We start from the raw sequence: 94,974 nt of genomic DNA on the forward strand, positions 1-94,974 counted from the left end.
TGGGGGAGAACCCGGAGCGTGGCGTCGAGGCGTGGGCCCGCCGGAGCAAGAACGAGCGGGTCCGCGCGGTGGTCGACGCCGTCCGGGCGATCGCCGAGGCGCGCGGGATCTCGATGGCGCAGATCGCGCTGGCCTGGCTGGTGGACCGGCCGGCGGTCACGTCGGTGATCCTCGGGGCGCGCACGCTGGAGCAGCTGGGCGACAACCTGGCGGCCGCGGACCTGCACCTCACGGACGAGGAGCGCAAGCAGCTGGACGAGGCGAGCGACCCGGGCGCGGCGGACTACCCGTACGGCGTACCGGGGGTGAACCAGCGGGACCGTCCGATCACCGGGGGCCGCAGCTAGGGCCTGGGGTCGGCGCTGGGTGTGCTCAGGTCGGCAAAACGTCCGACCAGAGCACGCCCAGCGCCAGGCAGGCGAGCGTGATCAGCCCGAAGACGCCGACCCAGAGGATCGCCGGTACGCCGGTGATGCGGCGCAGCTGGTCGGCGTCGGAGTTGCGGCCGGCGCCGTGCCTGCGGGAGCGCTGCAGCTCGAGCACGGCGCGCGGCGCGGCGAGCAGCAGGAACCAGGTGAGCAGGTACGCGAACGCCGACTGCACCTGCTCGGAGCCCCACCACGAGACGCCGAACACGACAGCGCCGAAGACGAGCACCGACCAGAGCCCGAAGAGGTTGCGGATCTGGAGCAGCAGGATCACCAGCGCGAGCAGGAGTCCCCAGAGCAGGCCCACGGCGTACCCGCGACTGAGGGCGAACGCGGCGGCCAGGCCGAACAGCGCGGGACCCGGGTAGCCGACCAGCAGGACCGCGACCATGCCCAGGCCGTCGGGCTTGCCACGCGAGACGGTGACACCGGACGTGTCCGAGTGCAGCCGGATCCCGGCGAGCTGGCGGCCGGCCAGCAGCGCGATCAGCCCGTGCGCGCCCTCGTGCGCGATCGTCACGACCTGGCGCGTGTGCCGCCAGACCGGTCGCCACGCGATCAGCAGCAGCGCCGCGACGCCGGTACCGATCACGACCTGGATCGACGGATCGGCCTGCACGGACGTGATGTTGTCCCATACCTCAATCACCGGGACATCCTGACAGGTGATGCGGTGACGGGAGCGGATGGGGGAAGGTCTGTGCGGGCGCCGCCGCGGGGGTTGGGACGCGCTGCTAGGTGCGGTGGGTTTGGGTTTCAGGCTCGGCGCGCGCGAGTGCTCGTGGGCAGCTGGGTGGGGATTCGGCGACTATTTGATGCCTTGGTGGTGGGACTGCATTGTTCAGCCTCTCCGTGCGGCGAGCTGCGCGACCGACCGCAGGATCCCGCGCGTCGCGATCGCGTGCGCGCCGGACCTGATCACCAGCAGCCGGTAGACCCGCCCGTGGGGCCCGGGGAAGGCGGCGAACGTGAGGGCGCTCAGCCGGGTCGCGCCGGGCGCGGCCTCGGCGGTGCTCCCGGGTGCTCCGTTGGCGAGCTCGAAGCGCAGCAAGTAGTTGGAGAAGTGGTGGCGTCCGACCAGATCAAGTCGTTCGCCCTCGACACTCGTGGTGATCTCGAAGCCGCCGCGGGGCTTGGTGCCGAGGATCAAGGCCAGCGGGTTGTGCGGACCGATCAGCAGATCGCCGGTCGCGTGCTCGTTGAGCGCCCGCCAGACCACCTCCCGCCGGTACGGGATCAGCCGCGAGTGCTCGTCGACGAAGGGAGGCTCCACACCCGGCACGCTACTGCCACAGGATGTGCGCGGTCACGCGTTCGCGAAGTTGCTCACTGATCAGCCAGAGCTCACGGGCGGCCGGCCAGTGGGAGAGGTTCTCGGTGTTCTTCGGCGCCTTGATCCAGACCGAGGTGGACCGCCGGCCGCGCCGCGGTGCAGGCAACTCGGGTAGTCGACGCCGTCGCCGATGTTGTCGGCGTACTCGGGACAGTAGGCGCCGACCTGCGGCAGCGCGAAGGCGTGCCAGCGCGTGATACTTGCCGTCGGCACCTAATCCGACGACTTCGCTGCTGGTGTCGGTGCGCCACACGTGCCGTACGTCGAAGACGCGCAGCACGGATCCGCTGGTCGCGACGACGAGGTAGTTGCCCGACCAGAACAGCCCGTGGCCGTGTCCGGTGATCGCGGCGAAGTCGGTGTCGGACGTCGGCTCGACCAGCAGGACGTGCCGGTACTTGTTGGTGGCGAAGTCCAGGAACGACACCCGGATCGCGGTGTCGTCGGCGTTGTGCCGCGCGCCGCCGCTCGGCTGCGCGTCGCCGGAGCAGGCCGCAGAGGAGGGCGATCGTGACCAACAAACGACTGATCCGCATGGTCTTGATGCTGACCGTCGGCGCGAGGGGTGGCCACCAGGACAACGGGGCGAGAGTCGAGGCGTTGACACGGAAGTGGGGGCGGCGGACGGTGGAGGGATCGCGACGCCCAGGGGAGGGGCGCGCCTGTTGGGGGATGTCATGACCGAACCACGCAAGACCGTCACGAAGAAGCCGGCGACCCGGAGGGCCGTGACGCGGAAGGCGGCGCGAGCCAAGGAGAGCGCGCAGGCGGCCGCCGTACCGTTGCCGCAGTTCCTGGCCGGCGCCGGCAACCTGACGCTCGCCCAGCGCAAGTTGCTGGTCGACCAGTCGCTGCTGTTGCTCGGCGAGAACTACGTGCACCTGCCGCTGAAGGCCGCGATGCACGCGGTCAACCCGCTGCAGCGGCTGCGGGTGCTGCGGGCCCGGATGGAACGCCAGACCGATGCCACGATGGAGCCCGAGTGGATCTTCCACCGGCAGATGTCGAGCATCTTCCACTCGGTCCGCGACCTGCACACCAACTACCTGTTGCCCGCGCCGTTCGCCGGCAAGGTCGCGTACCTGCCGTTCATGATCGAGAAGTGCTTCGACACCGTCGGCGAGCACTACCTGATCACCCGGATGGTGACCGGGTACAGCGCGCCGCAGTTCGGGCCCGGTGCGGAGGTGACGCACTGGAACGGTACGCCGATCGCGCGGGCCGTCGCGCTGAACGGCGCTGTGTTCGCGGGGAGCAACGACGCGGCCAATCTCGCGCGCGGGCTGGAGTCGTTGACGTTGCGGCCGCTGGTGATCCAGGCGCCGCCCGACGAGGACTGGGTCACGCTGACCTACACCGGTCTGGATGGATCGGCGCAGGAGTTGCGCGAGCAGTGGAAGGTGACGACGAACCTGCCGCCGATGACGGACCTGGACGCGATCACCGAGGCGTCGGCCGCGATGGGACTCGACCTGGACTCCGACGAGAAGTCGCGGGCGAAGAAGGTGCTGTACGTCCGGGACGTGGTCGATCTCGAACGCGGCGAGAGCTCGGCCGCGTTGACCGCGCCGGTCGCGGTCGGTGCGGCGGACCTGCCGACGACGATGCCGGGGGTGTTCCGCGCTCGGGCGGTGACGACGTCGCACGGGACGTTCGGGCATCTGCGGATCTTCACGTTCAGCGTGACGGATCCGGTGGCGTTCCGGGACGAGTTCGTCCGGTTGGCGGCCGCGCTGCCGCAGGACGGGCTGATCGTCGACGTCCGGGACAACGGCGGTGGGCACATCTACGCGAGCGAGTTCACGTTGCAGACGATGACGCCGCGGCGGATCGCGCCGGAGCCGGTGCAGTTCATCAGTACGGCGCTCAACCTGCGGATCTGCCGGCGGCACAAGGACAACCCGTCGGGGATCGACCTCGGTCCGTGGTTCGACTCGCTGGACCTGGCGACCGAGACCGGGGCGACGTACTCGGCGGCCAAGCCGATCACGCCCGAAGACGGGGCGAACGAGCTCGGGCAGACGTACTACGGGCCGGTCGTGCTCGTCACCGATGCGCGGTGCTACTCGGCGACGGACATCTTCGCGGCGGGGTTCGCCGATCACGAGATCGGGATGATTCTCGGGGTCGACGACAACACCGGTGCCGGTGGGGCGAACGTGTGGACGCACGGGTTGCTGGCGACGCTGCTGAACGAGCCGCCGCCGGCCGATCCGACGTCGCCGTACGTCGCGCTGCCGAACGGCGCGAACCTGCGGGTGGCAATCCGGCGGACGTTGCGGGTGGGTGAGCTGTCCGGTACGCCGGTCGAGGATGTCGGGGTGCGGCCGCATGCCATCCATCGGATGACGCGGGCTGATCTGTTGTCGGGGAACGCGGATCTGCTGGAGGCGGCCGGGCAGATGCTGGCGGGGATGCCTCGGCGGCGGCTCGAGGTCAGTACGTCGATGGCTGGTACGACGTTGACGGTGGGGCTGGAGGTGGAGGGGATTGATCGGGTCGATCTGTACCTTGATGGGCGGCCGATCAGTTCGGAGGATCTGGTGGGTGTTCCCCTCGGCATCGAGATCCTGGATGTGTCGCCGGGGCAGTTGCTGCGGGCTGATGCGTTCTCAGGTGGTCAGCTGATTGCTTCTCGGCGGGTGCTTGTCTGACTTGCTGTCGGCGGTGATGCGGCCGGGGAGGTTGCCGGTGGCTAGGCGCCGCTGCGGCCGGAGAAGAGGTAGGGAGCGAGGCCTGGCTGGTAGGGCTGGGGTGGGCGCGGCGCCGGACCGGGTGCTGGTGGGGTTGGGGTGGGTGCGTGGCGCCGGACCGGGTGCTGGTGGGGTTGGGGTGGGCGTGGCGCCGGACCGGGTGCTGGTGGGGTTGGGGTGGGTGCGTGGCGCCGGACCGGGTGCTGGTGGGGCTGGAGGCTCGTGCGGGTGCGGCAGGCGGCAGGTGTCGGTGTGCGGGTGCGGCAGCCGGTGGGTGGGCGGGACAGCGCACCCACCGGTGCCGGACCGGTTGTTGTCAGAGGTCGGCGTCCGCCGGGGTGGTGGCGGTGGCCAGTTGTTCGTCGGCTCGGACCAGGTAGGGGTCGTGTTCGAGGACCAGGCGGGCGGCGGTGGCGCCGATGTCGAACCAGAGGCCGATCAGTTCGAGGCGGCCGGCTTCTTCGGCCTTGCGGACGCAGGCGAAGCTGCGGAGGTTCTCCAGCTGGACGGCGACGTTGGCTACCGACAGCTTGTCGGCGGGGCCGAGTTTGACGCCGGTGGCGGGATCGACGATGTCCGGTAGGGCGACGGCCCGGCGTACTGACGGTTCGAGGTGACGCAGCCACGTGCGCAGGCCCGAGCCGTCGTCGTCGGTGCTGTCCAGCGCGGCGTTCGCGGCGCCGCAGTGGGAGTGGCCGCAGACGACGATCGAGCTGACGCCGAGGACGTCGACGGCGTACTCGACCGCGGCGTCGACGGAGTTGCTGTTCGACCCGTACGGCGGGACCAGGTTGCCCACGTTGCGGACGCAGAACTGCTCACCGGGACCCGACGTGGTGATCAGGTTCGGCACGATCCGGGAGTCCGCGCAGGTGATGAACAGCTGCGTCGGCTTCTGCCCGTCGGCGGCCAGCTTCGCCATCATCGGCCGGATCAGGTCGGCCGACTCCTCGAACTCGCGGATCCCGTCCAGCATCGAGACGCGCTGGTCCGGCGCGGGCACGACCTGCTCGTGATGCCAGGGCAGCCTGCGCTTGGCGTCGCCCTGCAACGCGGCCCGGAACGCCGAACGGTTGAGCTCGACCGTCCCGCCGCGCGCGATATGTCCGCGACGCCAGTCCTCGATCGCCTCGTACGCCGCGTGGTCCAGGTGATCGACCTGGAGCTTCACGCGGACGTCGGCGCCGACCGGGATGGTCCGCAACGTCCGGACCAGTGACGCGACACCGAGAAACACCAACGTGCCTTGGATCCTGACGGTCCAGACGCCGTTCTCCTCGACCGCCGTGACCGTTGCCCTCGCCAACCGATAGAGGACGCGGCCGAGCGCGAGCACCAGCCCGGCCAGGACCCCCTCGGCCAGGCCGAGCGCCGCTACGCCGGCCGCGGTCACGACGTACACGAGCAGTTCGTCGTGCCGCCGCAAGGTGCGGATGTGCGCGAGCTGGACCAGCCGGAGCCCGGTGACGAGCAGCACGCCCGCGAGAGCGGCCATCGGGATGAGCTCCAGCATGGCGCCGGCCGCGAGCACGAAGACCGCGATCCACAAGCCGTGCATGATCGCCGAGGCACGCGACTTGGCGCCGGCGGCGACGTTGGTCGAGCTACGGACGATGACGCCGGTGACCGGCATCCCCCCGAGGGCGCCGGAGACCGCGTTCGCGGCGCCCTGGCCGATCAGCTCGCGATCCAGGTTGCTGCGTTTGCCGCGGTGAAGCTTGTCCACGGCAACGGCCGAGAGCAACGACTCGACACTGGCGACCAGGGCGACGGTCAGCACCGCGGTCCCGATCTCGAGCGCACTGCCGGACGGCATCACCGGGAGGATCAGCTCCTGCAGCGGATTGTCCGGCAGGTCGACGCGGGTGACGTCGACCATGAACAGGGCGGCCAGTGCCGTGACCGCGACGACCGCGACCAGTGGGGCCGGAACGACCTTCACCTTCGGGATCCGCGGCCAGACCAGCAGGATCACGACGGTCAGCACACCGACGAGGACCGACCCGGCGTGGTGTGCGAGCAGCTGGTCGGGAAGCGCGGCCAGGTTGGCGATCAGCGAGCTCTGCGCCCGTCCACCGAGAACGACGTGGAGCTGCTGGACGGCGATGGTGACGCCGATACCCGCGAGCATGCCGTGCACGACCGCGGGAGACAAGGAGAGTGCGAGCCGGCCGATGCGGGTGACACCGAGCAGAATCTGCACGAGGCCGGCGGCGCAGGTGATGGCTGCGGTCGCGGCCCAGCCGAACTGGCTGACCAGCCCGGCGACGACAACGGTGAGGCCGGCGGCCGGGCCGCTGACCTGGAGCGGTGAGCCGCCGAGCGCGCCGGCGACCACGCCACCGACGACGGCGGCGACGAGGCCCGCGATCAGCGGCGCCCCGGATGCTGCGGCGATCCCCAAGGACAAGGGGATCGCGATCAGGAAGACCACCAGCGAGGCCGGTAGGTCATGACGGACGATGGACCTCCACGAGGCCTGTTCGACAGCAGGCTCGCGCGAAGGCGGTGAATGGGAAGTAGACATGGTCGGCACGGGTCCCTCCGGCGTCGGTGCAAGAGCATCAGGCGTCGAAACAAAGAGTGTCGATCTCGTCACTCATAGTACTCAGCTGTTCAAGGGCCGACGACCCCCAACTGGTTGCCCTGGGCTCAGATCGTCCGGAGTAGTGGTGAAATCGTTGCCTAAGGCAGCTTCGAGACCCGGCGTTCGGCGTTGACGTCCGGCTTGAGCCGGACGCCGTGCCCGGGTACTTCGGTCGCGGCGATCCGGCCGTCGACGATCGGTGGCAGACCGTCGACCAGTTCGGCGTACCAGGTCCGGAGGAAGGCCCGGACGGTCTCTTGGATCAGGCCGTTCGGCGCGGACTGGATCAGATGGACGCAGGCGGCCAGCGTCGCCGGGCCGGTGCAGTCGTGCGGAGCAACCGGTACGCCGTACGTGTCGGCGAGTGCTGCGACCTTGCGAGCTTCGGTGAGTCCGCCGGTCCACTGGACGTCGACGGTGACGACGTCGACTGCCCCTCGTTCCAGGAGCGGCAGGAAGCCGCGCCGGCCGACGAGTGTTTCGCCGGTCGCGATCGGTACGTCGACATCGCGCTTCAGCGCGGCCAGGGCATCGACGGCGTCCGGACGCATCGGGTCCTCGACCCAGTACGGCTGGTACTCGGTCAAAGCCTGCAGGATCGCGGTCGCACCGCGCCGGTTCCACAGACCGTGCAGCTCCACCATCAGCTTCATGTCGAAGCCGACCTCTTCGCGGATGGCCTCCAGGACCGCCAGCCCGCGGCTCAGCTCGGCCGGCGAGATGTCCGTCCCGCCGATCGCCTCGGCCGCGTGGTCGAACGGCCAGACCTTCATCCCGGTGATGCCCTCGTCCCACAGGTCGCGGGCGAGGGCGGCCGGACGGTTGAGGAAGGCGTCGAGGTCGTCCCAGCGGGCCGGAGTCGTTGCCGGGACGCCCCAGTTGTCCGATCGTTGCCTCGTACTCGTACTGATGTAGCCCGGTCCCGCGCAGGTGTTGTACGTCGGCAACGACTCCTGCACCGGTCCGCCGAAGAGCCGGACCAGCGGCAGGCCGGCCTCCTGGCCGACCAGGTCCCACAGTGCCAGGTCGATCGCGCCGTTCCCGCGGGTCTCGACACCGGCGCCGGCGAAGCCCGTGTACGACGCGAGCGCGCGGGCCATCGACTCCGGCGTCGGGTCCAAGGCCCCGAGCAGGACCTCGGCGGCCGACTCGTGCAGGTACGACTCGACCGTCCGGCCGCCGAAGAAGGCCTCGCCCAGGCCGGTCCGGCCGTCGTCGGTGTGCAGCAGCACGAACACCAGGTTCGGCTGGATGCTCGGCCTGACCGTCTCGACCGCCGTGATCCTCATCGCAGCTCCCGTTCTCGTCATCTGGTCCTTACCTGTTCCCGGGTCGGCGGAAACTACGATCGAGGTAGCCGAGTCAGGAGAGAGTCGATGGATCTTCAGTTGTCGGGCAGGACCGCGGTCGTCACCGGGGCGAGCAAGGGGATCGGGCTGGCCTGCGCCGAGGCGCTGGCCTGGGAGGGTGTCCAGGTCACCGGCATCTCCCGGGATCCCGGGAACCTCGCGAAGGCGCAGGCCGAGCTGAAGGCGAAGGGGCTCGAGTACGCCGTCGAGGCCGTCGACCTGACCGACGCCGAGGCGACCGCCGCGGTGTTCGCGCGGATCGGCGTACCGGACATCCTGATCAACTGCGCGGGGGCGGCCCGGCGTACGCCGTTGGACGAGCTGGACAGCACCACGCTGCACGCGGCGATGGAGGCGAAGTACTTCACGTACATGCACGCCACCGAGGCGGTGATCCGCGGGATGGCGGAGCGCGGCAGCGGGGCGGTCGTCAACGTCGTCGGCCAGGGTGGCCGGCAGGCGAATCCGCTGCACATCGGAGGCGGCGCGGCCAACGCGGCGCTGATGCTCGCGTCGGTCGGCTACGCGAAGGCGTACGCCGGGCGCGGGGTTCGCGTGAACGTGATCAACCCGGGCCTGACCCGCACCGGCCGCGTCGACGAAGGCCTCGAGGCCGCCGTTCGCGCGACCGGCCGGCCGAAGGGTGAGCTGCTCGACGAGATGGTGTCCGAGATCCCGCTCGGCCGCGCCGCCGAACCGTCCGAGGTCGCCAACCTGGCCGTCTTCCTCGCCTCGCCCCGGGCCAGCTACGTCACCGGCGCGATCGTCCCGATGGACGGCGGCGTGACCTCGGCGATCTGAGCGGACGTCCCGTTCCACCGAGTTGATGGAGGAGTCGCGGTGAAGCTGCTCGACATCGCCGGTGGGCGGGTGCGGTTGACCGATCGGCGGACCGAGCGCACGTGGTCCGTCGAGGTGGCCGACTTCCGGCTGGCGGCGGTCCCGGTGACGCAGGCGGAGTACGCCGAAGTGACCGGGGACCGCCCGAGCACCTCCACCGGGGACGACCTACCGGTGGAGAACGTGTCGTGGTGGGACGCGGTGCGCTTCTGCAACGTGCTGTCGGAGCGGGAGGGGCTGGCACCGGCGTACGAGCTGCTGGCGGAGGAGGCTGCCCGATGGGACCCGGCGGCCGACGGGTATCGGCTGCCGAGCGAGGCGGAGTGGGAGTACGCGTGCCGCGCGGGCAGCACCGGTCCGCAGTACGGGCATCTGGACGAGATCGCCTGGTACCGCGGGACGTCGGACGGGCGGGTGCACGAGGTCGGCGAGAAGGCGCCGAATGCCTGGGGGCTGTACGACCTGCTCGGCAACGTCTGGGAGTGGTGCTGGGACTACTACGACCCCGAGGTGTACGGCGAGTACCGCGTACTCCGGGGTGGTGGATGGTTCGATCAGGCGTGGAGCTGCCGGGCGTCGGTGCGGCGGCGGAGTCATCCGACGTTCCGGATCGACGACGTCGGGTTCCGGGTGGCTAGGAGAACGGCGTGACCGGGCGGTCCACCGCGACGCCGTCGACGGTGAGGTCGACCTTCTCGTTGAAGAAGGCGATGTGGTTGGCGACGGGGAGCAGCGGCGCGGTGGGGAAGTCGTAGGACCAGGCCAGGTCGTCGTACAGGGCCTTGTCGGTGCGGATGGACCAGTACTGGCTGGTGTTGCCCTTGTACGGGCAGGAAGTCGCGGTGTCGGTGGGCTCGAGGTGCGCGAACGTCACCGCGGTGCGGGGGAAGTAGTAGCGCGGCGGGAGACCGGTCTCGAAGACGATGACGGTCGACGTGGAGTCGGCGACCACGACGCCGTCCAGCGAGACCTGGACCTGGCGGCCGGACTTGACGGCGTCGACCCGGGCGTACGGGTTGCGCGGGTGGACGAAGACCTCCTCGTCCTCCTCGAACCAGGCGTCGACGGCGTCCCACTCGAAGCGGACCAGGCCGGCGAGCTCGCCCTGGTCGTACTGCCAGGCGGTGCCCGAACCGGCTTGCATCACCCGTGCCTCGCCGTGGTGGAACGTGCGGGTCTCGCCGGTGTCGGTCAGCACGCCGTCGGCGATGTCGGCGACCGGAAGGTAGTACTGCGGGTACGGCGGGAACTCCCAGACGTAAACCGCGTTCTGGGTGTCGAGCACGAACTTGCCGTCGTGCAGCGCGCGGATCCGGCGGGGGACCGGCACGGGCCCGGCCGGGACGATCGGTTCGGGGTAGCTCATGCAGCCAGTAAAGACGCGGGACCGGCCCGGGGAAAGGCCGGCCCCGCGGCGACTAGACGGTGATCCAGTCGATGTCGGCGATGTAGCCGTTCGGATTGCTGATCTTCAGCGAGTTGGTCCCGGCGCTGAGCTTGACCGGCAGGTAGGTCACCTGCGGCGTCCCCCAGTCGTTGTCGCCGAGGCCGTGGTAGTTCACCCAGTACGAGTCGGCGCCGTTCACCGTCAGCATGCTCTGGCGGCTGGTGTCACCGTCGGTGTAGGCGATCTTCACCAGGTATGTCCCGGTGGTCGGCACGGTGATGCCGTTCAGCGTCACCGACGCGTCGTACCCGATGTTGCCGACCTTCTGCCCACCCGAGCACAGCGTGCAGCCGCCGACCCCGGCGTTCCCGGTAAAGGTGCTGGTCGGGGCCTCCGCCTCGTACCGGACCGGCCCCCCATCCGACTTCGCCGTCAGGACGGTGACCCCAGCGCTTGCCTCCGACGACTTGTTGCCCTGCACACCCTTCACCGTGAAGGTGTAGGAGGTCTGCGGCAACAACCCGGCGACGACAGCGGAGGTCGACGAGCTGGTCGCCACCTGCTTGCCGTTGGCAAACACCTTGTACGCCGTGGCGCCGGTGCTCGGCTGCCAGGTCAGCGCGGCCGTCGTACGGCTCGTGTCGGTGACGGTCAGATCGGCCGGACGGCTCGGCACCGCGAGCTGGTTCGGCGTGATCTTGTAGAGCTTCGAACCGTGCGCGGGCAGTACGGCGCTGACCTTGCCGGAGACGTTGCGCGCGGTCTGGCCGGCCCACACGTCGCGGACCGAGGCCTTGCCGGACAACCCGAGCTGGGCGAAGTCGCCGGTCACGGTCGCGGCGGTGTCGGCCAGGTTGAACAGGCCGACCGTGACGCTGCCGTCCGGGTTCTTCGCGTACCAGGTCTGCTGCAGCTGGTCCTGGTCGAGCGGGCGGGCCGGGACGCCGGCCTGGTTGATCGCGATCACCTCGCGGTTGGTCAACAGCTTCACCCCGTACGGGTCCAGCTTGGTGAGGTCGTCACCGATGAACAGCGGCGCGGCGTTCATCGCCCAGAACGTCATGGCGCTCTGCCGCTCGACCTCGGTGATGCCGTCCATCGCGCCGTTGCCGACGTTGATCGCGTCCAGGTTGTTCCAGTGCCCCGGCCCGGCGTCGTCGACCCACTGCGGCAGGTCCCACCAGCGGCCGACCAGCGAGCCGTTCCAGCGCACGATCGTGTCGCAGTAGCACTCGACGTCGGTGTCGATCCGCCAGCCGTTCGAGTTCGCCTTCCAGGTCTCGGCGTACCGGTGGCTGAGCGACCACGACAGCGTGTACAGCATCGGGCGGCCGGCGTTCTGGACCGCGCGCCACCAGGCCTCGACGTCCTCGGTGTTGTTGTGGTTCGGGTCGTCCGGCGCGCCCTTCCAGGAGCCGGGACCGACGCCGTCCATCTTGATGAAGTCGACGCCCCAGGAGGCGAACAGGTTCACGATCGAGTCGGCGTACTTCTGCGCGCACGGGCTCGCGTAGTTGATCTTGTACGCCTGGTCCCAGCCGTTCGTCGTGCGCAGGTCGGGGTAGACGATGTCGCGGGTGAAGCAGCCCGGGGCGTTGTAGATCGGCGTGTTGCCCTCGCGGTAGACGTCGAAGCCGAGGCCGACCACGGTGTAGATGCCGAACTTCAGCCCGAGCTTGTGGATGTCGTCGCCGACGGCCTTCATGCCGCGCGGGAAACGGGCGGTGTTCGCGGCCGGGCGGCCGTACTCGTCGCCGCCGAGCTGCCAGCCGGCGTCGATGTTGACGTACTCGTAGCCGTACGGCTTGAGCTTGGTCGCCATCGCGTTGGCCTGGGCGAGGATGTTCTTCTCACTGATGAAGCTGCCCGGGCCGTCGGGGTTCACGCCCGGGTAGTTGGTGGACTGCAGGCTCCAGCTGCTCCAGCCCAGGTACGGCTTGGCCGCGACCTGCGGGTACTTGGCCGGTACGGCGGCCTCGGGCTTCGGCGCCTCGATCGGCGCGGTGCCCTGGAAGGTGGAGTGCGGCTCGACCAGGGCCGGCTTCGGGCCGGGCTGGGAGACCGGGGGAGCGCTCGCGTCGGCGGGAGCGATCGTTACGGCTGCCGACACCAGGGCGGCAGTCGCGGTGACCACGATCGCGGCGCGGCGTTGTCGGCCGGTGGGAAGTGGCATGGGTGTTCCTCCGTCTCGGGGCGGGAGCGGGGCGAGTGAGGCCGAGCCTAGGGCGGATAAATTTACGTGGTCAAGTAACAGGCGCCGATAACTCTGCGTAGGGTTGCCCGCATGCACCTGTACGCCGAACGCCGGGGCTCCGGCGAGCCCCTGCTGCTGATCATGGGGATGGCCGGTCACCACCGGATCTGGGGCGAGCCGTTCCTGGCCGGACTGGCGGAGCACTTCGAGGTGCTGACCTTCGACCAGCGCGGGATCGGGACGAGTGATCGCGCCGACGGGCAGTTCAGTACGGCGGACCTCGCGGACGACGCCGCGCGGGTGATGGACGAGGCCGGGTGGGCCGATGCGCACGTGTTCGGGATCTCGCTCGGCGGGATGGTCGCGCAGGAGCTGGTGCTCAATCATCGCGAGCGCGTACGACGGCTGACGCTCGGCTGCACGTCGCCGGGGGTGGGGAGCGGTGTGCGCCGCGAGGATTCCGCGCGGGGAGCTGCCGGGATCGGCCCGGGACCCGAGCTGTTGCTGGCGGCGATGCGGTCGGGGCGGGAAGCGACCGTACTGCGGACCGGGTTCGAGGTGAACCTGTCGGCGGGGTTCGCCGCCGACCCGGCGCACTTCGCGGCGTACCGGGAGGACGCGCTGGCGGCACGGGTTCCGGTGCCGGTGGTCGGGATGCAGTTCCAGGCGGCGCTGCAGCACGACGCGGTCAGCCGGCTGCCGGCGCTCGACGTACCGGCGCTGGTGATCCACGGGACCGCCGACCAGATGATCCTGCCGACCGAGGGCGAGCGGTTGGCTCGGCTGATCCCCGGTGCGCGGCTCGAGCTGCTCGAGGGCGCCGGGCACCTGTTCTGGCGCGAGCAGCCGGAGCGTGTGATCGACCTGCTGAGAAAGTGAACCGCCGACCAGTCGGCAGCTGACTGGTCGGCGGTTGTCTCATCGATGAAGTGGTTTGCGTCTGGTCCTGGTTGTGGTCGTGTGCTGGTCCGTCCGCTGGTACCTGCGGCGGGCCAAGGTGAACGGGCGCGGCCTCGATGGGACTGGAGGCTCCGGCCGGGTGAACTGGATCGGAAGCTGCTCCAGGCCCAGGCGGACCGGCGGCTGGCGCCACGGGGAACGGTCGCCGCGGACAACGATCACCCGGAAGCGGCCGGCCCGCGCGAGCTTGATGCCGATGGCAACTGTTGCCGTGGCCGGGATCAATCCGGCGAGCAGCAGGCTGGTCCGCGCGCCGAAGTGCTCGGCGATCGCACCGACGGTCGGCCCGCCGATCGCGCCGCCGCCGATGAAGACCAGGTTGTAGATCCCCGCGACGCGACCGCGCAGCCCGTCCGGGGTGGTCAGCTGCACCATCGACTGCGCCGCGGTGAGGAACATCAGCGTCGCCATCCCGAGCGCGCACAGCAGCGGCAGGAACGTCCACAGCGACGGCTGCAGGGCCGCGATGATCTCGGTGACGGCCAGGATCGACGCGATCCCGACCAGGTTGCGCAGCCGGGTCGGCCGGATCCGCCGCGCCGAGAGCAGCGCGCCGGCCAGCGAGCCGACCGCGACGACGGAGTTCAGTACGCCGTACCCGGTAGCGCCGGTCCTGAAGACGACGTCGGCGAACGCCGTCAGCGTGACCGGCAGGCTGATCGTGAACATGCCGAAGATGCCGACCAGCACGATCGCCCAGCGCACGGCCGGCTCGTGGAAGGCGTACCGCACACCGTCGCGCAGCCCGTCGCGGATCCGCAGGCCCTGACCGGCCTTGCGAGCGGCCTGGAGTCCCGGCATCTCGCTCTCGCGCATCATCAGCAGCGCCGAGATCGAGCCGAAGAACGTGATCGAGTTCAGCGCGAAGGCCCAGCCGGCGCCGATCGTGCCGAGCATCGCGCCGCCCAGCGCGGGACCGATCAGGCCGCCGAGCTGGAAGGTGGACGAGACCATGCTGATCGCGTTGCGCAGCCGCTGCTTGCCGACCAGTTCGGTGACGAAGGACTGCCGCGTCGGGTTGTCGACCGCGGTCGCCAGGCCGAGGACCAGCGCGAGGGCGTAGACCTGCCACACCTTCACGTCGCCGGTGAACGCGAGCACGGCCAGGACGGCGGCCAGGGTGCCCATCGTCGACTGGGTGACGAGCAGGATCTTGCGCTTGGGGAAGCGGTCGGCGATCACCCCGCCGTACAGGCCGAGCAGGAGGGTGGGCAGGAACTGCAGCGCGGTGGTGATGCCGACGGCGGTGGCGCTGCCGGTCAGCGTGAGGACCAGCCAGTCCTGCGCGATGCGCTGGACCCAGCCGCCGGTCGAGCTGACGAACAGGCCGCTGACCAGGAGCCGGAAGTTGCGGACCTCGAGAGCGCTGAAGGTTTCGCGGAATCCGGGCCGGCGCTGGGTGGGCGGCAGTTCGCCGGGAGCGGTCCGCGGAGTGGAACGGTGGGTGTGGAAATCGGGGACGGGGACAGAGCCGGAAGCCCGGGTGGTCAAGAGTCAACCCTTTGGAAGTGGACGTGTCAGGGGAGGTCGGTTCCATCCTCACCGGTCCGGGCCGGATTCTCGTAGCGAATTACTCCTATTAGTCTTATTACGAGTCGCGATGAGAGGGAAATCGATGGCCTACGACCCGGACCAGCTCCGCACGTTCCTCGCGGTGGCACAGTCGCTGAGCTTCACCCAGGCCGCCGAACGGCTGGGCATCCGGCAGCCGACGGTGAGCCAGCACATCCGCAAGCTGGAGGCGGCGGTCGGGCGGCCGCTGTTCGTCCGCGACACCCGGACGGTGACGCTGACCGCGGACGGCGAGGCGATGGCCGGGTTCGCCCGGACGATCCTGGCCGCGCACGAGGAGGCCGTCGGGTACTTCACCGGCTCGGAGCTGCGCGGCCGGCTGCGCTTCGGCGTGACCGACGACCTCGCGCTGACGCCCCTGCCGCGGATCCTGCGAGACTTCCGGCAGCTCTACCCCCGGATCGACCTGGAGCTGACCGTTGCCCAGAGCCCGAACCTCCTGCGCCGGGTCGAGTCGGGCCACCTCGACCTGGCGTACGTGAAGCACTCGGTCGGCGCCGCCACCGAACCCAACGGCCGCCTGGTCCGCCGCGACCCGCTCGTCTGGGCCGGCATCTCCGGCACGCGCATCGCGCCCGACGGGCCGGTCCCGCTGGTCGCCTATCAGGCCCCGAGCCTGAGCCGGATGCTCGGCGTACAGACCCTGGAGAGCGTCGGCCGTCCGTACCGGGTCACCTGCATCGTCCGCGGCGTCAACGGAGTCCTCGCCGCGGTCCGCGCGGGTCTGGGCATCGCCATCTTCGCCCACTCGCTGATGCCTGCCGACCTCGTCGAACCGCCGCCGAGCGCGGGGCTGCCCGAGCTGCCGTCCATCGATCTGGTGCTCATCACGAACCCTCGGGCGGCCAAGGAACCAGCCGAAGCCCTCACCGCGGCGATCCTCGGCAGCAACGCGCCTCTGAAGCCTTCCAACACCTGAATACACCTCGGTTCCCGGGGCACAGAGTCCTCATGGCTACCACCGTGGGTGACTATGTCCTGGAACGGCTGCGGGAGTGGGATGTCGAGAATGTCTTCGGCTATCCCGGCGACGGCATCAACGGCCTGCTGGCCGCCTGGACCAGAGCCGACGGCCCCCGCTTTATCCAGGCCAGGCACGAGGAGATGTCGGCGTTCCAGGCCGTCGGGTACGCGAAGTTCACCCGCAAGGTCGGCGTGTGCGTCGCGACCTCCGGCCCAGGAGCGATCCACCTGCTGAACGGTCTGTACGACGCCAAGCTCGACCACGTCCCGGTCGTCGCGATCGTCGGCCAGACCAACCGCTCGGCGATGGGCGGCTCGTACCAGCAGGAAGTCGATCTCCACAGCCTGTTCAAGGACGTGGCCAGCGAGTTCGTCGAGACCGTGAACGTCCCCGAGCAGCTGCCGAACGTCCTCGACCGCGCGATCCGCACCGCGCTCAGCCGGTCCGCGCCGACCGCCGTGATCATCCCGGCCGACGTCCAGGAACTCGAGTACACCCCGCCGGAGCACGCGTTCAAGATGGTCCCGTCGAGCCTCGGCTTCGCGCGGGCGATCCAGCAGCCGGACGCGGACGCCGTACGACGCGCCGCGGAGCTGATCAACGCGGGCGAGCGCGTCGCCGTACTGGTCGGACAGGGCGCTCGCGGCGCGCGCCGGGAGATCGAGGAGCTGGCGGAGCTCCTCGGCGCCGGCGTCGCGAAGGCGCTGCTCGGCAAGGACGTGCTGAGCGACCACCTCCCGTACGTCACCGGCTCGATCGGCCTGCTCGGCACCCGCCCGTCGTGGGAGCTGATGACCGGCTGCGACACGCTGCTGACGATCGGCTCGAGCTTCCCGTACTCGCAGTTCCTGCCCGAGTTCGGCCAGGCCAAGGCCGTCCAGATCGACGCCGACGCCTCGATGATCGGTCTGCGGTACCCGTACGACGTCAACCTGGTCGGCGACGCCGCGGCCACGCTGCGCGCCCTGATCCCGCTGCTGAACCGCAAGGAGGACCGCTCCTGGCGCAGCGGCATCGAGGAGGGCGTCGAGCGCTGGTGGAACGTGATGGCCGGTGCCGCTCACGTGGAGGCCGACCCGGTGAACCCGCAGCGACTGTTCCACGAGTTCTCCGAGCGCCTTCCCGACGACTGCATCGTCGTCGCCGACTCCGGCTCGGCCGCTGACTGGTACGCGCGTCAGCTCCGCTTCACCGACTCCACCCGCGGCTCGTTGTCCGGCACGTTGGCGACCATGGGCTCCGCCGTTCCGTACGGGATCGGCGCGAAGTTCGCGCACCCGGGTCAGCCGGTGGTCGCGTTCTCCGGCGACGGCGCGATGCAGATGAACGGGCTGGCCGAGCTGATCACGATCAAGCGGTACTGGGAGGAGTGGTCGGACCCGCGCCTGGTGATCGCCGTCCTGCACAACAACGACCTCAACCAGGTGACCTGGGAGATGCGGTCGATGCAGGGCGCGCCGAAGTTCACCGACTCGCAGACGCTGCCCGAGGTCGACTACGCCGGCTTCGCGCGGTCGGTCGGCCTGACGGGGATCGCGGTCAGGAAACCTGACGAGCTGCCCGCCGCCTGGGACAACGCGCTGGCCGCCGACCGGCCGACCGTGCTCGACGTGTACTGCGATCCCGACGTCCCGCCGATCCCGCCGCACGCGAGCTGGGACCAGATCAGCAAGATGACCGAGTCGCTGTGGAAGGGCGACGAGGACCGTTGGGGCGTGCTCAAGGAAGGCGTGAAGACGAAGCTCCAGGAGCTCCGGCCGTGACGCTCACAAGGCGTCGCCGCGCACGACCAGGACGATCACGCTGACCACCGCGACGCCGATGGTGACCAGGAACGGCGCCTGCTTCCACGCCACGATCACGCCCAGCAGGACGGCGACGACGGCCAGCGCGACCCAGCCGACCACTCCCACCTGCCCGGACGGCGCGACCGTGAGCAGGACCGTCGCGGTGGCCAGGGGAAGCGGCGCGAGCAGCCTCGAAGCCTGCCCGAGCCGCTGCGGCCAGCCCCGGACGCCGGTCGCCAGGTCGTCGGCGAGATCCGGTACGACGTTCGCGAGGTGCGCCCCGACGCCGAGCAGCGCGGTCGCCGCCGTCGCCCACCACGGCGCCCAGTCGCCGCTCGTCCCGAGCGTGACGAACGACGGCAGTGCGCCGAACCCCACGGCGTACGGCACCCACGAGACCGGCGTGGACTTGAGCCTGAGGTTGTACGCCCAGGCGCAGGCGACGAACAGCAGGTGCGCCAGGCCCGCGAGGACGCCGTTCGCGAGCGAGACCGGGATCGTGACGACCAGGGCGACGATCGCCGCGACCCACAACGTCCGGCGGCCGACAAGTCCCAGGACGACAGGCTTGTCACGGCGGTTCACAATGGAGTCGCGGGTGGCATCTATCGCGTCATTGCTCCAGCCGATCGAGAGGTGGCCGGTGAGGATGGTTGCGGCAACGAGGAGAGATCCGGTGAGGCCGCGGCCCGCGGACCAGGCGACGGCGGTCACGAGCGCGGTGACGGCAACGGTCGGCCCGGGATGGCAGGCCAGCGCCAGACCCTTGACGGTTCGGAGTCGGCTCACCGAAGCAACGATGCCACGATGAGCCGGATCGCCGCGGTGCAGGCCGCGTTGCCGCCGTACCGGTACGAACAAGCTGAGCTGACCGAGGCGTTCGCGGAGCTGTGCCTGCCCGACGGCAAGGGGCTCGCGCTGCTCCGCCGGCTGCACGCGAACGCGGGGGTGTCGCACCGGCACCTCGCGATCCCGTTGGAGCAGTACGGCGTACTGAAGGATTTCGGCGCGGCCAACGACGCGTGGATCACGGCCGCGGTCGACCTCGGGGCCGAGGCGGTCAGCGGCGCGCTGGCGGCGGCCGGGCTGACGGTCGACGACGTGGACCTGCTGATGTTCACGACCGTGACCGGGGTCGCGGCGCCCTCGATCGACGCGCGGGTCGCGATGCGGCTCGGGCTGCGTGAGGACGTGAAGCGGCTGCCGCTGTTCGGGCTCGGGTGCGTCGGGGGAGCGGCCGGGATTGCCCGCATGCACGATTATCTGACCGCGTGGCCCGAGCATGTCGCCGTACTGCTGTCGGTGGAGCTGTGCTCGCTGACGCTGCAGCGGGACGACTCGTCGCTGCCCAACCTGGTGGGTGGGGCGTTGTTCGGGGACGGCGCAGCTGCTGTGGTGATGACCGGTGCCGATCGGCCGGCGGCAGGGCCTTCGGTGGTGGCGACGCGGAGCCGGCTGTACCCGGACTCCGAGCGGGTGATGGGCTGGGACGTCGGGTCGGGCGGGTTCCGGATCGTGCTCGGGGCCGACGTACCGGAGGTGGTGCGCAAGTACCTCGGCGGTGACGTGCGGGACTTCCTCGGCTCGCGGGGGCTGACGGTGCCCGAGATCGGGACATGGGTGAGCCATCCCGGCGGGCCGAAGGTGCTGGAGGCGGTCGCGGAGACGCTTTCTCTGCGGCCAGGGGCGCTCGACCTGACCTGGAAATCGCTCGATGCGGTCGGCAACCTGTCGTCGTCCTCGGTGCTGCACGTGCTCGGTGACACCATGACCCTGGATCCTGCAGGTCCGGGTGTGTTGCTGGCGATGGGCCCGGGCTTCTGTTCCGAGCTCGTGCTGATGGAGTGGTGATGGACGCGTCGTTGTGGTGGTACGTCGTACTGGTGCTCCTGGTCGGCTTCGAGCGGGTCGCCGAGCTGGTCGTCTCGCTGCGCAACGCGGCCTGGAGTTTCGCCCAGGGCGGGGTGGAGTCCGGGAAGGGGCACTACCCGTTCATGGTGGTGCTGCACACCGGCCTGCTGGCCGGGTGTCTGGTCGAGGCGATCGTTGCCGACCGCCCGTTCGTCCCGGCGCTCGGGTGGACGATGCTGGCCGTCGTCCTGCTGGCGCAGGGGTTGCGGTGGTGGTGCATCGGGACGCTCGGGCGGCAGTGGAACACGCGGGTGATCGTCGTACCGGGCTTGTCGTTGGTTGCTAAAGGCCCCTATAAGGTGTTGCGGCATCCCAACTACGTGGCGGTCGTGCTGGAGGGGATCGCGCTGCCGCTGGTGCACACGGCGTGGGTGACCGCGGTCGTATTCACCGTGCTGAACCTGCCGTTGCTGGCGGTTCGGATCCGCACCGAGGAGACCGCGCTGGACACCGCGCTGACCGCTGGCCGACCGCCGGCGCCGCGGTCATCATCTGGTCCGGCGCCGGGGTGATCGATCTCCTGGTCGCGGGCGCAGGTCCCGCGGGGGCTGCGACGGCGATCCGGGCGGCACTGGCTGGACTCGACGTCGTCGTCCTCGAACCGCGTGAGGCGCCGATCGACAAGGCCTGCGGTGAGGGGATCGCGCACAGCGCCGTTGCTTACCTCTCGCGGTTGGGGGTGGAGCTGCAAGGCCGGCCGTTCCATGGCATTCGATACCTGGACGCTGCGCACTCCGTCGACGCCCGCTTCCGCGCCGGGCCCGGGCTGGGCGTCCGCCGCACCGAGCTTCACCGAGGCCTACGGCGCCGCCTGGACGAGCTAGGTGTGCCTGTTGTCCGCGCAAGAGTTGGCGAGATCTCGCAAACCCCCTCCACAGTCACCGCGGCGGGCCATACTGCCCGTTATCTTGCTGCCGCCGACGGCCTCCACTCACCAATCCGCCGCCAGCTGGGCCTCGGCGTCGATCCCGCCGCAGGCAACTCTCGTCCCACCCGCTCCTCCCTCTCTCCCCGCGCTGTCCGCCCCGCAGGGGCGGGTTCCACCCGGCGCGGCTTGCGGCAACACTTCGCTATTCGCCCGTGGAGCGACCTCGTCGAGGTCTACTGGTCCTCCCTCGGCGAGGCCTACGTGACGCCTGTCGCCGACGACCTCGTCGGGGTCGCTGTCCTCACCTCGGCGCGTGGCTCGTTCGACGACCACCTCCGCGCCTTCCCCCGCCTGCGCGCCCGCCTCGGCGACGCGCCGCCCGCGTCCGGCGTACTGGGCGCCGGGCCACTGCGTCAGCGAGTCCGACGCCGCGTCGCGGGACGTGTCCTGCTGGTCGGCGACTCCGCGGGCTACGTCGACGCGCTCACCGGCGAGGGGATCGCGGTGGCGCTGAGGACGTCGGCCGAACTCGTCGACTGCGTCGTCGCCGACCGGCCCGAGGACTACGAGGCCGCCTGGCGCCGCGTCTCCTGGGAGTGCCGCGCCCTCACCGCATCGTTGCTCTGGGCCCGCAACCGTTCGTTGCTCGCTCCCCGCATCGTCCCCGCGGCGGCCGCGCTCCCGGGCGTCTACGGCGCGATCGTCAACCGTTTGACGTGAAGGGGCCCGGCGATCGCTCAGACAATCGCCGGGCCCAGAGGCTCGGGCTCCCTGGTGAAGAGTCCGAACCATCGGCTCAGCTCCCTGGTGAAGAGCTGAGACGTCTTCGTGAGAAGTACTTTTCCACCCGGATGTTGCTCATCGATTGCCGGAATGTGAAGCCTTGTTACGCGGCGCTGTGGCGAACGTCTCAGTGCTCGGTGCGCACCGACGCGATCTGCAGCTGCAGCGCGAGCCGCTCGCGCGGATCCGACAGGTCGAGCCGCGCGATCTCGCCGATCCGCTTCATCCGGTGCCGCAGGGTGTTGGTGTGCAGGTGCAGGTCCTTCGCGGCCTGCTGCGGCTGGCCCGGATGGTTCAGCCACGCCTCCAGCGTGTCCACGAACGCGGTGTCGTTCTCGATGTCGTGCCGCAGCAGCGTGGCCAGCGGCCCGTCCATCTTGGTGGTGTCGAGCGAGGTCACCGCCCGGTGCACGGTCAGTACGTGCCACGCCTGCTCGACCCGCAACGCCGGACCGCGCGCAACACCCCGCCGTACGAGGTTGAGTAGCTCCACTGCCTCAGCACGCGAGCTGGGCAGGTCAGCGGGGTAGCGGGCGCGGCCCCCGGCGGCAGCCGCCGTACCGGGGTTGTCCTTGGCCTGGTCGCCCACCAGCTTGCGCAGCCAGCGCCAAGAGCCAGGTACTGCTTCACCGTCGGACACCACGGCGAACACCGTGCCGTCCAGGTCAGCCAGCAGCGGCTCGCTCCACCCCTGGCGACGGCCCAGCGACTCCCACAGATCCAGCTGCTGCGGTACGTCGTACCCGTCGGGTGAGTTCAGCGCGACCACCCGCCATGGCGGCGACGGGAGCCTGACCTCGACCGGAGCCTCAGGGGAGAACTGCCTGAGCACAGTGCGCAGACGGTCGATGGCCGAGCGCCTGGCGACGTCTGCCTGCGCCCTGAGCCGCAGCAGGTGCAGTGCGAGCACCGACGCAGCGTTGCTGAGCTCTTCGGTGACCTCCTGGCTCACCGGGCCGTCCACCACCGCCCAGATCGAGCCCAGCCACTCACCACCAGCCCGGACCGGTACGACGAGCCGCGGGCGGATACCGTTGGGCCCGTCCGGCACCAGGAACGGCTCGCTCGACCGGGCCAGCCGCCGGAAGATGCCCCGGGCGCGGAAGTGGGCGATCACCTCGGCAGGAACTCGCCGGCCGACGATGGTCGACACCCGCGTCGGGTCGGTGTCGGACAGGTCCTGCTGGGAGGAGTAGGCCAGCACCCGCGACTGGTTGTCCTCGATGGTCACCGGCGCGTCCACGATCGCCGCGGCCGCGTCGGCCAAGGCGAACAGCTCCTGGTGCACTCCGGCGTCACCGGCGGCGGGGGAGTCGGGTGCGGCCGCCCGGTCGATGACACCGCGGAGCAGCCAGACGACGTGCGCCCAGGTGACGGTCGGCTGGAGTGCGACGAGCGTGAGCAGCCAGCGCTCCGCCGTAGCCACTACTGCGGGCTCCTGCGCCAGACCGGTCCGCAGTACGACGCCGGACGCGTTGCCAGCGGCACAGCGCTCCAGCAGCTCGACTGCCTCCTCGGCGTTGCGCAGACCGAGTCCCAGGACCAGATCGCCCGGCCCACCGGTGGCCGGCTCCTGCGGATCGGCGAGGAAGACGTCCCGCACCTCGGTGTCACCGTGGCCGGTGACCACGGTCTCGAACAGGGCTGGGCCGACGGCAACGACCAGGTCAGGCGCGGTGATCATAAGGTTATTGTGCTCTGCGCACTGTCATTTGCTCCAGCAGTGGTGCGATCGCACCATGACAGCGCTCCGGGAGCGGCGCACCATCGAAGCATGGTCGCTGCTGGTTCAACCACACACATCGTCCCCGACCGGGTCGCCGTCGTCGGCGCGGGCATGGTCGGCCTCGCCACCGCCTGGTTCCTCCAGGAGCGCGACATCGAGGTCACCGTGTACGACCGCGAAGGTGTCGCCGCCGGGGCGTCCTGGGGCAACGCGGGCTGGCTCACGCCGGGTCTGGCGACCCCGCTTCCGGAGCCCGCGGTGCTCAAGTACGGCGTACGCGCTGTGCTGAGCCCGTCCTCGCCGGTCTACGTACCGCCGACGGCCAGCCCGCGGCTGCTGTCCTTCCTGACCCGGTTCGCTCGCAACAGCACCGCCGGGCGCTGGAAGACGGCGATGGAGTCGCTGGTCCCGATCAACCGGCAGGCCCTGAGCGCCTTCGACCTGCTGGCCAAGGCCGGTGTCGAGGCCGAGACGTACGAGGCCAAGTCGTTCCTGGCGGCGTACCGGACGGCCGAGGAGCGCGCGGTGCTGCTCGACGAGATCGAGCACATCCACGCGGCCGGCCAGGGCATCGAGTTCGAGGCCATCACCGGCGACGACGCCCGGGAGATCGAGCCGTCGCTGTCGGACGAGATCGGCGCGGCGATCCGGCTGCACGGCCAGCGCTTCATCAACCCCGGCGACTACGTCCAGCTGCTCGCCGACTCGGTCGTCGCCCGCGGCGGCCGGATCCTCACCGGCGCCAACGTGGCCGACGTCGTCGACGGGATCCGCGACACCCGGGTCGTCACCGCCGACGGCGACAGCGAGTCGTACGACGCGGTCGTGATGGCGACCGGGGCCTGGCTCGGCGACCTGGCGCGGCGGTTCGGCGTCAAGACCGTCGTACAGGCTGGTCGGGGGTACTCGTTCAGTGTCCCGATCGCGCACGTGCCGGCCGGACCGGTGTACTTCCCGGCGCAGCGGATCGCCTGCACGCCGCTGGGCGACCGCCTCCGGGTGGCCGGGATGATGGAGTTCCGCAAGCCCGACGCGAAGCTCGACCCGCGCCGGATCGACGCGATGGTCGAGGCCGCCCGTCCGCTGCTGCGCGACGCCGACCTGGACGCCCGCACCTTCGAGTGGGTCGGCCCGCGCCCCTGTACGCCGGACGGCCTGCCGCTGATCGGCGCCACCTCGTCCCCGCGGGTCTTTGCCGCCGGCGGGCACGGGATGTGGGGCATCACGCTCGGCCCGGTCACCGGTCAGCTCCTGGCCGAGACCATCACCACCGGCCGTCGCCCCGCCGAGCTGGCGCCGTTCGACCCACTCCGCTGAGCTTCGTGGCGGATCGCATCCAGCGACCCGCCACCGACCCGGGCCGTGGCGACACCTCACCGCCACGACCCACCCGGCCGGCCAGAGATCTCTGCCCCGGCCCCACCCGCCTCCAGCGCGGGCGCCGTACCCGCTCTGTCCTCGAGCGGCGCACCACCCGCTCTTTCTCGTAGGGCGGCGCACCAACCCCCGTTCCACCTCAAACGGGGCGCACCACCCCCGCTCCACCTCGGAACGGGACGCACCATCCCGCTCGCGCCTGGAGCGGGCGCACCACTCCCCGTCCCTGCGCGGGAGGCACCACCCCGTTCAGCAGCGAGCGGGCGCACCACCCGCTCCCCTGCGAGCGGCGCACCACCCGCTCGACCCTGAGCGGCAGCACCACCCCGCTCGCGCCTGGAGCGGGTCGCACCAAGTCCGCCATGCGGGGCGGACCGGTACGACGGGACCGGCTGCGCCTGAGCCGACCCGGCACCACCCGCTCGAGACCCCGAGCGGCAACCCGTCCCTTCCGGGACGGAGCGCACCACCCGCCTCCCCTGGGGCGGACGCAGTACCGACCGGGCAACCCCGAGACCGGTCCCGAGAGCGTGGTTCCCACCAGCACCTGGGAACCACGCTCTCGTCGTACAGGTTGAGTGGAGGAAAGTGGCTGTCGCCTCTTGCTGGTCTGACGCTTGGGGAGCATCATCAGCCCCTCGATCGCGGCTCGGGAGGCCAGGACGATGCCCAGTACGAACGACGGCAACCCTCGGAATGCCGGGCAACCCGCCGGCGGACCGATTGTCGGCCCACCGAGTCACCTGCCGGCCGAGGCGACGTTGACGCCACCGATTGCCCAGCAGAGGGACCGGTCGACCAGAATCCGTGGGCGATGGGCGTTGAACCTTCCTAGAGGGCTCGATCTGACGGCCCGTGGATTGTCGCTGGTTCTCGGGGCCGGTCTGGTCGTGTCAGGCGCCGTCGGCTACTTCACCGAGCACAGCGACGGCCTGACCATGATCCTCGTCATCGGTCTCCTGATGATCCTGGTCCCGGCGGTTGTTGACCGGCTCGAGTCGTTCGAGTTCAGCCAGCTCAAGGTCAAACTCACCGAGCAGCTGGAATCCACCGGCGCCCGTAAGACGGCGAAAGTCTTTCGCCGACTCGGCATCGATCGTGAGATCGACGCCTACGCGACGATCTTCACCGAACTCCGCGGACCAGGTCAGAAAGAGCTGCGAGCCTCGTTGCTCGATCAAATTCTGCAGCGAGTGGCCGCCGTCGCCGCCGTGGAGGAGATCGATCCGAACGAGGTGCGAGCGATGTTCTACGACGGCACTCCGGTCCTACGGGTGATGGCACTGGGCTTGATGGAGGGCAATCCGCGCCTGGTCAACGACCGGATACTGCTGGAGAGCATCAGTCATTCGGCGAGCGGCAACGAGCAGTACCACGGGATGCGCCTTGCAGAGCTCTATTGGAGTGAGCTGAGCGCTGCGGTCCAGACCGAAATCAAGAACGCAGTCGCCAGCAGCCCGCGATTCGGACCCGGCACCGCTCGGGCCAAGCTTGCGGAGGAAATCGTGAAGCTGAGGTAGCGCTAGCGCCACGGCAAAGGCCCTGGACTCGTCTCGTGACGACTCCAGGGCCTCGGCTCTCAGCGGTTACCTCAGTGCGTGTGCGGCTCCGTGCCGTGCTCGGCCTCGTGGGCCGCGATCTGGGCGCGGACCTCGTTCATGTCCACCGCACGCAGCTGGCTGATCAGGTCCTCCAGCGCCGGCGCCGGGAGCGCACCCGGCTGCGAGTACAGGACGACGCCGTCGCGGACCGCCATCAGCGTCGGGATCGACCGGATCTCGAACGCCTGGGCCAGTTCGACCTGCGCCTCGGTGTCCACCTTGCCGAAGGTGATGTCCGAGTGCTCCTCCGAGGACTTCTCGAACACCGGCCCGAACATCTTGCACGGACCACACCACTCAGCCCAGAAGTCCACCAGGACGAGCCCGTCGGAACCGACGACCTCGTCGAAGTTCTGCTGGGACAGCTCGACCGTTGCCACTACGACCTCCGAAGAATAGGGAATACGCGCTTTTCAACACCGCCGGCCCCGCCGGTGTTCCCGACCGGTACCAGTACCCCCGGCGAGCGTCCCCACCCTCACACATCGCGTCGTACCGACCACACTCCGGTACGACGATTGAACCGAACAACTGATTCACGTCCGGCGAGACACCGGACTGAGACGCGCCGTCCCGGGGCACACTGCCCCACCGAGGGATCTGCCCTTCCCAGCCCGGCCCGCGCCGTGTTCGGTGGGGGATCAGATCGGGATGTCGACGAAGGGAGAGGTGTAGTCGTGGACCTCGTCCAGGATCGCCGCCGCGTCCTCCGGCGTCAGCCCGGCCCGCTCCTGCTCGGCGATCACCATCTGCCGCAGCAACCGGGTCTCGCCGGCGGTCGCCAGCCCGGTGATCTCCGGGTGCCCGTTGAGCAGCCAGGCCGTCGCGGCCGTGATGTAGCGCTGCTCGTCGAACGGCCGGTACCAGGTGCTGTACGTCTTCTCCTCGCCGTCGGTCCAGTTCCGCCGGGCGATCATCTTGATCGTCATCAGCGCCGCGTCGGAGGCCTGCACGGCCTCGACCAGCGCCGCGTAGTCGTCGGCGTACTGCGGGTCGGTCGAGAGCCGGTAGTTCAGCGGGGTCAGCACCGAGTCGAAGTCGAACCGCCGCAGCCCCTCCCGGTGCACCGCCGGCGCCTGGTCGGTGTGCCCGGTGATGCCGATCGCGCCGACCATGCCCTCTTCCTTGGCCCGTACGGCGGCCTCGAGCGACCCGCCCTTGCCGGTCACCAGGTCCAGGTTCTCCAGGTCACACACCGCGTGCATCTGGATCAGGTCGATCCGGTCGGTCTGCAACCGCTCCAGCGAACGGTTGATCTCCGACCAGGCCTCGTCGTAGGTCCGCCGCCCGGTCTTGGTGGCGAGGAAGATCTTGTCCCGGATCTCGCCCATCCGAGGCCCGAGCCGCAACTCCGCGTCGCCGTAGTCGGCGGCGACGTCGAAGTGGTTGACGCCGGCCTCCAGCGCCTCCTGGATCGAGGCGTCGGCGGTGTCCTGGTCGACGCCGCCCAGCGCCGCGGCGCCGTAGATCAGGACCGAACTGCGGTGCTCCAGCCGTCCCAGCCGTCGAGTCTCCATGCCAGTCCTTCCACGAGTTCCGCAAGGTGCCGGCCACAGGGTCGGCAAAGTCACCAAGAACCTATTACTTTGACCCCGCGCCACGACAGAGTTTTCCACAGGCTGATACGGGTATCGACTACACTGCGTGATCAGTTGAATCGGTTCTCTACCCTGTCCTTCGCACGGATTTTCGAACCTGTCCACGGCGTGTGGCATGGTTTGCGCTGCCTGGTCGAGCCGGTCGGGCATGAGAGAGGAGCTATGACGACGGTACCGAAGGTGTCACGCTTCGAGCGGAAGTGTGCATCTGCCCCCGAGTGGGGTAACAGTATGGCTGCGGGGAGCGATGGAGCATCCGGATCCTGGTCCCAGGACTCCCGGAGGGCAGTTGCTTGCCGTATCCTCCCGGCTACTGTCCGCGTAACTGCTGTCTGAGGGGCGGGGAGAGATGAGTTGGTGGCGAACGGTCCTGAATCTGCCACCCAAAGGTGAGCACTGGTCGGACCAGCGACGGACGAAGAAGCCCAAGGGCCGTCCGCAGAACACCGCACCGGAGTGGTGGCAGCACCCCGACGGCCCGGTGTCACCCACCCCTCGCCAGGCACAGGGCGTCGCCGCGCAGTACAGCGCGCCGCCTCCGGTCGCCGGCGGGGTGATGGCGCCTCCGCGCCGGCCCCAGGGCCCGGACACACCCCGTACGGCGGTCCCACCGCCGCAGCACGCCACCGCTCCCGGCCAGCGACCCCCGGAACGTCTTCGCCAGCGCTCTCCGCACGGAGCCCACGCGGCACCCCAGCCGCCGCGTGGACCGGTGGAGCCGGGCCCGACCCCGTGGGCGACCGAGCCGGAGTCCTCGTTCTCGACCTGGGCCCGGCGGTTCTTCCGCGGCCTGGTCGTCGCCGTTCTCCTGCTCGCCGCGATCAGCGGCGTCCGCTCCTGGATCCGGCCCACCACCGGCACCAACGGCGGCGTCGTGGCCAACCAGTCGGGCTTCCCGGCCGACGAGGCCCGCGCGGTCGCGACCCGGTACGCCGTGTCCTACCTCAACTGGGACGAAGGCAACCCGGACGCCCGTCCGGCCCAGATCAGCCTGGACCTGGCCGCCGGGCTCGACGCCCGCGCCGGGTGGAACGGGCGCGGCAAACAGACCGCCAACGCGGCGTACCCGGGTGAGGTCAAGGTCGACTCCGGCGGCGTCACGGCGGTCGTCGACGTGCGGGTGCAGGTGCGCCCGTTCACCAAGCAGGGCCGCGGCTGGTCCGGCGGTCCCTACAGCTGGCAGCGCGTCGCCGTACCGGTGGCCCGTACGTCGTCCAGGGTCGTCGCCAGCGGCCCCCCGACGTACGTGGCCGACGAGCGGGCGGCGCTGCCGGACAACATGCCGGACGCCGGCGTACCGGACGACGACCTGACCGCGGCCACGCTGAAGGACGCGGAGGCGTTCTTCAGCGCCTACGCCGAGTCCGACGCGAAGGTCGAGGCGGTCGCCGCTCCGGGCGCCGCGATCCGCAGCCTGAACGGTGCGGTGAAGCTCGGCGAGCTGAAGGACTGGCAGGTCTTCACCGGAAACGATGACGAACGCCGGGCCACCGGCGCCGTCACCTGGAAGGGCACGGGGGATACCACCCTCGACCAGACCTACACGCTCACCCTGCGGCGGACCGTCGCCGCGGACGGAGCACAGCGATGGCAAGTGGCCGCGGTCGGATGACCACAGCTGACCGCCGTCGGACGATGAGATCACCTTGGGAGACACCGCAATGATCACGACTCAACTGGTAGCCAGTGTGGTGGAGCTCGCCGCGCCGCTGGCCGACCCCAACGTGCCCACCGGCGCGGACTTCAAGGACTGGGTCCTGGTCATCGCGGGGAACATCTTCATCGCGATCCTGGTGCTGCGCGCCATCGGGCACTACTTCAAGCGCGAGTGGGGCGAGCTCTTCGGGCACATTGCGGCCGGTGTGCTGGTCGGCGGGCTGATCTACGCCAACAACCAGACCATCAACGTGCTCAAGGGCTTTTGGGGACTGCTCTCCGGAGGCAGCTGAATGCGTGTCGGCCGGACCCTGACCCACCACTTCGAGATCGAGACCCGGCAGTACGACCTGCTCGGCATCGATCTGGGTGAAGGCGCCCGTCGCCGGATGATCATCTTCGGTGCGGTGATCATCCTGCTCTGGATCGCCCTGCTGGTGCCGATCATCGGCGTACCGAAGAAACCCACCGTCAGCCTGTACGTCGTACCGCCGTTCGTGATCACCGCGTTCGGCTGGCGCGCGGGCAAGCACCACGAACGCCGCCGCCGCGTGACCGAGTGGGCGCTGGCCGTCCGCTACGCGCTGCGCGCCCACCGTCCGATCATCGGGCTCGGCGCCCGGGCGGCGGACAAGACGGAGTACCTGCCATGGCGTGAGCGCGTCGCGACCCAGAAGGTGGCCGGCCTGGCCAAGGCCAGGGTGACCCCGGAGTGGGAACGCGAGGTCGTGGAGGAGCTCGACCCCCAGGTCCGCGCCGGTGCGGACATCACGGTGAACCAGCGGGCTCGCCTCCTGGGGGCGGACCACGTGCAGAGGGTCAGTCGCAGGACGTCGTCGGGGAAGAGGAACTGATGAAGATCGCGGACAAGCTCCTGAACCTGGTCGGCGTCGGCCGCGAACGCGGTCTCCCGCCGCCACGCCTGGTCGCGATCGCCGACGGGCTGCTGGTCACCGAGCGCAGCGCGGAGGCGTGGTTTCTGATCTCGGTGGCGAACACCGACCTGGCCACCGAGGGCGAGCAGGACGCCGCCCTCGACGCCGCGGTGAGCGCGGCCGCGACGATCCTCGGCGACCGGCTCAGCCACCTCAAGGTGGTCTGGGGCCGTTCGACCGGCCAGGACTACCTCGACAGCGTCGCCGGCCACTACCGGCTCGGCGACCACGAGGCCTGGGCACAGACCCGCGCCGACCGGATCGACGAGATGCGGATGCCGGAGCGGTACGTCGCGCTCGGCGTCCACCTCAGCGACCGCGACCCGCGCGCGACCGCGCAGGTCCGCGGCTCGATCAGCGACGCCCTCGGTACGACGTCGTGGCGCGTGAGCGCGCGCGAGCTCGCGCACCTGGACGAGCGGGTCCGCAAGCTGGCCCGCCAGCTCGGTTCGACGGTCTGGCGGGCGCACACCGCGCCGGCCGAGGTCATCTCCTGGCTGGTGAGCCGCGAGATGCACCGCGGCGCTGTCGCAGCCCCTCGCCGGGGCCTGATCACCGGCGCCTCGCTGGCCCGCCTCACGGCCGGACGAGTCGTTCCGTACACCGACCACCTGCGGATCTACGACACCCGAGGCCAGATCGCGGCGTACACGACCGTGCTCGCGATGACCGACTTCCCCGAGGAGCTCGAGACCCCGGGCGCGGGGGAGTGGCTGCGGACACTGTCGGAGATCAAGGCGATCGACGACGACGGCGACGAGATCGACGTCACGGTCGAGGCGTCGGTACGGTTTCGCGTCCTGACCAAGAAGACCGCGCGGCACCTGGTCGACGAGACCCGCAAGTCGGCCAAGGAGCAGAGGCGCTCGGCCGCCAAGGGCACCGCCGAGGAGACCGCGGACGAGATCGTCGAGACCGAGCGGATCATGCGCGAGGTCAAGCGCGACATCAACCGCTCCGGCCTGACGCTGGTCGAGGACCACCCGCGCCTGCTGGTCAGCGCTGACACCCGCGAGGACCTCGAGGCGTACGTCGACGCCGTCATCGCGCACTACGCCGACCGCGGCATCACCGTCGCCGCCGGCGCCGACGAGCAGCGCGACCTGTGGCTGGAGTCGCTGCCCGGCGACCAGCTCCGGGTGCCCGACCTCGGCCACGTCCGGGAGTCGACCGCGTTCTTCGGTTCGTGGTTCTGGGGCGGTGCGTCGATCGGTGACGCCACGGGTCCCGCGATCGGTTACCTGACCGGCTCGACGCCAGGTCTGGTCCGCTTCGACGCGGCCGCCGGTTCGGCGCTCGGCGACGCGACCACCACGCTGTTCCTCGGCCGCTCCGGTCGAGGCAAGACGACCGCCGCGATGCTCGGTGGCCTCGACTCGGCCTTCGCCGGCGCGTGGGTTCCGCTGCTCGACCTGAAGGGTGACGCCGCGGGCGTCTCCGCCGTCGCCGCCGAGTACGGCGTACCGACCGCTGTCATCGAGATCACCGCCCAGTTCTCCGGTGCCGCGGACCTGCTCCGCGTGCTCCCGGTCGACGACGCGCTTCTGCAGGCGCCGTCCCAGCTGATGCTCCTGCTCCCGCCGCACCTGCGTGGCGCCGCCGAAGCACCGGTGATGGCGGCCACCCGCGCCGAGATCCAGTCCCCGGACCCGTCGTCCTGGGGCGTCATCCAGCGCCTCTGCGCGTCGGAGTCCGAGACCACCCGTACGGTCGGGTTCGCCCTGCGCGACCTGGTCGAGACCGGCCTCGGCTCGGTCGTCGCCGGCCCGCCGTCAGGCCTCTCGTCGCTGACCACGAACCCAGGCCTCTGGGTCGTCCAGATGCCAGGCCTCACCCTGCCCTCTCCCGAGTCGGCCCCCGAGTCCTGGTCCCCGATCGAACGCGTCGGCATGGCGTGCCTGCGCGGCTGCCTGGCCTGGATGGTCCGTACGACGGGTCGCCGCGAGTTCCGCGGCCGCTCCAAGGTCGTCATCGTCCCCGAGGTCCACCTCCTGACGAAGACCCCCGACGGCGCCAGCTTCCTCGACTACATCGCCCGAGTAGGCCGAGCCCTCGGAGCCTCGCTGGTCCTCGACACCCAGGACCCCGCGTCGATCCTCAAGCTCCCCGGCCTGGTCGAGCAGATCACCACCCTGTTCGCCTTCTCGCTCCGCTCCCGCGAACAGGTCGACTCCCTGCTCGAACTCCTGGGCCGGCCGCAGACGGCGCCGTACCAAACGCTCGTCCGAGGCATCAACACCGCCGCCAACGGCAAGTCCATCCGCCACGGCCACTGCATCATGCGAGACCGCTGGGACGAGGTCGCCACCGTCCAGATCGACATCCCCAGCCAGCGCGTCGCCGACCTCCTCCGCACCACCCCGGAGTCCGAGCACGCCCTCGAACCCACCCAGCCCATCCCCACCCTCCCCGAAGACATCGACCCCTTCGCCGAGGACGAGGAAGACGACGCCCTCCTCCCCGAACCAGCAGCCACCGCCACGGCTCAGGCCGAGGCCCACACCACCATCGACCCCGAGCCCTTTCAGGACGCTCCGGTCGAGGGGGCACCTCTCCAGAACGCCCAGGGCACCCCGGCGTACGTCCCCCAAGCCCAGAACCCTGCGCCCAACGGCGCCGCCCACGCCCAAAGCGTCCCCGCCCAAGCCGTCGGCCCCCAGAACCCCCCGACCCAAGAAACCCCAACGCAGATCACCCGCCCCCGGCAGGACCCTGCGCAGGGAACCACACCTTCGGTCCCCGCACCCGGAGACGCCGTCCCCACCACCCCCAACGGCACCCCCGTCTCCCAGCCCCCGACCCACCCCCCGGTAGCCCAGCAGTCCGGCACCGCCCCCGCCCCCCTCTCCCCAAACGGCAACGGCCACACCCCCCACCCCTCCCACCACGAGGCCCCCATCGGCCCCGACGAGGTCTACGACCAAGAAGCCGACGACCCCGGCTACAACAAGGCCATGTACACCCCCGAGGACCCCAGCCCCTCGTCCTCAAAGAAAGAACACGTCTGATGAAGTGGCAGCGCCGAGCAAGGACGGCGCTCACGGTCCTGACAATTTCCTTCATCGTCAGTGCCCAGGTTGCTCTTGCCGCCGACCCAACCCCTGGTCCGACCAACCCAACCGGCTTTGCCGACCTTCTTCCCACGCCGGACCTGACGCACGGCGACACTCGGACTCTGTTCGAGCAATACAGCCCGATGGCCTACGGGATCGACTTCGACACCGGCATCACGGACACGTTCAAGAACATCTTCAACGGCTACTCGTACCTCGTGATGATGTACATCGTCGCGATCACCCGCGCGGCGATCTCGGTCGGTTGGTGGTTGTTTTCTTTTACCGACGTCAAGGCGCTGACAGACGCCACGTCGACGACTATCGGCCAGACCGGTACTCAATTGGTCGGTTGGCTCTTGCCGTCGGCGCTCGCCTTCGGGGCTGTCGCTGCGTACACCCAGAGGCGTGCGACTGGAAGCGCACTTGGCCAGCTTGTCTGGGTGCTTGTCGCCGGCGTGCTGAGCATTAGTTTCGCTGTGGCGCCCGCTACCTGGCTCCGAGGCGTTGACGGCGCCCGACAGCTCGGTGCCGGAGCGGTGATGAGCGCTTCTTCCGACTCGCTGGGACCGACGATGCAAACACCGATCCCATGGCCAGAGCCAGGCTTCAGTGGAAGTCCCAAGGACACGCTGCTGCGAAAATCGGCCGACGCCAGTTGGCGAGGTTTCGCGGTGACACCGTGGTGCATCGCTGAATTCGGGTCCATTGCTGCTTGTGAACGGTATGGCAAAGGAATGCTCGACATCGGCGTGCCACTCGACAAGCGTCGCGATTACATCGACAACGTCATTGCGCCCGCTGAAGGCGGCGATGATGCGGCGACAGTGAAATGGGTCAAGGGTGACAGTCCGTTCGGTCGTGTCGCCGTAGTGATGCTGGCTGCAATCGCGGCCACGCTCTTCGGCTTCCTCAACATCGGGCTTGCCTTCACAGCACTGATGGCATTCATAGGTGCGTTGCTACTGCTGGTCGTCGGAGTCTTCTTCGCATGCCTTTGGATCATTCCGGGCCGGCCACGACAATGGGGCCTCAACTGGTTCGAGGCACTGATTGGCCTCGTGCTCCAGTCCTTCCTGGCGATGCTGGTCTTCGGTACAGCGTTGACTCTTCTTACGGCTGTGTTCAGCCTGAGCGGGCCGCTTGGCTGGCTGCCGGTCACCGGTCTCGCCATCGTCGTTCTCATCGTCGGCTTCAGGCTTCGACGTCTGCTGGACAACCTGACGACCATGATGCGTCCAGGTTCAGGAAGCGTGGCGTTGGGAAGCCTTGCTCGTCGAGGGATGACCGGCGCGGCCAGGCGCGTCATGAGCGCTTTGTCGAGCCGTGGTGCGGCGCCGACTCCAGGAGAACGCCTACGCGATCGTCCCGGCGCCGGTGAATCGAGTCCACAGCGTGTGACGTCAGTACGGGTTTATCGGCAGGCACCGGCGGTTGGTTCGCTGGGAGGACGAGGCAGCGCAGCCAGTTCGCCGTACGAGCTGACGGCCGGCACGGATCGTCGCAAGGCCGAGACGGCAGGGATGCCCGGCGGCGGCGCCCCCAACGGACAGAACACTGCGAACGAGGCTGGCGGCGCCGGTACCCGGACGCGGACCACATCGGCTTTGAGCCTTTCCCGAGCACGAGCTCAGGCGCAAGGCGGCTCTGAGGGACGGCACGCGCTGACGGTCAGTGCTCCGAGCTCGGCAGTCCCGACAGCCAAGGCGTCTGGATCTGGGTCTCGTTCTTCGTCGGAGCCGCAGCATGCTCGCCGTTCGCGTCGTCCTCAGCCTGCGTCTGCCAACGACGCTCGATATGAGCCGCGGTCCCACGTTCACTCCGCCAGCCTTCGTGAAGGTCCTCCCAAGAGCCAACGGGCCGGGCGGCGCTCGTCGGCTCCGCAGCAGCGTCGCTTCCGGGAGTACTCCGCGATCACCAAGGACGGCGTGACTATTCACGTCCCGACGCGTAGGTGATAGGCGATGGCACGCGAGCACCCCCCAGAGGACGACGACCGGAAGGCCGGCCGCTCAGGGCCTAAACGCGGTCGAGACAACGCGGCGGACGCTGATGGGCACGGCCCGGAGGCTCCAGACAGCTGGCGTTCCATGCTCAGCTCCGACTACGACTACCCGGATGACCTTGATGAACTGCCGGGTCGGGATCGACGCCGGGCAAAGAAGAACTGGCGGCGCGATGATCACGCGCAGCGCGTTGCGTGGCTACGAGATCAACGCGGTGCCGAGCCGACGAGTCCTGCCGTCATCGTCGTGCTGGTCGTTGTCGTCGCAATTGTGATTCTCGGACTCGGTGGTGGTCTGCCCCGTCTGCTGGGAAAAGACGACCCTAGTAGCGAGTCGCCGGTCGGATTGCTGACGCCTGCAGCTCCAGTGGTGCTGCCGACTGCGTCCGCTGGTGGTACAACAGGTCCGCCCACGGCGAGCGCGACTCTGACGACGCCACCGATCGAAACGGCGCGGCCAGGCGCTCAGGCAACCGCGATGGCGACGGATGTTGTCGGCGCCTGGGCACGGACCTTCTATACCCGCGATCCAGCGGTGGAGACCTACGCCGGTCTGATCGAAAAGGCTTCGAAGTACATGACCGAAGAGGTCGCGGCGACCTTTGCTGCCGCGGGTGATTCCACCTACGAGGCGTTGAAGACCGACGGAGGCAAGTCCGCGGTGGTCGCGGCACCCGTCAGCACGCCACGCGCGAACACCGCCCCTGCAGACACGCCGGGCCGGATCACCCGATTTGTCAACGTGACCATCGAGGTGACTGGTAAGCGTGCTCAGCGGTTTGACGTTCCACTGCTGGTGACCGTGATTGACCAGGACGGCAAGTGGGTCATCAGCGATGTTTCGGGTGGTACCGGACCATGAGCGGGGCGGCGGGAGGTTCCGATGTTCGGCGGGGGTGAACTTGGCCAGGTGGCAGGCTTCTGGGCATCCCGAGGCCTGTACGCCAAGCTAGGAGCAGTACTGGCAGTCGCTGGTATCGGGACTTTGCTGATGCTTGCTCCGTTCGGCGGCGGGACGGAATCGCAGGCTGCATGCTTGCCGGGCGTTCCCGGCCGGGCACCTCAGCCCAGGGCGGCCGATGCCTTGAGGCAGGACCAGATCGACTTCGCGAAGATCATCGACGAGGTCGCGGTTCAGCGAGGGCTGCCTGGCAAGGCGACCTTGGTTGCGCTGATGACCGCCCTGCAGGAATCGCAGTTGCGCAACTTGCCGTACGGTGATGCAGACTCAGTCGGGTTGTTTCAGCAACGACCGGCGGCCGGCTGGGGGACAGTCAGCCAGATCCTAAACCCGCGCTACTCCGCGAACGCGTTCTTCGGGGGTTCGGGGGCGCCCAGCCCGCCAGGCCTGGTTGATATCGATGGATGGCCGGAGATGTCGTTCAATGATGCCGCTCAAGCGGTACAGGTCTCCGCGTACCCAGACCTCTACGGACAGCACGAGCAGGAGGCGAAGGCAATCGCCGCGGCCGCGGGGATCAATCTCGAACGACCAGGAGACCCGTACGCGGGCCGTGCCGGGCCGGTCCCTCCTGTCTCGCCTGGGATTGGCGCCGGTGGTGAGTGTGAGAGCGAAGGCTTGGTGGCCGGCAAGCCGGTGAATGGCGTCTGGCCGCCTGAGGAAGCCACGATCACTGATCCCACCGGTACCGGTGGGATGGTGACGCCCAGAACGGCGGCCTGGGTCGCGCTAGCCGGCAAGACACTCGGGTCACTGAGCATGAGTTGCTGGGACGCGCACCTGTGGAACCCGACCAGCGATCACCCCAAGGGACGTGCCTGCGACGTGATGGTCGGAACTGATGCTCGGCGGTCGCCTCAGGCTCGTGCCAAAGGCGATCGGATCGCGAACTGGGCCGTCAGTACCGCTGGACAGACCGGTGTTCGTTATGTCATCTGGTACGGGAAGATCTGGTCTGCACGACGGGGAACATGGATTCCGTACAACGGCGGTGGCGTGTACGTTCCGACCGACGCGACTGGCGGCCACTTCGACCACGTCCACGTCTCGATGTACTGATCAATGCGGAGCACACTGCATGATCCGCCACTTCTGGAAGCGAGTTGCTCATGACTGGCCCTGGTGATCCGAACCAGCAAGACGGCGCCTGGGGCCAGGATTCGTGGCGGCCGGCGCAGCAGCAGCCGTCCTTCGGTCCCGGCCAGGCTCCTCCTCCGTGGGCACAGCTGCCGCCGGGCAGCGGACCGCAGGCCGCAGGAGGCCAGCAGCGACGACTTCCGGAGGTGTCCGCTTGGGGGAATGTGGTCGCCGCCGCTCCGTGGTTCTTCTGGAGTCTGATCCTGGTGATCTGGATCGGCGGAGTCTTCGGTTACCCCGCAGGCTGGATCGTCGTCGGCGCTTGGATTCTGTCGGGGGCGGTCGTCTTCGTCGGTTCGGTGGAGGATCTCCTCGCTCGTTATCTGTTCCGGCTGCGTAGACCGACTTTGATCGAGCGGGAACGCCTTCAGCCTGTCTGGAGACAGCTGCACGCTCGAGCGGGAACGAATCCTGAACGCTTCACGCTGTGGGTCCAGGAATCCGATGACGTCAATGCCACCCCCACTCCGGGCCATGTTGTCGCGGTGACGAGGTGGGCTTTGTACACACTTCCGCCCCAACACCTCGAGGCCGCACTCGCGCATGAGTTGAGCCATCACCTTGGCGGGCGCTCGTGGCTGAGCCTTTTGGGATTCTGGTACTCGATTCCTTCCCGTGCCGGTCTAATCGCTGCCCGCGCGATAGCGCGACTGGTGAAGAAGGTGCCGGCCGTTGGCTGTGGTGTGCTCGCCTTCCTGGCCTTGGCCTGGATCGGCCTCTCTCTGGCGGCAGTGGTCGGTGGAGCCGGGTTCATCTGGCCGCTCGTCTACCTCACGCCGTTCGTGGCGCCGCCCTTCCTGGCATGGGTGAACCGTTGGCAGGTCAAGGAGGCCGACCGGCGAGCGGCTTCGATGGGATACGGCTCGACACTGGTTCAGGTTCTCTACGGATGGCAGCACCAGCATCAGCAGAACTTGGGTCGAGAGACGACCAGGCGGCAGCAGGTCATGTCCAACACGCCGACGTTGGCGGATCGGGTCCACACCCTCGAACAGAGCACGGTTTAGTGAGGCGTCGAGCCTGTCGTGGTCGGTTTCGGGGCGTAAACAGACCGCGGCGCACGGAGTGCGATCCGATATTTGTGCCGCGGTCTGATCAGCTTTGACGGTGTTAGCGCACCTTCACTGACCGTCACAAGTCCACTTGTTGCAACATCGACCACCTGCTGTTGGCCAGGTCAAGGATTCGCTGGGGATGTTGGCGCAGCTACTTGGCGGACTTTCGCCTGTCGGGATGTTGTGTGCGGGGTCGGGAAGTGGGCGTCGGCCCGGTGGCCGTGCGGCGTGGGAGTACCAGGTTTTCCCTTGTTGGCGCGGACCGGGTGGTGGATTTGCTTCCCAAAGGGCTGGTGGGCGAACTAGGGTCGCGACGGATCGTAGTCGTGTCATCACGTGAGTCCATGGGAGGGAAGAGGATGGTGAAGCGTAAGGCGGTCGCGGCGGTGGCTGCGGGGGTTGTTGCCGTTGCGTTGGGGTTGTCGGGGACCGGGGCCGCGGGGGCGGCGCCTGGTGAGGCGGTGCCGGGGAACCTGAAGTTGGTGAAGACGAAGAGCTCGTTGCTCGGGAAGCACGTGTGGTACCAGCAGACCTTCAAGGGGCTGCCGGTGGTGAACGGGTACTACGCGAAGCACTTCGACAAGTCGGGCAAGGTCGTGCAGATCTCCGATGGGCGGGACGCCGTACCGGAGTCGCTCGACGTCAGTGCCAAGGTGCCGTCGGCAACGGCGACGAAATCGGCGAACACGCTGGTGAGCGCCCGCGCGGCGCGTAACCGGATCGCGCAGCCGAACAAGAGTGTGGTGCAGACGCCGACGGCGACCCAGGGTGCGGCGCAGCTGGCCGTGATCGGTGGGCCGAACGCCCGGCTGGTGTGGAACGTGACGTCGCGGTCGTCCGAAGGGGTGACGCGGTCGCTGGTCGACGCCAAGAACGGTGTGGTCGTCGAGTCGAAGGTGATCAGCGACAACGTCGACGGCAAGGGGTCGGTGTTCGATCCCAACCCGGTGGTGACGCTGAAGAACGAGGATCTGCTCGACAACAACGACAAGAACAGCAACGAGTTGTTCCTCGCGCAGAAGAACGTGATCCTGCGCAACCTGGACGGCTCGGGCAAGCTGAACGGTGCCTACGTCAACATCCTCGAGGCCAAGGGTGGGGTGGCGCAGAACAAGAACAACACGTTCGTGTACCAGCGCGCCAACGACAAGTTCGAGCAGGTGATGGCGTACTACCAGGTCAACCAGACCCAGGAGTACATCCACTCGCTCGGGTTCACCGAGGTGAACAACGAGTCGCAGGACTTCTCGATCAACACCTACGAGGGCGACAACAGCTTCTACGACCCGTCGGTCGACGTGATCACGATGGGCGAGGGCGGCGTCGACGACGCCGAGGACGCCGAGGTGATCTGGCACGAGTACGGTCACGCGATCCAGGACGACGTCGTCCCGGGCTTCGGTGAGTCGCTCGAGGCCGGCTCGATCGGTGAGGGCTTCGGCGACTACTGGGCCGTGCAGCAGTCGATGCCGGTCAGCAAGGGCTACGACATCCCGTGCGTGATGGACTGGGACGCCACGTCGTACACCGACGGCCCGAAGCACTGCCTGCGCCGTACCGACACCGGCAAGACCACCGACGACATCGTCGGCGAGGTGCACGACGACGGTGAGATCTGGTCGAACGCGCTCTGGGACATCCAGAAGGCGCTCGGCCGCACCAAGGCCAACAAGGTGATCCTGCAGGGCACGTTCTTCTACGCGCCCGACACCAGCTTCGCCGACGCCGCGCGCGTCACGGTCCAGTCGGCCCGCCTGCTGTACGGCAAGGCGGTCGCGGACCAGGTCACCACCGCGTTCAAGGCCCGCAAGATCCTCTAGTACGACGAACGCAAACACTCCGGCTCGTGCGCCCACCGCTACTGTGGGCGCATGAGCTGGAGTACTGCGGACATCCCTGACCAGTCCGGCCGTCGCGCCCTGGTCACCGGCGCGACCAGCGGTATCGGGTACGCCACCGCGCTCGAGCTGCTCAGACACAACGCCGACGTCCTGATTGCCGCGCGCAACCCGCAGAAGGCCGCCGAAGCCGCGGCCGGTCTCGCCAAGGCCTCAGGCAAAGAGCCCGACATCCTAGAACTCGATCTCGCCGACCTCTCCAGCGTCCAGCAGGCCGCCGAGCAGGTCGCCAAGACGCACGACCGCCTCGATCTCCTGGTCAACAACGCCGGCGTGATGGCGACGCCGTACCGGCAGACCGTGGACGGCTTCGAGCTGCAGCTCGGCACCAACCACCTGGGGCACTTCGCGCTCACCGCCCGGCTGATGCCGTTGCTCCGGCAGGCGGACCAGCCGCGGGTCGTCACGGTCAGCTCGTTCATGCACAAGACCGTCCGGGGGATCAGCAAGGCCGATCTGACCGCCGAGAACGGCTACCGCAAGTGGGAGTCGTACGGGAAGTCCAAGCTGGCCAACCTGCTGTTCATGCTCGAGCTGAGCCGCAGGGCCGGCGACAGCCTGGTCAGTGCCGGCTCGCACCCGGGATACGCGTCGACGCATCTCCAGGCCGCCGGTCCCGAGCTGGCGGGTCGACAGTTCCAGGCTCGTGTCTTCGGAGCTGCCACGAGACTCGTCGCGCAGTCGGCCGCTGCCGGCGCCTGGCCCAGCCTGTACGCCGCGACGCTGCCCGAGCTGCGGTCGGGTTCGTTCGTCGGCCCGGGCTTTCTCGGCTACCGCGGCGCTCCGAGGCCGGCGACCCCGACGAGTGTCGCCCAGGACCCCGAACTCGCCCAGAAGCTGTGGGCCTGGTCCGCCGAGGCCACGGGAGTCGACGCGTTCTGAGCACACTCCGTGCGCGTCGAGTGACAGACCGGTGATTTCGAAGCTAGTCTTCGATAATCCTCGTCCGCCCCCACGGAGGTCCCCACAGATGGCTACGACCCGACGTACGTTCCTCGGTCTCACGGCAGCGGCAGCATTCACCGGCATCACTCCGGCTTTCGCCGGCTGCCGTGACCAGAAAACGCTCTACATCGGCACCTACACCTCGGCCGGCGGGACCGGCATCGGGATCGCCCAGTACGACGCGGCCAGCGGCGCGATCACCTCGACCGGCGTACTGACCGGAGTCCAGGAGCCCTCGTTCCTGATCGCCTCCGGGAGGTTCCTGTACGCCGTCAACGAGCAGACCAACGGTGGCGTGACGGCGATCGCAGTGGATGCCCCTGGCGAGCTCCGGATCCTGAACCGCCAGTCCACCGGCGGATCCGCGCCCTGTCACCTCGCACTCGTTGCGGGCGGCAAGTACCTGCTGAGCGCCAACTACGGCTCGGGTGACGTCGCCGTCCATCCGGTCAACGCCGACGGCAGCCTCGGCGCCCGGACCGATCTGGTCAAGCACATCGGCGCCGCGCCGCACGCCCACCAGGTCGTGCAGGACCCCGCCGGCGAGTACATCCTGTCGGTCGACCTCGGCACCGACACGGTCTACACGTACACGATCGCGGCCCCCGGCAAGCTGACCGAAGTCGCGCAGGCCAAGCTCGAGGCCGGCGCCGGCCCGCGTCACCTGGCCTTCCACCCGAACGGCAGGTACGCGTACGTCGCGAACGAGCTCGACAGCACCGTCGTCCCGTGCGCGTACGCCGACGGCCGGCTGACCCCCGGTACACCGCTGCAGACCGCGCCTGCAGGGCCGCAGAACTACCCCGGCGAGGTGATCGTCTCGCCCGACGGCAACTTCGTCTACGTCACCAACCGCGGCCACAACAGCATCGCGGTCTTCGCGACCAGCGACGACGGAGCGACGCTCACGCGCACAACAACCCCGTCCACAGGCGGCGACTGGCCCAGGCACTGCGCGATCGACCCGACCGGCACCCTGCTCCTCGTCTCCAACCAGCGCTCCAACACCATCACCACGTTCCACAGAAACCAACAGACTGGAACCCTCACGCCGGCTCAGAGCTTCAGCACTCCGAGCCCGGTCTGCACGCTCGGGTGATGTTCGAACCTGAGTGAGCTCTTGCAATTGTGTCGTGGAAGCGTTTCCATCGGAGCTGTCCTTTCCCCGCCCCGGAAGGAAACGCAGCATGAAACGACGCCTCGCCGCGGTCGCGGCCGGCCTCCTGGCCGCGACCGCGATCGTGGTCCCCACCTCGCAGGCCGCACCAGGCTGGCAGATCGGGACCCCGCCGCTGAGCACCCCGTGGACCGACGACGTCTCACCCACCAACGCGCTCCCGGAGTACCCGCGGCCGCAGCTGACCCGCGACCGCTGGCAGAACCTCAACGGCCTCTGGGAGTTCGCCGCCGCCCAGCCCGGCGAAGCCCCACCGTTCGGACGCCAACTGGCCGAGAAAGTCCTCGTCCCGTACCCCGTCGAGTCCGCCCTCTCCGGCGTCCAGCGCCACGAGGACCGCATGTGGTACCGCCGCACCTTCACCGTCCCGCAGGGCTGGAAGGGCCAGCAACTCCTGCTGCACTTCGGCGCGGTCGACTACGACGCCAAGGTCTGGGTCAACGGCCGCCAGGTCGCGACCCATCGCGGCGGGTACGACGGGTTCTCGGTCGACGTGACCAACGCCCTGCACCAGCGCGGCCCCCAGGAGGTCATCGTCTGGGCCGAGGACCTCACCGACGAGACGTTCCAGCCGATCGGCAAGCAGCGCGAGGTCGGTGACCACGGCATCTTCTACCAGGGCAGCTCCGGCATCTGGCGCACCGTGTGGATGGAGCCGGTCGCCAGCTCCTCGATCGAGCGGCTGCAGCTGACGCCCGACGTACCGGGCAAGGCGCTCAAAGTCACCGCCGACACGACCGGCCCGACCAACCTCGACGTCGAGACGACCGTGTACGACGGCGGCCGCAAAGTCGCAGCCCGCAGAGGCAAGGCCAACCAAGAGCTCAAGATCACGATCCCCAGCCCGAAGCTCTGGTCGCCCGACAACCCCTTCCTCTACACGCTCAAGGTCAAGCTGATCGACCGCGGCAAGGTCGTCGACGAGGTCGGTTCGTACGCCGGGCTGCGTCAGGTCGGCAAGCTGAAAGGGGCCGACGGCAAGCTCCGGCTGGCGCTGAACGGCAAGATCCTCTTCAACCTGTCGACGCTGGACCAGGGGTTCTGGCCCGACGGCCTGAACACCGCGCCGACCGACGAGGCGCTCAGGTTCGACCTCGAGCAGCACAAGGAGCTCGGCTTCAACACCGTCCGCAAGCACATCAAGGTCGAGCCGGACCGCTGGTACTACTGGGCCGACAAGCTCGGCCTGATGGTCTGGCAGGACATGCCCGCCTCGAAGACCGACCCGATCCCGCCGGCCTGGCAGGCGCAGTACAAGGCCGAGCTGCACGAGATGGTCGAGGAGCACAAGAGCTTCACCTCGATCACCACCTGGGTGCCGTTCAACGAGGGCTGGGGCGAGTGGGATCTCGCCGAGACCGGCCGGATCGCGGACAGCGTCAAGGCGCAGGACCCGTCACGGCTCGTCAACGCGCACAGCGGGATGAACTGCTGCGACTCCCTCGGCGACTCCGGGCGCGGTGACATGATCGACCACCACGCCTACCTCGGGCCGGCGACGTCGAGCCCGTCCGGCGACCGCGTCGCGGTGGACGGCGAGCACGGCGGGTTCGGGCTCAAGACCGAAGGCCACATGTGGTTCGGCGACGGCTTCGCGTACGAGATGACGCCGGACTCGGCCACGCTCACCCGCCGGTACGTCGAGAACCAGCGCGACGTCCTGCGCTCGGCCAACACCTGCGGGATCAGCGGATCGGTCTACACCCAGATCACCGACGTCGAGGGCGAGGTGAACGGCTTCTTCACCTACGACCGGCAGGTCCCGAAGATGGACTTCGCTCAGGTCCGCACGATGAACGAGCAGATCATCGCCGGAGCGGACGGAACCGGCAGCGGCGGCCCCAACCCACCACCTGGTACGCCGGGTGTCGACGGCATCCACTTCTACCCGCTCGACGGCTCCGGCGAGGACGTTGCCGGCGACAACGACGCGACGCTGCAGGGCGGCGCGACCTTTGCCCCCGGCAAGAACGGCCAGGGCGTCGCGACGAACGGCACCAGCCAGTACGTCGACACCGGCGCCCAGTTGCTCGACACCAACGGCAACTACACCGCCACCGCCTGGGTGAAGCTGAACAAGGCCGACGGCGCGTTCCAGACCGTGGTCAGCCAGGACGGCGACCGGGACAGCGCGTTCTTCCTGCAGTACTCCGGCCAGGACCAGCGGTTCGCGATGAGCTTCCCGGGGCAGCGCGCGCTGGCGCCGACGAAGCCGACCCCGGGCCAGTGGTACCACCTGACCGGCGTACGCGACGCCGCGAAGGGCGAGCTGCGGCTGTACGTCGACGGCACGCTCGTCGCGACCAAGTCGGCCTGCACGCTCGACGCGACCTCGACCGGCAACACCGTGATCGGCCGCGGCAAGTTCGGCGGCAACCCGGTCGACTACCTGGACGGCGTCGTCGACCAGGTGCACCTGTTCGACCGCGCGCTGGACGCGACGGAGGTGAAGGCGCTGTACGACTCCGGCCGCTGACTCGTGATCTCGGGCCCCGCGCGGGGCCCGAGATGCGAAACCGACGCCGAGGACCGATCCTGGTAGTGCCGACCAGGGAGGTAGGGCCGATGACCGCTCCCAGCCGTGTGCTCGCTCCGCAGAACGCGACGCGCTTCCGTCCGCCGCGCTTCGGCCTGGGCGGGTCGCGGCTCGGCGCCGCCGACGGCGCGGTCGCGACCGCCACGATCGAGGCCGCGTACACGGCGGGGATCCGCTTCTTCGACACCTCACCGGCGTACGACGACTACGAGCGGCGGCTCGGTACGGCGCTGGCCGCGCACCCGCGGTCGGGCTTTCTGCTGTCCACGGGTGTCGGGCTCGACGGGGTGCGTGAGTCCGTTGCCGGCAGCCTCGAGCGGCTGGGCGTGACGTCGCTCGACCTCGTCTTCGTGCAGGTTGCCGACGACCGGCCGATCGACGGCGCGTACGGCGTACTGACCGAGCTGCGCGAGCGCGGGGTGATCGGCGCGATCGGTGTCGCCGGGCGTGAGTGGCAGCACCTCGATCCGCTGGTGCGGGATCTCGAGCTGGACGCCGTACTGCTGGCCGGGCAGTACTCGCTGCTCGACCGGTCCGGCGCGCCGTTGCTGGATCGCTGCCAGGCAAGGGGAGTGGCGGCGATCGTTTCCGGTGTCCTCACCCAAGAGATCCTGCTGACCGACCGGTCCCGGCAAACGACTGATCCACTGACGATCCGCGCGCGGCGCATGTCGGCGGTCTGCGAGCCGTACGGCGTATCGCTGCCGCAGGCCGCTCTGGCCTTCCCGGGCAGGCATCCCGCGGTGACCTCGGTGCTGATCGGTGCGGCGTCGCCGGCCGAGATCCGGGCCGACGCGGCGCTGGTCCGGCAGCCCGTGCCCGAGCCGTTCTGGCGCGATCCGGAGTTGGCGCGGTTGCTGGGCGACTGAGTCTTGTCAGCGGGGGACGGCTACGGAAGTCTGGTGACCTCGATTCCTGTGGGGGGATTTCCTTGTCCAGAATCACTGCGTCCTGCCTGCGCGCCGCCGCGCTGGCCGGCCTGCTCGGCTCGGGCCTGGTCGTCGTCACGACCTCGCCTGCGTCCGCTGCCTCGATCACCGTCACCACGACCGCCGACGTGGTCAACGGCGGTGACGGCCTGACCTCGCTGCGAGAAGCGTTCACCACCGCCTCCGGCAACGGCGTCGACGACGTCATCACGCTCGGCGCCGGCCTGACGTACCCGTTGTCGGCCTGCTCCGGCCCGCTGACGCACGCCGACAACCACGAGTTGATTGTCCAGGGCAACAACTCCACGATCGAGCAGAGCTGTGACGCGCAGGGTGTCGTCGACAGCACCGATCACGACGGGCGGCTCGAACTGCGGGACCTGGTGATCGACGGTGGACCCAACACCACGAACACCGCGCTGGAAGGCGCCGCGGTGCGGTCCGACAGCGAGCTGCTGCTCACCGACGTCGAGGTCCGCAACGTGCTCTCGCCCGGCGGCAGCGTCGTCTGGAGCAGCTTCGGGCACGGCACCACGCCGTACCGGATGACGTTGCTCGGCGGCAGCCTGCACGACAACACCGGCAGCGTGGTCAGTTGCGACAACTGCTCGCTGGCGGTCGACGGCACGAACATCTCGGGCAACACCGGTTCCGGGATGTCGCTGGTCGACGGGTACCCGGTCGCGATCGAGAACGCGACGATCGGCAACAACACCCGGACCGGCATCACGAACACCGGCCAGGGGTTCGCGGCCAACAAGATGACGGTCAACCTGACCAGCATCGTCGGCAACGGCCGGGCCGGCATCCTGTGCAGCAACTGCGGGTCGCTCAGCATGTACTCGACCAACGTCAGCGACAACGGGCTGACCGCGGCCGACGCGCGGGGCGGCATCTCGTTCACCGCCTCCAAGCGGGGCAACGGCTCGACCGGGATCAGCGGCCTGCTGTCCACCGTCACCGGCAACAAGAGCACCCAGCCGGGCGGCGGCATCTCGCTGACGCCGGTGCTGATCGAGGACGACGGCGCGACGCCGAACGTCGGGCTGGACCGGGTACTGGTCGAGAACAACCAGTCGGTCGGTGGTGGCGGTGGCGTCTGGCTCGGCTTCGGCGCGCTGCACATGTACAAGGGCTCGCTGGTCGGCAACAGCACGACCGGCGGCAACGGCGGCGGCGCCGGCACGATCGACGCGACCGGGCCGTTCGACCTGACGTTCGACGAGACGCCGATCAACCACAACTCGGCGACCGGCGACGGCGGCGGTGTGTACGCGCAGGCGATCACCGGGCTGTTCCTCGACCGGACCGGGCTGAGCAACAACAGCGCCGGGGGCAACGGTGGCGGCGCGAAGGTCGTCAACAGCTACTCGGTGACGCTGGAGGACATGGCGGTGGACGACAACACGGCGGCGAACGGCGCCGGGCTGGACGTCGCGACGGAGAACCTCGGCGGCACCAAGGTGACCTTCGCCGGGAACGTCGCGTCCGGGACCGGTGGGGGAGCGCGGGTGTCCGCCCTTGCGGCGAACTTCCTGAACAGCACTTTCAGCGGCAACACCGCAGCGACCGGTGGTGGCCTCGCCGTCATCAACAGTGCCGTGGCGACGCTGACCCACGTGACGATGGCCGACGACCAGGCGACGACCGGCGCGCACATCGCCGCCGTACCGGCTGCTCAGGTGAAGACCGAGAAGAGCGCGATCGTGCTGCCGCAGGTCGGTACGTCGTGCGCCGGGATCGGTGGCGCGTTCGCGGGGACGTCGCTCGGTTTCTCCGTACGGCGTGACGCCAGCTGCGGCAGTGTCGCGTCGGACCTGGTCACCGCGAACGACCCGCAACTGGCGGCGCTGAGCGGGAGCGGCTTCGCGCGGGTTCGGGTGCCGGCGGCGACGAGTCCGCTGGGTGGGCGGGTACCGGTGGCGAACTGCACGGTCGAGGACGACCAGCGGATGGTGGCCCGGCCGGCGGGCGCGAACTGCGAGGCGGGGTCGGTCGAGATCGTCGAGGCGTCCGGTCCGGATGCGGCGCTGACGGCGTTGATCGCCGAGGTGAAGGCGCTGCACCTGCCGAAGGCGGTCGAGGCGAGCCTGGTGCTCAAGCTGGAGGCGGCGCGGGTGGCGGTCCAGAAGAACCAGAAGCCGGTCGCGAAGGCGCTGCTGACGGCGTTCGTGATCGAGGTGAAGGTGCTGGCCGCGAAGAAGATCGTCCCGGCACCGGCCGCGAATCAGCTGGTGGCGAAGGCGACGGCGATCAGGAACGGCCTGTGACGCTGGTGATGGTCAGATCGGTCACCAATGCTCCTTGAGCGGGTCCGGCGTCAGTAGGCTGGGGATCGGGTCCGTGGAGTGCGGATCCCCGGACGAGATGGCGCCGTACCCGACGCAAAGACGACGCCGGCCCCCGGAGGGGCAGTGGACATGCATGCAGTCGACGTCCTCGAAATCGCCGGCGCGATCACGATCCTGATCGCGTTCGCCGCCTCCCAGGCGGGGCGCTTGGAGCAGAAGACTCTGCGGTACCAGGTGCTGAACCTGGTGGGCTCGGGCATCTTGGCGGTCATCGCCGGGGTCGAGCAGTCCTGGGGCTTCCTGCTGCTGGAGGGGACCTGGGCGGTGGTCAGCTTGATCGGGCTGATCGCGCTGCTCAGATCCCGCCGTACGGCGACCTCCGCCAGCCGAGGTGCCGTCGCTTAGAAGCGGTCGGCGGGGTCGACCGGGGTGCCGGGGGATTCCGGCGTACCGGGAGTCCCAGGGCCGGGGCCCGTGGTGTTGGGGCTGCCGGGGGTTGTGGAGGTCGGCGTGCCCGGGCCGGTGCTGCCGGGCGGCGGCGTGGTCGGGGTGACCGTGACCGTCGCCGTACCGCTCGGGTTCGGGATGACCGGGCCGGGGTCGACCTCGGGAGCGTTGCGGAACAGGAGCCAGGCGATCAGTACGGCGAGCGCCATGAGCAAGGCCATCGCCAGCAAGGCCAGCATCAGCGCCAGCCTGGAGGCCGGCCGGAGTACGGCGGGCCAGGGCAGCGGCCAGATGCGGAACAGGCCTGGGCGGCGGCGGTTCTCCCAGTAGTGGCGGAAGTCGGGGCCGCGGACCCGGCCGATCTGCGGGACGCGGTCCATCAGTACGGCGGACAGGACGTCCTCGCCGCGGCGCTCGGCGATCAGCCGCTCGTCGGCGGCGGAGCTGGAGCCGTCGTCCTCGCGGAGCGGGCCGAGGGCAACCCACAGCGCCAGGTCGTCGTCATCGGCGTCGTTGTGGGCGAGGACCGACTCCTCGGGCAGCTCGTCGACGGCGCGGACGAAGCGGTCGCGGGCGGAGGCGTCGTCGGCGGAGCCCTCGGTCATCATCGCGAGCACGGCGCCGCGGCCGGACTCGTCGGCGGCGGCGTACAGGTAGCCGGCGGCGTTCGCGCCGAGACGTCCGCGCAGCCAGAACTCGCCGACCTTGGGCGGGTCCTCCGGCAGCAGCGGGAGCGCGTCCGGGAGCGGCGGCGGCGCAGGGCTCGGCTGAGGAGCCTCCGGCGGCGCAGCGGTCTGGGACTCGGTCGCGGTCATCGGGTCAATCCCACCACATCGGCGGTAACACTGTCGCGCGCCCCGGGAAGGAGGAGTGGCGATTTGGGTGGGTGGGGAGGATGGACAGTGGTCCGGGCGGGGCTTGGTTCGGCTTGAGCCCTGGGATCTGATGGAATGGCCGGAGTTCCCGAGCAGTAGGTCCGTGTGGGCCCCGGAAGGACAGGCATGACCGAAACCACCGTCCCGGCAGGGTCAGTGGCCCAGCAGTCTCGTCTGGTCGGCGAGGCGATCACCGAGGTCAAACGCGTGATCGTCGGCCAGGAGCACATGGTCGAGACGCTGATGGTGTCGCTGCTGGCGAAGGGGCACTGCCTGCTCGAGGGCGTGCCGGGCGTGGCCAAGACGCTCGCCGTCCGGACCTTCGCCTCCGTCGTCGGTGGGTCGTTCGCACGGATCCAGTTCACCCCGGACCTGGTCCCCTCCGACATCGTCGGCACCCGGATCTACCGGCAGACCCGCGAGGCGTTCGACATCGAGCTCGGTCCGACGTTCGTGAACTTCGTGCTCGCCGACGAGGTCAACCGCGCGCCCGCCAAGGTGCAGTCGGCGATGCTGGAGCTGATGGCCGAGCGGCAGGTGTCGATCGGCGGCCAGACCTTCCCGATGCCGAAGCCGTTCATCGTGATCGCCACCCAGAACCCGATCGAGTCCGAGGGCGTCTACCCGCTGCCCGAGGCGCAGCGCGACCGCTTCCTGGTCAAGATCGACGTGCCGCACCCGCGCGGGCACGAGGAGTTCGAGATCCTCCGCCGGATGAGCGTCGACCCGCCGCAGCCGCGCCAGGTGCTGCAGCCGGAGACGATCATGGAGCTGCAGCGGTCCGCCGAGCAGGTCTTCGTGCACAACCTGGTCGCCGAGTACGCCGTCCGCCTGGTGATGGCGACCCGGACGCCGACCGACTTCCACCTGCCCGACCTCGAGCCGATCATCGAGCTCGGCGTCAGCCCGCGCGCGACCCTCGGCCTGATCGCGGCCGGCCGCGCGCTGGCCCTGATCCACGGCCGCGACTACCTGCTGCCGAGCGACGTCCAGACCGTCGCGCTGGACGTGATGGGCCACCGCCTCGGCCTGACCTTCGACGCGATCGCGGACAACATCGACGCCCGCGCCGTGATCGAGCGGATCCTGGCCACCGTCCCGCCGCCGCAGCCGGTGTGGCGCGACGGCAACGACCAGTCCGGCCGTCCCGAGTTCGTCTAACACATGGCCAACCGACCCGACCCGAGGGCTGCGATGACGATCTCGCAGCTCGCGCCCGAGCGCGCGCTCCGGCGCCTCGAGCTGACCGTCGTACGGCGGCTCGAGGGGTACCTGCACGGCGAGCACCTCGGGCTGCTGCCCGGGCCGGGGACCGAGCTGGCCGAGGCCCGGGAGTACCAGGTCGGCGACGACGTCCGCCGGATGGACTGGGCCGTCACGGCGCGGACGACGATGCCGCACGTCCGCGACCTGATCGCGGACCGCGAGCTGGAGACCTGGGCGCTGGTCGACCTGTCCGCCTCGATGGACTTCGGTACGTCGCAGCTGGAGAAGCGCGAGCTCGCCGTTGCCGCCGTGGCGACCGTCGGGTTCCTCACCCACCGGCTGGGCGACCGGTTCGGCGGGCTGATGCTGCGCGACTCGACACTGCGCCGCTGGCCCGCCCGCTCCGGCCGCCTCGCGCTGTACGGGCTGCTCCGCGCGCTGCTCGCCGAGAAGGACCACGGCGAGCACAAGGCGCGCAGCGACCTGGCCGGGGCGCTCGACTCGATGGCCCGGACGCAGCGCAAGCGCGGTCTGCGGGTCGTGGTGTCGGACTTCCTGACCCCTGAGGACGGCGAGATCGACAGCCGGATGGAGCCGTCCTGGGAGCGCGCGATGCGCAAGCTGACCGCGCAGCACCAGGTGCTCGCGGTCGAGATCGTCGACCCGCGCGAGCTCGAGCTGCCCAACATCGGCGTCGTGATGATCGGCGACCCCGAGACCGGCGCGGTCCGCGAGATCGACACCCGCAAGCGCCGGGTGCGGGAGGAGTACGCCGCCGCGGCGCTCGCGCAGCGGGAACGAACCAGGACGGCCCTGCGTAGGGTAGGTGCGGGGCACCTGGTTCTGCGGACCGACCGGGACTGGGTCGCCGACACCGTGCGGTTCGTGCTCGCCTACAAGCGAGTCGCGCCGCGCCTGCACCAACCGCCGAAGGGAGTGGCTCGCTGATGGAGTTCCTGTCTCCGGCCCGACTCTGGTTCCTGCTGCTGATCCCGCTGGTGATCGCGGCGTACATCTACCTGCAGCACCGGCGCGCCCAGTACGCGCTGCGCTTCACCAACATCGCCCTGCTCGACCGGGTGGCCCCGCGCCGGCCGCAGTGGCGCCGGCACTTGGCCGTCGCGCTCGCGCTGCTGGCGGCGTGCTCGTGCGTGGTCGCGTTCGCGCAGCCCAAGGACGAGGTCAAGGTGCCGCGCGAGCGGGCCACGATCGTGGTCGCGATCGACGTCTCGCTGTCGATGATGGCGACCGACGTCGACCCGAACCGGCTCGAGGCGGCGAAGAAGTCGGCGAAGAACTTCGTCAACCAGCTGCCGTCGAAGTTCAACGTGTCGCTGGTCAACTTCGCCGGGACCGCGTCGATCATCGTGCCGCCGACCACTGACCGGGCGACCGTGCAGCGGTCGATCGACGGGCTGGAGCTCGCGGAGTCGACCGCCACCGGCGAAGGCATCTTCACGTCGCTGCAGGCGCTGACGCAGGTCCCGCCGGACCCGGAGCACCCGAACGACCCGGCGCCCGCGCGGATCGTGCTGCTGTCCGACGGCAAGCGCACGGTCGGCCGGACGGCGCAGGAAGGCGCGCAGGCGGCGAAGGCGAAGAACACCCCGATCTACACGATCACCTTCGGCACCGACTCCGGCTTCATCGAGATGGACGGGATCCGGCAGCGCGTACCCCCGGACCGCGCCGAGCTGCGCAGCGTCGCCGAGATCACCGGCGGCGAGGCGTACACGGCGGAGTCCGCGGGCGAGCTGGAGGACGTCTACAAGGACATCGGCTCCTCGGTCGGCTACGACAAGGTCGACAAGGAAGTGACGTCCCGCTTCGCGGGCATCGCGATGCTGTTCACGCTGGCCGCGGCCGGCGCCTGCATCGCGATGGCCACCCGCTTCCCCTAGGACCTGCCCTCGGCATCGGCGAACGCGGTGATCCACGCCAGCGCCGAGTTCCAGTTCACCGCGACCTCGTTGGTCGAGTACGAGCCGATGTGGTCGGTGTAGCAGGTCGCCGGCGCACACCCCTGGAGGTTGCGCTGGGCCACCGGGTCCTGCAGGCCCGAGTTGGGCCCACCGGCGAGCGATCCCGGGTACGGCGACGGCAACGCCGGATCCAGGGACTTGGCCCAGAAGCGATGATGCTGGTTCTGGCTCGCGCGCTCGCCGTACCCGGTCACGTACGACTGGTTGATCGCGTTCCGCCCCAGCAGGTAGTCGAGGGACTCGAGTGCCGCCGACCGATAAGCATTGTTCCTGGTCAGGTCGTACGCGACCGCCAGGATCAGCGCGCTGTTCGCCACCGCGCTGTTCGAGCCCCACACGTACTTCCCGTCGGCGGGCTGGTACGGATTCGCGTACCCCTGCCCGCGAGCAGCAGCGACGTACACGTCAGCCACCGCGGCGATGCGCTGCCGCAGTTTCCACTGGTCGACCAGCGGCAGCCGCCAAGGCGCCCTGGCCAGCGCGAGATCCGCCAGCCCGCCGGTCTCCTGCCACGAGAACCCGTCAGCCGCCTTCAGCACCGTGGTGATGGACCGCCGGTACGACGCCTTGCCGGTGGCAACGAACAGCTCGGCCGCGGCCCACGAGAACTCGTCGCTCACCTTCGTGTCGTCGTACGCGCCACCGCCGACCCCACCGTCGGGCGCGTAGACCGCGGGATGCGCCGCAGCCGCCTTCCACGCCTTCTCGGCGGCACTCAGGCACCGAGCCGCGAACGCCTTGTCCCATGCGGCGTAGACCCGCGCGCACCGAGCCCCGACGGCCGCCACGTTCAGCGTCGCCGCCGTCGACGGCGGGTAGAGGTACCGCGGCTGCGGGTCCGCGGACGGCAGCAACGGCAGCCCGGTCCACGCCACGTCGTGGATCTTGTGATGCACCATCCCGGCCAGAGCACCGGAGGGCACCTGCATCCGCAGCAGGAAGTCGATCTCCCACCGAGCCTCGTCCAGTACGTCGGGAGTCCGGTTGCCCGCCTCGGGAATGCGCAGGTCGACCCCACGATCCCGGTGCTGCGCCGACCGCTCGTACAGATCCAGCAGCTGCCACGCCGCCAACGCCCCGTTCACCACGTACTTGCCGTGATCGCCCGCGTCGTACCAACCACCCCGTACGTCGAGGCTGTAGCCGCACGTCCCCGGCAGACAGGGCACCGACGTGTCCCCCTGATTCGGCGCGACCCCGCTGTGCCCGGCCGGTCGCGCGTACGCCTCACCGACGTACCGGGCCTCGATCGGGATCCCGCTGCGGTTGTTGTAGAAGTACGCGAGCGCGTCGCGGCGCAGCGGCCGGTAGAGATCGTTGCCCAGGTCAAAGGGTTCGCTCAGGTGGTCCCCGACGGCCAACCGGAACCCTTGCCCGCTCCCGCGATACCGGCCGAAGTCGATGCGCTGCACCCGGGTCCCCGCCGCCGCATCCAGCCCGTACGGCGTGGAGACGCCCGTGCTGACCACGCGATCCGTTGCATCGAGCAACCGCCACGGCTGCGGCTCGACGGCGTCCGTCACGTACGTCGCCCGCCGCGGACCGTTGCCCAGGTACCCGAGCTGGTTCACCCGCACCGGCGAGCCGAAGTCCCGTACCCCACCAGGTGGCACGACACCTCCGACCAGCGAGATGTCGTCCAGGCACAGCGTGAACGCCGCACCGTTGCCGCCGGCCTGGAAGCTGACCTGCGCGTGGTCGCTGGTCACCGTCGACGGCGCGGTGAACTCGAACGCCTTCGGGGAGGCACCCAGCGCGGCCGGCTGGTTGAGCACCGTCGTCTGCGGCGTGCCCGCGAGCTGCACCACCGCGCGCACCGTCACGTCCCGGCTCGCCGTCGCGGTGAACCGCAGCCGGTAGTCCTGACCGGCCTCGACCGGGATGTCGTCCTGGCCGATCATCGCGTCCCACACGTTGACCGTCCCCGCCGGAACCTGCGCGCACAGCCGGCCGCCCTCGACGGCGGTCGGCGTACTGCCACTGCTCCACCACGGGCTCTTGTCGGTGTCGAAAGTACCGTTGAGGATCCGCTCGTACTCCGGGTCCGCGGCCTGCGCGGCAGGCGGACCGACGAGGGACAGAACCAGGGCGGTCAGCACGAGAGTGGACCGTCGGCGAAGTCTGGACATGCGCTGCCTCCGATGGGCGACTGGACTGGGAGCGCTTTCAGTCTCAGTATGGTGACCAGCGCTTCGGTAGCTGTCAATGGCGACCGGGAGCGCTTCCAGTTCTTTCCGCAAAGGAGCAGGATGGCGAAGCGGCAGGTGACCCTCGACGAGGTGGCCGAACGGGCCGGCGTGTCCCGGTCGGCGGCGTCGCGGGCGATCAACAACGCCCCCAACGTCAGCCGCGTCAAGCGCGAGGCGGTGCAGCGGGCCGTCGAAGCGCTCGGGTACGTGCCGAACGCAACGGCCCGCGCGCTCGCCACGCAGCAGGTCGGCTCGGTCGTGCTGGCGATCTCGGGGGAGGACCCGGCGCTGCTGGCCGACCCGTTCTTCGCCGAGGTGGTGGTCGGGATCTCCTCGGTGCTCGAGGAGACCGACCTCGAGCTCGTGCTGTCGCTCGCCACGTCGGAGCGCGGCCAGGCCCGGCTGGCGCAACGGCTGCGGACGCGGCAGGCGGACGGCGTGATGCTGATGTCGCTGCGGGAGAACGACCCGCTCGCCGCGCTCGCGCACCAGGCCGACGTACCGGTCGTGTTCGGTGGACGGCCGCTCGGCTTCGAGCCGTCGTACTACGTGGACGCGGACAACCGCTGTGGTGGGCGGGCCGCGACCGAGCACCTGGTCGCCACTGGCCGGACCAGGATCGCGACGATCACCGGGCGCCTCGACGAAGGAGCCGGTACGGCGCGGTACCAGGGTTTCCAGGACGCGCTGGCGGTCGCCGGGCTCGATGCGAGCCGCATCGTCCAGGGTGATTTCGCCGAGGACGGCGGCGCGCAGGCGATGGGGGAACTGCTGGCGCGGTGGCCGGACCTCGACGGGGTGTTCGTTGCCTCCGACCAGATGGCGATCGGCGCGCTGCGGGTGCTGCGCGAGGCCGGGCGGTCGGTGCCGGACGACGTGGCCGTTGTCGGCTTCAACGACATCTCCGCAGCGCGGCACACCGTCCCGCCGCTCACCACCGTGCACCAGCCGATCCAGGCGCTCGGCCGCGAGATGGCCCGGATGCTGCTCGCGGTGCTGGCGGGGGAGCAACCTAGTCCACTGATCCTGCCGACGCGACTGGTCGTCCGCGCGTCGAGTTGAGCTTTTCGGACCGGCCGGTGCCGGATCGCGACACGACGGTGATGTAGTTGACACGGCGAGGTTGCTGGTGTCAAAGGGATCTGTGGTGCAAGATGGGTCTCGCTGTCAGGACCATCTGGCCGTGATCGAGAACGCTGGGGAAGGCGCAGCTCGAGCACAAAGGAGGTCCTGGTGGCGACGACTCGTGGCGTTCTGTACGTCCACACGGTGCCGTCAGCGCTGTGCCCGCATGTCGAGTGGGCAGCGGGCGGCATCCTTGGCGTGCCCGTGAAACTGGACTGGACCCCGCAGCCGGCGGCCCAGGGCCAGTACCGGGCCGAACTGTCGTGGCAGGCGGAAGCCGGTACGGCGGCCAAGCTGGCGTCCGCGTTGCGCGGATGGCAGAAGCTGCGCTTTGAGGTGACCGAGGAACCCAGCAACGGCGTCGAGGGCGAGCGGTACTCGTTCACTCCCGCGCTCGGGGTGTTCCACGCGACCACCGGGGTGCACGGCGACATCATGGTGCCCGAGGACCGGCTGAAGGCCGCGATGCTCAAGGCCGCCAGCGGCGAGGCCGATCTGACCGAGGAGGTCGAACGGTTGCTGGGACGTCCCTGGGACGACGAGCTCGAGCCGTTTCGCTACGCGGGTGACGGTGCTCCCGTTCGCTGGCTGCACCAGGTTGTGTAGGCACTGAAACAACCGCTCGACAGCAAACCTGAGAAGTTCTGAAGAAAGCAGTGAAGGCAGGAGCTTTTCCGGCATTCTTCGACGATGCTGGACTCCCACAGCTTCCCCGGTGCGAACCGGGGACCAGGCCGTGGCCGCTGGGCCACCGGGTGTCGGGACACCCCCGGTTGTCACAAACAGCGGCCGCACCACGTGGAAAGGGCGCGAACCCCGACAGGGTTCGCGCCCTTTCTCTTGCCGTCCTTACAGCGGAATGTTGCCGTGCCGCCCCCGGACCTTGCCGTTCTCCTCGGCGGTCGCGATCGCAGCGGCCAGCGCCGACCGGGTCTTGGCCGGCTCGACGACCTCGTCGACGACCCCGATCTCCCGCGCCCGCTCGATCCCGCCGGCGATCTTCTCGTGCTCGGCCGCCAGTTCCGCCTCGACCTGCGCGCGCAGCTCCGGTGCGACGTCGGCCAGCTTGCGCCGGTGCAGGATCCGGATCGCGGCCACCGCGCCCATCACCGCGACCTCGGCCCGCGGCCAGGCGAACACCCGGGTCGCCCCGAGCGACCGCGCGTTCATCGCGATGTACGCGCCGCCGTACGTCTTGCGCGTCACCAGCGTGACCCGCGGGACCACCGACTCGGCGAACGCGTGCAGCAGCTTGGCACCTCGCCGTACGACGCCGTCCCACTCCTGCCCGACGCCCGGCAGATAACCCGGTACGTCGACCAGCACCACCATCGGTACGCTGAACGCGTCGCACATCCGCACGAACCGCGACGCCTTCTCCGCCGACAACGCGTCGAGGCAACCGCCGAGCCGCAGCGGGTTGTTCGCGATCACGCCGACCGTGCGCCCGCCGAGCCGGCCGAGCGTGGTGACGATGTTCGGCGCCCAGCGCTGGTGCAGCTCGACGCCGGAGTCCTCGTCGAGCACGCCGCCGACCAGCGGGTGCACGTCGTACGCGCGCTTGGCCGACTCCGGCAGCAGCCCGGACAGGTCCGTGTCGGAGACGTCGCCGGACACGTCGCCCTGGTTGGCGAACAGGTCGGCGAGCTGGCGCGCCTTCTCGATCGCGGCGGCCTCGCTGTCGGTGGTGATGTGGACGACGCCGGACCGGCGGCCGTGCGGCTCGGGACCGCCGAGGCGCAGCATGTCGACGTCCTCGCCGGTAACCGAGCGGACGACGTCCGGACCGGTGACGAAGATCCGCCCCTCCGGCCCGAGGATCACCACGTCGGTCAGGGCCGGCCCGTACGCCGCACCGCCCGCGGCGGGCCCGAGCACGACGGAGATCTGCGGGATCTTGCCGGAGGCCTGCGTCATCGCGTAGAAGATCTTGCCGACCGCGTGCAGGCTGAGCACGCCTTCGGCCAGCCGGGCGCCGCCGGAGTGCCACAGCCCGATGATCGGCAGTTCCTCGCGCCGCGCCACCTCGTACGCCGTACAGACGACCTCGCAGCCCTCGTCGCCCATCGCGCCACCCATCACGGTCGCGTCGGAGCAGAAGGCGACGACGGGCGCGCCGGCGATCGTGCCGCGGACGGCGAGCATGCCGGACAGGTCGTCGGGCGTGAGCAGCTCGAGCGAGTCCGCGTCGAGCAGGTTCGTCAGGCGGGTGAAGGGGTTGCGCGGGTCCAGCTCGCGAGGCAGCTTGGCTGGTTTCGCGGGGGCAGTGGTCATGGGCATCTCCGGGGGATCAGCTAGCTCGAACTGCCTGCTGGAAAAAGCTGGGCCGGGCAGCGAACTGCCCGGCCCAGCTCAGAACTCAGACCGACTTGAAGGCCAGGGCGACGTTGTGGCCGCCGAAGCCGAAGGAGTTGTTCAGCGCCGCGACGTCACCGTCGGGCAGCTTGCGCTGCTCGGTGGCGATGTCGAGGTCGACGCCGTCGTCCACCTTGTCCAGGTTGATCGTCGGCGGCACGACGCGGTGGTGCAGCGCCAGCACCGTGGCGATCGACTCGACCGCACCGGCCGCGCCGAGCAGGTGACCGACCATCGACTTCGGCGCGGTCGCGATCGCGTGGTCGGCGGCGCTGCCGAGGGCCTTGCGGATCGCGATCGCCTCGGCGACGTCACCGGTCGGGGTGGAGGTGGCGTGCGCGTTGATGTGCACGATGTCGCCGGCCGCCAGATCGCCCTCGCGCAGCGCCTGCAGCATCGCGCGCTCGGCGCCGGAACCGGTCGGGTCGGGCTGCACGATGTCGTGGCCGTCGGCGGTGATGCCGGAGCCGGCGAACTCGGCGTAGATCTTCGCGCCGCGGGCGACCGCGTGCTCGTAGGTCTCCAGGACCAGGACGCCGGCGCCCTCACCGAGCAGGAAGCCGTCGCGGTCGACGTCCCACGGACGCGACGCGCGCTCCGGGTCGTCGTTGCGCTTGCTGAGCGCCATCATCTGTCCGAACGCGGCCAGCGGCAGCCCGGCGATCGACCCCTCGGCGCCACCGGCGACGACGATGTCGGCGCGGCCGAGCCGGATCTGGTCGGCGGCCAGCGAGATCGCCTCGTTGCTGGAGGCGCAGGCCGAGACCGGGGTCTGGACGCCGGCCAGCGCACCGAGCTCGAGGCCGACGTTGGCGGCGGCGGAGTTCGGCATCAGCATCGGGATCGCCAGCGGCGAGACCCGGCGCGGGCCGTTGCGCAGCGCGTCGTAGTTGGTCAGCGTGGTGAGCAGGCCGCCGATGCCGGTGGCGATCGCGACGCCCAGGCGGGTCTTGTCCAGCTCGACGTCGGCCAGGCCGGAGTCGGCCCAGGCCTCGCGGGCGGCGACCACGGCGAACTGCGCGTTGCGGTCCAGGCGGCGGGCCTTGACCCGCTCGATGATCTCGGTCGGCTCGACCGCGGCCGGAGCGGCGATCTTGACCGGCAGTTCCTCGACCCAGTCGGCGGTCAGCAGCTTGGCGCCGGACCGGCCGGCCAGCAGGGCTTCCCAGGTACTGGCGACGTCGCCCCCGACCGGGGTCGTCGCTCCGAGCCCGGTGATCACGACTCGGGTCTTCGACATGGTTACCTCATCCTTCGGCGAGAGAACTGGTGCGGGGTGGGGGGTGCTGCTGGTACGGCGTACCGGCCGCGTGCTCACCGGACCCTCAGGCCCGGTGAGGCACCGCTACCGGCTCGATCGGCTGCGTCAGCCGTTCTGGGCGCGCTCGATGAACGCGACGGCGTCGCCGACGGTCTTCAGGTTCTTGACCTCGTCGTCGGGGATCTTCACGCTGAACTTCTCCTCGGCGGCCACCACGACCTCCACCATGGAGAGCGAGTCGACGTCGAGGTCGTCGGTGAAGGACTTGTCCAGCTGGACGTCCTCGACCGGGATGCCCGCGATCTCGTTGACGATCTCGGCGAGGTTGCTGCGGATCTCTTCGGTGCTGGCCATCTGTGTGGTTTCCCTTTCGGAGTTTCTGCTGCTCTGGTACGCCGGGGCGTGGCCCCGGACATCTGAGGGGTGTTACGGGATCCGGATGACCTGACCGGCGTACACCAGTCCGGCCCCGAACCCGATGATGAGCGCGAGGTCTCCGCTCTTGGCCTCGCCACTCTCGCGCATCGCGCTGATCGCGAGCGGGATCGACGCGGCCGACGTGTTGCCCTGGCGCTCGATGTCGCGGGCCACCTTGACGTGGTCGGGCAGCTTGAGCGCCCGGTGCATCGCGTCGGTGATCCGCATGTTCGCCTGGTGCGGCACGAACAGGTCGAGGTCCTCGGCCGTCACGCCGGCCACGTCCAGCGCCTGCTGCGCGGTCTTGGCCATCTCGAACGCCGCCCAGCGGAACACCGGGTTGCCGTCCATCTTCAGGTTCGGCCAGTTGTAGCTGCCGGCCGCCTCCTGCCAGGACTCCTTCTGGCTGATCAGCTCGTGCTGCGTGCCGTCGGAGCCCCAGACCACCGGGCCGATGCCCGGCTCGTCGGACGGGCCGATCACGGCCGCGCCGGCGCCGTCGGCGAAGATGAACGCCGTACCGCGGTCGGTCCGGTCGGTGATGTCGCTGAGCCGCTCGACGCCGATCGCCAGCACGTACTTCGCGCTGCCGCCGCGGACCATGTCGCTGGCCATCGCGACGCCGTAGCAGAAGCCCGCGCAAGCGGCCGAGATGTCGAACGCGGCCGCCGTCGGGGCGCCGACCTCGACCGCGATCCGGGTCGCGATCGCGGGCGTCTGGTACAGGTGCGTGACGGTGGCGACGATGACGCAGCCGATCTGGGCCGGGTCGATGCCGGAGTCGCGCAGCGCCTCCTTGGCGGCCTCGACCGACATCATCAGCACGGTCTCGTCGGGCTCGGCCCAGCGCCGCTCGCGGATGCCGGACCGGGTCCGGATCCACTCGTCGCTGGAGTCGATCTGCTCGAGGATCACCGAGTTCGGCACGACCGTGCGCGGCCGGTACGAGCCCATCCCGAGGACGGCGGTGTGCTCGGCACCCTGGACGGTCGTGATCGAACCGGTCATGTCAGTTTCCTCCGCTCGGGTGCAGCCGCACCAGCGGCTGCCCGGGGGCGACCGGGTCGCCCTCCTCGACCAGCCACTCCACGACGATGCCGCCGTGCGGGGCGCGCACCTCGAGCTCGTCGCGCAGGCTCTTCACCGTCGCGACCACCTCGCCGGCCTCGACCGCGTCACCGGTCTCGCGCTTGACCTGCGCCTCGCGGGTGAAGGTGCCCTTCATCGGCGCGACCAGCAGCCGCCAGGTCGGCGACGCGTCGATCTCCGACGGGCTGCCGTGCTTGTCGACGAACGCGCGGGCGTCGTCGAGCTGGTCCGGCGTCTTCAGCGCGAACGTCTCGACACCCTTCAGGGCCCGCTTCGCGATCCCGGTCAGCGTGCCGGCCGGGGTCATCTCCAGGATGCCGGTGACCTGCAGGTCGGCCATCGTCTGCATGCACAGGTCCCAGCGGACCGGCGCGTTGACCTGCTGGACCAGCCGCTGCAGGACGTCGCGGCCGTCGTGCACGACCTGGCCGTCGCGGTTCGAGATCAGCCGCGCGCGGGGGTCGTGGGTGGTGATCGACTTGGCGTAGCCGGCCAGGGTCTGGACGGCGGGCTCCATGTGCCGGGTGTGGAAGGCGCCGGCCACCGAGAGCGGGATCAGCCGGGCCTTGGCCGGCGGGTCGGCGGCCAGCGCGGCCAGCTCCTCGACGGTGCCGGCGGCAACGATCTGGCCCGGGCCGTTGTCGTTGGCCGCGGTCAGCCCGTACTGCTCGAGCTTGGCCAGGATCTCGTCCCGGTCGCCGCCGAGGACGGCGGTCATCGAGGTCGGGGTCAGCGCGGCCGCCGAGGCCATCGCCTTGCCGCGCTCGCGGACCAGGACCATCGCCTGCTCGGCGCTGATCACGCCGGCGCCGACGGCCGCGGCGATCTCGCCGACGCTGTGACCGGCCAGCGCGCCCATCTTCTGGAACGCGTCACCGGGGTGCGGGAAGACGGCCAGCGCCGCCAGCATGCTGGAGGCGACCAGCAGCGGCTGCGCGATCGCGGTGTCACGGATGGTGTCCGCGTTGGCCTTGGTGCCGTAGTGGGCGAGGTCGAGACCGGCGACCGCGGACAGCCAGTTCAGCCGGTTCTCGAAGACTGGGTCCTCCAGCCACGGCTCGAGGAAACCTGGGGCTTGAGCGCCCTGACCGGGCGCGACGATGACGAGCACGTGACAACTCTCCCTGAGCCGGGGCGTTCGTGGGTCCTTCGGCGGTACGAATTCTACGGCCTCGACTTTGTAGGAATCCTACAAAACGTGCGTCCCCGGCTCCGGGTTGAGCAGGCGGCCCAGCGCCAGTGCGACACGCAACGTGAAAGCGTCTCGCGGGTTGCCCGGCGAGTAGCCGGTGATTTCGCCCACACGCTTCAACCGGTACCGGACGGTATTGGCGTGGATGAACATCGTCCGGGCCGTCGCCTCGATCGAACCACCGGAGTCGAGGTACGCGCTCACCGTGTCCAGGAGGACTCCGTCGCCCATCGTGAGCGGGCCGTAGACGTCAGTGGCGAGTTGACGGCGGGCGTGACCGTCACCGGACAGGCTGCGCTCGGGCAACAACTCGTCGGCGTGGACGGGTCGGGGAGCGGCCGGCCAGGCCGGTGCGGCGCGGAGTCCCGCGACCGCCGCGCGGGCCGAGGTGACGGCCGACATCAGGTCCTTGACAACCGGCCCGACGACGATCGGACCGGGTCCGAACCAAGCGGCCAGCTTTTGTACGATCTCCACAGGTTTACTCGTACCACCGAGTACCACGACCAGCCGGTCGCCCTGCATCGCGCACAACGCGTCGGCGCCGGCCTCGCGCGCCGCGGCCCGGACGGAGTCCGCGACGTTCGCCGTACCGGACTCTCCTTCGAGGGCTCGTCCCACCACGACGGCCACCTCCGAGGACCCGCTTGCCCCGGTCCACCCGAGCGCCGACGCGCGGGACCGGACCGACTCGTCGGCCTCGCCGCGGATCACCGAGTCGACCACCAGGGCCTCGAGTCTGGCGTCCCACGCGCCCCGCATCTCCGCCGCCTGCGCGTAGACGGTCGCCGCCGCGAACGCGACCTCACGCGCGTACCGCTGCATCGCCTCCCGCACGGCGGGCACGTCGTCCTCGGGCAGCAGGTCGCCGATCGTGTTCTCGATCATCTCGATCGTGGTCCGCAGCAGCTCGACGGTCTGGTGCAAGCTGATCACCCGCGTGAACTCCCGCGGCGCCGACCCGAACATCCGCGTCGGCATCGACGAGTGCGCCTCCGGATCCCGGAACCAGTCCACGAACGCCGTGATCCCCGACTGCGCCACCAGCCCGATCCACGACCGATCCTGCGCCGACAACCTCCGGAACCACGGCAGCTCCTCGTCCATCGCCGCCATCGCCGCCGTAGCGAGCGCCCCGGTAGCCCCCTGCAACCGCTCAGCCCGAGCCGCATGCCCCATCACCTTCGCCACGGCTCGACAGTAGCCGCCGGGTGAAGGCGCGTGCCGTCAACGCTCGGCACAGCAGGCGAAGTCAAAAGCCTCTCACCGCGAAGCACGCGAGTTCTAAGGGGGGAGAGGCGCCGAAATGAGGTGGCGCACACGATGTGGTGGGACACCCTGTGGCTCGACTGTGAAGGAAAGCGGCGATCGTCGCCGCGGTCCCTCAAGGAGGATTCATGAACCGCAGGCACTCAGCAATGGCGGTAGCAGCGTTGGCGTTGTGCGGAGCAGGGCTCACTGCGACGGAGGTGACAGCACAGGTCATACCCGAGCCGTCCCGGTCGAACACCCTCGAGTACAACTACCCCGAGTACAAACTCGACGTGCCGATGGCACCAATCGACCCCGCACCCAAGCCGGTTGACGGCGCCGGTGCCGACGTCGTCCCAGTCGCGGCATCCGGACTCGGCGGCGCCGGCGTCGCTTTGGCTGCCCTGTGGATCTACCGACGTCGTCAAGCGACGGCCGGCTAGGCAGGTGCTGCCGTGCCTGTACTCGGGTACGGCAGCAGAGGTCGTCGGGCTGCGGACTCAACCCTCGCGACGGTCGGTCAACCGCTCGGCGAGTGCTGCCGCTTCCACCCGAGTCGTCGTGCGGGTTTTGCGCAGGATGCTGGATACGTGCACGCTCACGGTTTTGTCGCTGATTACAAGTTCCTTGGCGATCTCGCCGTTCGATCGCCCGGCCACGAGGAAAGTCATGATCTCTCGTTCCCGCGCGGTGAGGTGTGCCAGACCAGGTACAGGGAGATCCATGTTCAGTGGCTCTGCCGGTTCGCGAAGAGTAACCCGCGCCATGCGGGCGAGCGTATCGATCTGATGCTGCAACGGCTGCGCTCCGAGTCCGATGGCGCCGCGGTGTGCGCTGCGGAGCAATCCGCCGACGGCTGAAGATGCCGCACCAGTCGTGAGCAGAGCACTTGCGCATCGGTACTGGGACAAAGCCGTGTGCCAGGGAGCACCAGCGGCTTCACACTTCTCTATCGCCTGTTCCCAGCAGGCTGCTTCCTTGGGATCGTGCCCGCAGCGGGCGACTGCAGCGGCGAACAGTGTTCTGCGCATCTGTTGTATCTCACTGTCGGGCGGAGACGTGAACGGTGGGCGAGGCCAGCGCGCGAGTGTCTCGTCCAGTCCGGACCGCGCTAGCGAGGCAGCATCGACATCACCGGCATCTCGTCCAGCCACCGCGAGCTCGGCCGCGGCTTCAGCGAGGGGCAGGACCAGTTGATCCCTGTACTTGACCGCCCGGAGGTCTTCTGCGCGAGGGGGCGACGGTGTGGCGTTTGGGCCGGTGATGCGTGATTTGACCCATTCGAACGCCTTGTACGGTTCACCAGAAGCAGTGAACACTTCGGCGCCGGCCAGCGCCATTCGCATCCGTAGACCCGGGTAGTCGCCTGGAATCAGTTCGAGGGCCCTCCCAAGGTGCTGCTTGGCTTCTGCGAGATTCCCCGATCTCACGGCCAGTCGCGCCGCAACCATCCGCAAGCCCGCGCTTGGGATGGGACCGCGGCGCGCAGCCAAGGCTTCACGCAGCAGGTCCTGACACTCTTGCCAGCGGCCGGAGTGCAACAACCCTTCCGCTGCGAGGGCCGCGAGGAAATATCCCCAGTGTGGCGAACCTCCCCTGAGGGCGTCGTGGAATCCTTGCAAGGCGACCGCGGTGGCCTCTGTCGTCAAACCGAGTTCCGACAGACAGATCACACGCCAGTTCGCGGCGGCCGCTTGTTGCACGCTGTCGCCGCACGACCTCGCGAGCAGATGAGCTTCACCCGCATCCGCGAGTGAGGACTCGATCTGATCGCGGTGCAAGTGGACGGACGCGCGGGTGTTGAGGGCGTACGTCAGCGCTGGACCGGACTCCGATCTGCGAGCGATCCTAACCGCTTCGTCTGCGTGCATCGCAGCCTCAGGCAGACGGTCATCCCACTTCTCCGCGTCCGCGAGGCCAGCCAGTGCCCGCGCCCGCTGGGGGCTGAGAGGGAATTGCTGGGTGAGTTCGACTGCCTGGGTGCTGTCGCTGAGCCGTGTTTTCCCTGGCGTTGCGCGCTGCCGCTCGAGGTCGCCCAGCGCGCAGGCGAGTGTGCTTGCCAGCAGCGGTTCGTCTGCCGGGTTCACAAGCCCTCTGGCGTGGTCCAACCATCCGATCGCCGCCTCAACCCGCCCAGCCCGATCGCAGGCGTCGCTGGCCCTCAACAACAGATCGATGTGAGCCCACGACGGTCCACGGACATCCGGCGACACCTCGTCCCACAGCGAACACGCGCGCTCCAGGTTCATGGCCTCCTCGGCGGGGGCGTGCAGGTTCACCGCATAGTTAGCCGCCGCGATCGACCACTGGTAGCTCTTGTCAGCATGGCCTGCGCGGTCGTAGTGCACCGCCAGATCCGCCGCGTCGCACTGACGCGTGGTGCCCGACCGAGCCTCGAGCACGCGGGCGTAAGTTGCATGCACGCGGGCCGCATCGCCCGGCGGCATGGCATCTTCCAAGACCTCAGCCAAGAGGGGGTGCCGGAACCACAACCGTCCGTCGACATCCGAAAGCACGACGCCTTGGTACTGAGCCTCGGTCAGGCATTCGGACAGCTGGGCGGGGTTCACGCCGCCGTGCTTCGTCAAGACGCCGGCCAGCACGTCGACCTCCGTGGGGCGGCCGGCGGCCGCGAGCACACGGGTGGTCTGACGGGCTGTGGCAGACAGGCAATGCCAGCTGGAAAGCAGCGCCTCGCCGAGGGCCGTTGGTATCGCTGCCGGTAGCTCCAGCAGGTCATCGGGCCGTTCGCCGTCGGACATGTCACGAGTCAGTAGTTCCGTCAGATAGGGATTACCACCTGAACGTTCGTGAACCTGAGCGGCGAATTCGACGTCGACGACCCGTCCCAGCAGACCTTCGATCTGGACCTCTGTCGCCGCCAAGTCCAGCCGGTCGAGCTGAACCTCATTGAATGCGGGCGTCCGCCGCATGTCAGCGAGCCAGCCGTGCAAGGGATGACCCTCGTCACGATGTTCTTCGCGGCACGCCGCCATCACAGCCAGACGTTGGTCGTCGAACCCGCTGATCAAGTACGCCAGTACATCGAGCGACGTGTGATCCGCCCAGTGAAGGTCGTCGATCACCAGCACGGTCGGTGCCGTTTCAGCGATCCGGTTGAACACCAGATCGAGCAGGGGAAGTAGACGTCCTGTCTCCCTCGCCCGGGCGCTTCCCAGCGCCGGGAAGATCAGTCCGAGATCATCAACCCCGGTCAACACCTTGCGGCGGTTCGCAGCGTCAACGCGTGCGAACCATGGTTTCAAGGCGCCGGTCAACGGCGCAAAAGGGACGGTCGCTTGCCCGAAGTGCACACAGGTTCCCCAGAGCACATGGGTCCCGTCGCCGAGACCGCTGCACACCTCACGGATCAGTCTCGTTTTGCCGATGCCGGCCTCGCCCCGAACCACCACCGCGCACGGCTCTCCGCTCGCGGCTCCCTCCAGAGCTCTCGCGAGAAGTTCATACTCGATCGTTCGTCCGGCGAGTCGATGATTCGGCCTTGGGACGCCTGCTCCCACGAACCCAGTGTCCATCGCCCAGCCAGCCAAGGGGGATCTCGTACGCGGACTGTCCGCTGACCGTACTCAACGTCTCTTCAGCAGGTGCGCCGCCCGCCGTCGGCGATGCCAGCCACGTTCGCCGGAATCTGCATCAGCCGCCGCATGCGGCAGATCGTGACCGAGCGGCTCGGATGAGAGTGACGTCTGAAATTATCGACCAGGACGGTGTTGCCGGGGAATGGTCGGTGCGACCCGCCATGATGGGGGGATGAGCGACAAGGCTGGGGTGGCGGCGGCGGTTGAGGCGTTGCGGGCTATCGGGTACTACCTTGAGCGCGATCGGCAGCCGACGCACCGGGTGAAGGCGTACCGGCGGGCGGCGGACACGATCGAGGCGTTGCCGGCGACCGAGGTGCGGGCGCGGAAGCGCGCCGGGACGCTGACCGAGTTGCCGGGGATCGGGCCGAAGACCGAGGCGGTGATCCTGGAGGCGATGGACGGCGCGGTACCGGCGTACCTGACGAAGCTGGAGCAGGGCGCCGCCGCGTTGACCGAGGACGGTACGGCGATGCGCTCCGCGCTGAAGGCCGACCTGCACCTGCACTCGGACTGGTCGGACGGCGGGAGCCCGATCGAGGAGATGGCGCGAACGGCGGCGCGGCTCGGGCACTCGTACATTGCACTGACCGACCACTCACCGCGCCTGACCGTGGCCAACGGACTGTCACGCGAACGCCGGCTGCAGCAGCTCGAGGTCGTCGCCGAGCTGAACAAGAAGCTCGCCGACGAGCTCGACGGGTTCCAGATCCTGAACGGCATCGAGGTCGACATCCTCGACGACGGCTCGCTGGACTGCGACACCGAGATCCTCGCCCGCCTCGACATCGTCGTCGCCAGCGTGCACTCCAAGCTGCGCATGGCGTCCGAACCGATGACCGAACGCATGGTCAAGGCGATCGCCAACCCCCACGTCGACATCCTCGGCCACTGCACCGGCCGCCTCGTCACCGGCGGCCGCGGCACCCGCCCGGAGTCCGACTTCGACGCCGAGGTCGTCTTCGAGGCCTGCCGCCAGTTCGGTACGGCGGTCGAGATCAACTCCCGCCCCGAACGCCTCGACCCACCCCGCCGTCTGCTCACCCTGGCCGTCGAAACCGGCTGCCAGTTCTCCATCGACACCGACGCCCACGCCCCCGGCCAACTCGACTGGCAACCCTACGGCTGCGAACGCGCCGAAGAGTGCGGCGTCGAGCCGGACAACGTCATCAACACCTGGGAGAAGGACCAACTCCTGGAGTGGACCAACAGCTGACCCACGTGGGTGCCTCCTGCTCACGAACAACGTCGCACGCCGGCCGGGGACACCTCCGCCGGCAACTCACGCCGCCAACCCTGCTGTCTACTGCCGCTGACCGCCGCGTTGAACACCTTGCGGGACCTTGAACACCTCCGTGGGACCGCGGACAGGCTGCATCTTGTCCGAGGTCCCGACTACTTGGTCGAGGTCCCGCGATTCGCCGAAGGGTGAGCGTGAGGGTTGGTGTAGGCGTGAGCCGCATCGCGAGCGCGGACGTTCTGGGAGAGGCGGGTACGGCGGGTGCCGCCGAGGGCGCTCGCCGACGAGGGTGCGCGCCGACGAGGGTGCGCGCCGACGAGGGTGCGCGCCGACGAGGGTGATTGGAGGCGGTTGGGCGCGGCGAGGTTGGGGGACTCCGCCGGGAGCCAACGCGGCGGTGCTGCCCGGGGGAAGGTGGGGGAGGCGCGATTGCGGGTTGGCTGATCGCTCTGGGGGACGCGCGCGCGTATGGCCGACGTTGTTCGTGGACGTGGCCGGTGAGAGTCGGATGGTCGTGGTGGGCTGGAGGTCTCTGCCGGGAGCCACTGCGGCAGGTGATGCCCGGCGGCGAGCGCGGAGGCGTGGTCGGAGGCGCGGATGTCTCAGCGGCGGACTCGCGCGGTGCGGATCGGCGTGTCGAACGCGTCCAGCACCGCCGTGTCGAAGCCGGCGCGGTCCGGGTAGCGGCGGCCGCCGGGGTGGGGTGGAGTCGATGGGGTGGCGCGAGGCGATGAGGCGGCCCGGTGATGCGGGCGACGCGGCTCGACGACGGCTGCGTGCCGGCGGCCAGCGACATGACTTCCGCGGATGCGGTGACGCCGCGGCGCGGTGACGCCGCGGCGCGGTGGCGCGGTGGCGCGGTGATGGTGACGCGGCTAGAGAGTGGCCTAGTGGTGGAGGCCCAGCGTGCGTTCGACCAGTTCGTCGATGGTGATGCGGTCGAAGCCTCGGAGGGCTGAGCGGACTACGCCGTTGCCGGCGGTTGCCAGGGCGGGCGGGATGGAATCAGCGTCGTGGAGGGCTCCGAAGACGCTGCCTACTGTGGCGCTGGTGGAGTCGGTGTCTCGGCCGGCTCCTACGGAGAGGGCGAGGGTGCGGACGTAGTCGCCGTTGCCCCAGAGGAGAGCCGTGGTGATGATGGCGGCGTTGTTGAGGGTGTGGACCCAGTTGTAGTCGAGGGTTTCGTCGACCCAGTCGAGGGCCTCTTCGGCGGTGGCGCCTTGTTCGTGGAGGTCGAGGAGGCAGCGTTGGCTGTCGGCGAGGCGGGAGCGGGGTGGGATGACGGTGAGGGCTGTGCGGAGTGCTTCGGTGGGGGTGGAGACGACCAGGGCTTGGGCGACCAGGGCGGCGGCCCACTGGGCGCCGTACAGGCCGTTGGCGGTGTGGGAGAGGCTCGCGTCGATCAGCGCGAGGCGGGCGGCTTCGGTGGGGTTGCCGGGGTTCGCGTAGCCGTAGGCGTCGACGCGGATGAGGGCGCCGATCCACTCGCGGTACGGGTTGCGGGTGGTGGCGGTGTCCGGCGGGTGGAGGCCGTGGACGAGATTGCGGTACGCCGCGCGCTCGGCGGTGTACGTCTGCGTGAACGGCATCCGGTCGAGCCACTCGCGGGCGACGTCCTCGGTGCGCAGGTCCCGGCCGTACGTCTCCAGCAGGTGCAGCCCGAGCATCGTCCAGTCGAGGTCGTCGTCGCGCGGTACGGCGTCGAATCGGCCGGCGGACGCTTCGACGGCTGACGGGTGCAGGGTGATGCCGGGCGGTGGCGTCGCGACGTACGGGACGAAGCCGCTGAGCGGCCAGTCGCCGGCTGCTTCGAGATAGGTCCGTACGTCGGCTCGGCTGAGGCCCTCGACAGGCTTGCCCATCGTGTTGCCGACGCAGCGGCCGAGCCAGGCGCCGCGGATGCGGTCAGCAAGGTCAGCCGTCGGGGGCATCGGGCTTGGCGCCTCCACCCCTTGGTACGAGCCGTCTGGCGCTGGTTCCGGCTCGTCGTACGGCCACTCCGAGTCTCGGTGCAGCGCGGCGAGGGCGGTCTCGATGTCGGCGAGCTGGGTCAGGTCGCCGGCGGCCGCAGCCAGGCGAGCGCGGGCGTGGAGATCGCCGACGGCGTAGCCGGAGCTCTCCAACTGTTCGGCCTCGTCCGGTACGAGGTCACGTAGGTCGAGTGCGTCGTGCACGGCCAGCCTCCAACGGTCGAGCGTGGGGCCCGGCCGCGCGGCGACCGGGTGGGAGCCCCGTCCTTGGGTGTCGGAGTCCATACTCGTGCAATGAGCGACTTGGAGAAGGACCCGGCCGAGGTCGTCTGCGACGGGACGGGCGCCGAGGGGCCGGTGCAGGAGCTGCTGGAGCCGCGGCAGGTGGTGCTCGGGCGCACCACGAAGGTGCGTCGGCTGCTGCCGAACAAGAACCGCCGGATGGTCGGCGCGTGGTGCTTCGCCGATCACTACGGGCCCGACGACCTGACCCGCCGCGTCGACTCGTACGACGCACCGGGGGAGCAGGGCATGTTCGTCCCGCCGCACCCGCACACCAGTCTGCAGACGGTGAGCTGGCTGTTCGAGGGTGAGATCGAGCACCGCGACTCCGCCGGGTCGCACGCGATGGTCCGCCCGGGCGAGCTGAACATCATGACGTCCGGCCCCGGTATCGCGCACTCGGAGATTTCGTTGCCCTCGGCACCTCCGACGCTGCACGGCGCGCAGCTGTGGGTCGCGCTGCCCGAGTCGGCACGCAACACCGTCACGCCGACCTTCAACGCGTACGCCGACCTGCCGGCGCTCGAGCTCGACGGTGCGCGCGGGAAGGTGATGATCGGCACGGTCGCCGGCGTCACGTCGCCGGCCCCGGCCTACACCCCGCTCGTCGGGGCCGACCTCATGATCGAGCCCGGGCGAACCGTCACCGTCCCGCTGACGCCGGAGTTCGAGTACGCCGTACTGGTGGTCGACGGCGTCGTCGACGCCGGCGACGTCGCGCCCGGGTTCGGCGAGATGGCGTACTTCGGCACCGGACGGGACGCGATCGAGCTCACCGCCGGAGCCGATGGCGCCCGGCTCCTGCTGCTCGGCGGTGAGCCGTTCGAGGAGCAGCTGGTGATGTGGTGGAACTTCATCGGCCGTTCGCACGAGGACATCGTTGCTGCCCGCAACGACTGGATGGCGTCGATCGAGTCCCACGGCTCGACCCGCTTCCCGGCCGTCCGTGGCTACGACGGCGCCCCGCTCCCAGCCCCGCCGCTGCCCGCCACGCGCCTGAAGCCGAGGCCACGCTCGCGCTGAGGGCCTGCGCCCGCGCGGGAGCAGGGCACGCCCGCCGCCATTCACCCTCACGAGACCACCACACCTTCTCGCCGTACCCCGCTCACCCGGCGCCGGTAGTACGCCCACGTCAGCACCAGCAGCGCCGGTCCCCACAGGTTCAGCGGCGCGTAGCAGCTGATCATCAACGCCGCGGCCCCGTCGCTGCTGAACGGCAGGAAGTGACCGCTGAACACGTCGCGGAACCCGTACGTCCAGATCGCGATCAGCGCGAAGCTCCCCAGCGTCGCCGGCACGATCGCCGCGTACGGCGCGACCCGGCGCCCGCCCAGCCACGGGATCCACGACGGCACCACCTCACCCCACCGCCGCACCATCCCGAACGCGGTCAACGCGACCGCCTCGGAGAACAGCGTCAGGCACACGACGTACACGTGCTCCCCGATCCCGTGCAGCATCGCCGGACGCCCGGCGTCGTCGAGCATCCCCATCGACGAGCCGGCCACCAACCCCAGCCGCCACAAGCCGGACGGCAGCACCATGAACGGAATCGCGTGCGCCAGCCACTCGGCCCACCGCGGCACAGGTCTGTCTGTCATGCCCTCAAGCTTGCAAGGCGAAAGCCCCGAAAACCTCACCCACGCGAGGGATTCGCCTCCCTCGCGCGGGGGAAATCACGCGACGGAAGTCACCGCCTGGCGTGCCGCCGAATCCACGGCGACAGGAAGTACAGCGCCAGCGCAAAGGCGATCGTCACCACCGCCAGCCCACCGAAGTACGCCGTGTCCGACGCGCCCTCCGTCGCCTGCACGAGCTGCGCCGTGATCGCCTGACCGGCCGCCGGCGCGAGGAACCACAGCGCCATCATCTGACTCAGGAACGCCTTCGGCGCAAGCACCGTCGTCGCGGCCAGACCAACCGGCGACAGGAACAGCTCACCGAGCGTCTGGACGACGTACACCAGCACCAGCCACAGCGGTGAGGCCAGGCCGTCGCCGGTCACGGCCGAGGCGACGCCCATGATCGCGAACGAGATCCCAGCCAGCAGCAGCCCGGTCGCGAACTTCTGCCCGATCCCCGGCCCGCGGTCCCCGAGCTTGATCCAGATCGCCGCGAACACCGGCGCCAGCACGATGATCGAGAACGGGTTGACCGACTGGAAGAACTCCGGCGAGATCGAGATCCCGAGCAGCTCCAGCGACGTCCGGTCGGCCGCGAACGTGGTCAGCGTCGTCGCCGCCTGCTCGAACAGCATGAAGAACAGCATCGCCGCGACGAACAGCGGGATGTACGCCCTGACCTGCTGCTTCTCGGTCGGTGTCACCAGCGGGCTGCGCAGCAGCATCGTGAAGTACGCGATCGGCGCGAGGAAGCACAGGTACGAGATCGCGTCGACGACCGGCTTCGGCCCGATGCCGCCGGAGATCCACGCCGACACCGCGAACACGACGACCAGCAGCGCGATCACCGCGCCGCTGACCTTCAGCATCGTCGGCCGGTCCTCGGCGGTCAGCGGGTTCGGCGGGGCGTCGCCGCGGCCGTGCAGCGTCCGGCGGCCGAGCACGTAGGCGATCAGCGCCAGCGTCATCCCGACCGCGGCCGCCGCGAACGCGACGTGGAAGCCGAACTCGCGGCGCAGGAAGCCGACCACGAACGGCGCGCTGAACGAGCCGATGTTGATCCCCATGTAGAAGATCGAGAACGCCGAGTCCCGCCGCTCGTCACCATCGGAGTAAAGCGTCCCGACCATCGTCGACACGTTCGGCTTGAGCAGACCGGTGCCCAGGGCGACGAGCGCGATGCCCAGGTAGGCCAGTCCCTCGGCCGGGATCGCCAGGCAGAGGTGGCCGGAGACGATCACCACCCCGCCGTACAGGACCGTACGCCGGGCGCCGAAGACGCGGTCGGCGAACCAGCCGCCGAGCACCGACAGCAGGTAGACCGACGCGCCGTAGATCGAGACGACCGCCTCGCCGAGCGACTGCCCGAGGCCGAGCCCGTGCGCCTTGTCGGTCAGGTAGAGCAGCAGGATGGCGCGCATCCCGTAGTAGCTGAAGCGCTCCCACAACTCGGTGGTGAACAGCGTCATCAGGCCTCGTGGGTGCCCGAAGAACGTCTTCTCCTGCTCGGCGCCCGACTCCGTTCGTGACACGCTCGACTACTCCCCGTAGCTCGGCAACAGACCGTCTCGACGGTAGTCCTTGCACAACTCCCGGGGCCATTCGGGGCAGGTCAGAGCGTGATCCAGTACCGCCGCGTCAGCCCCAGCCAGGTCTCGCGGACGTCCTCCAGTACGCCGCCGTTGCGCTCGATCGTCCGCGCGGACGCCGCGTTGTCGTCGTCGCAGGTCACCAGCACTCGCTCCAGGCCGCGCTGCCGCGCCCGGTCGAGGACCGCGCCGAGCGCCCACGTCGCCAGCCCGCGCTGCCGCGCCGACGGCCGTACGCCGTACCCGATGTGCCCGCCGCCGTCGAGCAGCTTGTCGTTCAGCCGGTACCGCAAGGTGATCGCGCCGGCGTACTTGCCGTCGTCAACGATCCACCAGTACGCCGCCGGCACGCGCCCCGGCGCGAGCTGGGCCTCGTTGCCCTCCCGCCCCAGCCGCTCGACCCACGCGGCGAACCCCTCGACGCTGCCCACGTCGTCGGACTCCTGCAGTCCGGAACCGTGCTGGGTCTCGGATCCCCACTCCAGCGACGACTCCAGCCAGGAGTCCCGCAGGGCCACGGTCGGCTCGATCAGCTCAGGCATGCTCAGAGCCTAGGACGGCCGCACCTCGACGCCCACCCAGTTTTCAGAGCAGGTCGTGCTCCCGGGCGAACGCGACCGCCGCCGTCCGCGACGGCACGTCCAACTTGGTGAAGATGTTCGACAGGTGCCGCGCCACGGTTTTCTCGCTGAGCACCAACTGCTGCGCGACCGACGTGTTGCTGTTGCCCGCGGCCACCAACCGGAGCACCTCGACCTCGCGCGGAGTCAGGCCTCCCGGAGACGGCCGATGAAGCAGTCGCGCGGTCTCCTCGCGGCAGCTCGCGGCACCGACCGACGTGAAGGTCTGCAACGCCGCCGTCAGCTCCGCCGTCGCCGAGTCCTCGTCGCCCATCCCGCGGAAGGCCCGCCCGACCAGGACCCGCGCCCGAGCGACCTCGTACGGCGCTTGGACGCCGCCCCAGAGCTGCGTGGCGAGCCGCGCCTGGGGGAGCGCACGCTCAGGATCACCCACTGCCAGTGCGACCAGCCCGGCGCAGTACGCCGCCATCGCGCGCAGACCGCCGCAGCCGAAGGCGGCCGCGATCTCGGTCAGCTCGCCGCAGACGCGCTCGGCCTCGTCGAGGGACTCGCCGGCGACCAGGATCTCGACCGCCGCGGGGAGCAGCCGGGAGCGGTGGACCGGGTCGGGCGTCTCGGCGAGCAGGCGGCGGATCGCGGCGAGCGCGGCCGGCGTACGGCCACGGGCGAGCCACAGCAGCGCCAGACCGGGCTGAGGCTCGTAGCCGAAGCCGGACGCCTGCTCGTACGACGCCTCGGCCAGCGTGAGGTCACCACGGATCCGCAGTACGTCGCCCCGCTCGCTCACGGCCAGCCCGGCGGCAGCCCGGGAGTGCGCAGCGGCGTACCGCCGGCACGCGAGGTCGAACTCCTCAAGAGCCTCGACAAAGGCGCCTCGCAGCCGCAGAATCTGGCCACGATGCACCGCGCACTGCCCGGTGAACGGAACCAGGTCGGGCTGGCTGTCGCACCACCGCGTCAGCGCACTGGTCCACGCCGAAGCCCGGCCGAAGTCCATGATCTCCTGGCAGGCCTCGACCATCGCGCAGTACACGTTGCCCGCGAAGATCGGCGACAGCTCACCGGCCGCGACCGCGACCATCGCCTCGTCGAGCAGCGCGAGGCCTTCGGGCACCTGGCCGGAGTAGATCAGCAGGCGACCCTGACAGACCAGGCCCTGTGCCACCAGATCGGCGTTCCCGAACCGCCGGCCCAGCTCGGCCATCTCGGTGCCGACCCGCAACGCCCCGGCGAAGTCCTGCCGGTCCAGGCATCGGAAGAAGTCGTGGATCATCAGGTAGCCGCGCTCGACGACGTCCTCAGGTTGATCGGCCAGCAGCCGTTGCGCCCGAGCGACCCAGCCACCGGCGACCGCGGCCTCGCCGCGCGCGCTCAGCACCAGCCCGAGCCAGAAGGCGAACCTGATCGCGCGGAGCGTGTCCCCGCCCGCGATGCCCGACTGGTAGCCGCGCTGGAAGGCCCTGATGCAGGCGTCGTCGTCACCGGCCAGGTACGCCGCGGTGCCCAGCGCCATCAGGTCGTCCGGACCCAGCTCGTCAGGGCCGGCGTCGTCGACGGTCGACAGGCGGGCGTAGGCGGCGGTCCAGTCCCGACGCTCGAACGCCTGGCGCGCCTGCTCGAGCTCGTCGACGATGCCCATCGCGTATCCCTTCCCCTGCGGCCGAGAATACGCGCGCCGGGCCTCAGGCGGCAGCGACTGTGCGCACCGCGTGCGACCGGGCGACGATCCGCTTGGCGACGTACTCGGCGTCCCGTCCGACGCCCGGCAACGTCATCGAGGTGAACGCGAACTGGAACGACAGTCCGCAGAAGAACAGCCCGGGCGCTGCCGGTACGACGCCGCGCGACTCGTCCGGCCAGCCGTCCGCGCCGATCACCGGCACGTCGATCCAGTCGAACACCTGCCGGAACCCGGTGCACCACACGACGTTCGCGACGTCCATCACCCGGCCGTCGTCGAGCACCGGCCGTCCGTTCCGTACACCGGCCACCCGCTCGGGGACGCGTTCGACACCCCGTTCCAGCAGGTCGGCGCGCTTGACCCGGAGCGCCGGGCCACCGTGGTACCGGACCTCCCGCAGCTCTTTGCGTCCCATCGGCGTCCGCCGGGTCAGCACGTGCTTGCCGACGAAGAGGAAGACCGGGAAGAACAACCGCGCGCCCTTCTTCTCCAGCCGGACCGGGATCTGGCCGGGGTCCCGCCCGCACAGCACGGTCGGGTGGGTCGACGCCACCTCGTAGGCGATGTCGGTGCCCGAGTGCGACCCGCCGACCACGAGCACCGGACCGTCCTTGAGCTGACTCGGCCGTCGGTACTCGCTGGAGTGCAGCTGCCGGATCGCCGGGTCCAGGTCGACGGCGAAGTCGGGCAGGTACGGCGTACGGCCGAAGGTGCCGGTGGCAATCACCACGTTGTCGGCCAGGATGCGGCGGTCGCCGGTCGTCACGGCGTACCCGCCGTCGTCCGACGGCTCGAGGCGGTCGACCGTGGTCCTCATCCGGACGGGCAGGTCGAAGCGGGCGGCGTACGACTCGAGGTAGTCGGCGACCTCGTCCTTGCTCGGGTACGACCAGCGGTCGTCGCCGGGGAAGGGCAGGCCCGGCAGACCGTCGTACCGGCGTGGTGTGTAGAGGCGGAGGGTGTCCCACTGGGCTCGCCAGTTGTCGCCGACCCGCGCATTGCCGTCGAGTACGACGAACTGCCGTCCCCGCTGACGCAGGTGGTAGCCGGTGGCCAGTCCGGCCTGGCCGGCGCCGATGATGACCGTCTCGATCCGTTCGGTGAACATGGCTGGGTCTCCGCTCGTCGGTGAAAGTTCTTCGACGGTAGGAGCGCGGAACGGCCGCGGGCGTCGGGCGTTCTACCCATCTCGGACCCGGGCGGGATGGGTGTTTCGACGGACGAAGGGCCGCCCACCCGGAGGTGGACGGCCCTTCGACCAGGCAACCGGCGTCAGGCGCCGGCGCCCTCCTGCTTCACGCCGGCGACCGCGGTCGGGTCGTCGATGCGGTACTTGCGGGCGGCCTCGGCGGCCACCTCGCGCTTGACGTCACCGCGCTTGGCCAGGATCTCCAGCGTGGCGACCACGATCGACTCGGCGTCGACGTGGAAGTGCCGGCGAGCGGCCGCACGGGTGTCGGCCAGGCCCCAGCCGTCGGTGCCGAGCGAGGTGTAGTCGTTCGGGACCCAGCGGGAGATCTGGTCCTGGACCTGGCGCATGAAGTCGCTGACCGCGACGACCGGGCCCTTGGTGTCCTTCAGCTGCTCGGTGACGAACGGAACCCGCTCGTCCTCGTCCGGGTGCAGCAGGTTGTGCTCCTCCGCGGCGATCGCGTCCCGGCGCAGCTCGTTCCACGAGGTCACCGACCAGACGTCGGCGGCCACCGAGTACTCGTCGGCGAGGATCTGCTGGGCCTTGCGGACCCACGGCAGCGCCACGCCGGAACCGAGCAGCTGGACCCGCGGCGCGTCGGCGTCGCCCTGACCCTCGCTGAAGCGGTACATGCCCTTGAGCAGGGCCGCGACGTCGAGGTTCTCCGGCTCGGCCGGCTGCGGGACCGGCTCGTTGTAGACGGTCAGGTAGTAGAAGATGTCCTCGCCGAACGGCTTGTCCTGGTCCAGGCCGTAGCCGTACATCCGGCGCAGCCCGTCCTTGACGATGTGCGCGACCTCGTAGGCGAAACCGGGGTCGTAGTGCACGGCCGCCGGGTTCGTCGAGGCGAGCAGCGGGGAGTGCCCGTCGGCGTGCTGCAGACCCTCGCCGGTCAGCGTCGTACGGCCCGCGGTCGCGCCGACCAGGAAGCCGCGGCCGAGCTGGTCGCCGAGCGCCCAGAGCGAGTCGCCGGTGCGCTGGAACCCGAACATCGAGTAGAAGATGTAGAACGGGATCATCGGCTCGCCGTGCGTCGCGTACGCCGTCGCCGCCGCGATCATCGAACCCATCGCGCCGGCCTCGCTGATGCCCTCGTGCAGCAGCTGGCCCTGGGCCGACTCCTTGTACGACAGCAGCAGCGCGCGGTCGACCGACTCGTAGGTCTGCCCGTGCGGCGAGTAGATCTTCGCCGTCGGGAACATCGAGTCCATGCCGAACGTGCGGTACTCGTCCGGGGCGATCGGGACGATCCGGTCGCCGATCTCCGGGTCCTTCATCAGGTCGCGGAACAGCCGCACCAGCGCCATCGTGGTGGCCACCGGGGTCTTCTCGTTGCCCTTGCTGAGCGGCGCGTAGACCTTGTCGCCGGGCAGCTTCAGCGTCGTCTTCGGGGCCACCCGCCGCTCGGGCAGGAAGCCGCCGAGCTGACGCCGGCGCTCCATCATGTACTGGTACTCCGGCGAGTCGGTGCCGGGGTGGAAGTACGGCGGGTTGTAGGCGTCCTCGAGGTCCTTGTCCTCGATCGGCAGGTAGAGCCGGTCGCGGAACAGCTTCAGGTCGTCCGAGGTCAGCTTCTTCATCTGGTGGGTCGCGTTGCGGCCCTCCAGCGCCTCGATCGTCCAGCCCTTGATGGTCTGGGCCAGGATGACGGTCGGCTGGCCGACGTGCTCCTTGGCGCTCTTGAACGCGGCGTACACCTTGCGGTAGTCGTGACCGCCGCGGGGCAGCTTGCGCAGGTCCTCGTCGGACAGGTTGCTGACCATCTGCCGCAGCCGCTGGTCGCCGCCGAAGAAGTTGTTCCGGATGTACTCGCCGGACTCGACCGAGTAGGTCTGGAACTGGCCGTCCGGGGTGGTGTTCATCTTGTTCACCAGCGCGCCGTCGTGGTCCTGCGCCAGCAGCGAGTCCCACTCGCGGCCCCAGATCACCTTGATCACGTTCCAGCCGGCGCCGCGGAAGAACGCCTCCAGCTCCTGGATGACCTTGCCGTTGCCGCGGACCGGTCCGTCCAGCTGCTGCAGGTTGCAGTTGATCACGAAGGTGAGGTTGTCGAGCTCCTCGCGGGCGGCCAGGCCGATCGCGCCGAGCGACTCCGGCTCGCCCATCTCGCCGTCGCCCAGGAACGTCCAGACGTGCTGGTCGCTGGTGTCCTTGATGCCGCGGTTGTGCAGGTACCGGTTGAACCGGGCCTGGTAGATCGAGTCCAGCGCGGCCAGACCCATCGAGACCGTCGGGTACTCCCAGAAGTCCGGCATCAACCGCGGGTGCGGGTACGACGACAGGCCCTTGTGCGGACCGCGGGAGACCTCCTGGCGGAACCCGTCCAGCTGGTCGGTGCTCAGCCGGCCCTCGAGGAACGCGCGGGCGTAGATGCCCGGGGAGGCGTGCCCCTGGATGAAGACCTGGTCGCCGCCGCCCGGGTGGTCCTTGCCGCGGAAGAAGTGGTTGAAACCGACCTCGTACAGGCTGGCCGCGGACTGGTAGGTGGCGATGTGGCCGCCGACCTCCAGGCCCTTGCGGTTGGCCTTGCTGACCATCACCGCGGCGTTCCACCGGATGAAGGCCCGGATCCGCCGCTCGATGTGCTCGTCACCGGGGAACCACGGCTCGCGCTCGGGCGGGATCGAGTTGATGTAGTCGGTGCTCCGCAGCGCAGGTACGCCGACCTGCCGCTCCCGGGCCCGCTCGATCAGCTTGAGCATCAGGTAGCGCGCGCGCGACTTGCCCCGCTCGTCCAGCACGGCGTCGAGCGATTCGACCCACCCACGAGTTTCGTCGGGGTCGATGTCGGGGAGCTGGGTCGGCATCCCCTCGGTGATGATGGCTGGTGGTTCGTGTCCGGAAGCCACGGTGTCCTGCCGTTCTGTCTAGTCGATCCTGCCAAGCACTAGTCGGTACTCCTAGCAATCCTGTCACCTGTTCGGAATGCGTTCTACTTTGCGTCCCTTCCGGAGCAAGATCCGGCCTCCCGGCGGGGGTGGGAGCGGACACGCGCCCTCCGCGGCACGCGGATACCGGACACGTCACGGAACCCTCGTGCATACTTGCGCGACGCGGTAGGCCACGATGGACTACTGCTACTGACGCCTACCCCCGGTCCCCGGGGACGACGGAGGAGGACACGTGAGCGCGACCGCGGACCACGCGGACGGCAAGAGCGGCGAGCCGAACATGGCGAGCCGGCTCGGCCTGGAGAGCGGCTGGGTCGTCCAGGAGCTCGGCTACGACGAGGACTGCGACGACGCCCTGCGCGACGCCATCCAGGAGACGACCGGCGAGGAATTCGTCGGCGAGGACACCGATGACGTCGTGGACGTCGTGCTGCTCTGGTTCCGGGACGGTGACGGCGACCTGGTCGACGCGCTGTTCGACGTCCTGACCGACCTGAAAGCCGGGGGCGTGGTGTGGCTGATGACGCCGAAGGTCGGCCGGGACGGCTACGTCGACGCCGCCGACGTCGCCGAGGCGGCACCCACCGCAGGACTGTCCACGACCAGCAGCCTGACGGTGACCGCTGACTGGTCCGCCACCAAACTGGTGATGCCGAAGTCGCCGCGAGTCAAGAAGTGAGCCCCGCTGCCGCCCACCTGGTCGGCAGCGCGGCACCGAACTTCACCGCACGCACGCAGCACGGCGAGCCGTTCCGCCTCAGCTCCCTCCGGGGCGGGCGGCCGGTGGTCGTGGTGTTCTACCCGTACGCCTTCAGCCGGGTCTGCACGAGCGAGCTGGAGGCGCTGCGGGACCGGCCCGACCTGCTCGGCGCGGCGGACTTCGTCGGGGTCTCCTGCGACCCGATGTTCACCCTGCGGGCGTACGCCGAGTCCGCCGGGCTGGAGTTCGCTCTGCTGAGCGACTTCTGGCCGCACGGGGCGATCGCCTCGTCGTACGGGGTGTTCGACTCGGCCCGTGGGTGTGCCCTGCGGGGGACCTTCGTGATCGATCCCGAGGGGGTCGTGCGCTGGTCGGTGGTCAACGACGTACCGGACGCGCGGGACCCGGACGACTACGCTCGCGCGTTGTCCGAACTGGTCCCCGGAGTCGGGTAAAGTACGTCGCTCGCGGGTGCTTAGCTCAGCGGTAGAGCGCTTCCCTTACAAGGAAGATGTCGGGGGTTCGATCCCCTCAGCACCCACCCTTTCGCCCGCCGGCCGCCGTCGTGGCGTTCCGCCTGGCGGGATCCCGCCAACTGCTCGGCGGGCCGTATCCGATCGGGCCCACGCTCGTTGTCTTCTCTGTCAGCGGTCGGCGGATTTCTTAACCTTCGGCTGCCGAGAACGGACTCCTCCAGCCCACCCGCTGGCTGGTAGGGTTCACGGCTGTCGGTCGGCACGATGAGGCATCGCCGCCCGGCCGCAACGGGGCCTGTTCTGTCGGTGAGAGCGAGACGGGTCTGCCCTGAGCCCGGCTCCGTCCAGTTGGGGAGGCGCGTGTCCGTGGGTCGCCGACTTGGCGCCGCTGAGGTCCACAGCCGTACCCAGCCTGCACCCCGCTCACCCCGCCCGGTGAACGCCACGCTGCCCGCGCGCCCGTACGTCGGCGCGCGCACCACCGCGTTCCCGCGGGCGGCCGCTCGCGACCTGTCGGCGGCTGCCGCCCCCACCCCCTCTGCTTTCCCTCACCCGCACCCGACCGCCTGCGTGCGGCAGGCGTACGTCGTACTGGATGGTTTCAATCAGCCTGCTCCGGAGCAGGCTGAGCTGGTGGTGGCTACGGAGTGGTGAGGAACGGCGCGGACCGACCGGCGATCAGCACCGGGCCGGCCCTGATGATCCCGGCCGGGTACCCCCGCGACCTGCCGAGCGCGCTGCTGCGCGCCGCCCGCGACTTCGGCACCGCCGGCGTCGTCGAGATCGGCCCCGACGGCCGCGAGACCCGCCTCGACTTCCCGACGCTGCTCGAGCTCGCCGCCCGCATCCTGGCCGGCCTGCGCGCCAACGGCGTCCGCGCCGGCGACCCCGCGGTCGTGCACTGCACCGAACCCGTCGGCTTCTTCGCCGCGTTCTGGGCCTGCACCCTCGGCGGCATCCGCCCGCTGCTGATCTCCCCGTCCCCGGCCGGCGACCGCTCCGAGGAAGGCCGCGAACGCCTCCGCAAGGTCACCGAGCTGCTCGGCTGGACCGTCCTGATCGGCCGCCCGAGCGACCTCCCTGACGACCTCGGCCTCCCGGTCCTCGACCCCGACGCCCTGGCCGGCCACGAGCCGACGTCGGACTTCCACCGCCCCGCGGCCGACGACGTCGCCGTACTGATGATGTCGTCCGGCAGCAGCACCGGTACGCCGAAGCTCACGCAGCTGACGCACCGCGGCCTCGTCGAGTTCGCCGCCGGTACGCCGGCCATGCTGCCGGTCCGCCCCGGCCAGGTGACGCTCAACTGGCTCCCGCTCGACCAGAGCGGCGCGTTCCTGCTGTACCACCTGCTGCCCGTCTTCACCGGCTGCACCAACATCCACGTCAACACCGGCTGGATCGTCGCCAACCCGCTGCGCTGGCTCGACCTGATGGACCAGCACCGGGTCAACCACTCGTGGTCCCCGAACTTCGGCTACCGCCTCGTCACCACCGCGATCGCCGGCGAGCCCGACCGCCACTGGGACCTCTCTGCGCTGCGCAGCCTGGTCAGCGGCGGCGAGCAGATCACCGTGCCGGTGATGAGCGAGTTACTCCGGCTGACCAACCGCTTCGGCGTCGTACCGGAGACCTTCGTCGCCGCGTGGGGGATGACCGAGACCGTCACCGGCATCACGTTCGCCCGCCCCGGCCTCACCCCGAACGTGCACCGCGTCCGCATCCCCCCGACCGGTGTCGTCGAGTGGGTCGACCAGGCCACCCCGGCCGGCAAGGTCGCCGTCGCGCGCCCCGGCAAGCCGCGCGCCGACGCTCCCGGCGTACTGAGCCTGGTGTCGGTCGGAGCACCGGCCCCCGGTACGACGGTCCGCATCGTCGGCCCGAACGGCGCCGTCCTCCCCGAGGGCCGGATCGGCCAGCTCCAGGTCGCCTCCGCCCGCGTCACGCCCGGCTACCTCGGCAACCCCGAAGCCGACCGCGCCGCCTTCCCCGTCGGCAACTGGCCGGCCCGCAAGTGGCTCGCGACCGGCGACCAGGCGTTCATCGCCGGCGGCCAGGTCGTCATCACCGGCCGCGACAGCGAACGCATCGTCCTGAACGGCGAGAACCACTACGCCCATGACATCGAAGCCGTCGCCGCCGGCGTCCCCGGCGCCCCCGAAGGCCTGATCGCCGCCTGCGGCATCGCCGACAGCACCACCGGCACCGACCGCCTGATGGTCTTCTACGCGGACGTCCCCAACACCCGTCCGGACCTCGCCGACGCCATCCGAGCCGCGCTGCTCGACCGCCTGGCACTGTCGGCCCAGGTGGTCGCCGTCCCGAGACACCAGTTCCCGACGACGCCGGGCGGCAAGATCCTCCGCCCGCTCCTCAAACAACGCTGGATCGAAAACAGCTTCGACCAGTCGAGGCCGCTCCGCCCGGCCTCTGCGGTTCCCGCTGCCGCCGGCGCTCCGGCTGGTGCCGCTGGTACTCCGGCTGGTGCCGCTGGCGCTCCGGCTGGTGCATCCGGCGTACCCGGATCCGCTGACCCGTCCTCCGATCCAGCTGGCGTCTCCGGCCTCCCCCGCACCCCGGATGCGTCCACTGCCCTCTCACCGACGCTGGACCCCCTCGACCCCGCCGCCGCGCCCCCCACCTTCGAGGAAGACCCCGCCGAGCGCACCATGGAGCTCCCGGTAGTCCGCCTGGCCTGGCGCCGCGAACTCAAGGACTCCATCCCCAAGCCCCCCGAGCGCCCCACCCTCGGAGCCAACCGCCACGAGGACCCCCTCGGATCCGACCACCCCGAGCAGCCGCAGCACGAGGCCGCGTCCGAGTCCCCGACGCCCACCGAGCCCTCCGGCCCCACCGCCCGCGACCTGAGCGAGCCCGCTGCACAAGACAAGACCGACGCCTCGACGCAGACCGAGCCGTCCTCCGAGGCCGGCCCCGCCGCCCGCGACCTGAGCGAGCCCGCTGCAGTCGACGAGGCTGACGCCTCGACGCACACCGAGTCGCGCTCCGAGGCCGGCCCCACCGCCCGCGACCTGAGCAAGCCCGCCGCAGTCGACGAGGCTGACGCCTCGACGCACACCGAGTCGCGCTCCGAAGCCGGCCCCACCACCGGCGACCTGCCCGACACCCTCGCGGACGACGACGCCGACCCGCAGACGTCCTCCGATTCGCACCCCGCAGCCCCTGAGGCCCTCCAGCATCCAGCACACGACGAAACGTCGGCGCAGACGTCGCCCGACGCGCACGTCACCACCTCGGAGTCTCGCGACACCTCCGCCGAGTCTCACGAGGGGCTGGCGTACGACGAAGCGCAGACCGCTTCCGACGCCGCGGAGTCCGGCGAAGAGCCGGCGTACGACGAAGCCGCGGCTCAGACGTCGCCTGAGGCGGACCTCATCACCCCCGAGGCCCGCGTAGCCTCCACCGAGCCCCGCGAGGAGCCGGTGTACGACGAGGCGCAGAGCCTTTCCGGTGACGCCTCCGACACCGTCCAGTCGACCACCTCCGACTCCACCACCAACGCTCGTACGTCCGCCACGAACGCAGAAGCAACCGCGCCCGAGCAGGTCCCCGCCGAAGCCTCCGCCGACGCCGACGCTCGTGCGGCTGCAACGGATGCAGGCGGAAGCGCGGCCGAGCAGGTCCCCGCCGACGCTGGCGCTCGTGCGGCTGCAACGGATGCAGGCGGAAGCGCGGCCGAGCAGGTCCCCGCCGACGCTGGCGCTCGTGCGGCTGCAACGGATGCAGGCGGAAGCGCACCCGAGCAGGTCCGCGCCGAAGCCGGCGACGCCGGCGACGCTCGTGCGGCTGCAGCGGACGCAGACGAAAGCGCGGCCGAGCAGGTCCCCGCCCTAATCGACGCCGACGCCGACCAGTCCGCCGCGGCGACCGACGGTTTCCCGTCACGCCCGGCTGCACCAGGCGCTGACGGCCTCCAGTCCGAGCCGACTCGAGGTGACGCGCTCTCGCCAGCAGGCAGTAACGAGCCCGTCGACGAGGCAGAGCCGACCGACGCGCTCATGTCCGCGGGTGACGACAGTTCCTCCGCCGCAGCGGACTCAACAGAGCCGGCCGACGAAGCTCGTCCGTCGGTAGACGCGGAAGGCCCCACGGGGAAGGCGATCTCAGCCGAGAAGCTCTCGTCCACCGACGACGCCACCTCGTCAGCCGAGGCGGGCTCGCCTGAACCATCCGGCGATGCTCGTCAGTTGGCATCGGCAGATTCCGACGAGCATCCGTCGGAGACGAGCCCGGCCGACGCACTCCCGGATGCATCCGCCGACCGAGCCGTCGGCGAAGAAGCGCCGACGAGCATCCTCCCGCGAGTACAGGCCTCCGAAGCAGCCCCCACTGAAGCGCCCGCCGACGCCCCCACGCACGCGGCGGGCGCCGACCCAACCCCGTCCGAGGCGACGACGGCCGACGCACCCTCCTCCGCGTCCGCCGACGAGTTCTCCGTCGCCGAGTCCTCCGCCGAGGTGGGCTCGGCTGAGGCGCTTGCCTACGCGTCCGCCGACGATGCGGTCAGCGAAGCGCGACCAGCCGGCACAGCCGTGGTCGAGGACGGCGACGAGTCCTCGGTCGCGGATGATGACGAGCCGTCTGGCGAGGCAGATTCGGCTAACGCACTAGCCGCCTCCGCCGACGAGCCAGTCAGTGAAGCCGGGGCGATCGGCGCAACCTCCGTTGTGGACAACGAAAAGGCCTCGGTTGAGGACGACGACGAGTTGTCTGCCGAGGTGGACTCGGCTGACGAACCAACGTCTGCCGACGAATCCGCCGGCGAGGCCGGGCCGTCCGACGCAACCCTGGTGAAGGACAGCGGCAAGGCCTCAGCCGAGGAGGCCGACGAGTCCTCCGTCGAGGCTGGCAACAAGTCCTCCGTCGAGGCGGGTTTGACTGAGGCTTCCGACGAGACCCGTACGGCGGCGGACGCCGACGAGGACGGTGACAAGTCCTCCGTCGAAGCAGGTTTGGCTGCAGCGTCCGACGAGACTCGTGCGGCGGCGGACGCCGGCGAGTCCCCGGCCGAGGTGGATGCGGACGAGGCGCTCGCGTCGGCAACCGACGGGGAGCCTGACGAGGCACGGCCAACCGGCGCAACCTCGGTCGAGAGCAGCGACGAAGCCTCAGCCGAGGGCAGCGACGAAGCCTTGTCCGAGGGCAGCGACGAGTCCTCCGTCGAGGGTGACCACGAGTCTTCCGTCGAGGCGGGTTTGGCTGAGGCTTCCGACGAGACTCGTGCGGCGGCGGACGCCGACGAGTCCCCGGCCGAGGTGTATGCGGACGAGGCGCTCATGTCGGCAACCGACGGGGAGCCTGAGGAGGCACGGCCAACCGGCGCAACCTCGGTCGAGGGCGGCGACGAAGCCTCGGTCGGGGGCGGCGACGAGTCCTCCGTCGAGGGTGACGACGACGAGTCCTCAGCCGAGGCGGGCTCGGCTGGAGCTTCCGACGAGACTCGTGCGGCGGCGGACGCCGACGAGCCCCCGGCCGCGGCGGATGCAGACGATGCGCTCGCGTCGGCCACAGGCGGCGAGCCCGGCCCAGAACGGCCGACCGACACGACCTCGATCGAGGGCAGCGAGAAGGCTTCGACCGAGGCAGACGCCGAGCCCGACGAGGCACGGCCGGCCGACGTCGTACCGGCGGAAGCGCAGACTGACGGTCTGCCTGCTGAGAGCGCATCGACTGAGGATCTGGATGCGATCTCCGCTGACGCTCGTCAGCAGGGCGCAACAGACGTCGATGATCAGCCGGCCGACGCCACACAGACCGACGTGCTCTCGATCGACGCCGCGCAGACAGACGAACCTTCGATCGATGCCGCGCAGACCGACGAGCCGTCGGTGGACGCTGCGCAGACCGATAAGCCGTCGACGGATGTCGAGCAGACGGTTGCTGCATCTGCCGATGTGCTGCCGACGGATGCAGAGCTGGGCGGAACGGCGCCGACTGATGGCTCTCGGTCCGAGGCGGTTGATGTCGACGTACCGGCGTCGGCTCGTGCAGGCCAAGCAGTCGAACCGATCGGCGACGACGAGAAGTCGCGCGAGGCTGCGGACGCTAAGGCCGAGCAGTCAGCGGGCGATGCGCCTACAGACGGTGACGCAGGCGAGGCACTCCCCGTTGCGACGGACAACGCCGACGAATCTCCTGCGGACGAAGCTCATGCCGAGGTAGTTGCGGTCGAAGGACTCGTGGGGGTGGAGCCGTCGGCCGAGGACGCGCAGCCGGTGGAATCGGCGTCGGCTGCGTCGGAGTCCTCGACGGTTGCCGAGGAGTTGCCGGCGGCAACTGCCGAGGATGGCGACGAGGCAGCGTCTGGTGATGGCGCTCTGTCGGTTGACGGGGTGGAGCAAGCGGCTGACCTGCGGTCGTCGGAGGCTTCGGTTGTTGGCGACACGGAGCAAACGAGTGACGAGGCTGCGGCGGGCGGAAGTGCTTCGCTGGAAGGCGATTCGCAGCAGGCGGATGTGACCTCGACGGAGATGTTGTCGGCGACCGAGGACTCTGCGGACGCGGACGAGGTGCCGGTTGAGGCTTCGGCGGTTGGGGTTGTTGAGTCTGCTGAGATGGTGACGGCGGCGGATCTGGTTGAGTCTGGCGATGCTGTTGCGCCGACTGGACAGGCGGCGGCGAGCGACGCCGACGGGCGAAGTGCGGCCGAGGCGTCCAGCGAGAGTGTTGCGGTCGCGGATGGCGACCAGCCGGACTCCGCGGCTTCGGCTGACGTGGCCGTGGAGCGGGCAGCCAATGCCCCAGCGCTTGCTGCTGCGCCGATGCTTCCGACGCGGGCGCCTGGTGAGGTGGCCTCCGGTGCGGGGGATGAGGATGTAGCTCAGGGCGGGGCAGACGCTGATTCACCCGATGCCGACCAAGGTGTCGCGGCTGCCAAGGATGCAGCTGCCGGGGACCTATCCGTGGTGGAGCTGGCCAAGGCGTCAACCCACAAGGCAGCCAAGGCGCCCGCCCACGCCGGCCGCGGCGCGACTGCCGGGCAAGTAGCCGAGCCGGTGGCAGTCGTCGGGCTGGCCGCCCGTTTGCCAGGCGCCGGCGGGTTGGACCAGTTCTGGGACAACCTCGTCAACGGCGTCGAGAGCCTGCGTCGGTTCTCTCCCGAGGAGCTGCGCAACGCCGGCGATGCCGAGGCGTTCGGTGATGACGAGCTGGTCGCGGTCAGCGGTGCGCTCGACGACGTCGAGTCGTTCGACGCCGCATTCTTCGGGCTGAGCGCGCGCGAGGCCGAGCTCACGGACCCGGCGCAGCGGCTGTTCCTCGAGGTGTGCCAGCAGGCACTCGAGCATGGCGGGCATGCTGGATCGACCGAGCGGATCGGCATCTTCGCGGGCTCCGGCATGAACCTGTACGGCGCGCAGCCGGGTGAGAACCTGGCGACCCGCGTCGCCTACCGGCTCGGGCTGACCGGTCCGGCGATCGGCGTACAGGCTGCCTGGTCGTCGTCGTTGGTTGCCGTGCACCTCGCATGTCAGGCGTTGCGGAGCGGCGACGCCGACCTCGCGCTGGCCGGTGCGGCGGCCGTTCATGTGCCTCAGGCAACGGGTTACCACGCCAGTGCCGGATCGATTCTGTCCCCGAGCGGTCATCTCCGGGCCTTCGACGCTGATGCCGACGGGACCGTGGGCGGTAACGGCGTCGCCGCCGTACTCCTGAAGCGGCTGGACCAGGCGATCGCCGACGGCGACACCGTGTACGCCGTGATCCGCGGGTCCGCCGTCAGTGAAGGCGATCAGGTCGAGCTCGTCGAGCGCGCGCTGGAGAAGTCCGGCGTCCCGGCCGAGTCGATCAGCTACGTCGAGGCCAGCGCGTCCGGTACGCCGGATGCCGACGCCGCCGAGTTCCTTGCCCTGAGCAATGCCTTGCGCAAGCACACCGACAAGGTGGGCTTCTGCACGATCGGGTCGGTCAAGCCGAACATCGGCCACCTGGCCAGCGCGGCCGGGATGGCCGGGCTGATCAAGACGATCCTGATGCTGCAGCACCGCACGCTGGTCCCGACGATCAACTACGACCGTCCGAACGCGAAGCTCCAGCTGGCCGGCAGCCCGTTCGTGATCGGCACGCAGGTCGGCGACTGGACGTCCGGTACGCCGTTGCGCGCGGGCGTCAGCGCGATAGATGCCCGGGGCACCAGTGCCCACGTGATCCTCGAAGAGGCGCCGCGCCAGATCCGCCGCGGCGACGACGGCCCCGTCGTACTGGCGCTGTCCGCGCCCGACCCGCACGGCCTGAGCGACCTCGCCGAGCTGTACCGCGCCGACTTCGAGGCCGGTACGGGTCACCGCCTGATCGACCTGGCCGGTACGGCGGCGCTCGGCCGCCCGGCGCACCGGCACCGGATCGCCGTCGCGGGCTCGTCGGAGCAGGAGCTCGCGGAGGCGCTCGGGTCGGCGATCCCGGCCGAGGTTCCGCGCGGCGGACCCGGCCCGCTCGGCTACGCGTTCACTGGGCAGGGCGCGGCCCGCCGCGGCATGGCGGCGGGCCTCGCGGCCCGGTTCCCGGTGTTCCGCTCGGTGCTCGACGAGTGCGACAAGGTGTACGCCGAGGAGTTCGGCGGCAGCCTGCTCGACCTGCTGCTGACACCCGCGACCGGGACCGAAGGCGTCTGGCCGACCGAGACCGCGCAGCCGGCGCTGTTCGCGTTCGAGCTGGCGCTGGCCAGGCTGTGGGAGTCGTTCGGCGTCCGGCCCGCGCTGGTCGTCGGGCACAGCGTCGGCGAGTACGCCGCGCTCTGTGTGGCAGGCGCTTTGTCGACAGCGGACGGCGTTCGGTTGACCGCCAAGCGTGGCGAGCTGATGCAGCGCGGAACGGTGCCGGGAGCAATGGTTGCCGTGCGCGCCGATGCCGACCGGGTCCGCGAGCTGGCGATGACGCCCGGCGTCGAAGTTGCTGCAGGCAATGGTCCGCAGTCGTTCGTGCTGGCCGGGTCCGAGGTGATCGTCGGGCAGCTGGCCGAGCAGCTCGACCGGTTGCAGGTGTCGTGGCAACGACTCGACGTCGACCGCGCGTTCCACAGCTCGCTGGTCGACCCGATCCTGTCCGACTTCGCCGAGATCGTTGCCAAGGTCAAGCTTCGGCCGCTGCGGACGCCGATGGTGTCGTCGTGGTCGGGTGAGCTGCTGGAGAGCGGGACGAAGCTCGACGAGGACTACCTGGTCGGCCAGCTGCGGCAGCCGGTGCTGTTCGGCGACGCGGTCGAGGCACTGACCGCGGCCGGGTGCCGGCGGTTCCTCGAGCTCGGGCCGGACGCCGTACTGTCACCGGCCGGCCGGCGGATCGCGCCGAACAGCACGTGGATTCCCGCGCAGCGGCTCGGGCAGGACCCGGTGCTCGCGACGATGAACGGCCTGGCCGAGCTGTACCTGCAGGGCACCGAGATCAACTGGGCGAAGGTGTACGCCGACGGCGGCCGGGTGCCGCTGCCGACGTACCCGTTCCGGCGGACGCACTACCCGGTCGACGTGTTCGCGGCCCGTGCGCCGGAGCCGTCGCCGGCGAAGGCCGCGCGGGTCGAGGAGCCGGTCGACGAGCTGCGGCCGGTCGAACGGACCAGCGGCGCGCTGAAGCGGATCCCGCTGGACCCGCCGGCCGCGAAGACCACCGAGAAGGTCGCCGAGCCGGAGACGGCCGAGGAGGAGTCGCCGTTCGCGATCCCGGCGGACGACGTCGACCGCGTGGTCGCCGTACCGGTGCAAACCACGCCGGCAGCCGACGACAAGCCCACAGTCGACGACAAGCCCGCAGCCGACGACAAGCCCGCAGCCGCGCAGACGCCGACCGCCGAGAAGCCCGCGCCCGACGAGTCCGGCTATGCCGCGGCCGCCGATCCCGAGGTCGTCGCCGAGCGGTACCGCGAGTCGCTCGACCTCGTGCTCGACCTGACCAGCGAGCAGCTGGGACTCGACCCGTACGACGTCACCGTCGACCACTCGTTCGCCGAGCTCGGCGCCGATCCGGCGTCGATGCAGCGCGTGCTGGACGAGGTGCTCCGCAAGTTCGATGTCGAGGTGAAGGCCGAGGCGCTGTTCGAGGACCTGATTACGCCGCACAAGCTCGCGTCGGCGATCGCCGCGAAGACGCCGCCGTCGGCGTTCGCCGCGAAGCCGAAGCAGACCAGGCCGGTGACGCTGAAGCCGGCCCGGATCAGGGTGCTGCCGGAGGTCCCGAAGAAGGAGGAGCCGAACGCGCGCGCCGCGCTGGCGGTCCTCGGGTCGGGCCTGGCGGAGTTGGCGGCGAAGGTCGATGCCGCGGCGTCGGCGACGAGCGAGGCCGACCTGCCGGGCTCGGGTATGGCGGCGTTGATGTCGCAGCAGCTTCGGGTCGCGAGTCAGCTGGTCGACGGGGTCACCAAGCTGATGCACGAGCAGCTGGCGTTGCTGGGCGACGTACCGCAGCCGCAGAGCGGACCTGCGCACAGCGGCACTCAAACCCAGGCCGGTACGCCGCACGCCGGCGCGGGCCAGGCCGGAGCGGGCTCGGGGCAAGCTGGAGCCGGCTCGGGCCAGGGCGGCGCGAGTACAGCCCACGGTGGAACGGCCGGAACCCAGGCTGACGCGAGCAGCGCGCCGCGGCAGGACGACGCGGCAACCATCGAAGCCGAGCGCGCCCGGCAGCGAGCGGCGATCCAGTACTGGCAGACCGCGCTGAGCGGCGCCCAGCCGCTGGTGCTCCCGGCGGACAAGGCTCGTCCCGAGGCAGCAGCCGGTACGGCGAGCCTCGTGCACGAGCTGGACGCCGGGCTCGGCGAGGCTGTGTTCGCGTTCAGCCGGCAGCGTCGGCTCAGCCCGCTGATGACGATGCTCGCCGCGGTCGGCACGGTGCTCGGCCGGTTCGCGGCGCAGGACGACATCACCATCGGCGCGGCCGCGCTGCGCAGCCAGGAGCCGACCCCGCTGCCGCTCCGGATCGATCTGTCCGGCGAACCGGACCTCGGCGAGCTGGCCCAAAGGGTGCGTGAGGCAACGACCGGTGCGTTCGACCACGCCGGCGCCGACCTCGCCGTACTCGAGCAGGACCCGCTCTACCAGGTCCTGGTCGTCTTCGAACCGACCACCGACGAGCTGCCGGCCGGTCTCGACCTCAGGCTCACGCTCGCGAACCACGCGCAGGGCATCACCTGTACGGCGGACTACCGCTCTGGCCTGTTCGACGAGTCGACGATCAAGCGGCTGCTCGACTACCTCGAAGCGGTCCTGCGCCGCGCGCTCGCGCAACCGTCGATGTCGCTGCCGGACCTGATGCTGCCGATCGAGTCGGACCGCCTCGCGCTGCGCGAGCTCGAAGGCGCCGCGCCTGCCGGCGGTCCGGTCGGCAGGGTCCGCCGCAACGCGGTCGTCAGCGGTGAGCTGAGCGGACTGCACACGCTGTTCGAGCAGCAGGTCGCCCGTACGCCGGACGCGATCGCGCTGATCCACGGCGAGCGCGAGATCTCGTACGCCGAGCTGGACCGGCGCGCGAACGCTGTTGCCTGGCAGCTCGTCGACCTGGGCGTGAAGCCGGGCCAGCTGGTCGCCGTACGGGTTGCTCGTGGGGTCGAGCTGGTGGTCGGCGTACTGGCTGTGCTGAAGTCCGGCGCGGCGTACCTGCCGCTGGATCCTGGCGTGCCGGAGGCGCGCTGGGCCTTCATGACCGCCGATGCCGGAGCAGTCGCGCTGGTCGGTGACGACGCGGCGCTCGCGGATCGGCTCGGGCTGCGGCTGGTGCCGGTGGTTGCCGGTGACAACGATGTGCGGGCCGAGCAGGCGCCGCCGGTGAAGGCCGCGGCCGATGACGTTGCCTACTGCATCTACACGTCGGGCTCGACCGGGAACCCGAAGGGCGTCGCGGTGCCGCATCGCGGCCCGGTGAACCTGATCCGGCACTACCTGCGCTCGCGGGCGTCGCTGCGGACGTTGCAGTGGACGTCGTTCGGGTTCGACGTGCACGTGCAGGAGATGTTCACCGCGCTCGCGTCGGGCGCCGCGCTGGTGCTGATCGGCGAGGACGACCGGTACGACCCGGACGCGGTCGTGGCGGCGCTCACCGAGTACAAGATCGAGCGGCTGTTCATGACGTTCACGCCGCTGACCGCGCTGCTCGCGACGATGGACGAGATGCCGGAACTGCCGGCGCTGCGCGAGATCGTCGCCGGCGGCGAGGCGATGGTCCTGACGCACGGCATCCGCGACTTCCTCGCGGCGCACCCGGACTGCCAGCTGTACAACGAGTACGGGCCGACGGAGGCGTCGGTCGTGACGACGATCCACCAGGTCGACCCGGCCGAGGACCGGCCGTCGATCGGCCGGCCGATCGACGGCGTCGTCGTACGGTTGCTGGACGAGGCGCTGCGGCCGGTACCGGTGGGTGCGGTCGGTGAGATCCACCTCGGCGGAGTGGCCGTTGCCCAGGGCTACATCGGACGGCCGGACGAGACGATGACGTCGTTCGTCGGCGATCCTTCGGCACCCGGGAGCCGGCTGTACCGGACCCGCGACCTCGGCCGCTGGCGCCCGGACGGGACGCTGGACTACCTCGGCCGGGTCGACGATCAGGTCAAGATCCGCGGCCACCGCGTCGAGCCGGGGGAGACCGAGCACGTGCTCGCCGACCTCGACGGCGTCATCGACGCGGTCGTCGTGGCCTGCGTCAACCCCGCCGGCGACACCTGCCTGATCGGCTACGTCGTCCTCGACGACGAGGACCCGGCGGTGCTGGCCCGGCTGATGCTCGAGCTCACCAAGGAACTGCCGATCTACCTGGTCCCCGCGGACCTCATCCCCATCGAGGAGCTCCCCTTGGACGCGGCCGGCAAGCTGGACCGCCGCCAACTCCCCGAGCCGGAGTGGTTGCAGGACTAGAGCGAGTCTCGGGCTCGTGGGCTCTGCCCACCTCGCCCCCAGCAACGAAGGGGGAGAGGCTCGCAGGCCGGGGCCCAGTCGCGCTGAAGCAGGATCCGTTCGCCGGACGGGGTTGGTGGCGCCGGCTTTCGGGTCCTCGGGGTTCATTTGCGGGAGGACCGCGGCCGCCGGTCCGACAGGCAGATCGTCGGGGCGAGGTCGCCCGGTGGAGTCGGGCTGCCGCGTCGCTGCTTCGATGGGCGCTTCGTCGGGGCGAGGTTGCCCGTTGCCTGGTGGAGTCGGGCTGCCGCGTCGCTGCTTCGATGGGCGCTTCGTCGGGGCGAGGTTGCCCGTTGCCTGGTGGAGTCGGGCTGCCGCGTCGCTGCTTCG

At 69.9% G+C, this 94,974-nt stretch carries 65 protein-coding genes, 1 tRNA gene, 1 pseudogene and 1 riboswitch (1 of these 68 cut by a window edge); of the genes and pseudogenes, 39 read left to right on the plus strand and 28 right to left on the minus strand.

The window, feature by feature from the left end; all coding sequences use genetic code 11:
* Window positions 1-347, plus strand: partial view of an aldo/keto reductase gene (locus tag ABD235_RS01910; RefSeq protein ID WP_344168313.1) — the end only. The gene continues 685 nt to the left of window position 1, outside the view; only the last 347 of its 1,032 coding nucleotides appear in the window; the start codon falls outside the window, past its left edge; the stop codon is at window positions 345-347.
* A gap of 25 nt (window positions 348-372) precedes the next feature.
* On the opposite strand, the gene ABD235_RS01915 is transcribed toward ABD235_RS01910, so the two are convergent.
* The 3 genes from ABD235_RS01915 to ABD235_RS01925 all read right to left on the minus strand — a co-directional run bounded on the left by ABD235_RS01915 (window position 373) and on the right by ABD235_RS01925 (window position 2,188).
* Window positions 373-1,077: a M50 family metallopeptidase gene (locus ABD235_RS01915; RefSeq protein WP_344168316.1), complete on the minus strand. Its 705-nt coding sequence runs from the start codon at window positions 1,075-1,077 to the stop codon at window positions 373-375.
* 192 nt (window positions 1,078-1,269) lie between these two features.
* Entirely contained in the window at window positions 1,270-1,701 is a 432-nt protein-coding gene (locus ABD235_RS01920) for a hypothetical protein (RefSeq protein ID WP_344168319.1), read from the minus strand.
* A 10-nt stretch (window positions 1,702-1,711) separates the two neighbouring features.
* The gene (locus ABD235_RS01925; protein WP_344168322.1) at window positions 1,712-2,188 is read right to left on the minus strand and encodes a hypothetical protein; all 477 of its coding nucleotides are present in this window, start codon (window positions 2,186-2,188) and stop codon (window positions 1,712-1,714) included.
* Between the two features lie 250 nt (window positions 2,189-2,438).
* Here ABD235_RS01925 and ABD235_RS01930 point away from each other — a divergent pair, with 250 nt between their 5' ends.
* Window positions 2,439-4,415 carry a S41 family peptidase gene (locus ABD235_RS01930; protein WP_344168325.1) on the plus strand — a complete coding sequence of 659 codons (1,977 nt, stop codon included), beginning with the start codon at window positions 2,439-2,441 and terminating at the stop codon, window positions 4,413-4,415.
* Window positions 4,416-4,770: 355 nt separating this feature from the next.
* On the opposite strand, the gene ABD235_RS01935 is transcribed toward ABD235_RS01930, so the two are convergent.
* Together ABD235_RS01935 and ABD235_RS01940 are read right to left on the minus strand one after the other, a co-directional pair.
* Window positions 4,771-6,981 (minus strand): bifunctional SulP family inorganic anion transporter/carbonic anhydrase, encoded by a 2,211-nt coding sequence (locus tag ABD235_RS01935; protein ID WP_344168328.1) that lies wholly within the window; start codon window positions 6,979-6,981, stop codon window positions 4,771-4,773.
* 158 nt (window positions 6,982-7,139) lie between these two features.
* Window positions 7,140-8,330, minus strand: coding sequence for a mandelate racemase/muconate lactonizing enzyme family protein (locus ABD235_RS01940; protein WP_344168331.1), 1,191 nt, complete (start codon window positions 8,328-8,330; stop codon window positions 7,140-7,142).
* A gap of 87 nt (window positions 8,331-8,417) precedes the next feature.
* Between ABD235_RS01940 and ABD235_RS01945 the strand changes: the two genes are divergently transcribed.
* Both ABD235_RS01945 and ABD235_RS01950 read left to right on the plus strand, forming a co-directional pair.
* Window positions 8,418-9,191 carry an SDR family NAD(P)-dependent oxidoreductase gene (locus tag ABD235_RS01945; RefSeq protein WP_344168334.1) on the plus strand — a complete coding sequence of 258 codons (774 nt, stop codon included), beginning with the start codon at window positions 8,418-8,420 and terminating at the stop codon, window positions 9,189-9,191.
* A gap of 39 nt (window positions 9,192-9,230) precedes the next feature.
* On the plus strand, window positions 9,231-9,881 hold the full coding sequence (locus ABD235_RS01950; RefSeq protein WP_344168337.1) for a formylglycine-generating enzyme family protein: 651 nt from the start codon (window positions 9,231-9,233) through the stop codon (window positions 9,879-9,881).
* Here ABD235_RS01950 and ABD235_RS01955 read toward each other — a convergent pair.
* The gene (locus ABD235_RS01955) at window positions 9,865-10,596 is read right to left on the minus strand and encodes a DUF427 domain-containing protein (RefSeq protein WP_344168340.1); all 732 of its coding nucleotides are present in this window, start codon (window positions 10,594-10,596) and stop codon (window positions 9,865-9,867) included. The genes ABD235_RS01950 and ABD235_RS01955 overlap by 17 nt on opposite strands.
* A 52-nt stretch (window positions 10,597-10,648) precedes the next feature.
* Window positions 10,649-12,790 (minus strand): fibronectin type III domain-containing protein, encoded by a 2,142-nt coding sequence (locus ABD235_RS01960; RefSeq protein ID WP_344168343.1) that lies wholly within the window; start codon window positions 12,788-12,790, stop codon window positions 10,649-10,651.
* 111 nt (window positions 12,791-12,901) lie between these two features.
* Between ABD235_RS01960 and ABD235_RS01965 the strand changes: the two genes are divergently transcribed.
* Window positions 12,902-13,690 carry an alpha/beta fold hydrolase gene (locus ABD235_RS01965; protein ID WP_344168346.1) on the plus strand — a complete coding sequence of 263 codons (789 nt, stop codon included), beginning with the start codon at window positions 12,902-12,904 and terminating at the stop codon, window positions 13,688-13,690.
* A gap of 39 nt (window positions 13,691-13,729) precedes the next feature.
* Here the strand turns inward: ABD235_RS01965 and ABD235_RS01970 are convergent, their stop codons facing one another.
* Window positions 13,730-15,262 (minus strand): MFS transporter, encoded by a 1,533-nt coding sequence (locus tag ABD235_RS01970; RefSeq protein WP_344168349.1) that lies wholly within the window; start codon window positions 15,260-15,262, stop codon window positions 13,730-13,732.
* A gap of 109 nt (window positions 15,263-15,371) precedes the next feature.
* Between ABD235_RS01970 and ABD235_RS01975 the strand changes: the two genes are divergently transcribed.
* Together ABD235_RS01975 and ABD235_RS01980 are read left to right on the plus strand one after the other, a co-directional pair.
* A complete protein-coding gene (locus ABD235_RS01975; RefSeq protein ID WP_344168352.1) occupies window positions 15,372-16,262 on the plus strand; it encodes a LysR family transcriptional regulator in 891 nt (296 codons plus the stop codon).
* Window positions 16,263-16,294: 32 nt separating this feature from the next.
* On the plus strand, window positions 16,295-18,070 hold the full coding sequence (locus tag ABD235_RS01980) for a thiamine pyrophosphate-requiring protein (RefSeq protein ID WP_344168355.1): 1,776 nt from the start codon (window positions 16,295-16,297) through the stop codon (window positions 18,068-18,070).
* Window positions 18,071-18,073: 3 nt separating this feature from the next.
* On the opposite strand, the gene ABD235_RS01985 is transcribed toward ABD235_RS01980, so the two are convergent.
* Window positions 18,074-18,883: a UbiA family prenyltransferase gene (locus ABD235_RS01985; protein ID WP_344168358.1), complete on the minus strand. Its 810-nt coding sequence runs from the start codon at window positions 18,881-18,883 to the stop codon at window positions 18,074-18,076.
* An 18-nt stretch (window positions 18,884-18,901) separates the two neighbouring features.
* Here ABD235_RS01985 and ABD235_RS01990 point away from each other — a divergent pair, with 18 nt between their 5' ends.
* The 4 genes and pseudogenes from ABD235_RS01990 (at window position 18,902) to ABD235_RS02005 (ending at window position 21,593) form a co-directional block, all read left to right on the plus strand.
* Complete coding sequence (locus ABD235_RS01990; RefSeq protein ID WP_344168361.1) at window positions 18,902-19,945, plus strand: type III polyketide synthase; 1,044 nt, start codon at window positions 18,902-18,904, stop codon at window positions 19,943-19,945.
* Window positions 19,945-20,517: an isoprenylcysteine carboxyl methyltransferase family protein gene (locus ABD235_RS01995; RefSeq protein ID WP_344168364.1), complete on the plus strand. Its 573-nt coding sequence runs from the start codon at window positions 19,945-19,947 to the stop codon at window positions 20,515-20,517. Before ABD235_RS01990 ends, ABD235_RS01995 begins: the two co-directional genes overlap by 1 nt.
* Window positions 20,514-20,909: pseudogene (locus tag ABD235_RS02000) on the plus strand (NAD(P)/FAD-dependent oxidoreductase); the annotation flags it as partial. The gene ABD235_RS01995 and the pseudogene ABD235_RS02000, both read left to right, overlap by 4 nt.
* A gap of 150 nt (window positions 20,910-21,059) precedes the next feature.
* Window positions 21,060-21,593, plus strand: a complete 534-nt coding sequence (locus ABD235_RS02005) for a hypothetical protein (protein ID WP_344173720.1) — start codon at window positions 21,060-21,062, stop codon at window positions 21,591-21,593.
* A gap of 190 nt (window positions 21,594-21,783) precedes the next feature.
* Here the strand turns inward: ABD235_RS02005 and ABD235_RS02010 are convergent, their stop codons facing one another.
* Window positions 21,784-23,340 (minus strand): helix-turn-helix domain-containing protein, encoded by a 1,557-nt coding sequence (locus ABD235_RS02010; protein WP_344168367.1) that lies wholly within the window; start codon window positions 23,338-23,340, stop codon window positions 21,784-21,786.
* Between the two features lie 90 nt (window positions 23,341-23,430).
* Here ABD235_RS02010 and ABD235_RS02015 point away from each other — a divergent pair, with 90 nt between their 5' ends.
* A complete protein-coding gene (locus ABD235_RS02015; protein ID WP_344168370.1) occupies window positions 23,431-24,699 on the plus strand; it encodes an NAD(P)/FAD-dependent oxidoreductase in 1,269 nt (422 codons plus the stop codon).
* A 725-nt stretch (window positions 24,700-25,424) separates the two neighbouring features.
* Window positions 25,425-26,279 carry a hypothetical protein gene (locus ABD235_RS02020; protein WP_344168373.1) on the plus strand — a complete coding sequence of 285 codons (855 nt, stop codon included), beginning with the start codon at window positions 25,425-25,427 and terminating at the stop codon, window positions 26,277-26,279.
* 71 nt (window positions 26,280-26,350) lie between these two features.
* On the opposite strand, the gene trxA is transcribed toward ABD235_RS02020, so the two are convergent.
* Entirely contained in the window at window positions 26,351-26,740 is a 390-nt protein-coding gene (trxA, locus tag ABD235_RS02025) for a thioredoxin (protein ID WP_344168376.1), read from the minus strand.
* Window positions 26,741-27,001: 261 nt separating this feature from the next.
* A complete protein-coding gene (locus tag ABD235_RS02030) occupies window positions 27,002-27,877 on the minus strand; it encodes an aldo/keto reductase (RefSeq protein ID WP_344168379.1) in 876 nt (291 codons plus the stop codon).
* Between the two features lie 430 nt (window positions 27,878-28,307).
* On the opposite strand from ABD235_RS02030, the gene ABD235_RS02035 reads away from it, so the two are divergent.
* The 15 genes from ABD235_RS02035 to ABD235_RS02105 all read left to right on the plus strand — a co-directional run bounded on the left by ABD235_RS02035 (window position 28,308) and on the right by ABD235_RS02105 (window position 48,941).
* Window positions 28,308-29,570, plus strand: coding sequence for a conjugal transfer protein (locus ABD235_RS02035; protein WP_344168382.1), 1,263 nt, complete (start codon window positions 28,308-28,310; stop codon window positions 29,568-29,570).
* 49 nt (window positions 29,571-29,619) lie between these two features.
* The gene (locus ABD235_RS02040; RefSeq protein WP_344168385.1) at window positions 29,620-29,907 is read left to right on the plus strand and encodes a hypothetical protein; all 288 of its coding nucleotides are present in this window, start codon (window positions 29,620-29,622) and stop codon (window positions 29,905-29,907) included.
* The gene (locus ABD235_RS02045; RefSeq protein WP_344168388.1) at window positions 29,908-30,468 is read left to right on the plus strand and encodes a hypothetical protein; all 561 of its coding nucleotides are present in this window, start codon (window positions 29,908-29,910) and stop codon (window positions 30,466-30,468) included.
* A complete protein-coding gene (locus tag ABD235_RS02050) occupies window positions 30,468-33,557 on the plus strand; it encodes an ATP-binding protein (protein ID WP_344168391.1) in 3,090 nt (1,029 codons plus the stop codon). The genes ABD235_RS02045 and ABD235_RS02050 overlap by 1 nt, the downstream gene beginning before the upstream one ends.
* Complete coding sequence (locus ABD235_RS02055; protein ID WP_344168394.1) at window positions 33,557-35,560, plus strand: hypothetical protein; 2,004 nt, start codon at window positions 33,557-33,559, stop codon at window positions 35,558-35,560. The genes ABD235_RS02050 and ABD235_RS02055 overlap by 1 nt, the downstream gene beginning before the upstream one ends.
* Before the next feature lie 132 nt (window positions 35,561-35,692).
* The gene (locus tag ABD235_RS02060; RefSeq protein ID WP_344168397.1) at window positions 35,693-36,469 is read left to right on the plus strand and encodes a hypothetical protein; all 777 of its coding nucleotides are present in this window, start codon (window positions 35,693-35,695) and stop codon (window positions 36,467-36,469) included.
* A 129-nt stretch (window positions 36,470-36,598) separates the two neighbouring features.
* On the plus strand, window positions 36,599-37,627 hold the full coding sequence (locus ABD235_RS02065; protein ID WP_344168400.1) for a VldE C-terminal domain-containing protein: 1,029 nt from the start codon (window positions 36,599-36,601) through the stop codon (window positions 37,625-37,627).
* A gap of 50 nt (window positions 37,628-37,677) precedes the next feature.
* The gene (locus ABD235_RS02070) at window positions 37,678-38,712 is read left to right on the plus strand and encodes a M48 family metalloprotease (RefSeq protein ID WP_344168403.1); all 1,035 of its coding nucleotides are present in this window, start codon (window positions 37,678-37,680) and stop codon (window positions 38,710-38,712) included.
* A 407-nt stretch (window positions 38,713-39,119) separates the two neighbouring features.
* Window positions 39,120-40,580, plus strand: coding sequence for a M36 family metallopeptidase (locus ABD235_RS02075; RefSeq protein WP_344168406.1), 1,461 nt, complete (start codon window positions 39,120-39,122; stop codon window positions 40,578-40,580).
* Between the two features lie 51 nt (window positions 40,581-40,631).
* Window positions 40,632-41,540 (plus strand): oxidoreductase, encoded by a 909-nt coding sequence (locus ABD235_RS02080; RefSeq protein ID WP_344168409.1) that lies wholly within the window; start codon window positions 40,632-40,634, stop codon window positions 41,538-41,540.
* Between the two features lie 88 nt (window positions 41,541-41,628).
* Window positions 41,629-42,702, plus strand: coding sequence for a lactonase family protein (locus ABD235_RS02085; RefSeq protein WP_344168412.1), 1,074 nt, complete (start codon window positions 41,629-41,631; stop codon window positions 42,700-42,702).
* Between the two features lie 88 nt (window positions 42,703-42,790).
* Window positions 42,791-45,256: a LamG-like jellyroll fold domain-containing protein gene (locus ABD235_RS02090; protein WP_344168415.1), complete on the plus strand. Its 2,466-nt coding sequence runs from the start codon at window positions 42,791-42,793 to the stop codon at window positions 45,254-45,256.
* A gap of 89 nt (window positions 45,257-45,345) precedes the next feature.
* The gene (locus ABD235_RS02095) at window positions 45,346-46,185 is read left to right on the plus strand and encodes an aldo/keto reductase (protein ID WP_344168418.1); all 840 of its coding nucleotides are present in this window, start codon (window positions 45,346-45,348) and stop codon (window positions 46,183-46,185) included.
* A gap of 62 nt (window positions 46,186-46,247) precedes the next feature.
* Window positions 46,248-48,515: a right-handed parallel beta-helix repeat-containing protein gene (locus ABD235_RS02100; protein WP_344168421.1), complete on the plus strand. Its 2,268-nt coding sequence runs from the start codon at window positions 46,248-46,250 to the stop codon at window positions 48,513-48,515.
* Between the two features lie 64 nt (window positions 48,516-48,579).
* Window positions 48,580-48,645, plus strand: a riboswitch (guanidine-III (ykkC-III) riboswitch).
* A 20-nt stretch (window positions 48,646-48,665) separates the two neighbouring features.
* Window positions 48,666-48,941: a CBU_0592 family membrane protein gene (locus ABD235_RS02105; RefSeq protein ID WP_344168424.1), complete on the plus strand. Its 276-nt coding sequence runs from the start codon at window positions 48,666-48,668 to the stop codon at window positions 48,939-48,941.
* Here the strand turns inward: ABD235_RS02105 and ABD235_RS02110 are convergent.
* A complete protein-coding gene (locus tag ABD235_RS02110) occupies window positions 48,938-49,798 on the minus strand; it encodes a hypothetical protein (protein ID WP_344168427.1) in 861 nt (286 codons plus the stop codon). The genes ABD235_RS02105 and ABD235_RS02110 overlap by 4 nt on opposite strands.
* 186 nt (window positions 49,799-49,984) lie before the next feature.
* On the opposite strand from ABD235_RS02110, the gene ABD235_RS02115 reads away from it, so the two are divergent.
* Genes ABD235_RS02115 through ABD235_RS02125 form a run of 3 tightly spaced genes read left to right on the plus strand, consistent with a single transcriptional unit; the run spans window position 49,985 to window position 52,965 of the window.
* Window positions 49,985-51,019 carry an AAA family ATPase gene (locus ABD235_RS02115; protein WP_344168430.1) on the plus strand — a complete coding sequence of 345 codons (1,035 nt, stop codon included), beginning with the start codon at window positions 49,985-49,987 and terminating at the stop codon, window positions 51,017-51,019.
* Window positions 51,020-51,052: 33 nt separating this feature from the next.
* Window positions 51,053-52,012, plus strand: a complete 960-nt coding sequence (locus ABD235_RS02120) for a DUF58 domain-containing protein (protein WP_344168433.1) — start codon at window positions 51,053-51,055, stop codon at window positions 52,010-52,012.
* Window positions 52,012-52,965: a VWA domain-containing protein gene (locus ABD235_RS02125; RefSeq protein ID WP_344168436.1), complete on the plus strand. Its 954-nt coding sequence runs from the start codon at window positions 52,012-52,014 to the stop codon at window positions 52,963-52,965. Before ABD235_RS02120 ends, ABD235_RS02125 begins: the two co-directional genes overlap by 1 nt.
* Here the strand turns inward: ABD235_RS02125 and ABD235_RS02130 are convergent.
* A complete protein-coding gene (locus ABD235_RS02130) occupies window positions 52,962-55,175 on the minus strand; it encodes a glycoside hydrolase family 9 protein (RefSeq protein ID WP_344168439.1) in 2,214 nt (737 codons plus the stop codon). The two genes, ABD235_RS02125 and ABD235_RS02130, sit on opposite strands and share 4 nt — an antisense overlap.
* A 120-nt stretch (window positions 55,176-55,295) precedes the next feature.
* On the opposite strand from ABD235_RS02130, the gene ABD235_RS02135 reads away from it, so the two are divergent.
* Window positions 55,296-56,297 (plus strand): LacI family DNA-binding transcriptional regulator, encoded by a 1,002-nt coding sequence (locus ABD235_RS02135; RefSeq protein WP_344168442.1) that lies wholly within the window; start codon window positions 55,296-55,298, stop codon window positions 56,295-56,297.
* Between the two features lie 171 nt (window positions 56,298-56,468).
* The gene (locus ABD235_RS02140) at window positions 56,469-56,966 is read left to right on the plus strand and encodes a DUF3145 family protein (RefSeq protein ID WP_184793743.1); all 498 of its coding nucleotides are present in this window, start codon (window positions 56,469-56,471) and stop codon (window positions 56,964-56,966) included.
* 243 nt (window positions 56,967-57,209) lie between these two features.
* Here ABD235_RS02140 and ABD235_RS02145 read toward each other — a convergent pair whose 3' ends face one another.
* The 7 genes from ABD235_RS02145 to ABD235_RS02175 all read right to left on the minus strand — a co-directional run bounded on the left by ABD235_RS02145 (window position 57,210) and on the right by ABD235_RS02175 (window position 67,461).
* Window positions 57,210-58,634 carry an acyl-CoA carboxylase subunit beta gene (locus ABD235_RS02145; RefSeq protein WP_344168447.1) on the minus strand — a complete coding sequence of 475 codons (1,425 nt, stop codon included), beginning with the start codon at window positions 58,632-58,634 and terminating at the stop codon, window positions 57,210-57,212.
* A gap of 85 nt (window positions 58,635-58,719) precedes the next feature.
* Complete coding sequence (locus ABD235_RS02150) at window positions 58,720-59,955, minus strand: beta-ketoacyl-[acyl-carrier-protein] synthase family protein (RefSeq protein ID WP_344168450.1); 1,236 nt, start codon at window positions 59,953-59,955, stop codon at window positions 58,720-58,722.
* Between the two features lie 126 nt (window positions 59,956-60,081).
* A complete protein-coding gene (locus tag ABD235_RS02155) occupies window positions 60,082-60,330 on the minus strand; it encodes an acyl carrier protein (RefSeq protein WP_077017127.1) in 249 nt (82 codons plus the stop codon).
* A 72-nt stretch (window positions 60,331-60,402) separates the two neighbouring features.
* A complete protein-coding gene (locus ABD235_RS02160; RefSeq protein WP_344168456.1) occupies window positions 60,403-61,401 on the minus strand; it encodes a beta-ketoacyl-ACP synthase III in 999 nt (332 codons plus the stop codon).
* A 1-nt stretch (window position 61,402) separates the two neighbouring features.
* The gene (locus tag ABD235_RS02165; RefSeq protein ID WP_344168458.1) at window positions 61,403-62,593 is read right to left on the minus strand and encodes an acyltransferase domain-containing protein; all 1,191 of its coding nucleotides are present in this window, start codon (window positions 62,591-62,593) and stop codon (window positions 61,403-61,405) included.
* 78 nt (window positions 62,594-62,671) lie between these two features.
* Window positions 62,672-63,865: a PucR family transcriptional regulator gene (locus ABD235_RS02170; protein WP_344168460.1), complete on the minus strand. Its 1,194-nt coding sequence runs from the start codon at window positions 63,863-63,865 to the stop codon at window positions 62,672-62,674.
* Between the two features lie 560 nt (window positions 63,866-64,425).
* Window positions 64,426-67,461 (minus strand): helix-turn-helix transcriptional regulator, encoded by a 3,036-nt coding sequence (locus ABD235_RS02175; RefSeq protein WP_344168462.1) that lies wholly within the window; start codon window positions 67,459-67,461, stop codon window positions 64,426-64,428.
* A 235-nt stretch (window positions 67,462-67,696) separates the two neighbouring features.
* Here ABD235_RS02175 and ABD235_RS02180 point away from each other — a divergent pair, with 235 nt between their 5' ends.
* A complete protein-coding gene (locus ABD235_RS02180) occupies window positions 67,697-68,740 on the plus strand; it encodes a PHP domain-containing protein (RefSeq protein WP_344168465.1) in 1,044 nt (347 codons plus the stop codon).
* Between the two features lie 911 nt (window positions 68,741-69,651).
* Here the strand turns inward: ABD235_RS02180 and ABD235_RS02185 are convergent.
* Complete coding sequence (locus ABD235_RS02185) at window positions 69,652-71,019, minus strand: ADP-ribosylglycohydrolase family protein (RefSeq protein WP_344168468.1); 1,368 nt, start codon at window positions 71,017-71,019, stop codon at window positions 69,652-69,654.
* A 9-nt stretch (window positions 71,020-71,028) separates the two neighbouring features.
* On the opposite strand from ABD235_RS02185, the gene ABD235_RS02190 reads away from it, so the two are divergent.
* Window positions 71,029-72,039 carry a pirin family protein gene (locus ABD235_RS02190; RefSeq protein WP_344168471.1) on the plus strand — a complete coding sequence of 337 codons (1,011 nt, stop codon included), beginning with the start codon at window positions 71,029-71,031 and terminating at the stop codon, window positions 72,037-72,039.
* 47 nt (window positions 72,040-72,086) lie between these two features.
* Here the strand turns inward: ABD235_RS02190 and ABD235_RS02195 are convergent, their stop codons facing one another.
* From ABD235_RS02195 to aceE, 6 genes are all read right to left on the minus strand, one after another.
* The gene (locus ABD235_RS02195) at window positions 72,087-72,617 is read right to left on the minus strand and encodes a hypothetical protein (protein WP_344168474.1); all 531 of its coding nucleotides are present in this window, start codon (window positions 72,615-72,617) and stop codon (window positions 72,087-72,089) included.
* Window positions 72,618-72,706: 89 nt separating this feature from the next.
* On the minus strand, window positions 72,707-74,170 hold the full coding sequence (locus ABD235_RS02200; RefSeq protein ID WP_344168477.1) for a peptide MFS transporter: 1,464 nt from the start codon (window positions 74,168-74,170) through the stop codon (window positions 72,707-72,709).
* 80 nt (window positions 74,171-74,250) lie between these two features.
* Window positions 74,251-74,769: a GNAT family N-acetyltransferase gene (locus ABD235_RS02205; RefSeq protein WP_344168480.1), complete on the minus strand. Its 519-nt coding sequence runs from the start codon at window positions 74,767-74,769 to the stop codon at window positions 74,251-74,253.
* A 43-nt stretch (window positions 74,770-74,812) separates the two neighbouring features.
* Entirely contained in the window at window positions 74,813-76,447 is a 1,635-nt protein-coding gene (locus ABD235_RS02210; RefSeq protein WP_344168483.1) for a helix-turn-helix transcriptional regulator, read from the minus strand.
* Window positions 76,448-76,490: 43 nt separating this feature from the next.
* Window positions 76,491-77,597 (minus strand): flavin-containing monooxygenase, encoded by a 1,107-nt coding sequence (locus ABD235_RS02215; RefSeq protein ID WP_344168486.1) that lies wholly within the window; start codon window positions 77,595-77,597, stop codon window positions 76,491-76,493.
* A 164-nt stretch (window positions 77,598-77,761) separates the two neighbouring features.
* The gene (gene aceE, locus ABD235_RS02220) at window positions 77,762-80,488 is read right to left on the minus strand and encodes a pyruvate dehydrogenase (acetyl-transferring), homodimeric type (RefSeq protein ID WP_344173630.1); all 2,727 of its coding nucleotides are present in this window, start codon (window positions 80,486-80,488) and stop codon (window positions 77,762-77,764) included.
* 316 nt (window positions 80,489-80,804) lie between these two features.
* On the opposite strand from aceE, the gene ABD235_RS02225 reads away from it, so the two are divergent.
* The 4 genes from ABD235_RS02225 to ABD235_RS02240 all read left to right on the plus strand — a co-directional run bounded on the left by ABD235_RS02225 (window position 80,805) and on the right by ABD235_RS02240 (window position 94,605).
* Window positions 80,805-81,251, plus strand: a complete 447-nt coding sequence (locus tag ABD235_RS02225) for a DUF3052 family protein (protein ID WP_184793756.1) — start codon at window positions 80,805-80,807, stop codon at window positions 81,249-81,251.
* Window positions 81,248-81,727: a peroxiredoxin gene (locus tag ABD235_RS02230; protein WP_344168490.1), complete on the plus strand. Its 480-nt coding sequence runs from the start codon at window positions 81,248-81,250 to the stop codon at window positions 81,725-81,727. Before ABD235_RS02225 ends, ABD235_RS02230 begins: the two co-directional genes overlap by 4 nt.
* 14 nt (window positions 81,728-81,741) lie before the next feature.
* Window positions 81,742-81,813, plus strand: a tRNA-Val gene (locus tag ABD235_RS02235).
* A gap of 585 nt (window positions 81,814-82,398) precedes the next feature.
* On the plus strand, window positions 82,399-94,605 hold the full coding sequence (locus tag ABD235_RS02240; protein ID WP_344168493.1) for a non-ribosomal peptide synthetase/type I polyketide synthase: 12,207 nt from the start codon (window positions 82,399-82,401) through the stop codon (window positions 94,603-94,605).
* Window positions 94,606-94,974: the final 369 nt, after the last annotated feature.

Origin of the sequence: Kribbella lupini, assembly GCF_039529595.1 — a bacterium.
Classification (GTDB): domain Bacteria; phylum Actinomycetota; class Actinomycetes; order Propionibacteriales; family Kribbellaceae; genus Kribbella; species Kribbella lupini.

What these genes read in the sequence shown, in the direction of transcription:
- ABD235_RS01930 (WP_344168325.1), top strand. Translation starts at nt 2,439, where the DNA reads ATGACCGAACCACGCAAGACCGTCACGAAGAAGCCGGCGACCCGGAGG.
- ABD235_RS01935 (WP_344168328.1), bottom strand. Translation starts at nt 6,981, where the DNA reads ATGTCTACTTCCCATTCACCGCCTTCGCGCGAGCCTGCTGTCGAACAG.
- ABD235_RS01940 (WP_344168331.1), bottom strand. Translation starts at nt 8,330, where the DNA reads ATGAGGATCACGGCGGTCGAGACGGTCAGGCCGAGCATCCAGCCGAAC.
- ABD235_RS01945 (WP_344168334.1), top strand. Translation starts at nt 8,418, where the DNA reads ATGGATCTTCAGTTGTCGGGCAGGACCGCGGTCGTCACCGGGGCGAGC.
- ABD235_RS01955 (WP_344168340.1), bottom strand. Translation starts at nt 10,596, where the DNA reads ATGAGCTACCCCGAACCGATCGTCCCGGCCGGGCCCGTGCCGGTCCCC.
- ABD235_RS01960 (WP_344168343.1), bottom strand. Translation starts at nt 12,790, where the DNA reads ATGCCACTTCCCACCGGCCGACAACGCCGCGCCGCGATCGTGGTCACC.
- ABD235_RS01965 (WP_344168346.1), top strand. Translation starts at nt 12,902, where the DNA reads ATGCACCTGTACGCCGAACGCCGGGGCTCCGGCGAGCCCCTGCTGCTG.
- ABD235_RS01975 (WP_344168352.1), top strand. Translation starts at nt 15,372, where the DNA reads ATGAGAGGGAAATCGATGGCCTACGACCCGGACCAGCTCCGCACGTTC.
- ABD235_RS01980 (WP_344168355.1), top strand. Translation starts at nt 16,295, where the DNA reads ATGGCTACCACCGTGGGTGACTATGTCCTGGAACGGCTGCGGGAGTGG.
- ABD235_RS01990 (WP_344168361.1), top strand. Translation starts at nt 18,902, where the DNA reads ATGAGCCGGATCGCCGCGGTGCAGGCCGCGTTGCCGCCGTACCGGTAC.
- ABD235_RS01995 (WP_344168364.1), top strand. Translation starts at nt 19,945, where the DNA reads ATGGACGCGTCGTTGTGGTGGTACGTCGTACTGGTGCTCCTGGTCGGC.
- ABD235_RS02010 (WP_344168367.1), bottom strand. Translation starts at nt 23,340, where the DNA reads ATGATCACCGCGCCTGACCTGGTCGTTGCCGTCGGCCCAGCCCTGTTC.
- ABD235_RS02015 (WP_344168370.1), top strand. Translation starts at nt 23,431, where the DNA reads ATGGTCGCTGCTGGTTCAACCACACACATCGTCCCCGACCGGGTCGCC.
- ABD235_RS02020 (WP_344168373.1), top strand. Translation starts at nt 25,425, where the DNA reads ATGCCCAGTACGAACGACGGCAACCCTCGGAATGCCGGGCAACCCGCC.
- ABD235_RS02030 (WP_344168379.1), bottom strand. Translation starts at nt 27,877, where the DNA reads ATGGAGACTCGACGGCTGGGACGGCTGGAGCACCGCAGTTCGGTCCTG.
- ABD235_RS02035 (WP_344168382.1), top strand. Translation starts at nt 28,308, where the DNA reads ATGAGTTGGTGGCGAACGGTCCTGAATCTGCCACCCAAAGGTGAGCAC.
- ABD235_RS02040 (WP_344168385.1), top strand. Translation starts at nt 29,620, where the DNA reads ATGATCACGACTCAACTGGTAGCCAGTGTGGTGGAGCTCGCCGCGCCG.
- ABD235_RS02045 (WP_344168388.1), top strand. Translation starts at nt 29,908, where the DNA reads ATGCGTGTCGGCCGGACCCTGACCCACCACTTCGAGATCGAGACCCGG.
- ABD235_RS02050 (WP_344168391.1), top strand. Translation starts at nt 30,468, where the DNA reads ATGAAGATCGCGGACAAGCTCCTGAACCTGGTCGGCGTCGGCCGCGAA.
- ABD235_RS02055 (WP_344168394.1), top strand. Translation starts at nt 33,557, where the DNA reads ATGAAGTGGCAGCGCCGAGCAAGGACGGCGCTCACGGTCCTGACAATT.
- ABD235_RS02060 (WP_344168397.1), top strand. Translation starts at nt 35,693, where the DNA reads ATGCTCAGCTCCGACTACGACTACCCGGATGACCTTGATGAACTGCCG.
- ABD235_RS02065 (WP_344168400.1), top strand. Translation starts at nt 36,599, where the DNA reads ATGCTTGCTCCGTTCGGCGGCGGGACGGAATCGCAGGCTGCATGCTTG.
- ABD235_RS02070 (WP_344168403.1), top strand. Translation starts at nt 37,678, where the DNA reads ATGACTGGCCCTGGTGATCCGAACCAGCAAGACGGCGCCTGGGGCCAG.
- ABD235_RS02075 (WP_344168406.1), top strand. Translation starts at nt 39,120, where the DNA reads ATGGTGAAGCGTAAGGCGGTCGCGGCGGTGGCTGCGGGGGTTGTTGCC.
- ABD235_RS02080 (WP_344168409.1), top strand. Translation starts at nt 40,632, where the DNA reads ATGAGCTGGAGTACTGCGGACATCCCTGACCAGTCCGGCCGTCGCGCC.
- ABD235_RS02085 (WP_344168412.1), top strand. Translation starts at nt 41,629, where the DNA reads ATGGCTACGACCCGACGTACGTTCCTCGGTCTCACGGCAGCGGCAGCA.
- ABD235_RS02090 (WP_344168415.1), top strand. Translation starts at nt 42,791, where the DNA reads ATGAAACGACGCCTCGCCGCGGTCGCGGCCGGCCTCCTGGCCGCGACC.
- ABD235_RS02095 (WP_344168418.1), top strand. Translation starts at nt 45,346, where the DNA reads ATGACCGCTCCCAGCCGTGTGCTCGCTCCGCAGAACGCGACGCGCTTC.
- ABD235_RS02105 (WP_344168424.1), top strand. Translation starts at nt 48,666, where the DNA reads ATGCATGCAGTCGACGTCCTCGAAATCGCCGGCGCGATCACGATCCTG.
- ABD235_RS02110 (WP_344168427.1), bottom strand. Translation starts at nt 49,798, where the DNA reads ATGACCGCGACCGAGTCCCAGACCGCTGCGCCGCCGGAGGCTCCTCAG.
- ABD235_RS02115 (WP_344168430.1), top strand. Translation starts at nt 49,985, where the DNA reads ATGACCGAAACCACCGTCCCGGCAGGGTCAGTGGCCCAGCAGTCTCGT.
- ABD235_RS02120 (WP_344168433.1), top strand. Translation starts at nt 51,053, where the DNA reads ATGACGATCTCGCAGCTCGCGCCCGAGCGCGCGCTCCGGCGCCTCGAG.
- ABD235_RS02125 (WP_344168436.1), top strand. Translation starts at nt 52,012, where the DNA reads ATGGAGTTCCTGTCTCCGGCCCGACTCTGGTTCCTGCTGCTGATCCCG.
- ABD235_RS02130 (WP_344168439.1), bottom strand. Translation starts at nt 55,175, where the DNA reads ATGTCCAGACTTCGCCGACGGTCCACTCTCGTGCTGACCGCCCTGGTT.
- ABD235_RS02135 (WP_344168442.1), top strand. Translation starts at nt 55,296, where the DNA reads ATGGCGAAGCGGCAGGTGACCCTCGACGAGGTGGCCGAACGGGCCGGC.
- ABD235_RS02145 (WP_344168447.1), bottom strand. Translation starts at nt 58,634, where the DNA reads ATGACCACTGCCCCCGCGAAACCAGCCAAGCTGCCTCGCGAGCTGGAC.
- ABD235_RS02150 (WP_344168450.1), bottom strand. Translation starts at nt 59,955, where the DNA reads ATGTCGAAGACCCGAGTCGTGATCACCGGGCTCGGAGCGACGACCCCG.
- ABD235_RS02155 (WP_077017127.1), bottom strand. Translation starts at nt 60,330, where the DNA reads ATGGCCAGCACCGAAGAGATCCGCAGCAACCTCGCCGAGATCGTCAAC.
- ABD235_RS02160 (WP_344168456.1), bottom strand. Translation starts at nt 61,401, where the DNA reads ATGACCGGTTCGATCACGACCGTCCAGGGTGCCGAGCACACCGCCGTC.
- ABD235_RS02175 (WP_344168462.1), bottom strand. Translation starts at nt 67,461, where the DNA reads ATGGACACTGGGTTCGTGGGAGCAGGCGTCCCAAGGCCGAATCATCGA.
- ABD235_RS02180 (WP_344168465.1), top strand. Translation starts at nt 67,697, where the DNA reads ATGAGCGACAAGGCTGGGGTGGCGGCGGCGGTTGAGGCGTTGCGGGCT.
- ABD235_RS02185 (WP_344168468.1), bottom strand. Translation starts at nt 71,019, where the DNA reads ATGGACTCCGACACCCAAGGACGGGGCTCCCACCCGGTCGCCGCGCGG.
- ABD235_RS02190 (WP_344168471.1), top strand. Translation starts at nt 71,029, where the DNA reads ATGAGCGACTTGGAGAAGGACCCGGCCGAGGTCGTCTGCGACGGGACG.
- ABD235_RS02195 (WP_344168474.1), bottom strand. Translation starts at nt 72,617, where the DNA reads ATGACAGACAGACCTGTGCCGCGGTGGGCCGAGTGGCTGGCGCACGCG.
- ABD235_RS02205 (WP_344168480.1), bottom strand. Translation starts at nt 74,769, where the DNA reads ATGCCTGAGCTGATCGAGCCGACCGTGGCCCTGCGGGACTCCTGGCTG.
- ABD235_RS02210 (WP_344168483.1), bottom strand. Translation starts at nt 76,447, where the DNA reads ATGGGCATCGTCGACGAGCTCGAGCAGGCGCGCCAGGCGTTCGAGCGT.
- ABD235_RS02215 (WP_344168486.1), bottom strand. Translation starts at nt 77,597, where the DNA reads ATGTTCACCGAACGGATCGAGACGGTCATCATCGGCGCCGGCCAGGCC.
- aceE (WP_344173630.1), bottom strand. Translation starts at nt 80,488, where the DNA reads ATGCCGACCCAGCTCCCCGACATCGACCCCGACGAAACTCGTGGGTGG.